The sequence below is a fragment of the Zeimonas arvi genome, from assembly GCF_008039575.1.
Lineage (GTDB): Bacteria > Pseudomonadota > Gammaproteobacteria > Burkholderiales > Burkholderiaceae_E > Zeimonas > Zeimonas arvi.
This window is the reverse complement of sequence record NZ_VDUY01000006.1, coordinates 162,020-245,434: the sequence shown is the minus strand read 5'-3', so window position 1 is coordinate 245,434 and position 83,415 is coordinate 162,020. Positions and strand designations below refer to the sequence as shown.

Genomic DNA, 83,415 nt, shown 5'->3' with positions numbered 1-83,415 from the left:
GGCGAAAGTGAGTCGGGCATTCTTGTGCGTGTTCATTCGGCTGGCGTCCCTGGGATCTGGGTGTTTGGCGACTTCCAGTCTCTCAAACCCAGTCCGAATGGACACAACAACCTATTGAAGCTTCACAACTAGAGGGGTGTGCTTCTTCGCGAGGTCTGCGATCATCTGAAATATGAACGAATCCGGAATGTCGTCGCGGACCTTTGGCGCCTTCAACGGCGCGGAACCTAGAAAGTAGGCTTCCATCGCCAAGGTAGCTTGTGCCTCTGTGATTGCATGGCGACTGCCGCCAATCCCGACAACCCAATTTGGCAGGGCCTGTTCAACATCAGAGAGGAGGGCGGGTGCAGTCCCTTTCAAGGTGTTCAGCATCCCTTCGACCGTTGCGAGTTGTGCGGGTCCAACTCCTTTCTTGATCAGTGACTCCAGTCCGCCAACCGCTGCATCAACTTCCTTCTTGTACTGCGTCACTTGTTGCGTTTGAAACTCTCGTTCAACGACATACGGAAGATGCAGGTGCAATAGACCGGCCTTGGCAAGACGCTCCAGCGCAAGGAAGGCCAAATCCGTGCGCTTTGGGCTCTTCCGATAGATGTTCGTGTCTAGTACGACGTGGAACTGTGGCATGACGTGGACTGTCAGGCGTAACGTAGAGCTAATCGGCGCTGCGCGGATTTATCGCGCTGCGTCCAGCGACTGAAAGGAGCGAGGCTGAGCGCCGGGCTAGGGTTTGTGTGCGTCATATAGCGCCTCCCATGTGAGCTGCCCCACGCCAGTTGCGTTACTCGTAAACACGGTATCGATTGGGATGAGCTTGCCGAAGCCAAGAAATTTCTCACGATCTATCGACTGAAATGCGCGGCTATAAAATTCCACCGCCGACTCGGGGATCAGAATCGCGTGGCGACAGTTCGATCGGTTGGTTCTGCCTGTTTCCTTCAGCAACTCGCCAAATATCTTATGCACCGTGTTGTGTTTATCCTTTGAGTCGTCGCTTTTTGCCTCAATAACCCAGTGCAGGTCCGCTTTGGACTTGAATTCAATATCAGCAAATTTCTTGGATTTGCAGCTAGTATTGATGACGGAACCGATTTTTACGGTGTCGTCGGCGTGCCGCTCAAGATGAATAACAAACTCATTAATGAGGTCTTGTTCTGGAGTACGATTGGCCATCAACCATCCCCGATGAAAACCCTAACTAGAATTAAGCATCCGCTTTAGGCGGCGCCGATGCCGTTGAACGGAATTATCCGACGCGGTAAGTCATTGATCCTAAGCCGAAAGGGCAATATCGGAAAGACTTCTGCGGCGCAAGAATTCACGGATGGAGCAAATCCCTGCCACGCCGCCCCAGCCCCGGCTGCTGGACGAAGTCCGTCGCCAGATCCGCATCCGGCACTACGCTTACAGCACCGAGCGAAACTGCGTCTACTGGACGAAGATCTTCGTCCGGCTCCAGCGCCATCCTCGCGACATGGGTGCCGCCGAAGTTGAGGCTTTCCCGAGCTATCTGGCAACCGACCGCAAAGCGTGGGCCTCGACCCAGAATCAGGCGAAGGCGGCCCTGCTCTTTTTCTACAAGTCAGTGCCGGACATCGACCTACCTGGCTTCAGGAAGTCGTTTCGCCGCAGGGTTCACGCCGCCTGCCGGTGGTGTTGACTCGCCAGAAGGTCAAGACGCTCCTGGAAGCGCTGCGCGGCACGAACTGGCTGATCGCCAGTCTTCTTGACGGAGCCGGCATGCGCGTCATCGAGGGCTTGCGCCTTCGGGTCAAGGAGCTCGATCTCGAGCGCGGCGAGGCCGCGCGCCCGGTCAGCCGATCTTCGAGAAATCCGGCTTGCGCTTCTCGAGAAACGCGCTGAACGCCTCGCGCGCCGCCGGCTCGCGCAGCATGCGCCCGAACACCTCGCCCTCGCGCAGCATCGCCTCGCGCACGCCATTGGCGGCGGGCTGCTTCATCAGCGCCTTGGTGGCCACCAGCGAGCTCAGCGGCTTGGCCGCGAGCTTGACCGCTTGCGCGCGCGCATAGGCCTCGACCTCGGCGGCGGGGAGCACCCGGTTGACGATGCCCAGCTCGCGCGCTTCCTCGGCGCCGAAGGGCTCGCCGAGCAGCAGCTTCTCGGCGGCGCGCTGATGGCCGGCAATCGCCGGCAGCAGCAGGCTGGAGCCGGCCTCGGGGCACAGGCCGAGGTTCACGAAGGGCAGGCTGAACGCTGCGTTGTCGCCGGCATAAACCAGGTCGCAGTGCAGCAGCATCGTGGTGCCCACGCCGACTGCCGGGCCGCAGACCGACGCGATCAGCGGCTTGGGGAAAGCGGACAGCGCGCGCAGGAAACGGTGCACCGGCGCATCGCCGCTCTGCGGCGGGTTGTTCAGGAAGTCGCCCAGGTCGTTGCCCGCGGTGAAGGCCTCGTGGCTGCCGGTGATCAGCGCCACCCGCACCGCGCCGTCGGCCGCCGCCTGCTCGAGCCCGTCGGCCAGCGCCGCGTACATCGCGGCGGTGATCGCGTTCTTGCGGGCGGGCCGGTCGAAACGCAGCTCGCAGATTCCGTCGGCCACGCCGACCTTCACGTCCTCGGTCATTCTTGCTCCCCGTTATTCGTTGAACTTCTCGCGCCCGCGACGAGACCCGCGTCGATCACTTCGGCCACAACACCATCTGCGTGCAGCGGAACAGCGCCACCGTGCGGCCGGTCTCGCGGTGCGTGACCACCGCGTCCCAGACCTGGGTGGTGCGCCCCACGTGCGCGGCGGTGGCCACCACCTCGATCGTACCGTCGCGCGCGGTGCCCACGTGATTGCTCTTCAGCTCGATCGTGGTGAAGCCGCTCGCGCCTTCCGGAAGATGGGCCACCGTGCCGTAGCCGCATGTGGTGTCGGCCAGCGTGACCACTGTGCCCGCGTGCAGGAAGCCGTTCGGCGCGAAGAGCTCGGGCCGCACCGCAAGATGCGCGCGCATCCGGCCCTCCGCCACTTCGTCGACGACGACGCCCATCAGCCCGGGCAGGTGCCCCGGGCTGCGCGCGTTGAAGTGCTCCGGCGTCATGCCCGGCCGCAGGCCCGGCTTCGCCCCTTCGCTCTTCCCGCTCATGGCCTGCCCCTTCTTCTTCCCTGCCTCAGACCCGCTCGAACACGCCCGCCGCGCCCATCCCGGTGCCCACGCACATCGTGACCATCCCGTACTTCAACTGGCGACGGCGCAGCGCGTGCACCACGGTGGCCGCGCGGATCGCGCCGGTGGCGCCCAGCGGGTGGCCCAGCGCGATCGCGCCGCCCATCGGGTTGACCTTGGCCGGGTCGAGGCCCAGGTCGCCGATCACCGCCAGCGCCTGCGCGGCGAAGGCCTCGTTCAGCTCGATCCAGTCGAGCGCGTCCTGGCCGATGCCGGCGCGGGCCAGCGCGGCCGGGATCGCCTCCTTCGGGCCGATGCCCATGATCTGCGGCGGCACGCCGCGCACCGAGAAGGACACGAAGCGCGCGAGCGGGGTCAGGCCGAAGCGCTTGACCGCGGCCTCGGAGGCCACGATCAGCGCGCCGGCGCCGTCCGAGGTCTGCGAGCTGTTGCCGGCGGTCACGCTGCCCAGGCCGGTGGCCTTGCCGCCCGGGTCCTTCGGCGAGGCGAAGGCCGGCCGCAGCCTGCCCAGTGCCTCGAGCGAGGTGTCGGCGCGCGGGCCTTCGTCGAGCGACACGGTGCGCGTGCTGACCGCCAGCTCGCGGGTGGCCAGGTCGGGGAACTTCGTGACCACCTCGATCGGCGCGATCTCGTCGGCGAACTCGCCGGCCTGCTGGGCGGCGATGGCGCGGCGGTGCGACTCCATCGCGAAGGCGTCCTGCGCCTCGCGCGAGACCTTCCACTGCTGCGCGACCTTCTCGGCGGTCAGGCCCATGCCGTAGGCGATGCCGATGTTCTCGTCGGCCAGCACCCGCGGGTTCATCGACGGCCGGTTGCCCATCATCGGCACCATGCTCATCGACTCGGTGCCGGCGGCGATCATTACCTCGGCCTCGCCCACGCGGATGCGGTCGGCGGCCATGGCCAGCGCGGTCAGGCCCGACGCGCAGAAGCGGTTCACGGTGACCCCGCCCACCGTGTCCGGCAGGCCGGCCAGCAGCGCGCCGATGCGGGCCACGTTCAGGCCCTGCTCGGCCTCGGGGATCGCGCAGCCGACGATGGCGTCCTCGATCGCGGCCGGGTCGAGCGTCGGCACCTGGCCCAGCGCCGCGCGCAGCGCGTGCACCAGCAGGTCGTCGGGGCGCAGGTGGCGGAACACCCCCTTGGGAGCCTTGCCGATCGGCGTGCGGGCCGCGGCGACGATGTAGGCGTCCTGGACTTGTTTGCTCATTTCCTCGGCTCCCTCAATTGCGCACCGGCTTGCCGGTCTGCATCATCCCCATGATCCGTTCCTGGGTCTTGGGGTGCGTGAGCAGGCTCACGAAGGCCTTGCGCTCGAGCGTCATGATCCATTCCTCGTCGACCATCGAGCCCGGCTCGATGTCGCCCCCGCACATCACCTCGGCGATCGTCTTGCCCAGGTGGAAGTCGTGGGCGCTGATCAGCCCGCCGTCGCGCATGTTGACCAGCTGCGCGGCGATGGTGGCCATCGCGTCGCGCCCGGCGGCGCGGAAGGTCGCCTTGCGCGGTGGTCGCCAGCCGGCGTCGCTCATCGACTTGGCCTCGCGGATCGCGGCGTACAGGAGCTCGCTGCGGTTGAACACGATCTGGTCGGACTCGAGCAGCCAGCCCATGGCCTGCGCCTCGATCGCCGAGCGCGAGACCTGCGCGGTGCCGGCCGCCATCACGTACTTCTTCAGGAAGTCGAGCAGCGCCGCGTCGGGCGCCGCCGCCTGCTCCTCGGCCGCGCGGCGCGCGCCGTAGGTCAGGCCGCCCGCGCCGGGGATCAGGCCCACGCCGACCTCGACCAGGCCGATGTAGCTCTCCAGCGCCGCCACCCGGCGCGCGCAGTGGATGGCCAGCTCGCAGCCGCCGCCCAGCGCCATGCCGGAGACCGCGGCCACCGTGGGCACCTGGGCATAGCGCAGGCGCAGCATCGCCTCCTGCAGCTTCTTTTCCTCGGCCTCGATCGCTTTCGCGCCGCCGCTCATGAACACCGGCAGCATGGCCTGCAGGTCGGCGCCCACCGAGAACGGATCGTCGGGCGACCAGACCACCAGGCCCTTGTAGTCGCGCTCGGCCATCTCCACGCCCTTCAGCAGGCCGGCGATCACGCCGGGGCCGATCGCGTGCACCTTGGTCTTGATCGACGCGATCACCACGTCGTCCACGCCGCGCTCGCCGAGCGTCCACAGGCGGATCGAATCGTCCTCGAACAGCGTGTCGCCGGCGGTCGCCGGGCTCGAAGCGTTCTCGCCGGCCACCGCCGGCGAGAAGAGCTGGCGGCGATGCACTGGCTGCTCCACGCGTGGCGCGAACACGCCGCGCGCGGCCGACCAGGAACCCTGCGGCTGGTGCACGCCGCCGCGCTCGGCCACCGGGCCTTCGAAGACCCAGTCGGGCAGCGGCGCGGTGAACAAGGCCCGGCCCTGCTCGATGTCGTCGCGGATCCAGCCGGCCACCTGGGCCCAGCCGGCCTGCTGCCAGATCTCGAAGGGGCCTTCGTTCGCACCGAAGCCGAAGCGCATGGCCAGGTCCACGTCGCGCGCGTTGTCGGCGATCTCGGCCAGCTTGATCGCCGCGTACTGGAAGTTGTCGCGCATCAGCGACCAGACGAACTGGGCCTGCGGGTTCTTCGACTCGCGCAGCAGCTGCAGCCGTTCGCCCCAGGTCTTCTTCTTGAGGATGCGGGCGACGGTCTCGTCGGCCTTGGCGCCCGAGGGCACGTAGTCGCCCTTGGCCGCGTCGAAGCGCAGGATCGCCTTGCCGTCCTTGCGGTAGAAGCCGGCGCCGGTCTTCTGGCCCAGCGCGCCCTTGCCGATCAGCGCGGCGAACACCGCCGGGGTCTCGTACAGCGGGTGGAAGGGGTCGTCCTTCAGCTGGTCCTGCATCGTCTTCATGACGTGCGCGACCGTGTCCAGGCCCACGATGTCGGCGGTGCGGAAGGTGCCGGACTTGGCGCGGCCCAGCCTGGCGCCGGTCAGGTCGTCGACCACGTCGAAGCTCAGCTCGAAGCGCTCGGCCTCGCGCACCGTGGCCAGGATGCCCCAGATGCCGATGCGGTTGGCGATGAAGTTGGGCGTGTCCTTGGCGCGGATGCAGTGCTTGCCCAGCGTGCTGGTCAGGAAGGCTTCCAGCCGGTCGACGACCGCGAGCTCGGTGTCGCGGGTGGCGATCAGCTCCACCAGCGGCATGTAGCGCGGCGGGTTGAAGAAGTGCACGCCGCAGAAGCGGTGCCGCAGGCTGGCCTCCACGCCCTCGGCCAGGCTGCCGATCGACAGGCCCGAGGTGTTGGTGGCCAGGATCGCATGCTCGGCCAGGAAGGGCGACACCTTGCGGTACAGGTCGAGCTTCCAGTCGAGCCGTTCGGCGATCGCCTCGATCACCAGGTCGCAGTCGCGCAGCAGCTCGAGGTCGTCGTCGTAGTTTGCCGGGCGAATGAAGGCCGCCAGCGACGGATGGCCCAGCGGCGCCGGGTTCATCTTCTTCAGCGACTCGATCGCCTTGATGGCGATGCCGCTCTTCGAGCCTTCCTTCGCCGGCAGGTCGAACAGCACCGCCTCGACCTTCGCGTTGACCAGGTGCGCGGCGATCTGCGCGCCCATGACGCCGGCGCCGAGCACCGCGACCTTCCTCACCATGAAATTGCTCACTGTCGATTTCCTCGCTTCATTCTTCGCGGATCCAGGTCTGCGAGCGGCCGAACAGCGGCACGCCCACGTATCCCCGGACTTCGAGGCTGCGGCCGCCCTCGCGCAGCCGCATCTGGCTGCGATAGACCTTGCCGTTGTTCGGGTCGAGGATGCTGCCGCCCTCGAAGAGCTCGTCCTCGATCTTGCTGGCCCGCATGCCCTCGATGATCGTCATGCCCTGCACGCGCTGGCCCTTGCGCGCGTCGGTGCACAGGTCGCACACCGCGTCGGGCTTGTCGGTCAGGACCTTCTCGATGCGGCCGGTGTAGGTGCCGCCGGACTCGACGATGCGCACCAGGGCCTTGGGCTTCTTCGTCTCGTCGTCGATGTTCTTCCACAGGCCCGCCGGCGAGGGGGCCGGCGAGGGGGCGGACTGTGCCCATGCGACCGATGCGAAGCCCGCTGCCCCCGCAAGAGCGGCGGCAAGCACCGCGGCGGCCAGGCCGCGGCCGCGCCGTGTGTTTTCGTTCATCCTCGTCTCCTCCGGATTCGGGCTGCGCCCGTCAGAACAGTTCGACTTCGACGTCCATCAGCGGCTTGGCGCCGGCCCGCGCGGTGCGGATCAGCGCGGCGGTCTCGGGCATCAGCTTGGCGAAGTAGAAGCGGGCGGTGGCCAGCTTGGAACGGTACAGCGGGTCGCCCGATTCCTGCTTCTCCAGCGCCAGCTTGGCCATGCGGGCCCAGAAATAGCCAAGCACCAGGTGGCCGATCACCCGCAGGTAATCCACCGCGGCGGCGCCCGCTTCGTCGGGGTTCTGGAAGGCCTTCATGCCGATCTCCATCGTGAGCTTCTCGACCTTCTGGCCCAGGTCGGCCAGCGGGTCGATGAACTCGGCCATCTCCTCGTTCGTGCCCTCGGCCTCGACGAACTCGGTGACCAGCTTGCCGAACTTGCGCAGCTTGGCGCCACTGTCGCCCAGCACCTTGCGGCCCAGCAGGTCCAGCGACTGGATCGTGTTGGTGCCCTCGTAGATCATGTTGATCCGGGCGTCGCGCACGTACTGCTCCATCCCCCACTCGCGGATGTAGCCGTGACCGCCGTAGATCTGCATGGCCATGTTGGTGGTGACGAACCCGTTGTCGGTGATGAAGGCCTTCACGATCGGCGTGAGCAGGGCCAGCATGTCCTCGGCGTCCTTGCGCACCGCCTCGTCCGGATGACCGTGGGCCACGTCGGCCTGCAGCGCCGCCCAGTAGGCGAAGGCGCGCGAGCCCTCGGTGTAGGCCTTCTGGGTGAGCAGCATCCGGCGCACGTCGGGATGCACGATGATCGGATCGGCCGGCTTGTCCGGCGCCTTGGGCCCGGTCAGCGAACGCATCTGCAGGCGCTCCTTCGCGTAGGCCAGCGAGTTCTGGTAGGCGACCTCCATCAGGCCCAGGGTCTGCAGGCCCACGCCGATGCGCGCCGAGTTCATCATCACGAACATCGCCTGCAGGCCCTTGTTCGGGTCGCCGACCAGCCAGCCGGTGGCCCCGTCGAGGTCGATCACGCAGGTGGCGTTGCCGTGGATGCCCATCTTCTCCTCGATGCGGGCGCACTTCACGCCGTTGCGCGCGCCGGGATTGCCGTTCGCATCGGGAACGAACTTGGGCACGATGAACAGCGAGATGCCCTTGGTGCCCTGCGGCGAGTCCGGCAGCCGCGCGAGCACGAGGTGGACGATGTTCTCGGTCAGGTCGTGCTCGCCCGACGAGATGAAGATCTTGGTGCCGCTGATCCGGTAGCTGCCGTCGGCCTGCGGTTCGGCCTTGGTGCGCAGCATGCCCAGGTCGGTGCCGCAGTGCGGCTCGGTCAGGCACATGGTGCCGGTCCAGGCGCCCGACGCGAACTTCGGCAGGTAGACCTGCTTCTGCTCGGGCGTGCCGTGCGCGTGCAGGCAGTCGTAGGCGCCGTGGGTCAGGCCCGGATACATGGTCCAGGCCTGGTTGGCCGAATTCATCATTTCCTGGAAGGCCATGCCGACCGCGTGCGGCAGGCCCTGGCCCCCGTATTCGGGGTCGCAGGTCAGCGTGGGCCAGCCGCCCTCGCGGAACTTCGCCCAGGCGTCCTTGAAGCCCTTGGGCGTGCGCACGACGCCGTCGCCCTCGTAGGTGCAGCCTTCCTCGTCGCCGCTCCGGTTCAGGGGGAACAGGACCTCGGAGCAGAACTTGCCGCCCTCTTCGATGACCTGGTCGATCAGCTCGCGGCCGGTCTCGGCATGGGCGGGCAGCTCGGCGAGCCGGGATTCGACCTCGAGCAGCTCGTGGAGGACGAACTGCATGTCGCGGATCGGGGGAAGGTACTGGGCCATTGGGTTGCTCCTGGTTTCCGGGATGTCGGTTCTGGTGGGTTCGGGTGTCTGGTGCGGCGCTCAGCTGCCTGCCCTGGCGAGCTGTCGGTCCGGCGGGGGGCCGCTTTCGGATCCCGGGCGCACGCCCTGCCCGGGGCCGTCGCCGGCAGGACCGGTCCGGTAGCTGTCGATCAGCCGGTCGACGCTGCGCCGGGCGCGCGGCAGCGCGTCGGGGCTGTTGAGAAGGCGGCCGTCGTGGTGCAGCACCAGGATCACGCCGTAGAGCTGGAAGACCAGCTCGTCGACGTCGAGATCGGGAAGCAGCTCGCCGGTCTCGACCGCCTGGCGGATCGCCCGCGACAGCTCGCGCTGCCAGCCGCGCACGGTGCCGACCAGCTCCTCGCGCACCGCGCCGGGCCGGTCGTCGTATTCGGTGGCGCCCGAGATCCAGATGCAGCCGCTGGCCGCCTCGATGGCGGTGCGGTCGAGCCAGCGCGCCAGGATCGCCCTCAGCCGCTGCAAGCCGCGCGGCGCCTTCAGGCCGGGCATCAGGACCTCCTGGACGAAGCGCCGCTCGTACTCCTTGAGCACCGCGATCTGCAGGTCCTCGCGCGAGCCGAAGTGTGCGAACACTCCGCTCTTGGACATCTGCATCCGCTCGGCCAGCGCGCCGATGGTCAGCCCCTCGAGGCCGTCGCGGGCCGCGAGCTCGAGCGCCGCCGCGACGATCGAGGCGCGTGTCTGTTCGCCTTTTCTCATGGATCCATCAATTTTTCGAACGGTCGTACTATTTCCCGGCGAGCCTGCCTTGTCAAACGGAAACCCTGCCCCCGCGACGGCTTTAGAGTCCGGACTCTAGAATCCGGCGGCAGGTATAATTCGACCCATTCAAAGGGGCAGACGGTTTCTTCCGTCCCCGCCCCGGGCGGATCGCCCGGGCGCGCCCACCCCGCCGCCCGGAGACGCGCTCAGCCGTTCTGCGCTCTGCCAGGAGCCCGCCACACAGGCAGCTTCGGCGCTCCGGGTGCTTCCGCAACCGCCGGGCATGCCGATCGCGCGCCCACCAGGAGTCGACGATCTTCACAGCGTCTCGCGCATGCCGCGCGCAGACGGCGTGCGACAGTCGGCGGCTCGGCTGGCCGAAAGAGGGATCGAGAACCGATGCAGGAAACCCTTGCGCTGACGAAAGAATGGCTCGGCCCGTATGCCGCCGAGCTGCGCGTGGCGGCGTCGATCGCGGGCGTCGTCGTGCTGGCGCTGATCGTCCGGATCGCGATCGGCAAGGCGCTGCGCGTGTTCTTCGAGAAGGTCTCCGCCCGCGCGGCCCTCGTCGAGGAGCGCAAGCGCATCGAGACCGTCTCGCGGGTCACGCGGCGCACGGTCTCGCTGCTGATCGTGCTCGTGACCGCCATGGTGGTGCTGAACCAGCTGGGCATCTCGATCGCGCCCATCCTCGGGGCGGCCGGCGTGGTCGGCATCGCGGTGGGCTTCGGCGCGCAGAGCCTGGTGAAGGACGTGTTCGCGGGCGTGGTGCTGCTGATCGAGAACCAGATCCGGGTCGGCGACGTGGTCGAGATCGCCGGACTGAGCGGCGTGGTCGAGGAGCTGTCGCTGCGCAAGGTCAAGCTGCGCAGCTACGACGGCAGCGTGCACTACATCTCGAACGGGCTGATCACCACGGTGACCAACCGATCGACGGAGTTCGCCTACGCGGTCATGGACATCGGCGTGGGCTATCGCGAGAGCGTCGACCGCGTGTACGAAGTCATGCGCGCGGTGGCCGTCGAGCTGCAGGGCGACGCCGCATTCAAGCCGCGCATCCTGGGCGAGCTCGAGATCGCCGGCGTCGAGCAGTGGGCCGACTCGGCGGTGGTGATCCGCTGCCGGATCAAGACCCAGCCTCTGGAGCAATGGGGCGTTCGCCGCGAGTACCTGAAGCGGCTGAAGGCCGCCTTCGACGAGCAGGGCATCTCGATCCCCTTCCCGCATCGCACGATCATCCACGAGAATGCGCCGGGGCCGAAGGACGACCCGGCCTCGCCCCCTTCGCCCCACCTTTCGGCTTCGGAGTGAACCTGATGACTGGCGATCCGAGAGCGGATTTCTTCTTCTTCCTGCCCGCCTGGCCCCCGGCCGGCAACGCGGTCTTCTGGGTCTCGCTGACGATCGTCGTCGCGGGCCTGCTCGGCGAACTGGCGTTCCGCTGGCTGCGCCTGCCGCGCGTGGTCGGCTATGCGGCGATGGGCACCATCGTCTCGGCTTTCGGCGCCGGCATCGCCGGCGCGCAGATGAACGCCAGCCTGCGGCTGATCGTGGACCTGGCGCTGGCCCTGCTGCTGTTCGAGATGGGTTGCCGGATCAACCTGCGCTGGCTGCGCACCAACCCCTGGCTGCTCGCGACCAGCCTGCTCGAGTCCGCCCTGACCTTCGCGCTGGTGCTGCTTGCGCTGACCTGGCTGGGCGTCGGCATGCGCTTCGCGCTGCCCGCGGCCGCGATCTCGATGGCGACCTCGCCCGCGGTGGTGATGCGCGTGGCCTCGGAAATGAAGGCGTCGGGCCAGGTGACCGAGCGGCTCGTGCTGCTGAGCGGGCTGAACACCTTCTATGCGGTGCTGGCCTCCAAGTTCGTGGTCGGCTGGCTGCACGCCGAGTACTCGGGCAGCTGGACCGCGGCCTTCGCGCACCCGCTGTACCTGCTGGCCGGCTCGGCGATCGTGGCCGCCATCCTGGCCTTCGCGGTGGCGCAGCTCGCGCGCCGGCTCGACCTGCGCAACGAGAACTCCACGCTGCTGCTGCTGGGCATGATCCTGCTGGCGCTGGCCGTGACCAAGATGGCCAACCTCTCCACGCTGCTCGTGCCCCTGCTCGCCGGCCTGATCCTGCGCAACACCACCGAACGGCCCTGGATCTGGCCGCGTCACTTCGGCACCGCCGGGGGCGTGCTGGTGCTGATGCTCTTCGTGATCACCGGATCGGTCTGGTCGGCCCAGTCGCTCGCGGCCGGCGCCGCGGCCGGCCTGGTGCTGATCGTCGCCCGCAGCGTGGCCAAGATCGCCGCCACCGTGGCGCTCAGCGGGCCGAGCGGCATCCCGGTGAGCAAGGGCCTGGCCCTGGGCGTCGCGATGACCCCAGTCTCGGGCGCTGCCCTGGTGATGATCGCGGAGCTGCAGGACCTCTACCCCGAGTACGCCGCCGCGCTGACCGGCATCATGTTCAGCGTGATCGCCATCCTGGAACTGATCGGGCCGATCGCCGTGCACTTCGCGCTGCGCAAGGTGCGCGAAGACAACATCCGCTGACCTGAACGGAGAAACCGACCCATGGCGCTTGAAGCCTTCGCCGACTCGCGCGCGCTGACGCTCGGCGTCGAGCTCGAACTGCAGATCGTCAACACGCACGACTACGACCTCACCCACGCCTCGCACGACCTGCTGCGCCTGGTGGAGCGGCACACGCTGCCGGGAGACGTGAAGCCCGAGATGACCGACAGCATGATCGAGCTGTCGACCGGCATCTGCAACGACTACGCCGACGCGCTCGCCCAGCTCGGCGAGATCCGCGACGTGCTGGTCGACTGCGCGAGCAAGCTCAACATCGGGCTGTCGGGCGGCGGCACGCACCCCTTCCAGGACTGGAGCGAGCGGCGCATCTACGAGGCGCCGCGCTTCCACATGCTGTCCGAGCTCTACGGCTACCTGTCGAAGCAGTTCACGATCTTCGGCCAGCACGTGCACGTGGGCTGTCCGGGGCCGGACGCGGCGCTCGTGCTGCTGCACGGGTTGTCGCGCTTCATCCCGCACTTCATCGCGCTGTCGGCGTCCTCGCCCTTCGTGCAGGGCACCGACACCGGCTTCCACTCGGCGCGCCTGAACTCGGTGTTCGCCTTTCCGCTGTCCGGCCGCGCGCCGTTCACGCTCACCTGGGAGGAATTCCGCAAGTTCTTCGACAAGATGACCCGCACCGGCGTCGTCGAGAGCATGAAGGACTTCTACTGGGACATCCGGCCCAAGCCCGAGTTCGGCACGATCGAGATCCGCGTGCTCGACACCCCGCTCACGATCGGCAAGGCCGCGGCGCTGGCCGCCTACATCCAGTGCGTGTCGCGCTGGCTGACTTTCGAGCAGCCGTTCCGGCCCACCGAGGACGACTACCTGGTCTACACCTTCAACCGCTTCCAGGCCTGCCGCTTCGGCTTCGACGGCACCTTCGTCGACCCGCAGACCGGCGAGCACAGCACGATCGGCGAGGACATCCTGCGCACGCTCGACGCGGTGGAGCATCACTCGATCGAGCTCGGCGCCGACGACGCCTGCCGCCAGATCCGCGACGACGTGAAGACCCACGGCAACGACGCGACCTGGATCCGCCGGACCTACGCGCAGGAGCACATGCTTGGCGAGGTCGTTCGCCAGCAGTGCGAGCGCTGGAGCCGCTGAGCCAGACAGATGCTGCCTCGGGCCCTGAAGATCGGCCTCTCCGCGCGGCTGATGCACAACCCGCCCAGGGAACTGGGCTTTCGCAACAAGACGCTCCAGTACCTGGAGCAGTCGATTGCGCACTGGATCATGGCGCACGGCGCGCTGGTGATGATGATCCCGACGATCAGCTCGAACGCCGAGGTCAGCCGGCGCGGCATCTCGGTGCGCAGCTACGTGCGCGAGCTCGACGGCCTGGTGCTCCAGGGCGGCGCCGACGTCAGCCCCCGCTCCTACGGCAAGGAGCCGATGCGCGCCGAGTGGGCCGGCGACATCGTGCGCGACCGCTACGAGATGGACCTGATCCACGAGTTCATGGCGCAGGGCAAGCCGGTGCTCGGCATCTGCCGCGGCGCCCAGCTGCTCAACGTGGCCTTCGGCGGCACGCTGTACCAGGACATCCCCACGCTGCGGCCCGAGGCGATCCCCCACGTGGACGCCGAGCTCTACGACCAGCTGCAGCACGAGATCGAATTCGAGTCCGACTCGCGGCTCGCCGAGCTCTACCCCGGTCAGTTCGGCGGCCGCGTCAACAGCATCCACCACCAGGCGGTCGACCGGCTCGGCGGCGACCTGGTCATCGACGCACGCTCGCGCGAGGACGGCATCGTCGAGGCCATCCGCTGGCGCGGCAGCGGCTACGCGATGGGCCTGCAGTGGCACCCGGAGTTCCACTCGGCGGACGAGCGCCTGCTCGACGGCTCGCCGATCATGCTCGACTTTCTCGAAACGGCCGCGCGGATGCGCGACGCATCGGCCTGACGCGCTCGGTTATGCTGGCGCGACGCCCTCCGAGGCTTTGCCTCCGGGGCACCGCTCACGGCAACCAGGAGACACCGGGATGCGCCCGAACCGATTGCGCGAACGCTTCGATGCCGGCCAGGCCGCGGTGGCCGGCTGGCTGTCCTTCGACAGCCAGTACGCCGCCGAGACCCTGGGCCATGCCGGCTTCGACGCGGTGGTCGTGGACCTGCAGCACGGCCCCTTCCACGTCGACGCCGCGATCGGCCTGATGCAGGCGCTGTCCGCCACGCCGGCCATGCCGATGGCGCGCAGCCCCTCGCTGGACTTCGCCACGATCAACAAGCTGCTCGACGGCGGCGCCTGGGGGATCATCTGCCCGATGATCGACACGGCCGGGCAGGCGCGCGAGCTGGTCTCGGCCTGCCGCTATCCGCCGATGGGCATGCGCTCCTTCGGGCCGGCCCGCGGCGTGCTCTACGGGGGCCCCGACTACTTCGACAAGGCCAACGACACGATCGAGGCCTGGGCGATGATCGAGACCGCAGAAGGCCTGCGCAACCTGGAATCGATCTGCGCGGTGGACGGGCTGGCCGGCGTGTTCGTGGGCCCCGGCGACCTGTCGCTCGCGCTGGGCTTGCCGCCGACGCCGCGCTGGCGCGAGGGCCCGCTCGCCGAGGCGCTGGACCGCATCCTCCAGGCGGCCAGGGCGGCGGGCAAGCGCGCCGGGATCTTCTGCACCGCGAAGGAAATGGCCGGCGACATGCGCCGGGCAGGCTTCGACCTCATCGTGCCCGGCTACGACTCGCTTTACCTGTCGAGCGCGGCGCGCGAGTGGGTGGCGGCGGCGCGGGAGGGGTGAGCTTGCGGGCGGGGTCGCCGAGACAGCTCGAGGACCCGCGTACCGTCGGTGACGAACACGCGCTCTCCTGGAACGGGCCGTACCTGCCACCCGCCGGTGAACTCGCCAAAGGCAGGCAGCACGGCGTCGTGAGGGCGCACCCTGAAACACGGTAGCCGAAGGCGGTCGGCGCGGTTGCCGAGCACGCAGACGGGGTGCAGGTGACCGGACAGCGCGAACGCCCCTTCGCGCTCGGATTGGCCGTCGTCGGGCGGCTCGTGCAGCAGCCGCAGCTCGCCCAGCCGGTGACCGGGCGCCACCGTGTCGATGCCGCAGCCGGCCGGCAGCTTGCCGGCGCGTGCATCGTGGTTGCCGCGGACGAGGATCACCTCGACGCGGGCGTGCCGGGCTCGCCAGTCGGCGAGCGCCTTCGTGATGGACGGACGCAGCGCCTCGGGGGCGTGCAGCAGGTCGCCCAGCAGGAACAAGCTGCGCGCGGCGGTTCCGGCCAGCAGCGCGTCGAGCCGCGCCAGCGTGCGCTCAGTCGTTCCGCTCGGAACCGGCAGCCCGTGCGCCCGGAAGGTCGCCGCCTTCCCGAGATGCAGGTCGGCGACCATCAGCGAGCGCGAAGCCGTATCCAGCAGCGCCCGCTGCGGCAACAACCGCAATTCGCGCGAAGCGGCGACGATCGCTGCCGATCCCGCCGACGGACCCGATCCGGTCGACGGACTTCCTGGCTGCAGAATCGCGCTCGTGGACATCGCGCGATTCTATGCGCAGCGGGAGCGGGACCACTTCGGACCCGGCGCCGCGCGAGACCACGACCGGGCCGAACCACTGTCGCGCAGTGATGCTCAGCAAGTCGCGGACGGCGTTCATGGCGGCGTTCTCGGCACGGTGAGGTGAGGTCGGAGGACGAGCTTGCCGGGCCAGGGTGACGTCGCCATGACAGGATCATGGCGCGCCGATGGCAGCGCCGCGCTCAGCGCGAGGCCGACAGCGTCTCCGGCCGGCTCGCGCCGGCCTCGGACAGCGCCGCCCGCGGCGAGCGCCGGGCGAGTTCGCGTTCGAGCGAGACCAGGCGATCGCGCAGCGCGCCGACATCGGCGTAGCGCTCGCCGGCCACCGGCAGCTCGAGGCTGTTGCCCCAGACCTGCCAGGCGCCGGCGTAGACGCGGACCTGGCGGAAGCCCTGCGCGCGCAACCAGTCGGCCACGCGTTGCGCGGCGGCCGCGTCGTGACCGTAGACGATCGTCTCCTTGCGACGGTCGAGGGCTTCGACGCGACTGCGCAGGTCGCCCGCCACCGGGCCCGGCTCGTCGCCCTCGCTGGCCGGCAGGCTGATCGCGCCCGGGATGTGGCCGCCGCGCAGCGCGCGGATGTCGCGGCCGGCGTACTCGTCGGGCGAGCGGACGTCGATCAGCTGGACCCAGGGCTGCTCGATGCGCGAGAGCATCTCCTGCGTGGACACGACCGGGTCGAGCCAGTCCTTCGCCGCGGCCGGGCCGGGCGCCGCGAGCAAGGCCGCGACGACCAGGGCCGACGAAGCGACCAGGCAGCGGTAGGACGGGGCGCGGGACGAGGGGACGGATGCGGTCTTCACGGCGGCACTCCTTGTGCGAATGCCCGGATTCTGGGTGGCCGCCTGGCCGCGAGCCAGCAATCGCGCTGCCGGAATATCCTTATGCCGCAGGCGCCGAGTGGCTCAGGCAGCGCGCTCCAGATCGGCGACCAGCCGCGCGAGCCGGTCCGACAGCTTCTCGGTCGACAGGCGCTCGCGCATCCTCTCGACCATCAGTGGAAACGCGAAGGGCGAAGGCCGCTGCAGCTCGGTCCAGCGCGGTTCGCAGGTGGCCATCCGCTCGAGCGCGGCCCGCAGCCGGTCGATCTCGAGCTCGCGCTCGAGGACTTCGCGGCGCGCCTGGTCCAGCAGCAGGTTGCCGGCGTCGTGCCTGGCGAACACCTCCCAGAACAGGCTCGCCGAGGCCTGCAGCTGCCGCGTGCCGCGCGCCGCGCCCGGAAAGCCCGGGAACAGCAGCCCGGCGACCCGCGCGATCTCGCGGAAGCGCCGCATGGCCAGCTCGCCGCTGTTCAGGCTGTCGAGCACGTCCTCGAGCAGGGCGTCGGTGGACATCAGGCTGCGATCGCGAACGGACTGCCAGTCGACAGGCGTGGCCGAGAGCAGCTCGAACCCGTAGTCGTTGACCGAGATCGACAGCGTGGCCGGCGCGCGACGTGCGAGCCGCATCGCGAACAGCGAGGCGAGGCCGAGGTGCACCTGGCGGCCGGCGAACGGGAACACGAACAGGTGCCAGCCTTCGCGCGACCGGAGCGACTCGACGAGCAGCGCCTCCGGACCGGGCAGCGCCGACACCCGTTGCTGGCGCTCGAGCAGCGGGCGCAGGGCCTTCATCTCCGGGCCTTCGTAGCGGCCCTGCCCGGCCTGCGCGAGCCGCGCCAGCACCGCGTCGGCGAGCTCGTTCGACAGCGGCATCCGCCCGCCGCGCCAGCGCGGCACCGCGCTGCGCCGGCCGCTCGCGCGGCGCACCCAGGCGGTCATCTCGTGGACCCGCGCCAGCTCGAGCAGCCGCCCCGCGAACAGGAAGCAGTCGCCGCGCCGCAGCCGTCCGATGAAGCTCTCCTCGACCGTGCCGAGCCGCGCGCCGCCCACGAAGCGCACCTGCATGACCGCGTCGGACACGATGGTGCCGATCGCCATCCGGTGGCGCCGCGCGAGCCGCGCGTCGGCGACCCGGTGCGCGCCATCGGCGTCGACGACGACGCGCCGGTAGTCGGGATAGGCGGTCAGGCTGGGGCCGCCGCGCAGCACGAAATCGAGCGCCCAGCGCCACGCGCCCTCGTCCAGGTCGCGGTAGGCGTGGGTGTCGCGCACCTCGGCGAGCAGCGCGTCCGGGCGGAAGCCCGGGCCCGCGGCGATCGTGACGAGGTGCTGGACCAGCACGTCGAGCGGCTGGCGCGGCGGGTCGCGCGCCTCCACGCGCCCGGCCAGCGCCGCGTCGCGCGCGGCGGCGGCCTCGAGCAGCTCGAGCGCGTGGGTGGGCACCAGCGTGACGCGCGACGGCCGCCCCGGCGCGTGGCCCGAGCGCCCGGCGCGCTGCAACAGCCGGGCCACGCCCTTGGCGCTGCCCACCTGCAACACGCGCTCGACCGGCGCGAAGTCGACGCCGAGATCCAGGCTCGAGGTGCAGACGACCGCCTTGAGCAGGCCCCGCTTGATGCCGGACTCGACCCATTCGCGCACCTCGCGGTCCAGCGAGCCGTGATGCAGGGCGATCGCGCCGGCCCAGTCCGGACGCGCGTCGAGCAGGGCCTGGTACCAGAGCTCGGCCTGCGACCGCGTATTGCAGAAGACCAGGGAGCTCGGGCTCGCGTCGATCTCGCCCACCACCGCGTCGAGCATCGTGAGGCCGAGGTGGCCTGCCCAGGGGAAGCGTCCCGGGCGCTCGGGCAGCAGCGCGTCGACCAGCAGGCGCTTCGGGCGCCGGCCGCGCACCACCCGGCCCGGGCGGCCCGCCAGCAGCACGTCGAGCGCCTCGTCGAGATTGCCGAGCGTGGCCGACAGGCCCCAGACCACCAGGCCGGGGTTCAGCCGCCGCAGACGCGCGAGCGCGAGCTGCAGTTGCACGCCGCGCTTGTTGCCGAGCAGTTCGTGCCATTCGTCGACGATCACCACGGACACCGCGGCGAGCGTCGTGTCCGCATCGGCGCGCGACAGCATCAGCGACAGCGTTTCGGGCGTCGTGACCAGCGCGGCCGGCGGCGAGCGGTCCTGGCGCTGGCGCTCCGAGGACGAGGTGTCGCCGGTGCGCAAGGCGACGTCGCAGCCGGCCGGCGCGCCGCCAGCGAGGCCGGCCAGCGGCTCGCGCAGCGCGAGCACGGTGTCGGCGGCGAGCGCGCGCATCGGCGTGATCCAGAGTGCGCGCGTCGCGCGCGCGCGGCGCGGCGGCGCGTCGCTCTCCGGCGCGGCCAGCCGAAGCAGCGCGCCCAGCCAGACCGCCAGGGTCTTGCCCGATCCGGTCGTGGCATGCAGCAGGCCCGACTCGCCGGCCCGCATCGCGCGCCAGACTTCGCGCTGGAAGGCGAAGGGCTTCTGCCCCCGACCGGCGAACCAGCGCTCGGCGTCGGCGAGCGTGGGTCGGAATGCGCGGGTCCGGCTCATCCGGTCTCGCCGTCGGCCGGCACCGACACGATCCAGCCTTCGAGCGGATCCACGCGCGCCGGCAGGCCGTAGGCCTGGTCGCGCCGTTGCCAGGCCCAGGCCGCCTGCGCGAGGCACAGCAGCGCATCGAGACGGTCGCCGGTCGCATCGTCGAGGCAGGCCTGGGCGAGCGCCGGGTCGAGACGGACCGCGATCGCGAGCCGGTTCTCGCCGCTCGCCAGCGCCGCGAGGACGCGCGCGCGTGCCTCGCGGCGCTGCGGCGTCTGGCGCGAACGATCGTCGGACTTGTACGACTCGCGCCCGACGATCGAGCGCGCCACGAAGCCGGGATAGGCCTCCAGCGCGATCCGCGCCGGGTCGCCGGCGTGCAGGCCAGGCAGCGTCGCGCCGGCGGCCAGCAAGCGCGGCGCGCCGGCATGCAGCATCAGCGCGACCGGCGGGTTGACCCACTTCATCGACGGGCTGGAACCGGCGGGCCGGTCGGTCGCGCGGTGCGCGAACTTCGATCCCGGCGCGCGTGCCTGGCAGAAGGCGCGCAGGCAGGCCATCAGCTCGGCGCGGGACAAGCCGGCCGCGTGATCGATCGAGGCGGCCCAGTTCCCGGCGGGCCAGCCCAGCGACTCGATCAGCTCGCGCGGCCAGCCGAAGGGGAAGTCGAAGGCGGCCAGCCACGGGCCCGCGCGGCGCAGCCATTCGTCGAAGGCGGCCAGGCTCTCGAGCGCCTCGAAGGCGAGCAGGTCGAGCGAAGCGCCGCCCGCTGCGGCGCCTGGCGCTGCGGCGCCGGCCGCCAGGCGCCCGCTCGCGACCACGATCGGCTTGCGCCGCGTGGGCGCCGAGCTGAAATCGATCCCGTGAAGCCTCATTCCGGTTCGTCCCCTGCGCCGGGGGCGGCGCGCTCACTCCCGCCGCCACGGTCGAGCAGCGCCAGCAAGCCTTGCAGCGTGTCGGCCTCCTCGACGGGCTTGTCGGGCCGGCGGCGCGCGATCCGCGGGAAGCGCACCGCCAGCCCCGATCGATGACGGTTCGAGGGCTGGATGCCTTCGAAGGCCAGCTCGAAGACCATCGTGGGCGTCACGCTGCGCACCGGGCCGAACTTCTCGACGGTGGTCTTTCGGATCGCCGCGTCGACCTCGCGGATCTCGGCGTCGGTCAGCCCGGAATAGGCCTTCGCGAAGGGCACCAGCTCGCGCCCGGGCGCGCCGGGCGGCGCGCTCCACACCGCGAAGGTGTAGTCGGTGTAGAGGCTCGCGCGCCGGCCGTGGCCGCGCTGCGCGTAGACCAGCACGCAGTCGGCCGTCAGCGGATCGAGCTTCCACTTCCACCAGTCGCCGCTCGAGGCGGACTTCGTGCGGCCGACGCCGTAGGCGGCGTCCAGTCGCTTGAGCATCAGGCCCTCCACGCCGAAGGCCCGCGCGCCGGCGCGCGCGGCCGCGGCCGCGGCCCAGTCGCGGGCCTGCAGCGCGGGCGACAGCGCGATCGGCATCGCGGGCGCAGGCAGCGGCCCGGCGCCGGCCGCCTCGAGCAGCGCCGCGAGCCGCGCGCGCCGCCCGGCCTGCGGCAGCGCACGCAGATCTTCGCCCTCGTGCTCCAGCAGGTCGAAGGCCAGCAGCGCCACCGGCGCCTCGCGCAGCAGCCTCGCGCCCGGCTCGAGCCGGCCGATCCGGCGCTGGAGCTGCGCGAAGGGCATCGGCGCGGCGGCGCCCGCATCCCAGCAGACCAGTTCGCCGTCGAGGACCACGCCGTCGGGCAGCGCGCGCGCGGCCGCAGCGACTTCGGGGAAACGCTCGGTGACCAGCTCCTCGCCGCGAGACCAGATCCAGGCCTGGCCCGCCCGTCGCACCAGCTGCGCGCGGATGCCGTCCCACTTCCATTCGACGAGCCAGCGGCCGGCCTCGCCCAGCGTGTCCGCCTGCGCGGCGGACAGCGGATGCGCGAGAAAGAACGGATAGGGGCGGGCCGCCCGTTCCAGGGCGGCAGCCGCGTCGGCCGGCGCGCCTTCGCCGCCCTGGACCACCAGCGCGGCGAAGGCGCGGGCATCGGGCGCGCGCCCGCCGTCGGTGTAGCCGACGAAGCGATGGGCCACGCTGCGGGCATCGATGCGGAAAGCCTCTGCCAGCGCCCGGATCACCAGCTGCCGCGAGACCCCGACGCGAAAGCCGCCGGTCAGCAGCTTGTTCATGACGAAGCGCGCGCCGGGGTGCAGGCGCCGCCAGGCGTCGGGCAGCGCGTCGGCGAGCCTCTCCGGCTCGGCTCCGCGCAGCGGCAGCAGGCGCTCGCGCATCCAGGCGTCGAGCCCGGCCTCGTCGACGAGGTCGGGCGGCGGAAGCAGCAGCGCGATCGTCTCGGCGAGGTCGCCCACCGCCTGGTAGCTCTCCTCGAACAGCCACTCGGGCAGCTCGGCCGCGCGGCGGGCGGCGGCGCGCAGCGCGGCCATCGGCGCGATCCGCCGCGGCTTGCCGCCGGCCAGGAAGTATGCGGCCCAGGCCGCGTCGGCCGCCGGCGCGGCGACGAAGTAGCGGGCCATCGCATCGACCTTGCGGCGGGTCGAGGTGGTGGCGTCGAGCTCGGCGTAGAGCGCGGCGAAGCGCTTCATCGCGGCGGCTCCGGAGCGCCGGGGCCTGCGCCGGGTTCGTCGCCGACATCGGCGTCTCGCGCGCCGACTTCCGCGGCGCCGTCCTCGTCCGTTCCGTACTCGGTGGCGAAGGACTGCGCCTGCAATCCACGCTCGCGCAGCCAGCGGACCATGACCGCCTCGTAGCCGTGCGTCACGACGACCCGCGCGGCGCCGGTGCCGGCGATCGCCTGCTGCAGGCCCGGCCAGTCGGCATGATCGGAGAGGACGAAGCCGCGATCGACCGAGCGCCGCCGCCGCGCGCCCCGGATGCTCATCCAGCCCGACACGAAGGCGTCGCTCGCGTCGCCGAAACGTCGCGCCCAGGGCGAGCCGGCAGCCGAGGGCGGCGCAAGGACCAGGGCGCGGCCGGCCTGCGAAGGATCGCGCAGTTCGCCGGCGGCAACGGTGTCGGGCAGCGCGACGCCAGCCTCGCGACAGACCCGGTTGAGCGAGTCGATCGCGCCGTGACAGGCCACCGGCCCCGGGGCCTGCGCAAGCGCGCCCGCGCCGGCCGGACCGTCGGTGCCCAGCGCGTCGGCCAGGCCCGCCAGCAGGCGCTGCGCCTTGCCGAAGGCGTAGCAGTGGAGCAGGCTGGCGCGTCCTTCGGCGGCATTGGCCTGCCACCAGGCGAGGATGTCGGCGACGATCCGTGCCTGGGGCGCCCAGCGGTAGACCGGCAGCCCGAAGGTCGACTCGGTCACGAACACATGGCAGCGCACCGGCTCGAAGGCGCGACAGCTGCGGTCGGCCTCGACCCGGTAGTCGCCCGACAGGACCCAGACCTCGCCGCGGTGCTCGAGCCTGATCTGCGCCGCGCCCAGGGCATGCCCGGCCGGATGGAAGGAGACCTTCACGCCGTTCACCTCGATCGACCGCCCCCAGTCGAGGGTCTGCAGCGCGATCGCGCCCAGTCGCGCGCGCAGCACGCCGGCGCCCTCGGCGGCCGCCAGGTAGGCGCGATGGCCCGGCCGGGCGTGGTCGGCGTGCGCGTGCGTGATCAGCGCGCGATCCACCGGCCGCCAGGGATCGATGAAGAAGCCCCCGGCCTCGCACCAGAGGCCCTCGGGGCGCGCGACGACGAGATCGGTCATCGGCAGGGGTCAGTAGCGGGCCGCCTGGCCGCTGATCGCCACGCCGAGCCGCAGCATCGCGTAGGAGAAGCGGTTCATCAGCCGCACGTGCCAGGGCCGCCGGACGTGATGCTGGATCGCGACCGGCGAGCCGCCCTCCTGGATCGCCCGCTCGAGACGCTCGCGCAGCCGGCCCGCGAGCCCGGGATCGATCGCGGCGACGTTGGCCTCGCGCCCGAGCAGCAGCGAGAACGGATCGATGTTGGAGGAGCCGACGGTGACCCAGTCGTCGATCACCGCGACCTTGGCGTGCAGGAAGCTCCTGCGGTACTCGACGATCTCCACGCCGGCGCGCAGCAGTTCGTCGTAGAAGGCCTGCGCGGCGTAGTAGGGAAGCCGGTACTCGATCTTCCCCTGCAAGAGCAGCCTGACCCTGACACCGCGGCGCACCGCGGCGAGCAGCGCCCGCCGGAAGCGCGCGCCGGGAAAGAAGTACGCGCTGGCGATCAGGACTTCGCGGCGCGCCCGGCCGATGGCCCGCAGGTAGGCCCGCTCGATCGTGCGCCGGTGGCGGAAGTTGTCGCGCAGCAGCAGCGCCGCCCGCACCGGGCCCGCGGGCGTCACGTCGCTGTCCACCCGCTCGGGCGGCGCGGCGGCCCGCCCGCCGCCGTCCTGCGCCGCCGGAGCGCGCCCCAGCGAGCGGTTGACCACGGACAGCTCCCACCAGAGCCGCTGCGCGGCCACGTGGACCTGCGCGACCAGCGGGCCGCGGACCCGCACCGCGAAGTCCAGGCGGGGCGAATCGAGCCGGCCGTGGTTGGGGTCGAACAGGTCGTCGAGCAGGTTTACACCGCCGACGAAGGCGACGGCGCCGTCGACGACCGCGAGCTTGCGATGCAGCCGGCGCAGGCGGCGCCGGCTGAACTCGAAGCGCGAGCGCTCCGGGCGAAACACCCCGATGCGCACGCCGGCCTCGCGCATCCGCTGCCAGGCCGGCCCGTCGCGTCGCGCGGTGCCGTAGCCGTCGACGACCAGATGCACGCGGACCCCGCGCGCGGCCGCCCGCGCGAAGGCCTCCGCGATCAGGCTGCCGCTGGCCTCGGGCTCGAAGATGTAGGTCTCGACGAAGACGCTGTCCCGGGCAGCGTCCAGCTCGCGCTCGAGCGCCGGGAAGTACTGCGCGCCCCCCTCGAGCAGCTCGACCTGATGGCCGCGCGCCAGCCGGGGGCGAAGCCTCTCGTACCAGGGTTGCGAGACGATGCGGCGTTCGGACACGTTCGGGGCTCGTACCGGCCGCCGAATCAGGAGCCCGGGATCAGCTCCAGATCGGCGACCAGCGGGCTGTGGTCGGACAGGCGCGACCACTCGAGCCCCTTGAGCACCGAAGCGGACTGGACCCGGAAGCCGCGCTGATAGATGCGGTCCATTCTGAACCAGGGCACCAGCGCCGGGAAGGTGCGTGCGGTGCGGACGGTGCGCGGCAGGCCCGGGATCGCCGCCTCGGGCGACACGCCCAGCTCGCTGAGCCGGTCGCGCATGTAGTAGACCGCGCGCTGTGCGGCCTGCCCGCGCGGGCGGCAGGCGTCGAACACCTCGACCACGCCGATCCGCCGGCACAGGCGCTCGGAGAGCGCGTTGCGCCAGTCGTTGAAATCGCCGGCGATGATCAGCGGCGCAGACGGATCGACCGCGCCCTGGATCCACTCGAGCAGCGCGTCGAGCTGGCGATCGCGGCTGCGCGCGAACAGGCCGAAGTGCACGACGAAGCAGTGCACCTCGCGGCCGTCCATGTTCACCCGGCAGTGCAGGACGCCGCGCTTCTCGAGCGCGTGGTCGGAGACGTCGCGATTCTCCTGGCCCACGATCGGGTAGCGCGACAGCAGCGCATTGCCGTGATGCCCGTGCAGATAGCTGGCGTTGCGCCCGTAGGCGGTCTCGAAGGTGTGCTTGAGGCTCGGCGCCTTTGCCAGGAAGACGTCCTGCGGCTCGCTGGGCCAGTGCTCGAACTGGCGCTGGTGACGCACGTTCTCGCCCTGCACTTCCTGCAGGAAGATCAGGTCGCTGTCGAGCTCGTGCAGGCGCGCGCGCAGGTCGTGGATGCGCGCCACCCGGCGCAGGCCGAAGAAGTCACGCAACACCCCCTTGTGGATGTTGTAGGTGGCTACTCGCAAGGTCGACACGCTGTGCTGCTCCGGTGCTTCCAGGAAAGTCTCGAGGCTGCGGGCCTTCGCGGGGCGCTCACCATGCGGCGGCGCGCGCCGGCAGCGAGCGGATCGCCTCGGCGTTGCTCCACGAAAAGCAACGGCCGGCCGCCTCTTGCCAGGGCAGCCAGGCGAATGCCAGGTGCTCGCGCGGTGCGAGCGTGACCGGCACCGCGTCGGGAACCATCAACCCGAAGACATGCTCGACATTGTGCGTGACGCCCTCGGGATACCGATGCCGCCAGTGGGGATAGATCTCGTAACGGTTCTGCAGCTGCCAGTCGGTCAGCACGTGCGCCGCCGAATCGATCCCGGTCTCCTCGAGCACCTCGCGGCGGCAAGTCTCCGCCAGCGGCTCGTCGGCCCCATCCACGCTGCCGGTCACCGACTGCCAGAAGCCCGGATGGTCGGCGCGTTCCAGAAGCAGCACGCGCAGGTCCGGCGTGTGGATCACCACGAGCACCGAAATCGGGATCTTCGTGCCCATGGCCGCCTCAACGGGCGTGAACCGGGCCGCGGCCGGCGGGCCGATGTCCCGCAACGGCACAGGTCGCGGCGGCGGGCCGGCAGTCCGTATCCGGCCCGTTGGCAAGCGCGCCGCTACCGAAAGCGAATCGGCGGGTACCCGCTCGCCGGGGCGAAGCCCCTGCGAGGCGGGTGCCGATTCGCGAGGTAGGGCGCGGAAGCCCCGGGCGCGCAGCGGCCGGGGCCGCAGCCTCCGGGCCGGATGCGGACTGCCGGCCCGCCGCCGCAGCGTGCGCCACCCACGCGGACGTCGGCCCGCCGGCCGCGGCCCGGCTCACGCTTTCGGCGCCTCGACCTGCCGCAGCCTGATGTGCAGCTCGCGAAGCTGTTTTTCGTCCACCGGCGACGGCGCCTGCGTGAGCAGGCACTGGGCGCGCTGGGTCTTCGGGAAGGCGATCACGTCGCGGATCGAGTCGGCGCCGGCCATCATCGTGACGATGCGGTCCAGGCCGAAGGCGATGCCGCCGTGCGGGGGCGCGCCGTACTGGAGCGCGTCGAGCAGGAAGCCGAACTTGGCGCGGGCTTCCTCGGGACCGATCTTGAGCGCGCCGAACACCTTGCTCTGCACGGCTTCGCGATGGATACGGACCGAGCCGCCGCCGATCTCCCAGCCGTTGAGCACCATGTCGTAGGCCTTGGCCACGCAGCGGCCCGGATCGGTCTCCATCAGGTCCTCGTGGCCGTCCTTCGGCGCGGTGAACGGATGATGCACCGCGACCCAGCGCGCGTTCTCCTCGTCGTACTCGAACATCGGGAAGTCGACGACCCACAGCGGCTTCCAGTGGTCGTCGAACAGGCCGTTGCGGCGGCCGAAATCGGAGTGGCCGATCTTCACCCGCAGCGCGCCGATCGCGTCGTTGACCACCTTGGCCTTGTCCGCGCCGAAGAAGACCAGGTCGCCGTTCTGCGCGCCGGTGCGCTCGAGCACCGCGGCGATCGCGGCGTCGTGCAGGTTCTTCACGATCGGCGACTGCAGGCCCTCGCGACCCTTGCCGGCGTCGTTGACCTTGATCCAGGCCAGGCCCTTCGCGCCGTAGATGCCGACGAACTGGGTGTAGCCGTCGATCTCGCTGCGGGTCATCTCGGCGCCGCCGGGCACGCGCAGCGCGACCACGCGGCCGCCCTCGGCGTTGGCCGGCCCGCTGAACACCTTGAAGTCGACGTCCTTCATCGCGTCGGTGAGCTCGGTGAACTCGAGCTTCACCCGCAGGTCGGGCTTGTCCGACCCGTAGAGACGCATGGCTTCCGCGTAGGGCATCTGCGGGAAGGGCGCGGGCAGCTCCTCGCCGATCGCGTTGCGGAAGACGGTGCGGATCATGTCCTCGAAGATCGCGCGGATCTCGGTCTCCGACAGGAACGAGGTCTCGCAGTCGATCTGCGTGAACTCGGGCTGGCGGTCGGCGCGCAGGTCCTCGTCGCGAAAGCACTTGGTGATCTGGTAGTAGCGATCGAAGCCCGCGACCATCAGCAGCTGCTTGAAGAGCTGCGGCGACTGCGGCAGCGCGAAGAACTGTCCGGCATTGACGCGCGACGGCACCAGGTAGTCGCGCGCGCCCTCGGGCGTGGACTTGGTGAGCATCGGGGTCTCGATGTCGACGAAGCCCAGCGCGTCGAGGTACTTGCGGACCTCCATCGCGACCCGGTAGCGCAGCATCAGGTTCTTCTGCATGGCCGGGCGGCGCAGGTCGAGCACGCGGTGGGTGAGGCGGGTGGTCTCGGACAGGTTCTCGTCGTCGAGCTGGAACGGCGGAGTCACCGACGCGTTCAGGATCTCGAGCTCGTGGCACAGCACCTCGATCTGGCCGCTGCGGATGTTCGGGTTCTCGGTGCCTTCGGGGCGCCGGCGGACCTTGCCGGTGATCCGCACGCAGAACTCGTTGCGGACCCGCTCGGCCACCTGGAACATCTGGGCGCGGTCGGGATCGCAGACCACCTGGGCCAGGCCCTCGCGGTCGCGCAGGTCGATGAAGATGACGCCGCCGTGGTCGCGGCGACGATGGACCCAGCCGAAGAGGGTGACCACCTGGTCGAGCTGGTCGGTGGAAACCTGGCCGGTGTAGCAGCTGCGCATCGAGAGTTCTCCGTTCAGGCGCGCGGTAGCGCGACGACGCCGCGGTCGGCCGGGGCGACGACGCCCATCGAGACCACGTACTTGAGTGCTTCGTCGACGCTCATGTCCAGTTCGATCGTCTCGGCCCGCGGCACCATCAGGAAGAAGCCGGACGTGGGGTTGGGGGTGGTCGGCACGTAGACCGACACCATGTCGGTCGGCACGTGCCGCCGGACTTCGGCAGCCGGCGCGCCGGTCTGGAAGGCGATGGTCCAGACGCCCGCGCGCGGGTACTGCACCAGCAGGGCCTGCCGGAAGGCCTGGCCGTTGGGCGAGAGGATCGTGTCGCTGACCTGCTTCACGCTCGAGTAGATCGAGCGCACGATCGGGATGCGGCCCAGCAGGCGCTCCCAGTAGACGACCAGCCGCTCGCCGATGAAGTTCCGCGCCAGCAGCCCGGTGACCAGCACCACCAGCACCGTGAGCAGCATCCCGATGCCGGGGATGTCGCGGCCGATGAAGGTGTGCGGGTGCCACTGCTCGGGAAGCAGTTGCAGGCTCTGATCCATCGTGGTCACGATCAGGTTCAGCACCCAGATCGTGATGACGAGCGGAACCCAGATCAGCAGGCCGGTGACGAGGTATTTGCGCATGCTGGACGCGACCGCTGCCGGCCCCGCGAGGAGCCGGCGATGCGGTGCCCGGGAATCAGGCCGAAGGCGCCGCCGGGGCCGGCGTGCTCGCCGAACCCGACGAGGCAGACGCAGACGTGGACGTGGATCCGCCGGCGTCGCTGCCGGACGGAGCTGGAGCGCCGCCCGCCGCGTCGCCGGCCGGCTTGTCCTTCGGCTTGCCCTTATCGCGGAAGTCGGTGACGTACCAGCCCGACCCCTTCAGCTGGAAGGCCGGGGCGGTGAGCTCCTTGCGGAAAGACTCGGCGCCGCACTCGGGGCAGGTGGTGAGCGCGGCATCGGACACTTTCTGCAGCACGTCTTTCCTGGCGCCGCAGCTGTCGCAACGATAGGCGTAAATCGGCATGGTGCAAGGCTTCCGGATGACAGAAGCCGCCGGCGGCGAAGGCCCCGGCGGCGGATTTGGGAAAACCTTGAATTATAAGGCGAAACCGGGGCGGCAGGTTGCCCCGGATGCCGGAGATCAGAACGGGATGTCGTCGTCCATCGGCCCGAAGGCGTCGCTCTCCTGGCTGGCCGGCTGCCGCCGCGGCGCCTGGCCGCCCTGCGCGCCCTGTCCGCCGCTGCGGGCGGCGCCGCCGCCCCGGGCGCCCCCGTAGCCGCCGCCCCCGTAGCCGCCCTCGTCGCTACCGCCGCCACCGCCGCCGCCACCGCCGTCGCGCGAGCCGAGCAGCTGCATGGACTCGGCGACGATCTCGGTGGTGTAGCGGTCCTGGCCTTCCTTGTCGGTCCACTTGCGGGTCTGGAGGCGCCCCTCGACGTAGACCGGCCGCCCCTTCTTCAGGTACTCGCCGGCGATCTCGGCGAGGCGATCGAAGAAGACGACCCGGTGCCACTCGGTTTCCTCGCGCTTTTCGCCCGAGGCCTTGTCGGTCCGGGTGCGCGAGGTCGCGATCGTCACGTTGCAGATCGCGCCGCCGCTCGGCGCGTAGCGCGTTTCGGGGTCCTTCCCGAGATTGCCGATCAGGATCACCTTGTTCACCGACGCCATGCTGCTCCCCTTTTCTCGATGTATCCGGATTGTGTCATGCGCGCGGCAGCGCGCAGGACGCGATTCGACTTCTGGCCGGCCGAACCCGCGTTCAGGCCGACCGCTGCCGGGCGGGCCAGCGGCGATGGCTGACCGCCGCCGCGAGCCAGACCGCCACCAGCGCCGCACAGGCCACGAAGACCGCCGGCTTGCCCCATTGCTGCTGGACCACGCCGCCGATCAGGCCGCCGGCGAACAGGCCCAGCGACTGAGTGGTGTTGTAGATGCCCAGCGCAGTGCCCTTGGCGTCGGCAGGGGCCAGTCGCGAGACCAGCGACGGCAGGCTCGCCTCGAGCACATTGAACGCCGCGAAGAAGGCCAGCAGCAAGCCCGCCAGGGCGACTAGGCCGGTCGGACTAAGCGCGAAGAGCAGCTGGACGGCCAGCAGCAAGGCCACCGCCCCGACGAAGACCGTGCGCAGGCGCCCGCGCCGCTCGGCGGCGATCATCGGCGGGACCATCAGCGCGAAGGACAGCAGCACGACCGGCAGGTAGAGCTTCCAGTGGGCGTCGAGGGCGAGCCCGGCCCGCTCGACCAGCCAGGCCGGCACCACGACGAACATCGCCATCTGGACCGCGTGAAGCACGAAGATGCCGAGATTGAGCCTCAGCAGGTCGGGCTCGAGCGCGACCACGGCAAAACGGGTCCTGGGCGCGTCGTCGCCCACCCCCTGCGGATCGCCGTGCGAGCCGGGCAGGATAGGCGGGCTCTCGGGCGTGACCCAGCGCACGACCGCGATCGCGCCCAGGGCCAGCAGGCCGGTGGCCGCGAAGATGCCGCCCATGCCGATCGCGCCGTAGAGAAGCGGCGCCAGCACCAGCGACAGCGCGAAGGTGACGCCGATCGAGCCGCCGACCATGGCCATCGCCTTGGTGCGCTGGCTCTCCCGGGTGGCGTCGGCGATCAGCGCGGTGACTGCGGCGGAGATCGCGCCGGCGCCCTGTAGCGCGCGGCCCGCGACGGCCAGCCAGACCGTGTCGGCGGCCGCCGCCACGAAGCTGCCCGCCGCGAAGACCAGCAGGCCGGCGACGATCACCGGCTTGCGCCCGAAGCGGTCGGAAGCCATCCCGAAAGGCAGCTGCAGCAGCGCCTGCGTGAGCCCGTAGACGCCCAGCGCGAGCCCGACCAGCAGGGCGTCGTCACCCCCGGGAAGCCCGCGCGCGTGCACCGCGAACACCGGCAGGATCAGGAACAGGCCCAGCATGCGCAGCGCGAACACCGCCGCGAGCGACGCGCTGGCGCGCAACTCGAAGCGGGTCATGCCACGGGGCTCGGCGGGGTCGCTCGCGCGGCCGGGACCGCGGACTGTCTCGCCGGGCGCGGCGGCTGGCGTGGGGGAACTGGCGTGCATCACGGCGAATTCGGCAACCGGTTATATTAGCCGATTGGTCTTTCGCGGCCTGCGGCGGTCGCCACCGCCCCGCGCTCACGCCCAGGAAGATGGACTCGATACGCATCCGCGGCGCACGCACGCACAACCTGAAGAACATCAGCCTCGACCTGCCGCGCGAGCAGCTCGTCGTGCTCACCGGCCTGTCGGGCTCGGGGAAGTCCTCGCTCGCCTTCGACACCCTCTACGCCGAGGGCCAGCGACGCTACGTGGAGTCGCTGTCGGCCTACGCCAGGCAGTTCCTGCAGTTGATGGAGAAGCCCGACGTCGACCTGATCGAAGGCCTGTCGCCGGCGATCTCGATCGAGCAGAAGGCCACCAGCCACAATCCGCGCTCCACCGTGGGCACGGTCACCGAGATCCACGACTACCTGCGCCTGCTGTTCGCGCGGGTGGGCACGCCCTACTGCCCCTCGCACCCCGAGCACCCGCTCGAGGCGCAGACCGTGTCGCAGATGGTCGACACGGTGCTGGCCATGCCCGAGGGCAGCCGACTGATGATCCTCGCGCCGGTGCTGTCGGGCCGCAAGGGCGAGCACGCCGAGCTGTTCGCCGACCTGCAGGCACAGGGCTTCGTGCGGGTCCGGATCCGGGCCGAGGGCGAGGCGCCCGAGGTGGTCGAACTCGACGGCCAGGGCCCCAGGCTGGCCCGCAACCACAAGCACTCGGTGGACGTGGTGGTCGACCGGATCAAGGTCGGCCCGAACCTGCAGCAGCGGGTCGTCGAGTCCTTCGAGACCGCGCTGCGCCTGGCCGACGGCCGCGCGCTCGTCGTCGACATGGACAGCGGCGCCGAGCAGCCGTTCTCGAGCCGCTACGCCTGCCCGGTGTGCAACCACTCGCTGCCCGACCTGGAGCCGAGGCTGTTCTCGTTCAACAACCCGGCCGGCGCCTGCCCCGAGTGCAACGGGCTGGGCACGATCTCCTTCATGGACCCGAAGCGGGTGGTCCAGTTCCCCAACCTGAGCCTGGCCTCGGGCGCGATCAAGGGCTGGGACCGGCGCAACCAGTTCTACTTCCAGCTGCTGCGGAACCTGGCCGCCCACTACGACTTCGACATCGACGCGCCCTTCGAGGAGCTGCCCGACCGGGTGCGGCACGTGGTGCTGCACGGCTCGGGCAGCGAGCAGATCGCCTTCACCTACACCACCGAGGGCGGGCGGGTCACGGTCCGCCAGCATGCCTTCGAGGGCGTGCTGCCCAACCTGCAGCGCCGCCTGCGCGAGACCGACTCGGTGCAGGTGCGCGAGGAACTCTCGCGCTACCTGAACACCCGCACCTGCCCGACCTGCGAGGGCACGCGGCTGAGGCTCGACGCGCGCCACGTGCGGGTGGGCCCGCGCGGCGCGGACAAGCCGATCTGGCAGCTGTCGGGCCTCACGCTGCGGGAGTCGCTCGACTGGTTCTCGAAGCTCGCGCTGCCCGGCGCACGCCAGACGATCGGCGAGCGGATCGTGCGCGAGATCGTCAACCGCCTGACCTTCCTGAACAACGTGGGGCTGGACTACCTGTCGCTGGACCGGCCGGCCGAGACGCTGTCGGGCGGCGAGTCGCAGCGCATCCGGCTGGCTTCTCAGATCGGCTCCGGCCTGACCGGCGTGATGTACGTGCTCGACGAACCGTCGATCGGGCTGCACCAGCGCGACAACGACCGGCTGATCGACACCCTGAAGCACCTGCGCGACCTCGGCAACTCGGTGCTGGTGGTCGAGCACGACGAGGACGCGATCATGGCCGCCGACCACGTCGTCGACATGGGCCCGGGCGCCGGCGAGCACGGCGGGCGGGTGGTCGCCCAGGGACGCCCGGACGAGATCGCCGCGAACCCCGAGTCGCTCACCGGCCAGTACCTGTCGGGCAAGCGGCGCATCGAGTTGCCCGCCGAGCGCAAGGCGCCGGACGGCCAGACCATCGTCGTTCGCGGCGCCACCGGCAACAACCTGAAGGGCGTCACGGCGGCCTTCCCGGTCGGTCTGCTGATCTGCGTGACCGGCGTGTCGGGCTCGGGCAAGTCCACCCTGGTCAACGACACGCTGTACGCGGCGGCAGCGCGCCAGATCTACCGATCGCAGGCCGAGCCCGCGCCGCACGAGGTCATCGACGGCTTCGAGCACATCGACAAGGTGATCAACGTCGACCAGAGCCCGATCGGGCGCACGCCGCGCTCGAACCCGGCCACCTACACCGGGCTCTTCACGCCGATCCGCGAGCTGTTCGCCGGAACGCCGACCTCGCGGGAGCGCGGCTACGGACCCGGGCGCTTCTCGTTCAACGTGAAGGGCGGCCGCTGCGAGGCCTGCGAGGGCGACGGCGTGATCAAGGTGGAGATGCACTTCCTGCCCGACGTCTACGTGCCCTGCGACACCTGTCACGGCAAGCGCTACAACCGCGAGACGCTCGAGGTGCTCTACAAGGGCCGCAACATCGCCGAGGTGCTCGACATGACGATCGAGCAGGCGGCCGCCTTCTTCGACGCGGTGCCCAACGTGCGGCGCAAGCTGCAAACGCTGCTCGACGTGGGCCTGGGCTACGTGCGCCTCGGCCAGGCGGCGACCACGCTGTCGGGCGGCGAGGCCCAGCGGGTCAAGCTCGCCGAGGAGCTGTCCAAGCGCGACACCGGCCGCACGCTGTACATCCTCGACGAGCCGACCACCGGCCTGCACTTCCACGACATCGAGCTGCTGCTGCGCGTCATCCACCAGCTGCGCGACCACGGCAACACGGTGATCGTGATCGAGCACAACCTCGACGTGATCAAGACCGCCGACTGGATCGTCGACATGGGGCCCGAAGGCGGCGACGGCGGCGGCACCGTGGTCGTCGAGGGCACGCCGGAGACGGTGGCGGACTGCCCGGCCAGCCACACCGGCAAGTACCTGGCGCGCGTGCTGCGGCGGCCCCCGCGGCGTGCGAAACTGCGCGCAGCCGGGGGCTGAGGTCGATGCGCCGACTGTTCAACATCTTCGTCACCGGGGCGCTGGCCGCCCTGCCGCTTGCCGCGACGATCGCGATCTTCGTCTGGGCCGCCCGGCTGGCGGCCGAGTACCTGGGCCCGTACAGCCTGGTGGGCCGCACGCTGAGCTCGATCGGACTCGGCGTGGGCGGCTCCGAAGTCGCCGCCTACGCGATCGGCGTGCTGATCGTGCTGGTGGCGATCTTCCTGCTCGGCATGCTGGTCCGCACCCGGCTGCGCGGGGTGATGACCTGGGCCGTGGACAGCGTGATGCGCCGCATCCCGGTCGTTCGCAGCGTCTACGACACGGTCAAGAAGTTCGTGGACCTGCTCGCCCAGCGCGAGGAGCCGGCTACCCGCTCGATGCGGCCGGTCTGGCTGCACTTCGGCGGCGTGGGCGGGGCGGCGGTGCTGGGTCTGCTGTCGACGCCCGAGCCGGTGCGGATCGGCGAGATCGACTATCTGGCCGTGCTGGTGCCGACCTCGCCGGTGCCGGTGGGCGGCGGGCTGATCTACGTGCCGAGCGGCTGGGTGATGCCGGCAGAGGTGGGGGTGGAGGGGCTGACGAGCATCTACGTGTCGATGGGGATCACGTCGGCGCAGCACCTCGGAGAGGCGAAGAGACGCTGAGCGCCGGTTCGACGAACTGGCCGGGGTTCGTCTCGCTGCGCCCGGGCCGTGCGCGGGGCAGGCCTTCGCGCCGGACCTCGTGGCGCGCGGCGTGCTTCCGAAGGAACCGGCGATCAGCGAGGGCGCTGTCCGAGCGGGCCCTGCGGGCCCGCGAGTTGCGCCCGAGCCGCCGGTGACGAGGAAGACGCCGGAACCCCTCGCCGCAGGCGAGGGGCGCAGCCACGGTCCGGCGCGAAGGCCTGCCCCGCGCACGGCCCGGGGGTCGGTGGACTGATCCCCGGCCATTTCCGGCGCGCCAGCGCCCAGCAACCCTGCGCCTCGCTCAGCCGGTGGCTGGACCTTGGTCCGGCGCCGGCCTGTAGGACGCGAACAGCGCCTGCACGCGGGCCATCTCGTCGGCGGGGAGGATGACGGGCTCGCCCAGTTGCAGCGCCAGCGCGTACATGCGGGCGAGCGACTCGACTTCGTTCGACAGTTCCAGCGCGGCGGCGAGCGTGGCGCCGATGGCGATGGTGCCGTGGTTGGCGAGCAGGCAGGCCCGGCGGTCGCGCAGGGCCTCGGCGGCGGCGTGCGAGAGCTCGGGGCTGCCGAAGGTGCGGTAGGGAGCGCAGCGGATGTCGGCGCCGCCGGCCACTGCGACCATGTAGTGGAAGGCGGGGATGCCTTCGCGCTGCACGCGCGGCAGGCAGGCGAGCGCGGTGGCGGCGGGCGAATGCACGTGGACGACGGCGCCGGCCTCGGGCCTGGCCTGGTAGACGTCGCGGTGCATCCGCCACTCGGAGGACGGACGCTTCGCGGGATGGCCCGATGGGACAGCGCCCCCTTCAGCGGTGGCCAGCGGCAGCCAGACGATGTCGTCGGCACTCATCGACTCGTAGGGCGTGGCGGCCGGCGTGACCAGCATGCCGGCGCCGAGCGGGCCGCCGCGATGCCAGCGCAGCGACACGTTGCCGGCGCGGCCGGCGTTCAGGCCCAGCGCGCCCATCTTCAGGCAGGTGTCGACGACGGCCTGGCGGGCGGCGTCCTCGGTGTCGAACGCCGGATCGAGGCGGGCCCGGGATTCGCCGCTCACCGTGCAATCCCTGCGGTCCGCGCAGTCCCTGCCAGCCCCGCGGCCAGCGCGCGCGCCACGCCCTCGGCCGAGGCCTCGAAGACGCCGTGCTCGGTGACCAGGCCGCCGACCAGCCGCGCGGGGGTCACGTCGAAGCCGGGATTGGCCACCGGGCTGCCATCGGGCACCACCTGCACCGCGGCGATCGTGCCGTCGGCCAGGCGGCCGGTCGCGTGAGTGACCTCGCGGGCGTCGCGCTCCTCGATCGGGACGGCGTCGCCGTCGACCGCCTGCGGGTCGATCGTGGAGACCGGGCAGGCCACCCAGAAGGGCAGCCCGCAGTCGCGTGCGGCCAGCGCCTTCAGGTAAGTGCCGATCTTGTTGGCAACGTCGCCGTTGGCCGCGACCCGGTCGCAGCCGACGATCGCCGCGTCGACCCGGCCCTGGCGCATCAGCAGGCCGCCGGCGTTGTCGACGATCACCGTGTGCGGCACGCCGCGCTCGGCCAGCTCCCAGGCGGTCAGCGACGCGCCCTGGTTGCGCGGCCGGGTCTCGTCGACCCAGACGTGGACCGGCACGTCGCGCTGGTGCAGCAGGTAGATCGGCGCCAGCGCGGTGCCGTGGTCCAGCGTGGCGATCCGGCCGGCGTTGCAGTGGGTGAGCAGGTTCAGCGGCGCACCCGCCCTGCGGTTCGGCGCCAGGCGCTCGCGCAGGGCTTCGAGCAGCGCGGCGCCGTGCTCGCCGATCCGCCGGTTGCAGTCGGCGTCGTCGTCGCAGATCGCCATGGCTTCGCCGCGAGCGGCCTGCGCGCGCTGTGCGGGCGGCAGCGGGGCGACCCGGCGCATCGCCCGGTCGAGCGCCCAGCGCAGGTTCACCGCGGTGGGACGAGCGCCCAGCAGCCAGCGCCAGGCCTCGTGCAGCGCGGCGTCGGAGGGATCGTCGCGCAACGCGAGCGCGAGGCCCCAGGCGCCCACCGCGCCGATCAGCGGCGCGCCCCGGACCTGCATGGAAACGATCGCGCGCCGGCAGTCCTCGACGCTGCGCAGCGCGATCTCGCGCCGCTCGAAGGGGAGCAGGGTCTGGTCGATCGTGCGCAGGACGCCGTCTTCGTCGATTCGAAGCGTTCTTGACATCATTCAAGCGGCGTGCAGTTGCCCGCTCGTATCATTCGGGGATCCGCGCGCCGGCGATCCGGCGCGCATCATCAGTCTAATGGAAGGCGCGCCCGCGACAGGCGCGCCCCGTGCCGTCCCGCCACGAGCGCCGGCCCTCGCGAGGTTCTGCCAGCCGTGATCGGCCTTTCGCTGTTCTCTGCCTTCCTGCTCGGCCTGCTCGGCGGCGCGCACTGCGCCAGCATGTGCGGCGGCATCGTGACCGTGCTCGGCGCCCGCCACCGGATCATCCCGATCCAGGCGGTGGACGCGGTGACCGGCAAGCCGGTCGTCGCCAGCGCGGCCGCGCCGTCGCGGCTGCAGCCGCTGGCCTACAACCTGGGCCGCATCGCCAGCTACACGGTCGCCGGCGCGATTGCCGGCGCGGTGGGATCCACCGCCTGGCTGGGCCGGCACATGCTGCCGGTGCAGCAGTACGCCTTCATCGGCGCCAACCTGGTGATGATCGTGCTCGGGCTCGCGCTGGCCCTCGGCGCGAGCCGGCTCGCCCCCCTCGAGCGGCTGGGCGCCGGCGCCTGGAAGCGGATCGCGCCGCTGGCCGCGCGAGTGCTTCGCGCGCAGGGCTTTCGAGGCGCGCTCGGCGCGGGCCTGGTCTGGGGCTGGGTGCCCTGCGGCATGGTCTACGGCGTGCTGGTCGCGGCCCTGGTCTCGGGCAGCGCGCTCGACGGCGCGAGCCTGATGCTGGCCTTCGGGCTGGGCACGCTGCCCAACCTGCTCGCGCTGGGCTGGCTGGTCCAGCGCGGCGCCGGCTGGCTCGACCGGCCCTGGGTGCGGTTCGCCGCGGGCCTGCTGGTCGTCGTCTTCGGCGTGGCCGGCCTTCTGCGCATCGACCCGGTGGCGAACCTTCACGACGTCATCGACGCTTGCCTCCAGCCGTGGCGTTGAACTGCTTTCACTGCGGCCAGCCGGTGCTCGAGCCGGGCCGCTGGTCGAGCCGGGTCGCCGGCGCCGAGCAGGCGATGTGCTGCGCCGGCTGCCAGGCGGTCGCCGACGCGATCGTGTCCGCGGGGCTCGACGACTACTACCGCACCCGCACCGAACTGCCGGCGCCGGGCTGGCAACCGCCGACCGGGCTGACGCTGGCCCCCGGCGGCGCGGGCGACGGCGGGCCGGCGGCAGCCGACGAGAATCTCGCGATCTACGACGAGCCCGAGGTCCAGGACCGCTTCGTGCGGCGCGAGGGCGAGCGCTGCGAGGCCACGCTGCTGGTCGAGGGCATCCGATGCGGCGCCTGCGTCTGGCTGATCGAGCAGCAGCTGCGCGCCCAGCCCGGCGTGGAAGGCGTGTCGGTCAACATGGCGACCGAGCGCGCCACCGTCCGCTACCGCGCAGTCGACACACCGCTCTCCTCGCTGCTCGCCGCCGCCGGCCGGATCGGCTACCGGCTGCGCCCCTTCGACCCGGCCCGACGCGAACAGGCGCTGCGCAAGACCAGCCGCGACCTGTTCCGGCGCCTCTTCATCGCCGGCCTGGGGATGATGCAGGTGATGATGTACGCGGTGCCGGTCTACCTGGCCGAACCCGGCGACATCGAGTCGCAGTGGGACTCGCTGATGCGCTGGGCCAGCCTGGTGCTGACGCTGCCGGTCGTCCTGTACTCGGCCCAGCCCTTCTTCCGCGGCGCCTGGCGCGACCTGAAGGCGCGCAGCCCCGGCATGGACGTGCCGGTGGCGATCGCGCTGATCGCCGCCTTCGCGGCCAGCGTGCATGCCACCGTCACCGGCCGCGGCGAGGTCTGGTACGACTCGGTGACGATGTTCGTCTTCCTGCTGCTCGGCGCCCGCTACCTGGAGTGGATGGCCCGCCGGCGCGCGGCGCGCACGCTCGACGCGCTGTCGGCCTCGGTGCCCGACACCGCCGAGCGCGTCGATCCGGCCACCGGCGCTGCCGAGCGGGTGCCCGCCTCGCGGCTCGCCCCGGGCGATCGCTTCCGCGTCGCCCCGGGCGAGCGGATCGCGGTCGACGCCACCTTGCTCGACGAGACCACCACGATCGACCAATCGCTGCTGACCGGCGAGTCGCGGCCGGTGCCGGTCGCGCGGGGCGAGGCCGTACCCGGCGGCTCGATCAACACCGGCCACCCGGTGCTGCTCCAGGTGCTGCGCGCCGCCGGCGACAGCACGATCTCCACGATCGAGCGGCTCGCCGAGCGTGCGGCCGCGCAGCGCCCGCGCCTGGTCGGCGTGACCGACCGCGTCGCCCGGATCTTCGTGGTCGCGCTGCTGGTGCTGGCCTCGGCCGTCTGGCTCGCCTGGCTGCAGATCGACCCAGGGCGCGCCGGCCAGATCGCGATCGCGGTGCTGGTGGTGTCCTGCCCCTGCGCCCTCTCGCTGGCCACGCCCGCAGCGCTGGCGGCGGCCAGCGGCGCGGCGCTGCGCCAGGGCATGCTGGTGGCGAGCGGCGACCTGCTGCTGCGCGCGGCCGAGACCACCGACGTGGTCTTCGACAAGACCGGCACGCTCACCGCGGGGCGCCCCGAGCTGGTCAGCCTGGACGTGCTGCCCGGCGCCGGCGACCGGCCCGGCTCCGCCGCGACCCAGACGAGGCTGCTCGCGATCGCTGCCGCCCTCGAGACCGGCCAGCCCCACCCGGTGGCCGAGGCGATCCGCCGCGCGGCCGCCGGCTCGCCATTGCCCGCCGCGACCGAGTCGCGCACCTGGCCCGGGCTGGGCGTGCAGGCGCGCGTCGACGACCGCTTGTGGCGGCTGGGCAACGCATCCTTCGCCGGCCCCGCCCCGGAGGCGTCCCTGCCGGGCGGGGCGGCAGACAGCGCCGATCCAGCCCGCGCCGCCGATCCAGCCCGTACGGGCGACCCCGGCGACACCGTGATCTGGCTCGCCGACGAGGCCGGCCCGGTGGCACAGCTGCGGCTGCGCGACGCGCTGCGCCCCGAGACCCCCGAGGTGGTCGCCCGGTTGGCCGCCCGCGGCCTGCGCGTGCATCTGCTCTCGGGCGACGAGGCGGGCACCGTGGCCACGGTGGCGCGACAGCTGGGCATCGCCGCGCATCGCGGCGGCGCGCGGCCCGACGACAAGCTCGACTACGTGCGCGCCTTGCAGCGCGAGGGCCGCACGGTCCTGATGGTCGGCGACGGGATCAACGACGCGCCGGTGCTCGCGGCCGCCGACGTCTCGGTGGCCGTCGGCGAGGCGACTTCGCTGGCCCGCACCGCGGCGGGCGTCGTGCTGCTGGGCCGCCGCATCTCGGATCTGTGCCGGCTGCACGAGCTGGCGCAAGACACGCGGCGCATCGTGAAGCAGAATCTCGGGTGGTCCATGGTCTACAACGCGCTGGCCATCCCGGCGGCGGCGGTCGGCTGGGTGCCGCCGGCGGTGGCGGCGATCGGGATGTCGGCCAGCTCGCTGCTGGTCGCGGTCAACGCCCTGCGGCTGATGCCCCGGCAACGCCGGCCGAACGGAGGCCGATGAAGATGGAAGCCTTGTACCTGCTGATCCCGCTCAGCGTCGTCGCGGTCTTCGCCGCGGCGTGGGTCTTCCTGCGGATGTCCGACAGCGGACAGTTCGAGGACATGGACGGCCCGGCCTGGAGCGTGCTCCACGACGACGACCGGCCGGCCCGGGCCGGCGAGCCGGCGGCCGACGAGGGGGGCGGCGATCACCGCAGCGCGCCCGACACACGAAGCGGCGACAATCGGAACGTCGCTGACAATGGCGACACGTTGCGCATTGACGCAGCGCAAGATCGCCAGGAAACCACATCAAGATAATGGGCAGTCCTGCCACGGGGGTTCGAATGAGCACGACAAGGCCGCTTACGGGTGAGACCTATCACTACAAGGTCATCCGGCAACTGACGGTCATGACCGTCATCTGGGGATTCGTCGGCATGCTGGTCGGCGTGTTCATCGCCGCGCAGCTGGCCTGGCCGGCGCTGAACTTCGACATCCCCTGGCTCACCTACAGCCGGCTGCGTCCGCTGCACACCAACGCGGTGATCTTCGCGTTCGGCGGCACCGGCCTGATCGCCACCTCGTTCTACGTGGTCCAGCGAACCTGCCAGACACCGCTGTTCTCGCCCGCGCTGGCTTCCTTCGTGTTCTGGGGCTGGCAGCTGGTGATCCTCTCGGCGGTGGTCACGCTGCCGCTGGGCATCACGCAGAGCAAGGAGTACGCCGAGCTCGAGTGGCCGGTCGACCTGCTGATCACCGCAGTGTGGGTGGCCTACGCGATCGTGTTCTTCGGCACGGTGGCCAAGCGCAAGACGCCCCACATCTACGTGGCCAACTGGTTCTACGGCGCCTTCATCATCACGATCGCCGTGCTGCACATCTTCAACAACCTGGCGTTGCCGGTGACCGGCACCAAGTCGTACTCGCTGTACGCGGGCGTGCAGGATGCGATGGTGCAGTGGTGGTACGGCCACAACGCGGTCGGCTTCTTCCTGACCGCGGGTTTCCTGGGAATGATGTACTACTTCATCCCCAAGCAGGCCGAGCGCCCGGTGTACTCGTACCGGCTGTCGATCGTGCACTTCTGGGCGCTGATCTTCACCTACATGTGGGCCGGCCCGCACCACCTGCACTACACGGCGCTGCCCGACTGGGCGCAGAGCGTGGGCATGGTGTTCTCGCTGATCCTGCTGGCGCCGTCGTGGGGCGGCATGATCAACGGGATCATGACCCTCTCGGGCGCCTGGCACAAACTGCGCACGGACCCGATCCTGAAGTTCCTGATCGTCTCGCTGTCCTTCTACGGCATGTCGACCTTCGAGGGTCCGATGATGTCGATCAAGACGGTCAACGCGCTGTCGCACTACACCGACTGGACCGTCGGCCACGTGCACTCGGGCGCGCTGGGCTGGGTCGGGTTCATCACGATGGGCTCGATCTACTACCTGCTGCCCCGATTGTTCGGCCGCACGCAGATGTACAGCGTGCGCGCCATCGAGGCGCACTTCTGGATCGCCACGATCGGCGTGGTGCTCTACATCGCCGCGATGTGGATCGCCGGTGTCACGCAGGGCCTGATGTGGCGCGCCACCAACCCGGACGGCACGCTCACCTATGCCTTCATCGAGTCGCTCAAGGCCACCTACCCGTACTACTACATCCGGGTGCTGGGCGGCCTGCTGTACCTGAGCGGCATGGGCGTGATGCTCTGGAACATGGTGATGACGATTCGCGGCGGCAAGGCGGTCGACGCGCCGGTGCCGCGCCTCGACCCGGCCCACGCCTGAGCGGGAAGGAGAAAGACAATGAAGTTCTCGCATTCGATCATCGAGAAGAACCTGCCGCTGATGATCGTCCTGATCATCGTCACGATCAGCATCGGCGGCCTGGTCGAGATCGTTCCGCTCTATTTCCAGAAGTCGACCACCGAGCCGGTCGCGGGGCTCAAGCCCTACACCGCGCTGCAGCTCACCGGACGCGACATCTACGTTCGCGAAGGCTGCTACAACTGCCACTCGCAGATGATCCGGCCCTTCCGCGCCGAGACCGAGCGCTACGGCCACTACTCGGTGGCCGGCGAGTTCGTCTACGACCGTCCGTTCCAGTGGGGCAGCAAGCGCACGGGGCCGGACCTGGCGCGGGTCGGCGGCCGCTACACCGACGAATGGCATCGCGTGCACCTGATCAATCCGCGCGACCTCGTGCCGGAATCGAACATGCCGGGTTATCCGTGGCTCGCCAGGACGCCGGCCGACGACGGCTCGATCCAGGCCAAGATGCGCGCGCTGGTCAAGCTGGGCCATCCGTACACCGCCGAGCAGATCGACAAGGCGCCGGAAGAGCTGAAGGACCGCACCGAGATGGACGCAGTGATCGCGTACCTGCAGGTGCTGGGTACCTCGCTCAGCAAGCCGCAGTGACACACGGGGCGTGAAGGGAGTCGACATGGACATCAACGTGCTGCGCGGGATCATCGCCGTGGTGAGCCTGCTGGTCTTCCTGGGCATCGTGATGTGGGCCTGGAGCGGCCGGCAGCGCAAGCGCTTCGAGGAAGCATCGCGCCTGCCCTTCGCCGAGCGCGACGACCTCTGAGCCCCCTGGACACGCCCCCTCGAAGAATCCGACGCGAACATCCGCGGAGAACGAAAAATGGCCGATTTCACGAGTTCCGGCTGGAGCCTCTACATCGCGATCGTCACGATCGCGTCGATCCTCTTCTGCCTGTGGCTCGCGCTGGCGCTCGCCAAGGGCAAGGTCAAGGGCCAGGAGGTCGGCACCACCGGTCACAAATGGGACGAAGACCTCGAGGAGTTCAACAACCCGCTGCCGCGCTGGTGGCTGTGGCTGTTCATCCTCACCTGCGTCTTCTCGGTGGTGTACCTGATCCTCTACCCCGGGCTGGGCAGCTTCGCCGGCACGCTGGGCTGGAGCCAGAAGGACCAGTACGAGCGCGAAGTGGCCCGGGTCAACCAGGCGGTGGAGCCGCTGTTCGCCAAGTTCATGGCCCAGGACGTCAAGACCGTGGCCGCCGACCCGCAAGCCCGCGAAATGGGCGAGCGCCTGTACCTGACCTACTGCGTGCAGTGCCACGGCTCCACGGCCCAGGGCAGCCGCGGCTTCCCGAACCTGGCCGACCGTGACTGGCTGTGGGGCGGCGAGCCCGAGGCGATCAAGGCCACGATCACCCAGGGCCGGCAGGGCGTGATGCCGCCGATGGGCGCGGCGGTCGGCTCGTCCGACGACGTGACCAACCTGGCGCACTACGTGCTGTCGCTGTCCGACAGCGGCCACGACGCCGCCCGGGCGGCGCTGGGCAAGGACAAGTTCGGCGTCTGCGCGGCCTGCCACGGGCCCGAGGGCAAGGGCAATCCCGCCCTGGGCGCACCCAACCTGACCGACAAGACCTGGCTCTACGGCGGCGGCCTCGCCACGACCATCGAAACGATCAACAAGGGGCGCAACAACCAGATGCCCGCCTTCGGCGAACTCCTGGGCGACGGCAAGATCCACCTCCTGACCGCCTACGTCTGGGGCCTGTCCAACCGCTCCGAAGCCGCGTCGCGCTAGACTCACACGATGTCCGAGCCAGCCAGCCGATCGCGGGGCGCCAGCGCGCCCAGCGACGTCGAGGTCGCCCTCTACGAGGTCCGCAAGAAGATCTACCCGAGGGCAGTCACCGGCCTGTTCGCCGGCTGGCGGTGGGCGCTGGTCTGGTTCACGCAACTCCTGTTCTACGGCCTGCCCTGGCTCGGCTGGGGCGATCGGCCGATGGTCCTGTTCGACCTCGAGGCGCGCCGCTTCTACCTGTTCGGCACGGTCCTGTACCCGCAGGACTTCATCTACCTGACCGGCCTGCTGGTCATCTCCGCGCTCTCGCTGTTCCTGTTCACCGCGGTGGCCGGCCGCCTGTGGTGCGGCTACGCCTGCCCGCAGACGGTCTACACCGAGATTTTCATGTGGGTCGAGCGCAAGGTCGAGGGCGACCGCACCGCCCGGATGAAGCTCGACAAGTCCCCGATGTCCGGCGCCAAGTTCGCGCGCAAGGCCACCAAGCACGTGCTGTGGGTGCTGATCGCGCTGTGGACCGGCATCACCTTCGTGGGCTACTTCACGCCGATCCGCGAGCTGCTCGGCGCGATCCTCACCCTGTCCACCGGCCCCTGGCAGACCTTCTGGGTGCTCTTCTACGGCTTCGCGACCTGGGGCAACGCCGGCTTCATGCGCGAGCAGGTCTGCATGTACATGTGCCCGTACGCGCGCTTCCAGGGCGTCATGTTCGACCGTGACACGCTGACGGTCACCTACGACGCCCAGCGCGGCGAGCCGCGCGGGTCGCGCTCCAGGAAGGCCGACCCGTCGGCGATGGGGCTGGGCGACTGCATCGACTGCACGCTGTGCGTGCAGGTCTGCCCGACCGGCATCGACATCCGCGAAGGCCTGCAGTACGAGTGCATCGGCTGCGCGGCGTGCATCGACGCCTGCGACCAGGTGATGGACAAGATGAACTACCCGCGCGGCCTGATCCGGTACACGTCCGAGAACGCGATGGCGCAGGGCCTGAAGGACAAGGAGGTGTTCAAGCGCGTGGCCCGGCCGCGAGTGCTGGTCTACGCCGGCGTCCTGCTCGTGGTCACGCTCGCGCTGTTCGCGCACCTGCTGATGCGCTCGCCGGTCAAGCTCGACGTGATCCCCGACCGCTCGCTCGGCCGCGAAGTGGCCGACGGCATGATCGAGAACACCTATCGCCTGCAGCTGATGAACTCGTCGGAGACCGCGCGCCGCTTCGTGGTAAGCGTCGAGGGCATCGAGTCGATCTTCGTCGAGGGACAGACCGAGTTCCAGGTCGGCCCGGCCGGCGTCAGGATGGTGCCGATCACCGTGCGCACGAAGCCCGGCAACGGCAAGCCCGGCAGCAACCCGATCCGGTTCAGCGTGCGAGACGGCACGGACGAATCGGTGTCGACCAGCGCGAAGTCGACCTTCTTCGTCCCGCGCTGAACGACCCGCCCAACCGAGCAAGGATCCACGAGGCATGCCCGAAGCATCGATCGTCACTCCCTGGTACCGACAGCGCTGGCCCTGGCTGCTGATGATCATGCCGGCCACCGCAATGTTCGGCGGCATCTTCACCTGGTGGCTGGCCGCCAACGCCAACAACTCGATGGTGGTCGACGACTACTACCGGGAAGGCCGCGCGATCAACCAGCAGCTCGCGCGCGACGATCGCGCCACGCAGCTCGGACTGGAAGCCACGCTGGTGCCGGGCGCCGGCGCCACGGGCGGGATCGCGGTCGAGCTCGCCGGGAAGCTCGCAGACTTCGGATACCCGGACGTGCTCAACCTGAAACTGGTGCACGCGACCGAATCGGCGCTCGACGCGCAGGTGGCGCTTCGCCACACCGGCGGCGGCCGCTACCAGGCCGGCGGCGTGCTGCCTGCCAGCGGGCACTGGATCGTGCATCTCGAGGATCCACAGCGCAGCTGGCGCCTGCTCGCCCGCACCGACCGGTTCGACGTTCCGCTGAAACTCGCCTCGGACCCCGTCATCGCCGGAGGCCGCCGATGACCGAACTCGACCCCAAGCCGATCGGCGAGCGCCGGCTCGGCCGCTTCATGATGCAGGTGCTCTGGCCGTCCTTCCTGATGGCCGCGGTGGCGGTCGGCATCGTCTTTTCGATGATCGACCCCCAGGAACTGGTGTTCGTGGGCCTGCACCTGGCCGGCACGCGCGAGGCCGCCTACACGGTGGGCTTCTTCGTGTTCTGGGCGCTGTTCGCCGCGTCGAGCGCGCTGACCTGGATGCTCACCAGCAAGCCCGACGACGGGCGCTGAGGGCCCGGAAGCCCCGCCCGGGCGGCGCACCGGCGCCCGCGCCGATCGATGGCGCGCCGCTCAGGGAACGAAGCGGAAGGCCGGTTCGATCTGCCCCGCTCGCCAGCGGCCCGCGACGACCTCTCCCGGGGCAGCGAACTGCCCCATCACCGCGCTGATGTTGACCTGGTGCGTGACCAGCATCGCGTTGCGGCCGGCTTCCAGCGTGGCCGCCCAGGCACGGACCTGATCGGTCTGGGCAGATTCGCCGCCGCGCGAGGCGAAGAACGAGTTCAGCGCCGGCCAGTCGGCCGCTCGCCCGAAGGCCAGCTCGGCGGTCTCGCGACAACGGCACCACTGGCTGGTTCGCACTTCGTGAAGGCGGATCCCCGCAGCGCGCATTGCCGCGCCGGCCTGCCTGGCCTGCTCGCGGCCGGCCGCCGACAGGTTGCGCTGCGTGGCGCAGGCCCCGAGCCGGAACTCCGGCGGGTCGCCCACCCCGGGCTCGGTGGCCGCATGACGCATCATCAAGATCCAGCCGCCCGAGGCGAGGCGTCGAGCGGCTTCGTCCAGCGACACCGCCTCGGCGCCGACCGCCAGGACCGGACGGGCGTGCGCGGCCAGCGCCGCCACGAGCACGGCGAAGCCGGCACCCGACACGCGCCTCGCGAAGCGGCGGCGCCCGCGCCACGAGGCGACAGGCAGGCGGCCCATGCTCAGGCGCTCCCGTCGGCGCGCAGGCGCCCGATCTGGCGACGGTCGCGCTTGGTGGGTCGGCCGTGCGCGATCGCCTCGGCCGGCTCGGTGAAGAAGCGACGCGACTCGCGCCGGGCCTCGCGACGCTCGACCGACGCGCGCGTTTCCTCGTAGAGCGCCTGCGCGACGGAGGCCGGGCCGCGGCGATCGTCGAGGCCGAGCACGACGATCGTGCGCTCGTCGTCGCCGATGCGCAGCGTGAGCTCGTCGCCCAGGCGCAGCGCCCGGGACAGCTTGACCCGCTGCCCGCCGACCAGCACCCGGCCGTTCTCGATGGCGGTCTGCGCCAGGCTGCGGCTCTTGAAGAAGCGCGCGGCCCACAGCCATTTATCGACACGAAGCGATTCGTCCATCCGGGTATTCTAGGGTCCAGGAAGCCGCCCGCCCCCGCACGGACGAGCGGCCGGCAGGGTCATCGAAACAGGGAGGATCGAGGATGGCGGTACCGTTCAAGCAGCGCTATTTCGAGGACTACGAGGTCGGCGAGACCGCCGAGTTCGGCGACTACCCGGTCACCCAGGAGGAGATCGTCGAGTTCGCCCGCAAGTACGATCCGCAGCCCTTCCACGTGGATCCCGAAGCCGGCGCGCGCACCGTCTACGGCGGCCTGATCTCCAGCGGCTGGATGACCGGCAGCATCATGATGCGCCTGCTGGTGGACAACTTCATCTCCCCGCTGTCGAGCATGGGCTCGCCCGGCATCGACGAAGTCCGCTGGCACAAGCCGGTGCGCCCCGGCGACCGGTTGCGCGTGCGCACCACCATCCTCGAGAAGCGCCGCTCCGAGAGCAAACCCGACCGTGGCGTGATCCGGGTGCGGCAGGAGGCGATCAACCAGGATGGCGAGACGGTGATGAGCTATACGGGCATGGGCATGTACAAGTGCCGCGGCGCGGGCGGCTGATCGCCGTTCGGTCGTCCGCCGGGCCGCCGGCTTGGGCGTTCGCCCGGCCGCAGGCGAGGGGCAGCCGGCAGCGGGGTCCGGCGATCGAACCGGCACGCGGTCGACCGCTGCGCCATCCCGCCAACGCGTCCGTGGTCGCAGCCGTGAGGGCGCGGCGGCACCCGTCCGCAGTACAGGACCTCCAGGCCACCGGGAGCGGCGAAACCGCGCCGGACATCGTGCAAGCCGCCCGCGACCGAAAGGTTTGTCGCGGGACCCGCTCGTCGGGGGCGAAGCCCCTACGAGGCGGGTGCGACAAACCGAGGTCGGGGCGGGAAGCCCCGCGCAGCGGGGCCGCAGCACATGTCCGGCGCGGTTTCGCCGCTCCCGGTGGCCGGGCGCATGGCACGAGTCACCGGCGCCCCCACGCCCTCATCGTCACGGCTGCGGCCAGGGGCGCAGCGGCGGGCGCAGGAGCTCGAGGGCGCGGGACAGGCGCAGGACCCCCAGATCGTCGAAACGCTGGCCGGCCACCTGAACGCCGATGGGCAGCCCGTCGGCGGAGTGGGTCCAGGGCACCGATGCGGCGGGCTGTTCGCTCATGTTGAAGGCCACGGTGAAGGCGATGTGCGACAGCGCATCGTGCGGATCGTCGCTCGGGCTGTGCTGCTCGGCGCCCCAGGACACGACCGGCGTGGTCGGCATCAGCAGGAAGTCGAAGCGGGCGGTGGCGCGCACCGCCGCGTCGCGCATGGTCATCACCTGGCCGTAGGCAGTCATCACGTCGGCGCCGGTGAAGTTGCTTGCCCGGTGCATGCACCACTCCACGATGAAGGGCAGGATCCTCGATCGGACCTCGGGCGCCATCGTGGCCACGTCGGCGTGCGAGCGGGCCTCGAAGAAGGCGCAGATGCCATCGAGCATCGCGGGCGCGAGGAAGGCCGGCGCCGGCTCGACGATCGCGCCGGCCGCCTCGAGCGCGCGCGCCGCCGACTCGACCGCGGCGACCACTTCGGGCTCGGGCGGGAGGCCGGCGCGCATGTCGGTCAGCACGCCGATCCTCAGGCCCTTGGGCGACAGCCCGTCGACGTTCGCCGCGTAGTCCATCGGTTCGTAGGGCAGGCTCATGAAGTCGCGCGCGTCCGGCCGGGCGAGCGCGTTCATCATCAGCGCGGCGTCGGTCACGCTGCGGGTCATCGGCCCCGCTGCCCGGCCCATGTAGGGCGGGTCGATCGGCACCCGCCCGAGGCTGGGCTTGAGGCCGTACAGCCCGCACAGCGCCGCCGGCAGCCGGATCGAGCCGCCGATGTCGGTGCCGATGTGGAAGGGGCCGTAGCCGGCCGCGCCCGCGGCGCCGGCGCCCGAGGACGAGCCGGCGGTGTTGCGATCGAGGCGCCAGGGATTGCGCGTGGTGCCGTGCATCGACGAGCGCCCCGACGACAGCATGCCGAAGTCGGGCATGGTGGTCTTGCCCAGGATCACGCAGCCCGCCTCGCGCATGCGGACCGCCGGCGGCGCGTCCTGCGCCTTGGGCGTGCGGTCGGTGACCTGCGTGCCCAGCGGGGCCGGGTCGCCCCGGGTGTAGATGTTCTCCTTGATCGTGACCGGCACGCCGTCGATCGCGGACAGAGGGCTGCCGGCGCGCCAGCGCGCCTCGGACCCGGTTGCGGCCTCGAGCGCGGCGTCGCGATGGACCCGATACATCGCGTTGATCTTCGGCTCCCAGCGCTCGATGCGCTCGAGCGCCGCGCGAGCGGCCTCGACCGGCGACAGTTCGCCGCGCGCGTAGGCGTTCGACAGTTCGGCGGCGCTCAGCTCGTGGATCTCGGTCATCGGAATCGTGTCTCCATTTCCTGGCAGGGGTCGCCGGCCCGCTGCGCCGGGCCTGGCGGCCGGTCGCCTTGCCTGCTGGCCAGTCGTGCCGACAGTGTGCCACCATCGGCGAGGCCCGCAGACCGGACCGACATGCCGCAGACGGATTCGAGAACCGCCACGCACGACGCCAACTCGCAGGATGCCGACGAGCCCGCGCCGCCCGACGGCTTCGCGCAGGCGCTGCGCCGGCATCTCGAGTCCGCGCTGGGCCGCCCGGTCCGCTGCATCGAGACGCACATCTCCTGGGTGCTGCTCGACGGCGAGCACGCATGGAAGCTGAAGAAGCCGGTGCGGCTGGGCTTCCTCGACTTCGGATCGGCCGAGGTGCGCGAGCGGTTCTGCCGCGAGGAACTCAGGCTGAATCGGCGTCTCGCCCCCGACCTCTATCTCGACGTGGTCGCGATTCGCGGAAGCCGCGAGCAACCGCGCATCGACGGCGAGGGCCCGCCGATCGACCACGCGGTGCTGATGCGCGAGTTCCCGCCGGGCGCCCTGCTCAGCGAGCGCCTCGCCGCGGGGCGCCTGAACGGCGCGGACCTCGACCGGCTCGCCGAGCGCATCGCGGCCTTTCACGAAGCCGTGCCGGCGGCGGCCCCGGGCGCCGGCTTCGGCAGCGCGGCCCACGTCGGGGCGGCCACCGCGCGCGTGCTCGACTCGCTCGCGCAGCGGCTCGACGATCCGCGCGTGGTCCGGCTGCGCGCCTGGTGCGAGACCGAGGCCGTGCGGCTGCGGCCGGTCTTCGACCGCCGCAGGGCCGAGGGCAAGGTCCGCGAGTGCCACGGCGACCTGCACCTGGCCAACGCGGTGGCGCTGGGCGAGGAGGTCACGGCCTTCGACTGCATCGAGTTCGCTCCCGATCTGCGCTGGATCGACGTGCAGAGCGAAGTGGCCTTCCTGGCGATGGACCTGATGGCCCACGCGCGCGGCGACCTGGCCTTCCGATTCCTCGACGCGTGGCTGGCGCACAGCGGCGACCACGAGGGCGTGCCGGTGCTGCGCTACTACCTGGTCTACCGGGCACTGGTGCGCGCCATGGTGGCGGCGATCCGCGCCGGGCAGCAGGTCGCCGGCGGCGCGCCGACGACCGCCCCGACAGGCGCCTCCGCAGACGCCCCGACAGACTCCCCGACGGCGGCGCCCGACTACCTCGCGCTGGCCGATCGCCTGGCCCGTCTGCGCGATGCGCGGCTGCTGATCACGCACGGGCTGTCGGGCTCCGGCAAGAGCCATCTGGCGGCCCGACTGCTCGAGCGTGCCGGCGCGCTGCGCCTGCGCTCGGACGTGGAACGCAAGCGGCTGGCCGGCCTGCGTCCGCTGGCCAGATCGGGCAGCGGGCCGGGGGACGGCCTCTACCGGGCCGAGGACAGCGTGCGCACCTATGCGCGGCTGCTGGCGCAGGCCACGATCGCGCTCGACGCAGGGTGGCCGGTGATCGTCGACGCGACCTTCCTGCGAGCGCCCGAGCGCGACGCCTTCCGCGCAGCGGCCCGCGAGCGCGGCCTGCCCTTCACGATCCTGCATTGCCGTGCCGAGGCCGACCTGCTGCGCGAGCGGGTCCGCGCGCGCGAGCTGCGCGGCGGCGACCCCTCGGAGGCGGGCCTCGCGGTGCTGGAGCGCCAGATCGCCGGCCACGATCCGTTGCGCGACGACGAGCGGCCCCTGGCCATCGAGGTCGACACCGGCCGGCCGGTGGACATCGACGCGCTCGCCGGGGACTGGGCGAGGCGCGCGCCATGAGCGGGCGCCGCTTCGATGTCTGCAACGGCGACGCCGACGGGCTGTGCGCGGTCGTGCAGTGGCGCCTGCACGATCCGGCGTCGGCCACGCTGGTCACCGGACTGAAGCGCGAGATCGCGCTGCTCGAGCGGGTGCCCGCCGGCGACGGCGACGAAGTGCTGGTCTGCGACCTGTCGATGGCGCGAAACCGCGCGGCGCTGGACGAGATCCTGGCGCGCGGCGCCCGCGTGCGCTACTTCGATCACCACGCGGTGGACGAGATCCCCCGTCATCCCGGGCTGGAGGCGCGCATCGACCTGTCGAGCGGCACCTGCACCAGCCTGCTGGTCGACCGGTTCCTGACCGGCGAGCGCGGCGATGCCCGCTTTCGCGCCTGGGCCGCGGTGGGCGCCTGGGGCGACAACATGGACCCGGCTGCAGAGCGGCTCGCCGACGCCATCGGCCTGCCGCGCGAGGCCCGCGAGCGGCTGCGCGCGCTGGGCATCGCGATCAACTACAACGCCTACGGCGATGACGAGACGGACCTGCTGATCCCGCCCGCCGAACTGTTCCGGCTGATGCTGCGCCACGCCGACCCGCTGGCCTTCGCCGACCACGAGCCGATCGCCGGGCGCATCGCCGGGCAGCGTGAACGCGACCTGGCCCGGGCCACGAGCCTGCCCTTCCTGTGGGACGGGCCGACCGGCAGGGTGCTGGTGCTGCCCGACGAAGCCTGGGCGAGAAGGGTGTCGGGCACGCTCGCCAACGCGCTCGCGCGCGAGGCGCCGGCGCGCGCGCACGCGGTGCTCACGAGACGTTCCGACGGGACGCTGTGGGCCAGCGTGCGGGCGCCGCTGGCCGCCCCGGACGGCGCCGACGCGCTGTGCCGGCGCTTCGGCGGCGCCGGCCGCGCGGCGGCCGGCGGCATCGAGAGGATGGCGCCCGAAGACCTCGGGCGCTTCGTCGAAGCCTTCGCGGCGATGCGCTGGGGCTGACTCAGCGCGGCAGGGTCGACGAGCCCATCAGGAACTCGTCGATCGCCCGGGCGCACTGCCGCCCTTCGCGGATCGCCCAGACGACCAGCGACTGGCCGCGGCGCATGTCGCCGGCAGCGAAGACCTTGCCCACATTGGTGGCGTAGCAGCCCTCGCCGTCGGTGGTGGCCTTCGCGTTGCCGCGTCCGTCCTTCTCGACGCCGAAGGACTCGAGCACCTTCGCCACCGGCGACACGAAGCCCATCGCGAACAGCACCAGGTCGGCCGGCAACTCGAACTCCGAACCGGGCACCTCGGACATCTTCATCTGCCCGGTGGCCTCGTCCTTCTTCCACTCGAGCCGCGCGCCGACCAGCGCCTTGACGCGGCCCTTGCCGTCGTCGACGAAGCGCTTGGTGGTGACCGCCCAGTCGCGCGCGCAGCCTTCCTCGTGCGAGGAAGAAGTGCGCAGCTTGTAGGGCCAGTTCGGCCAGGTGAGCAGCTTGTTCTCCTGCTCGGGCGGCTGGGGCATCAGCTCGAACTGGGTGACCGACCTGGCTCCCTGGCGGTTGCTGGTGCCGACGCAGTCCGAGCCGGTGTCGCCGCCGCCGATCACCACGACGTGCTTGCCGGTGGCAAGGATCTGCTCCTTGAGCTTGTCGCCGGCCACAATCTTGTTCTGCTGCGGCAGGAACTCCATCGCGAAGTGCACGCCGCGCAGCGCGCGGCCGGGCACCGGGAGATCGCGGGGCTGCTCGGCGCCGCCGGTCAGCGCGACCGCGTCGAACTGCTCGAGCAGCTCGGCCGGCGACACGCGCTCCTTCGACCCGTCGTTGATGCCCGGGCCATCGAGCTCGCCCACCAGCACGCCGGTGCGGAAGCGCACGCCCTCGGCCTTCATCTGCTCGACCCGGCGGTCGATGTGGCTCTTCTCGAGCTTGAAGTCCGGGATGCCGTAGCGCAGCAGGCCGCCCACCCGGTCGTTCTTCTCGAACACGGTGACCTCGTGGCCGGCGCGCCCCAGCTGCTGCGCGCAGGCCAGGCCCGCCGGGCCCGCGCCGATCACCGCCACGCGCTTGCCGGTGACCTTGGCGGGAGGCTGCGGCACCACCCAGCCTTCCTCCCATCCCTTGTCGATGATGGCGTGTTCGATCGACTTGATGCCCACCGGGTCGTTGTTGATGTTCAACGTGCACGAGGCCTCGCAGGGCGCCGGGCAGACGCGGCCGGTGAACTCGGGGAAATTGTTGGTCGAATGCAGCGTGTCGAGCGCCAGCTTCCAGTTGCCGCGGTAGACCAGGTCGTTCCAGTCGGGAATGATGTTGTTGACCGGGCAGCCCGTCTGGCAGAAGGGGATGCCGCAATCCATGCACCGCGCGCCCTGCCGCGAGGCTTCCTCGTCGGTCAGGTGCAGGACGAACTCGCGGTAGTGACCCAGCCGCGTCTTCGCGTCTTCGGAGGCTTCCTGAAGGCGCTGGAACTCGAGAAAACCGGTGACCTTGCCCATGTCGCTTGATCCGTGCTGATGTCTTTGTCGCTGCGCTGACGCTGTCCGCGGCCGCTCAGGCCGTGGTCTTCGCCCTGACCTTCCCGCCCTTGCCGGCGGCGTGCATCTCGCCGAGCGCGCGCCGGTACTCGTGGGGGAACACCTTGACGAAGAGACTCCGGCTGCGCTCCCAGTCGTCGAGGATCGTGCGGGCCTTCTCGCTGCCGGTGAAGCGGAAGTGCCGCTCGAGCAACTCCTTGAGGATGATCTCGTCGCACTCGCCGCGGTGCCAGACCGCCGGCTCGACCGACTGCAGCTGCTCCGAGGTGGGCAGGACCCGATCGAGCCCGGCCATCGCGGTGTTGCAGCGCGACTCGAACTGCCCTTCCGGGTCCCACACGTAGGCGATGCCGCCCGACATGCCCGCCGCGAAATTGCGGCCGGTCTCGCCGAGCACGACCACCGTGCCGCCGGTCATGTACTCGCAGCCGTGGTCGCCGGTGCCCTCGACCACCGCGGTGGCGCCGGAGTTGCGCACCGCGAAGCGCTCGCCGGCCACGCCCGAGAAGTAGGCCTCGCCCTCGATTGCGCCGTAGAGCACCGTGTTGCCGACGATGATGTTCTGGTCGGCCTGGCCGCGGAAGTCGTTGGTGGGCCGGACGATGATCCGGCCGCCCGAAAGGCCCTTGCCGACGTAGTCGTTGCCCTCGCCGACCAGGTCGAGCGTGACCCCGCGCGCCAGGAAGGCGCCGAAGCTCTGCCCCGCGGTGCCCTTGAGCTGCACGTGGATCGTGTCCTCGGGCAGGCCGTCGTGACCGAAGCGCCGGGCGACCTCGCCGGACAGCATCGTGCCGACCGTGCGGTTCACGTTGCGGATCTGCAGGATGAAGGACACCTTCTCGCGCCGCTCGAGCGCCGGGCGGGCCAGCTCGATCATCCGGTTGTCGAGCGCCGCGGACAGGCCGTGGTCCTGTGCCTCCACCCGGTGGCGCGGCACTTCGGCCGGCACCGCCGGCACGGTGAAGATGCGCGAGAAGTCCAGGCCGCGCGCCTTCCAGTGCTCGATCCCCTTGCGCATGTCGAGCAGGTCGGCCCGGCCGATCAGCTCGTCGAAGCGGCGCACGCCGAGCCTGGCCATCAACTCGCGGACTTCCTCGGCCACGAAGAAGAAGAAGTTCACCACGTGCTCGGGCTTGCCCTGGAACTTGCGGCGCAGCACCGGGTCCTGCGTGGCCACGCCCACCGGGCAGGTGTTCAGGTGGCACTTGCGCATCATGATGCAGCCCTCGACGACCAGCGGCGCGGTCGCGAAGCCGAACTCGTCGGCGCCGAGCAGCGCGCCGACGACCACGTCGCGGCCGGTCTTCATCTGGCCGTCGGCCTGCACGACGATGCGCCCGCGCAGGCGGTTGAGCACCAGCGTCTGCTGGGTCTCGGCCAGGCCCAGCTCCCAGGGGGTGCCGGCGTGCTTGATCGACGACAGCGGCGAGGCGCCGGTGCCGCCGTCGTGGCCGGCGATGACCACGTGGTCGGCCTTGGCCTTGGCCACGCCCGCCGCGACCGTGCCCACGCCGACCTCGGAGACCAGCTTGACCGAGACCGAGGCGCGCGTGTTCGCGTTCTTCAGGTCGTGGATCAGCTGGGCCAGGTCCTCGATCGAGTAGATGTCGTGGTGCGGCGGCGGCGAGATCAGGCCGACGCCCGGCACCGAGTAGCGCAGCATCCCGATGTACTCGGAGACCTTGTGGCCGGGCAGCTGGCCGCCCTCGCCGGGCTTGGCGCCCTGGGCCATCTTGATCTGGATCTGGTCGGCGCTGGACAGGTACTCGGCGGTGACGCCGAAGCGGCCCGAGGCCACCTGCTTGATCCGCGAGCGCAGCGAGTCGCCATCCTTCAGCGGGATGTCGGCCTCGACGCGATCGGCGCCGAGCAGGCTGCCCAGCGTGTCGCCGGCCTTCACCACCGGCTTGCCGGCGCGCATCTCGGCGCGATAGCGCAGCGCGTCCTCGCCGCCCTCGCCGGTGTTCGACTTGCCGCCGATCCGATTCATCGCCACGGCCAGCGTGGCGTGCGCCTCGGTGGAGATCGAGCCGAGCGACATCGCGCCGGTGGCGAAGCGCTTCACGATCTCGGCGGCCGGCTCGACCTCCTCGATCGGCACCGATTTGCAGGCGTCGAAGCGGAACTCGAACAGCCCGCGCAGCGTCATGTGCCGGCGGGTCTGGTCGTTGATCAGCTGCGCGTACTCCTTGTAGGTGGAATAGTTGTTGGCGCGGGTCGAGTGCTGCAGGCGCGCGATCGAGTCGGGCGTCCACATGTGGTCCTCGCCGCGGATCCGGTAGGCGTACTCGCCGCCGGCGTCGAGCATGCCGGCCAGCACCGGATCGTTGCCGAAGGCCGCGCGGTGCAGGCGCAGCGCTTCCTCGGCGACCTCGAACACGCCGATGCCTTCCACGTTACTCGGCGTGCCGGTGAAGTACTTGTCGACCAGCGCCTTCGACAGGCCGATGGCCTCGAAGATCTGCGCGCCGCAGTAGCTCATGTAGGTCGAGATGCCCATCTTGGACATGACCTTCATCAGCCCCTTGCCGATCGCCTTCACGAAGTTCGCGACCGCCTTGTCGGGGCCGATGCCGCCGGGCGCGCCCTTGTGCAGGTCGGCGATGGTCTGCATCGCCAGGTAGGGGTAGATCGCCTCGGCGCCGTAGCCGGCGAGCAGCGCGAAGTGGTGCACCTCGCGCGCCGACCCGGTCTCGACGACCAGGCCGGTGCTGGTGCGCAGCCCGCGGTTGACCAGGTGCTGGTGGACCGCGCTGGTGGCCAGAAGCGCCGGGATCGCCACGCGGTCGGCCGCCAGCTTGCGGTCGGACACGATCAGGATGTTGTAGCCGGAGCGGGCCGCATCCTCGGCTTCGGCGGCCAGCGACGCGAGCCGCGCCTCGATGCCCTCGCTGCCCCAGGCCACCGGATAGCAGATGTCGAGCTCGTAGGACTTGAACTTGTTGCCGGTGTAGCGCTCGATGTCGCGGATGCGCCCCATGTCCTGCGCGTCGAGCACCGGCTGCGAGACCTCGAGCCGCATCGGCGGGTTGATGTTGTTCAGGTCGAGCAGGTTCGGGCGCGGGCCGATGAAGGACACCAGCGACATGACCATCTGCTCGCGGATCGGGTCGATCGGCGGATTAGTCACCTGCGCGAACAGCTGGCGGAAGTAGTTGTAGAGCGGCTTGTTCTTGTTCGACAGCACCGCGAGCGGCGAGTCGTTGCCCATCGAGCCGACCGCCTCCTCGCCGGCGGCGGCCATCGGGGCCATCAGGAACTTGACGTCTTCCTGCGTGTAGCCGAAGGCCTGCTGCCGGTCGAGCAGCGAGGTCGACACCGCGGGCGTCTGCTGCGAGACCTCGTCGGCGATCTGCTCGGTGCGCTGGGCCTCCTGCTCGGTGGGGCCCAGGGCCTCGCGGGCGGCGGCCTCGAGATCGCGCGGCACGTCGATCTCGTCGAGCTTGATGCGGATCGCCTCGATCCACTCGCGGTACGGCTTGCTGTTGGCGAGCTGGGTCTTGAGCTCGGCGTCGTCGACGATGCGGCCCTGGTCGAGGTCGATCAGGAACATCTTGCCGGGCTGCAGGCGCCACTTCTTGACGATGCGGCTCTCGGGAATGGGCAGGACGCCCGACTCCGAGGCCATGATGACCATGTCGTCGTCGGTCACGCAGTAGCGCGCCGGACGCAGGCCGTTGCGGTCCAGGGTGGCGCCGATCTGGCGGCCGTCGGTGAAGGCGATGGCCGCGGGACCGTCCCAGGGTTCCATCATCGCGGCGTGGAACTCGTAGAAGGCGCGCCGCTTCGGATCCATCAGCGTGTGCTGCTCCCACGCCTCCGGGATCATCATCATCATCGCGTGGGCGATCGGATAGCCCGCCATCACCAGCAGCTCGAGGCAGTTGTCGAAGGTGGCGGTGTCGGACTGGCCCGCGTAGACGATCGGATAGAGCTTGGCCAGGTCGTCGCCGAGCACCGGCGACTTCATCACGCCTTCGCGCGCGCGCAGCCAGTTGTAGTTGCCCTTGACCGTGTTGATCTCGCCGTTGTGCGCGACCAGCCGGTAGGGATGGGCCAGCGGCCACTCGGGGAAGGTGTTGGTCGAGAAGCGCTGGTGCACCAGCGCCAGCGCGGTGACCGCGCGGGGATCCTGCAGGTCCTTGTAGTACTGGCCCACCTGGCCGCACAGCAGCAGGCCCTTGTAGACGATGGTGCGCGCCGACATCGACGGCACGAAGTATTCCTTGCTGTGCTTCAGGCCCAGCATCTGGATCTTGTGGCTCGCCGTCTTGCGGATGACGTAGAGCTTGCGCTCGAGCGCGTCGGTGACCATGACGTCCGGGCCGCGGCCGATGAAGATCTGGCGGATCACCGGTTCCTTGGCCCGCACCGTGGGCGACATCGGCATCCCGCGGTCGAGCGGCACGTCGCGCCAGCCGAGCAGCACCTGCCCTTCGGCGCGCACCGCGCGCTCGAGCTCCTGCTCGCAGGCCAGCCGCGATGCGTGCTCCTTGGGCAGGAAGACCATGCCGACGCCGTACTCGCCGGCCGGCGGCAGCGTGACGCCCTGCTTCGCCATTTCCTCGCGGAAATACAGGTCGGGAATCTGGATCAGGATGCCCGCGCCGTCGCCCATCAGCGAATCCGCGCCCACCGCCCCGCGATGGTCGAGGTTGCAGAGGATCTGCAGGCCCTGCTCGATGATGCGGTGGCTCTTCTTGCCCTTGATGTTGGCGACGAAGCCGACGCCGCAAGAGTCGTGCTCGTTGACCGGATCGTAGAGACCGACCGCCGCCGGCGCGGCCGGCGAGAGAACGGCGGGGTCGCGTCGGCCTTGGGAGGCCGCCCGTTCGAGGGCGTCCCGTTGCATGGCATCCATCAGTGAACTCCAGAGTCCGTGCTGTGCGGCAGCCTGGGGACGACGGAAGGACCGAACTGTCGCCGCAGGCGCAATCCTGCTGCGCGCCTTGCCGGGGCCGGCCCGCCCGGGAAACCTGGCTGCTGGAAGCGGCCGGCCACCCCGAAGCTCAAATGCGCGCAGTCGAACCTTGCAGTATAAGCACCAAGCATGCCGGCTTGGAATTTTTTCTTGCAGTGCAACAACTTAGGGCGATTCGCCCCGGATTCGGGCGCCCCAGTCGGGAGAGTCTCGCACCGTATCAGTGCGGATCAGCGACGCGTACGCACGTGATTGGGGCGAGTTTGCTTCGTTCGCACCGTCAAGGTGCCGCTTCGCTCGCTCCGCCCAGCAGCCCCGCGCCCGGATCCGACCAGTCGACGCCGGACAGCCGGGAATGCTCGCGCACCGCGAAGCGATCGGTCATGCCGGCGATGTAGTCGGCGATCGCCCGCTCGCCGATTGCCTCGACCCGCTCGCGATGCTCGACGGGCAGCAGGCCGGGGTCGGCCCGGTACCAGGCGAACAACTCCTCGACGATGGCCCGGGCGCGCTCCATGACCGCGGAAACGCGCTCGTGCCGGTAAAGCTGCGTGAACAGGAAGCGCTTGAGCTCGGCCGATTGCGCCCGGATGCGGTCGGTGAAGGCGGCCAGCGGCGGCGCGGCGCGGACCTCGTCGATCGACCGGGCGCCGGCGTCTGCGATCCGCCGGCGGGTCTCGCCGATCAGGTCGGTGACCAGCTCGTCGATCATCCTGCGGATGGTTTCGTGCACCAGGCGGCGTCCGTCGAGCCCCGGGTGGGCGGCCTGCGCGGCGGCCCGATGGCGGCCGAACAGCGCCAGCGAGTCCAGCGCATCGAGCCGCACCAGCCCGGAGCGCAGGCCGTCGTCGATGTCGTGGTTGTTGTACGCGATCTCGTCGGCCAGGTTCGCGACCTGGGCTTCCAGGGAGGGCTGGCGTCGGGCGAGGAAGCGCTCGCCCAGCTCGCCCAGCCGGCGGGCGTTGGCCGCCGAGCAGTGTTTGAGGATGCCCTCGCGGGTCTCGAAGCAGAGGTTCAGGCCGTCGAAGGCGGCATAGCGCTGTTCGAGCTCGTCGACCACGCGCAGCGACTGCAGGTTGTGCTCGAAGCCGCCCCAGGGCTTCATGCAGGCGTCGAGCGCGTCCTGGCCGGCGTGGCCGAAGGGGGTGTGGCCCAGGTCGTGGGCCAGCGCGATCGCCTCGACGAGGTCCTCGTCGAGCCGCAGGCAGCGGCTCACCGAACGCGCGATCTGGGCCACCTCGATCGAGTGGGTGAGTCGGGTGCGGAAGAGGTCGCCCTCGTGGTTGACGAAGACCTGGGTCTTGTACTCGAGGCGGCGGAAGGCCGCGCAGTGCACGATGCGGTCCCGGTCGCGCTGGAACTCGCTGCGTGTCGGCGACGACGGTTCCGGATGTCGCCGGCCCCGGCTGCGGGCCGGATCGGCGGCGTAGTCGGCGCGGGAGGCGTTCATCGGCCGCAGCGAACCGGCATCGCCCCGTCTCCGTCAGGCGTCGCCCGCGGCGCAGGCTTCGAAGGTCTCGCGCAGCGGCGCCTCGGGCACCTTGCGCACCACCGCCTTGCCCAGGCCGTCGAGCAGCACGAACTTCGGCGTGCCCTGCTCGGCCTTCTTGTCCACGCTCATCAACTCGAGCCAGCGCTCGGCCGGCCAGCGCGGCGCGCTCACGGGCAAGCGCGCCGAAGCGACCGCCTCGCGCAGCCGGCCGCAGGCCGCGGCGTCGAGCATCCCGAGCCGGCGCGAGAGCTCGGCCGCCATGATCATGCCGGCGCCCACCGCCTCGCCGTGCAGCCAGGCGCCGTAGCCCATGCCGGCCTCGATCGCGTGGCCGAAGGTGTGTCCGAAGTTCAGGATCGCGCGGCGATCGGCCTCGCGCTCGTCGGCGGCCACCACCTCGGCCTTGATCTCGCAGGAGCGCGCGATCGCGGCCGCCATCGGCGCCGGCTCGCAGCCCAGCAGCGCCGCCATGTCGCGCTCGAGCTCGCCCAGGTAGGCGGGGTCGGCGATCGCGCCGTGCTTGAGCATCTCGGCCAGCCCGGCGGAGAGCTCGCGCTGCGGCAGGCTGCGCAGCGTGGTCACGTCGGCCAGCACCAGCCTCGGCTGGTGGAAGGCCCCGATCATGTTCTTGCCGAGCGGGTGATTGATCGCGGTCTTGCCGCCCACCGAGGAATCGACCTGCGCAAGCAGCGTGGTGGGCACCTGCACGAAGTCCACGCCGCGCTGGTAGGTGGCCGCGGCAAAGCCGGCCATGTCGCCCACCACGCCGCCGCCCAGCGCCACGATCAGGCAGTTGCGGTCGAAGCGGTCGGCGAGCAGCGCGTCGAAGATCCGGTTGAGGGACGGCCAGTCCTTGTGGGCCTCGCCGTCGGGCAGGGCAACGGTGACCAGCGCCGAGGCCGCGCCGGCGAGCGCGCGGCGCAGCCGGGGCTCGAAGAGCGGCGCGACCGTCTCGTTGGTCACGATCGCGACCTGGCGGCCGCGCGCGTGCGCCAGCAGCGCGGGGCAGTCGTCGAGCAGGCCCTCGCCGATCAGGATCGGGTAACTGCGCTCGCCGAGCGAGACGTCGATTTCATGGAGAGTCTTCGGCACGGTCGGGCAGCATCGCTTCGGGGAGGCGCCCGATTATATCGGCCACCAGCGCGTCGATCGGCGCTCGCCCGCTGGTGACGGTCAGGTGCGCGACCTCGCGGTAGAGCGGCTCGCGGGCGGCCAGCAGGTCGGCGATCCGCTGGCGCGGGTTCTCGGTGCGCAGCAGCGGCCGGACCCGGTCGCGCTTGAGGCGCTGCCACAACTCGGCCGCGCCGGCCCGCAGGAAGACCACCAGGCCCCGGTCGCGCAGGCGCTCCCGGTTCTCGGGCAGCAGCACCGCGCCGCCGCCGGTGGCCAGCACGATGCCCGGCTCGCGGGTCAGCGCGTCGATGACCGCGGCCTCGCGGCGGCGGAAGCCGTCCTCCCCCTCGAGCTCGAAGATGGTGGCGATCGGCACGCCGCAGCGCGACTCGAGCTCCTTGTCGGCATCGACGAAACGCCGGCCCAGCCTCGCGGCCAGCCGGCGTCCGACGGTCGTCTTGCCCGAGCCCATCATGCCGACCAGCACGATGGGGCGCGAATCCGCGCCGGGCGGCCCGACAGCCCCTTCGGGCTGATGCGGGGCCGGCGGTCCGCCCGCGCTCACCTCGCCATCGCGGTGTCGGTCACGACACGCGGGGTCAGGAAGACCAGCAGCTCGCTGCGGTCGTTCTGGCGCTCCTTGTTCTTGAACGCGTAGCCCAGGATCGGGATGTCGCCGAGCAGCGGCACCTTGTTCTCCCGGTCGCGCTCGATCTGCTCGTAGATGCCGCCGATGACCACGGTGCCGCCGTTCTCGACCAGCACCTGGGTCTCGACCCGCCGCGTGTCGATCGCCACGCCGCTGGGCAGCAGTTCCGCCGCGTTGTCGCGGCTCACCTTGACCGTCATGATGACGCTGCCCTCGGGCGTGATCTGCGGCGTGACCTCGAGCTTGAGCACCGCCTTCTTGAACTGCACGGCGGTCGCGCCGCTCGAGGTGGCCTGCTGGTACGGGATCTCCTTGCCCTGCTCGATGATCGCGGTGCCCTGGTCGGCGGTGAGCACCCGCGGGCTGGACAGCACCTTGCCCCGCTGGTCGGCCTCGAGCGCCGAGATCTCCAGGTTGAGGAAGCGTGTCAGGCCCGAATTGAACAGGCTGACCGCGAAGGACGAGGGCTGGATCGTGCCGATCGCCGCTGCGGGCAGATTCACGAAGTTGGCGTTCGGCAGCAGCGTGGTGCCTGCGCTGACCGCGGTGGGCAGCGGCGTCAGGTCGGCCACGCCCTGCAGGTTGCCGGACACCGTGGCCCGGCCGGCGAAGCTGCCGGCGCTGGCGTTGATCCGGTTGTAGCCGAAGCGTGCGCCCAGGTTGCGCGAGAAGCGGTCGTCGGCCTCGACGATGCGGGCCTCGATCAGCACCTGGCGCACCGGCACGTCGACCTGCTCGATGACCTTGCGGACCGCCTCGAGGCGCGAGACCGTGTCCTGCACGAAGACCTTGTTGGTGCGCTGGTCGATGACCACGCTGCCGCGCTTGGACAGCACGCGCTGCTTGTCGTTGCCGAGCAGCTTCTGGACTTCCTCGGCCTTCTGGTAGTTCAGCTGGAAGGTCTCGGTGCGCACCGGCTCGATCTCGGCGATCTGCTGCCGGGCCTCGAGCTCGAGCTTCTCCTTGGCCGCCAGCTCGTCGCGCGGCGCGACCATGATCACGTTGCCGTTGCGGCGCATGTCCAGGCCCTTGGACTGGAGCACGATGTCCAGGGCCTGGTCCCAGGGCACGTCCTTCAGGCGCAGCGTGAGGCTGCCCGACACCGAGTCGCTGGTCACGATGTTCAGGTTCGTGAAATCGGCGATGACCTGCAGCAGCGCGCGGACCTCCACGTTCTGGAAGTTCAGCGACAGGCGCTCGCCGCGATAGCGCGGCTGCGAGCCCTGCGCGAGCCGCGACGGGTCCTCGCGAACCGGCTTGACCTCGACGACGAACTGCGTGTCGCTCTGGTAGGCGTTGTGCTCCCACTGGCCGGTGGGCTCGATCACCAGCCTGGCGTTGTCGCCTTGCTGGAAGGCGCGCACCGAGCTGACCGGCGTGCCGAAGTCGCCCACGTCGAGGCGGCGGCGCAGGTTGTCGGGCAGCGCGGTGTTCAGGAAGTCGACGACGATCGTCGAGCCTTGCTGGCGCACGTCGACGCCGACGCCGCTGTCGGAGAGCTCGACGACCACGCGGCCCTCGCCGTCGCGGCCGCGCCGGAAGTCGACGTCGCGCAAGGCCTGGCCGGCCGCGGTGTCGGCCTTCGCGAAGCTGTAGGTGCTCGCCGACGCGCCCGCGGAGGGCGCGGTCGTGACCGGCTCGAGCGCCACCACCAGCGCATTGCCGTCGATCGTGGTGGTGTGGCTCAGCGCCCGCTTGAGGTTGAGCACGAGCCGCGAGCGCTGGCCCGACTGCACGATGGCGACGCTGCGAACGTCGCCCTGCGGAAGCTCGATCGTGTTCTGGCCGGAGGCGTTGGCGGTGTCGACCAGGTCGAGCGCGATGCGCGGCGGACTGGAGATCGAGAAGCCCGCGGGCACGGTGGCCGGCGGGGACTTGAGGTTGATCCTGAGGTAGGTCGTGGTGCCCTGCTGGGCGCTGGTGACCGATTCGATCGAGTTGGACTGGGCCAGCGCGGCGGAGGCGCCGGCCAGCCAGACCATCAGGATCGCGCAGGCGCGGCCTGCCGATCTCGCGAAAGCGCCCTGGATGCGTGACTGCCCGCCGGTAATCGAAATCATTTGCCCCCCTCCTGCAACTGCAAGGTCGTCTCGCGGTGGACCCAGTCACCGGCTGCGTCCTGCACCAGTTCCCGCAGCCTCACTTCGTTCTCGGCGACACGCGTGATGACGCCATGGTTCTGTCCTGCGTGGTTGCCCACCCGGGCCTGGTGCACGACGCTCTCGACCTGCAGCAGCGCGAAGTTCTGCCTGCCGTTCGACATGTGCCCCACCATCCGGATCGCGTCGAGCGGGAAACTCTCCAGCTGCTCGCGCGGCCGCGCCAGGTCGGGCTTCAGCACGCTGCCTCGGCTCGACCGCGCGTCGTCCGCCGACAGGCCGGCGAGCCGGGTGCGCGCGAAAGGATGGACCTCGGCGGCGCGATCGTAGCGGAAAGGCTCGAACTTCTTCGGCTCGGCGATCGTTTCCCGGACCGGCTGCATGGTCGCACGCACGTTCTCCATCCAGCTGCGCAGCTCGCTGCGGTCGTCGCCGCAGCCGGCCAGCATCGCCGCCAGCATCGCGGCGGCGAGCAGCGGCATCCTTGCCGCAATCGTTTCGCGGGTCATGCCTTGCCTCCGCCTGCCTTGCCTTTGCCCGCGGGCGCCTTGGCCGCGGCTTCCTTGCGTTTCTGCTCGGCGACCTCTTCCGCATCGAGGTAGCGGAAGGTCTTCGCCGTGGCCTCCATCACCAGCGGTCCCGCCGGCTTGACGCCGCCGGTCGTGGGGCCGGCGCGATCCGGCGCGACGATCCGCACGTCGTGCAGCGTGACGATGCGCGGCAGGTTGGCCACGTCGCTGGTGAAGGCCGCGAAGTCGTGATAGTCGCCGGTGAGCCGGATGCTGATCGGCAGCTCCGCGTAGTACTCGCGGACCATCACCTGGCCGGGCTTGAACAGCTCGAACTGCAGCCCGCGCCCGACACCGGCCTGGTTGATGTCGGACAGCAGCGCGTCCATCTCGGCCTTGCTGGGCAGCTGCTTCTCGAGCTGGCTCACGTACTGCATGACCTGCTCCTTCTGCTTGCGCAGCACCGGCAGGTTGACCGCCTGTTTCATCTTGTCGACGAACTGGCCGCGCAACTGGACCTCTTCGCCGCGACGGCGCTCGAGCTCCTCGAACTGCCCCTTCCAGTACACGGCCCAGGCCACCGCCATGACGGCGGCGACGATCAGGGCGAGCAGCGCGACCTTGGGCAACGCGGGCCACAGCCCGGGGTGGCGCTCGCGCAAGCCGTCGAACTGGGCGGCGACCGCGGAGAGATCGATCTTCGGATTCAGCTTTGCCATGGCGTCAGTTCCTGCCTGTGGCCGGCGCGAGCGCCGCCTGCCGGGCCGGAGCCGGCCTGGCCTGGCCGCCCTGGGCGGCGGCCGCAGCGGCCTCGGCCTCCGGACTGCGGATCAGCGCGTTGACCGAGAACTCGTAGACCCGTCGTGCGTCGGCGCCATCGGCCGCGCCGCGCCCGGCCTGCCTGGCCGCCTGCGGATCCCCGAGCGGGACCGCCTTGATCTCGACGAGCTCGGGACGCTCCAGCCAGGGCGAATCGTTCGCGAGGCTGCGCAGCAGGTCCGAGATCCGCTCGTTGGACTGCGCCAGCCCCACCAGCGTGACCTTGCGCGCATCCTGCTTCACGCTCTTCAGGAAGGCGCCCTCGGGCATCTGCCTGACCAGCTCGTCGACCAGGTGAACCGGGATCGTGCGGTTCGCCTGCAGCGTCTCGACCGCCAGCTGGCGGGCGCGCAGCGCGTCGATCTCGGCGCGCAGGGTCGCGATCTCCTTGATCTGCTCGTCGAGCTTGGCGTTCTCGGCGCGGATGAAATCGTTGCGCGCGCGCTGGGTGTCGATCTGGCCGTCGATGACCATGCCCACCGCGAAGGCGGCCAGCGCCGCGCCGATCGTGGTGGCCCCGAGCAGCAGCAGGAAGTCCTTCTTGCGGCGCTCACGCCGCATCTCGCGATGCGGCAGCAGATTGATTCTCACGTTCATGCGTCGAACCTGCGCATTGCGAGGCCGGCGGCGACCAGGAGCGCCGGCGCGTCACCGCGCAGCTGGCGTTCGCGGATCGACTCCGACAGTTCCATGCCCTTGAAGGGGCTCAACAGCTCGGTCGGCACCTGGGTGCGCTCGGCCACCGCCTCGACCAGCCCCGGCACCACCGCCGAGCCGCCGGCCAGCAGGATCTGGTCGACCCGGGTGTAGGGCGTGGAGGTGAAGAAGAACTGGAGCGCGCGGCCGATGTCGGTGGCGCCCTGCTCCACGAACGGCTGCAGCAGGTCGCGCTGGTAGTTGTCGGGCAGGTCGCCGGTGCGCTTGCGGGCCTCGGCCTCCTCGGGCGTCAGCCCGTACAGCCTCACCAGCTCCTGCGTGAGCTGCTGGCCGCCGAAGGCCTGCTCGCGCTCGAAGATCGTCTGCTGGTTGAGCACCACCGTCACGCTGGTGGTGGTCTGGCCGATCGAGAAGACGGCGATGATCCGGCCCTGCCCCGCATCGGGCAGGAAGCCGGTCACATGGTCGACCGCCGAGCGCAGCGCGTAGGGCTCGACGTCCATGACGACCGGCTTCAGCCCGGCCATCTCGGCCACGGCGACCCGGTCGTCGACCTTCTCCTTGCGCGACGCGGCGAGCAGCACCTCGACGTCCGGCTCGTCTTCCGCGGAACTGGCGGGCCCCAGGATCTGGAAGTCGAGGTTGACCTCGTCGATCGGGAAGGGGATGTACTGGCTGGCCTCGGTCTCGACCTGGACCTCGTAGTCCTCTTCGCGCAGACCGCCGGGCAGGCTGATCTTCTTGGTGATGACCGCGCCCGACGGCAGGGCCAGGGCCGCTTCCTTCGCCCTGGTGCCGCAGCGCTTGAGCGCCCGCGTCAGCGAGTCGGCGACCGCCTCGGGCTTCTCGATGTTGCCGTCGACGATCGCGCCTCGCTCGATCGGCTCGATTGCGTATCGTTCCAGCCGCAGCGCGGCCTTCTGGCCCCGCGACAGCTCGACCACCTTGACGCTCGAGGCGCTGAGGTCTATCCCCACCAGAGGAGGGGTGGCGCGCCTGAGCCCACCTGTCAGAGTAATAGCCACGGATAGCCTCAAAAATTCTTTTAGAACAGATATTTACGCGGCCATTTGCATCTGGTTTCTGAATGCTATCAATGGCCTCGATTTAATGTAAAGCTTTTTGTGGAAAACTTGACTGTTGCGGGACTCCATCCGTCGTACGGCAACGACCATCCGGCAGGATCGGGCCTGTCAGAGGCCTGCCCCGGCCCTGCCCGGGGTCGGCCCCACCCCCATCACGCCGGGGCTGGAGTGGGCCCGTATAATCGGCAATCCCCTTCCGCCGAGGTCATTCCCAGTTGCCCGCGCCGTCGCGCATGAGCCGCAAGTCCGCCCGCCCCGCCTCCAAGCCGGCCAGGTTCCGCTGGCGGACGCTCGTGCTCGCGGCGATCGCGATCCCGGTCGCGGGGATCGCGTCGGCGCTGCTGGCGGTCGCGCTCGCGCTGTTGCTGGCCAACGACAGGCTCCCGCCGCTCGACGCGCTGATCGACTACCGGCCGCGGATCCCGCTGCGCGTGTACACCGCCGATGGCGTGCTGATCGGCGAGTTCGGCGAAGAGCGGCGGACCTTCGTGCGCATCGAGGATGTTCCCGACGTCATGAAGTACGCGGTGGTCGCCGCCGAGGACGCCCGCTTCTTCGAACACGCCGGCGTCGACCTGGTGGGCGTGGCGCGTGCCGCACTGGCCAACCTGAGCGCGGGCGGCACCGAGCAGGGGGCCAGCACGCTCACCATGCAGCTGGCCCGCGAGTTCTTCCTGTCGCCGGAACGCACCTACACCCGGAAGATCATCGAGATCCTGCTCGCCTTCCGCATCGAGGAGAGCCTGAGCAAGGACCAGATCCTCGAGCTCTACCTGAACCAGATCTTCCTGGGCAAGCGCGCCTACGGCTTCGCGGCAGCCGCGCAGACCTACTTCGGCAAGCCCCTGGCCCAGGTGAGCGCGGCCGAGGCGGCCATGCTCGCCGGCCTGCCCAAGGCGCCCTCCCGCTTCAATCCGCTGGTGAATCCAAGGCGGGCGACCGAGCGCCAGCGCTACATCCTGCGGCGGATGCTCGAATCAGGCTTCCTGACCCAGGCCCAGTACGACGCGGCGCTGGCCGAGAAGCTGCAGTTCGCTCAGCCCGACTCCGGCTACGCGGTCGAGGCTCCCTATGTGGCGGAGCTCGCGCGGCAGCTTGCCTGGGACCTCTACCGCGAGGACTCCTACACCTCCGGTCTCAAGATCTTCACCACCATCCTCGCGGAGGACCAGAAGGCCGCCAATGCGGCGCTGCGCGACGGCCTGTTCGAGTACGACCGGCGTCACGGCTTCCGCGGACCCGAGCGCTTCATCGACCTGTCGGGCGACCCGGCCGTCGCGGCCGACCAGATCGAGGCGGCGATCGCCGAGGCCGCCGATTACGACGAACAGCTCGATCCGGCGGTCGTGCTGGAGGCCTCGCCGAAAGCGGTGACCGTGAGCCGCGGCAAGGGCGGCGAGCCCATCACCATCGAGCAGAAGAACCTGCGCTTCGTGGCGCGGGCGCTCGCGCCCAAGGCGCCCGCCGCGCTGCAGCTGCGGCGCGGCGCCGTGGTGCGCGTCGCCCGGAACGCGAAGGGCGAATGGGAGATCGCCCAGCTTCCCGAGGTGCAGGGCGCCTTCGTGGCCGCCAGCACCGCCGACGGGGCGGTCCGGGCGCTGGTCGGCGGCTTCGACTTCTCGCGCAACAAGTTCAACCGGGTCACCCAGGCCTGGCGCCAGCCGGGCTCGGCGTTCAAGCCCTTCATCTACTCGGCGGCGCTCGAAAAGGGGATCATGACCAGCACGATCGTCAACGACGCGCCTTTCAGGGTCGACCCCGCCGTCACCGGCGGGCAGCTCTGGGAGCCCAAGAACTACGACGGCAAGTACGACGGCCCGATGCCGCTGCGCACCGCACTGGCCCGCTCGAAGAACATGGTCTCGATCCGGGTCCTCGACGAGATCGGCCCGCAGTACGCCCAGGACTACATCACCCGGTTCGGCTTCGACGCCGCGCGTCACCCCCCCTTCCTGACCATGGCGCTGGGCGCGGGCTCGGTCACGCCCTGGCAGATGGTCGGCGCGATCTCCGTGTTCGCCAACGGCGGCTACCGGATCGATCCCTACATCGTCGAGCGGATCACCGACGGCTCGGGCCGGGTGCTGGCGCAGGCGCGGCCCGCCCGCGCGGGCGACGAGGCGCGCCGCGCGATCGATCCGCGCAACGCCTTCCTGATGGACAGCATGCTGCGAAGCGTCGTGCGTTTCGGCACGGCCGCCCGGGCGAAATCGCTCAAGCGCAGCGACCTGGCCGGCAAGACCGGCACGACCAACGATTCGCACGACGCCTGGTTCGTCGGCTACCAGCCCACCGTGGCCGCCGTCGCCTGGGTCGGGTTCGACCAGCCGCGCAAGCTCGGCGACCGGGAAACCGGCGGCGGCCTGGCCCTGCCGATCTGGATCGACTACATGGCCGCTGCACTGAAAGGCGTGCCCGAGGCCGGCGAGAACCCGCCGCGCGGCGTGGTCCGTCTCGATGGCGAGTACTACCTGAGCGAGACGCGGCCCGGGCAAGGCGTCGCGACCATCGGCATCGAGGACGGCCTGGCCACCGGCGAGAACGTCGACGAAGTGCGCGACCAGGTGTTCTAGAGGCCTGCGGCCACACGGTCCAGGCGGCGCTCCGGGCCCGGCATGGCAGGCTGTGCCGCATGCTAGACTGGCTTGGTGGACTTCGCGAACACAGGGCGTCTTTCTCGGGTTCGCCCGCTGCGCTGCGCGATCCTCGCCGCGCTCGCGGGCGCGACGTTGCTCGCCGGCTGCGGGCAGCGCGGACCGCTCTACCTGCCCGACCAGCCGCCGCCCAAGAAGCGTCTTTCGCAGTCGCCTGATCCCGGACCGGTCCGCGCCGTCTTGACGCTGGCCCCCTCTCCTCGATCCTGATCCCATCGCCATGGAAGCCTTCCACTACCGCCAGCATCGGCTGCTGGCCGAAGACGTCGCGCTTGCCGACATCGCCGAGCGCTTCGGCACGCCCACCTGGGTCTATTCGAAGGCGGCCATCGCCTCGGCCTTCGACGAGTTCGCCGGTGCGGCGGCCGGCCGCAGGGTGCTCGTCTGCTACGCGCTGAAGGCAAACTCCAACCTGGCGATCATCGACCTGCTCGCCCGGCGCGGCGCGGGCTTCGACATCGTGTCGGGCGGCGAGCTCGAACGGGTGCTGGCCGCCGGCGGCGATGCCTCGCGGATCGTGTTCTCCGGCGTCGGCAAGTCGCGCACGGAGATGCAGCGCGCGCTCGAGATCGGCGTGCGCTGCTTCAACGTGGAATCCGAGAGCGAACTGCGGCGACTGGACGAGGTCGCCGGCGCGCTCGGACGACGGGCGCCGGTCTCGCTGCGCGTGAACCCCGACGTCGACGCGGGCACCCATCCGTACATCTCCACCGGGCTGCGCGAGAACAAGTTCGGCATCGCGCACGAGGAAGCGCTGCGCGTGTACCGGCTGGCCGCCTCGCTGCCGAACCTCGACGTGCTCGGCATCGATTGCCACATCGGCTCGCAGATCACCACGATCGAGCCCTTCCTGGCCGCGCTCGACAAGGTGCTCGAGCTGGTCGATTCGCTCGCGGCCGCAGGCATCGCGCTGAAGCACCTCGATCTCGGCGGCGGGCTGGGCATCCGCTACGACGACGAGACCCCGCCCTCGCGCGCCGCGTTGCTGCAGGCGGTGTTCGAGCGGCTCGACCGCCATCCGCGCGGCCGCGAATTCGAGGTGCTGTTCGAGTTCGGCCGCTCGATCGTGGGCAATGCAGGCGTGCTGCTGACCCGCGTCGAGTACCTGAAGACGAATGCCGACCGGCACTTCGCGATCGTCGACGCCGCGATGAACGACCTGATGCGCCCTTCGCTCTACGAGGCCTGGCACGACGTGCTGCCGGTCGACGCCTCGGCGCCGCGCGAGGCCGCTGCCTGGGACGTGGTCGGCCCGGTCTGCGAGTCCGGCGACTGGCTCGCGCGGGGGCGCCGGCTCGCCATCGGCGAAGGCGACCTGCTTGCGATCATGTCGGCCGGCGCCTACGGCATGGCGATGAGCTCGAACTACAACACCCGGCCGCGCGGCGCCGAGGTGCTGGTCAGCGGCGACAAGGCGGTGCTGGTGCGCGAGCGCGAGCGCGTCGAGGACTTGTTCGCCCACGAACGCCGGCTGCCCGACCCGCTCGCCGGCTGAACTCGGCAGCCGGGTCGACCGGCCGGTTTCACAGGCCGGGCTCGACTGCCGCAGCCGCCGGCCGGGGTCGTTCGCCGCGGTCAGCGCCCTCGCCGGCGCCCGACCAGCCGCGCAGCCAGCAACAGCGCGATCACCGCTCCGTAGAAGGCCGGCTCGCCGAAGTCGTTCTTGCCGGCCTTGTGCCACCAGAAGTGCAGCACCGCCAGGGGGCCGATCAGGTAGACCAGGCGGTGCAGCGTCAGCCAGCGCGAACCCAGGCGCCTGACCATCGCCTGGGTGGAGGTGGCGGCCAGCGGCACCATCAGCAGGAAGGCCAGGAAGCCGACGGTCACGAAGGGCCGCTCGAGCACGTCGAGCAGCATCGCCGCCAGGTCGAACCAGTGCTCCAGCCACAGGAACACCGTGAAGTGCAGCGAGGCGTAGAAGAAGGCGAACAGGCCAAGCATCCGACGCAGCCTCACCAGCGCGTTCCAGCCGCTCAGCCGTCGCAGCGGCGTGATCGCGAGCGTCAGGCAGAGCATGACCAGCGCCCATGTGCCGGTGGAGCGGGTCACGAACTCGACCGGGTTGGCGCCGAGCTCGCCGGCGAAGCCGAGCAGGAACAGCCGGGCCAGCGGCAACAGCGACAGCAGGAAGATCGCCGGCTTCAGCCAGCGCGGCAGGCCGGCCCGGGGGGCCATCAGAAGTTCTTGCGCAGGTCCATGCCGGCGTAGAGCGAAGCGACCTGGTCCGCGTAGCCGTTGAACATCAGCGTGGGGCGCTTGCGCTGCAGGAAGCCGTCCTCGCCGATGCGTCGTTCGCTGGCCTGCGACCAGCGCGGATGCGCGACCTCGGGATTCACGTTCGAGTAGAAGCCGTACTCGTGCGGCGCGGCACGGTACCAGCTGGTGACCGGCTGCTTTTCGACGAAGCGGATCTTCACGATCGACTTGCCGCTCTTGAAGCCGTACTTCCAGGGCACCACCATGCGCACCGGCGCGCCGTTCTGGTTGGGCAGCACTTCGCCGTACAGGCCCAGCGCGAGCAGCGCGAGCGGGTGCATCGCCTCGTCCATGCGCAGGCCCTCGACATAGGGCCAGGCGAGCACCGACGACGACAGGCCGGGCATCTGCTTCGGATCGGCCAGCGTGTGGAACTCGATGTACTTCGCGTTGCCGGTGGGCTGGACCTGATTGATCAGCGCCGACAGCGGATAACCGATCCAGGGAATGACCATCGACCAGCCCTCGACGCAGCGCATCCGGTAGATGCGCTCCTCGAGCGGAGCGAGCTTCATCAGCTCGTCGATGCCGAACATGCGCGGCTTCGCGACCTCGCCCTCGACCACGACCGTCCACGGCCGTGTCTTGAGCGATTTCGCGTAGCGCGCGGGATCGTCCTTGTCGGTGCCGAACTCGTAGAAGTTGTTGTAGCCGGTGACGTCCTTGTAGGGCGTCGGCGGCTCGGCGGTCGAGAGCGGGCTGGCGGCGGCCGACAGTCGCGGCGCGGTGCTCGATGCGGGGGGCGCCAGCGGCGCGGCGAACGCCGCCGAAGGAAGCCCCGCCAGCGCGCCCGAGCCGGCTGCCAGCGCGGCGGCCTTCAGGATGTCGCGGCGGCCGCGATAGACCGCCTGCGGCGTGATTTCGGAAGCGAGCGGGTCGTTCCGGTGAGTGAAGCGGACAAGCATGACAACCTCCTTCACCGGGAGGTCGCGGTGAACGGAACGAGCTTACCGAAGGCCGGCAATGTAGTCGGAGACGGCCTTGATCTCGCGGTCGGACATCCGGGCCGCGATCGCGCTCATCTGCGCGCTGTTCAGGCGCTCGCCCTGGCGGAAGGCGATCAGCTGGGCCTCGGTGTACTCGGCGTACTGGCCTTGCAGCCGCGGGTACTGGGCGGGCATGCCCGCGCCGTTCGGGCTGTGGCAACCCGAGCAGGCCGGCACGCCCTTGTCGGCGATGCCGGCGCGATAGATCTTCTGGCCCAGCTCGACCAGGTCCTTGTTCTTGGCCGCCGCCGGCTCGAGCTTCTGCGACGCGTACCAGGCGGACACGTTGCGCATGTCGGCCTCGGAGAGCATGGCGGCGAAGCCGGCCATGACCGCGTTGGCGCGCTCGGCCTGCTTGGCGCCTTCCTTGACCTTGAAGTTGGCGAGCTGCTTGTACAGGTAGTCGTAGTGCTGGCCAGCGAGGTTCGGGTTGGCAGGAGTGCTGCTGTTGCCGTCTGCGCCGTGGCAGGCCGCGCAGACCGTTTCGGCGGTCTTGCGCCCCTGCGCAGGATCGGGCTTGGTGTTCTGGGCCTGGACGGCCAGCGGAGCGGCAAACGCGACTGCGACGACGATGCTGGTACGAAGCATGAGTTGACCCGGAAAGGCAATGACGAGGAGCCGGCCGGCCGCGGCCACACGCCACGGCGGGGCTGGCCCGCAAACGCTGGATTGTACAATAGGCCCTGCCGCCACCCCAATCTGCGGGGGGCATTCGCCGGACTCCTTCGCACGTGGCTTCCCTCCTGCCTACCGCGCGCTTCGCCACCACCGTCGCGAAGCTTGCCCAGCTGCCGCGCGACGGACTGCCCGAGGTGGCCTTCGTGGGCCGCTCGAACGCCGGCAAGTCGTCGGCGATCAACGCCCTGTGCCAGCGCCGCCGGCTCGCCTTCGCCAGCAAGACCCCAGGCCGCACCCAGGCGCTGAACTGCTTCGCGCTGGGCCCCGAGAAGCTCGATCGCCCGCTCGCCCTGATCGTGGACACGCCGGGCTACGGCTTCGCCGCCGCGCCGCTCGAGGTCAAGCGCGAATGGGACCAGCTCGCCGGCCGCTACCTGCAGGTGCGCGACGCGCTGTGCGCAGTGGTCCTGGTGATGGACGTCCGGCGCGGCGTGACCGAGCTCGATCGCGCCCTGTTGCGCTGGATCCGCCCCGACGTGCCGGTGCTGGTCATCCTCACCAAGTCCGACAAGCTCGGCCGCGCGCAGCAGCGCCAGGCGCTGGACACGGTCGAAGCGGCCTTGCGCGAGGCGCGGCTGCCCAATCCGGTGTCCCTGCTCGCGTTCTCGTCGACCACCGGGCTCGGCCTCGAGCAGGCCCGGGGCTGGCTCGAGGCGGTGCTCGGCGAGGCGATCGAGGCGCGCGGCCACGCAGACGGGCAGCAAGGCGAAGACACGCAGCAAGGCACTCAAAGGAACCCGACGCCATGACCGAATCGAGCCGCTTCATCCAGCAGTTCCCCGCCACCCGGATGCGCCGCAACCGTCGCGACGACTTCACCCGCCGCCTGGTGCGCGAGCATTCACTGTCGCCGGATGATCTGATCTACCCGGTCTTCGTGCATGAAGGCACGAACAAGCGGCAGGCGGTGCCGTCGATGCCCGGCGTCGAGCGGCTGAGCCTCGACCTGCTTCTGCCGGTGGCCGAGCGCTGCCTGGAGCTGGGCGTGCCGTGCATGGCCCTGTTCCCGGTCATCGATCCGGCGCTCAAGACGCCGGACGGCGCCGAGGCCGCCAACCCGGAAGGCCTGGTACCGCGCGCGGTCGCCGAACTCAAGCGCCGCTTTCCCGAGCTGGGCGTGCTGACCGACGTGGCGCTCGATCCCTACACCAGCCACGGCCAGGACGGCGTGCTCGACGACGAAGGCTACGTGCTGAACGACCCCACGGTCGAGATCCTCATCCGGCAGGCCGTCGCGCAGGCCCAGGCCGGCGTCGACATCGTGGCGCCGTCGGACATGATGGACGGCCGGATCGGCGCGATCCGCCAGGCGCTCGAATCGGCGGGCGCGATCCACACCCGGATCATGGCCTACTCCGCCAAGTACGCGTCGGGTTTCTACGGGCCCTTCCGCGACGCGGTGGGCTCGGCGGCGAACCTCGGCAAGAGCAACAAGAAGAACTACCAGATGGACCCGGCCAACTCCGACGAGGCCCTGCGCGAGGTGGCGCTCGACCTGCAGGAAGGCGCCGACATGGTCATGGTCAAGCCTGGCATGCCCTACCTGGACATCGTGCGCCGGGTGAAGGACAGCTTCCGCGTGCCGACCTTCGTGTACCAGGTGAGCGGCGAGTACGCGATGCTCAAGGCGGCGGCGGCCAACGGCTGGCTCGACGAGCGGCAGGTGGTGCTCGAGTCGCTGCTTGCGATGCGACGCGCCGGCGCCGACGGCATCCTGACCTACTTCGCCCTCGACGTCGCGCAGTGGCTGCGCGAGCCGCGCTGACGCGCCGCAACGGGTACCGCTGCCGCAGATCATGATCGGCCTCTTCGCGGCTCGTCCCGGCGCACGATGATCGACTTCATCGCGGTTCGCCCCGACGGCGCCTCGCTGCTCGCGCAGGCGCCGGACCGCCTGCCCGAGACGGGCTTCCTGTGGTGCGACTGCTCGCACGACGAGGCCCGCGCCTGGGCGGGCGCCGCGCAGGCGCTGAGCGGCGTGACCGTCTTCGAGGCGCATCTTCTCGACGCCGAGAACCCGAACCACCCTTCGTACTTCGACGCCACCGCGGACTACGAGATGATCGTGTTCCGCAGCCTCGCCACCCTGCCCGATCAGGCAGCCGGTGGCGAAGTGCCGCGCCTGAAGACCCGGCCCGCGACCTTCTTCCTGTTCGACCGCATGCTCGTCACGGTGCGGGCGGCCGACAGCCGCTCCTTCGCCTCCACCCGCGAGCGCCTGCTGGGCTCGCGCTCCGCCGCCAGCCGGACGCCCGCGGCGCCCGAGGAGCTGATGCTGCGTATCCTGAACGCGATGGTCGACCGCTACCTCGAGTTGCGCCAGCCGCTGGCCGAGGCCTTCGAACGCCGGCAGCGGGAGCTGCTGGATCCGCGCCGGCCCTTTCGCGACTGGTACCCCCTGCTGGAGGCTCGCCGCGAAGCCGGCCGCCTGCAGGACCTGTGCGAGGAGCAGCTCGACGCGATCCAGGAGTGGCGCGACGAGCGCCTCGAGCGCAGCGGGCCCCAGGGCGCCGCGCAGGCCGGCGACGGTCCGGGGCTGCCCGGGCTGAGCGAGGCGCTGCAGGTGCGCACCAGCGATCTGGTGTCGCACATCGACCGGGTGCTGGGCCACGCGCGGCGAATGGAGTCGTCGCTGGAAACCGCGGTGCAGCTGCACTTCTCGGCTACCGCCCACAGGACCAACGAGGTGATGCGCACGCTGACCGCCATCACCGCAGTCTTCCTGCCGCTGACCCTGATCACCGGCATCTTCGGAATGAACTTCGAGTTCATTCCGGGCCTGCACTCCGAGGCGGGATTCTGGTGGACGATGGCCGGGATGGCCGCCATCGGCATCGGCCTGCTGGCGCTGTTCCGGGCGCGCGCCTTCATCCACGAGTCGGCCTTCTTCGGCAGGCGGCGAAGCGCGCGGCGGTCGGCGGCCCGGCCGCCCGCGAACCCGGGCGCTATCGCGCCAGGCGCCGACGCGTCTCGCCGATGACCCAGGCCGCGTAGGCCGGCAGCACCGCGTCGGGTGACACCGCCACGATCTCCGGCAGCTCGTAGGGGTGCAGCGCGCGCAGCCTTTCCTCGAAGGCCCGATAGCGGTTGCGCGTGGTCTTGAAGAGGACCAGCGTTTCGTCGGCCTCCTCGAGCGCGCCCTGCCACAGGTAGAGGGAGCGGCAACCGGGCAGCAGGTTGGCGCAGGCGACCAGCCGCTCCTCGAGCAGCGTCCGCGCGGTGGACTCGGCCTCCTGGCGCGACCCGATCGTGGTCAGGGCGAGCAGCAGGCCGTCGGGCGGCGTCACGCCCACCGGCTGGGGCCTTGGAAGTTCGCGTTCGGCGCCCGGAGCGCCGGATTCGGTCGTCATGGCAGCCTCGACAGTTGCGCGACCCTCAGGCCGCGAAGCGGCGGCGCGTCAGCACCAGGGCCAGGTAGAGCGCGCCGCCGGCGAAGCCCAGCAGGGTCGCCAGCGGGCGCAGCCAGTCCTGCGGCCATTCGCCGATGACCAGCGGCCGGGCCAGCTCGACCGCCGCCGCCAGCGGCAAGGCGCCCGCCACCGGCGCCAGCCAGTCGGGCAGCGCGCTCACCGGATAGTAGACGCCCGACAGGAAGATCATCGGCGTCATGATCAGCGTGAAGTAGTAGGTGAAGAAGTCGTAGCCGCGGGCCAGCGCGTTGAAGCACAGGCCGATCGCGCCGAAGCACAGGCCGGTGAGCACGACCACGCCCAGCGCCAGCGGCAGCGTCGGCGCGCGCGAGATGCCGAGCACCCACACGACCGCCATGATCGCGACGCCGGAGAACAGGCTCTTGGTGGCCGCCCAGAGCCACTCCGCCAGCACGACGTCGTCGAGCTCGAGCGGGGCGTTGAGCAGCGACTCCCAGGTCTTCTGCACGTGCATTCGCGAGAAGGCCGAGTACAGCGACTCGAAGCTCGCGGCAGTCATCGTGCTCATGCACAGCGAGCCCGCCGCCAGGAAGAGGATGTAGGGCACGCCGGCCACCTCGGGCAGCAAACGGCCCAGGCCGTAGCCGAAGGCCACCAGCACGATGAGCGGATCCGCGATGTTGCCCACCACGCTGGCCAGCGCGAGCTTGCGCCACACCCGCAGGTTGCGCAGGTACACCGGCAGCCAGCGCAGCGACGCCCGGGGCAGCGCGAAGATTCCCGGTGCGCCCATCAGTCGCGCAGCTCCCGGCCGGTGAGCTTCAGGAAGACGTCTTCCAGGTTGGCCGGCCGGCGCAGCACGCGCAGGCCCGCCTCGGCGGCGAGCCGCGCCGCCGGAGCGTCGCCCTGGCTGCAGTACAGGAAGGCGGTCTCCCCGACCAGCTCGGTGCGCGCCGCCAGCGCGTCGCCGCGGGCGCGCGCCCAGTCGGTGGCGCCGTCGCCGCTCACCTCGACCACCTGCGCCTCGATCTGGCTCGCGATCAGCGCCTGCGGCGAGCCGGTCGCGATGATCCTGCCGCGGTCGACGATCGCCAGCCGGTCGCACAGGCGCTCCGCTTCTTCCATGAAGTGCGTGGTCAGCACGATGGTCTTTCCACGCGCCATCAGCCGGCGCAAGCGCTCCCAGATCAGGTGACGGGCCTGCGGATCCAGGCCGGTGGTCGGCTCGTCGAGGAAGAGGACCTCCGGATCGTTCACCAGCGCGCGCGCCAGCGTGAGGCGCCGGCGCATGCCGCCGGAGAGCTCGGCGGGCTTGGCGCTGCGCTTGCCCTGCAGCCCGGCGAAGTCCAGCAGCTCGTCGAGCCGCCCGCGCACCGCCGGGGCCGGCAGCCCGAAGTAGCTGCCGAACACGATCAGGTTCTCGGCCACGGTGAAATCGGGATCCAGCGCATCGGCTTGCGGCACCACGCCGACCCGCTGCCGGGCTTCGCGCGCCCGCTCGGGCACGGGCAGGTCCAGCAGGCGGATCTCGCCCTGGTCCGCGCGCGCGAGCCCCAGGCTGAGCTTCAGCGTCGTGCTCTTGCCGGCGCCGTTCGGTCCCAGCAGGCCGAAGCATTCGCCGGCGCGCACGTCGAAGGCGATGCCGTCGAGCGCGCGCACCGCGCCGAACTGCTTGACCAGTCCGCGAACGGAGAGCGCGGGCACCGCAGCGCCGGGCGCCGCGCCAGCTTCCGACTCGACCATGATCGTGTCCTGTCCTGCAGTGCGCCTGCCTTCGGCGCAGGCGGCCCGCCGCCGGCAAAGCCGGAACGGGTTCCCGAAAACAAGACGGGCGCGCGCAGCTCTCGCTGTCGCACGCCCGCGCCCGGTGGCGGATCGGTCAGGGCCGGGGGCCCGGGCCGCTCCGCCGGCCGGCGACCGACGCTCAGGATTCCTGGGCGGCTTCGGCCGGGGCCTGCTCGGGCCGGTCGACCAGCTCGACCAGCGCCATCGGGGCATTGTCGCCCACCCGGAAGCCGAACTTCAGGATGCGCAGGTAACCGCCGTTACGGGCGGCGAAGCGCGGGCCGAGCTCGTCGAACAGCTTGACGACCATCTCGCGGTCGCGCAACCGGTCGAAGGCCAGGCGGCGGTTGGCCAGCGAAGGCTTCTTGCCCAGCGTGATGATCGGCTCGACCACGCGGCGCAATTCCTTGGCCTTGGGCAGGGTGGTCTTGATCAGCTCGTGGCGCAGCAGCGAGTTGCACATGTTGCGCAGCATCGCCTCGCGGTGCGAGCTGGTGCGGTTCAGTTTGCGGAGTCCGTGACGGTGACGCATTTTTCGTTCCTCGGATGCTTCTGGACTGGCCCGGTCACGGGCGCTCGAGACCGGCCGGCGGCCAGTTCTCGAGCTTCATCCCCAGGGTGAGCCCGCGGGATGCCAGCACTTCCTTGATCTCGTTCAGCGACTTGCGGCCCAGGTTCGGGGTCTTGAGAAGCTCGTTCTCGGTCCGCTGGATCAGGTCGCCGATGTAATAGATGTTCTCGGCCTTCAGGCAGTTCGCCGACCGCACCGTGAGCTCCAGGTCGTCGACCGGGCGCATCAGCAGCGGATCGATCTGCGGGCGCGCGCCCCCGGTGCCGGACACGGCGGCCTCGGCGGTCGGCTCGGCCGCGCCGCCCTCGAGGGCCGCGAACACCGACAGCTGCTCCACCAGGATGCGGGCCGACTGGCGGACCGCTTCCTCGGGAGTGATCACGCCGTTGGTCTCCACGTCGACGATCAGCCGGTCGAGGTCGGTGCGCTGCTCGACGCGGGCGCTTTCGACCTGGTAGCTGACACGGCTCACCGGCGAGAACGAGGCATCGAGCACGATGCGGCCGATGGTCTTGGCCTCGTTCAGGTCACGCATGGTACCGGGCACGTAGCCGCGGCCGCGCTCGACCTTGATCGACATGTCGAGCTTGCCGCCCTGGGTCAGGGTGGCGATGACGTGGTCGGGGTTGATCACCTCGACGTCGTGCGGCAGGTCGATGTCGCTGGCGGTGACCGGGCCGGCGGTGTCCTTGCGCAGGGTCAGGATCACGTCGTCGCGGTTGTGCAGCCGGAAGGTCACGCCCTTCAGGTTCAGCAACAGGTCGACGACGTCTTCGCGGAGGCCGTCGATCGTCGAGTACTCGTGCACCACGCCCGAGATCTGCACCTCGGTCGGCGCATAGCCGATCATCGAGGAGAGCAGCACGCGGCGAAGCGCATTGCCGAGCGTGTGACCGTAGCCGCGTTCGAACGGCTCCATGACCACGCGGGCATGCGATGCACCGAGATGCTCGACATCGACGATGCGCGGCTTCAGCATGGCAGTCTGCATTGATTTCCTCTCGTTTAGCGCGAGTACAGCTCGACGATCAGGCTTTCGTTGATGTCGCCGGCGATGTCGCTGCGGTCGGGCACGCTCTTGAAAACGCCTTCCATCTTGGTCTTGTCCACCGAGACCCAGGCGGGGAAGCCGCTCTGCTCGGCAAGACCAAGGGCCTCCTGGATGCGGACCTGTTTCCTGGCCTTCTCGCGGATGGCGACCACGTCGCTCGGGCGCACCATCATCGACGGGATGTTCACCGCCTCGCCGTTCACCATGATCGACTTGTGGCTGACCAGCTGGCGCGCCTCGGCGCGGGTCGAGCCGAAGCCCATCCGGTAGACGACGTTGTCCAGGCGCGACTCCAGCAGCTGGAGCAGGTTCTCGCCGGTGTTGCCGCGACGGCGCTCGGCCTCGGCGACATAGCGGCGGAACTGCTTCTCGAGCACGCCATAGATCCGCTTGACCTTCTGCTTCTCGCGCAGCTGCAGGCCGTAGTCGGAGGGACGCGAGCCCGAGGTCCGGCCGTGCTGGCCGGGTTTGCTGTCGAGCTTGCACTTGCTGTCGAGGCTGCGGCGAGCGCTCTTCAGGAAAAGGTCGGTGCCCTCGCGTCGGGCGAGCTTGGCTTTCGGTCCGGTGTAACGTGCCACGTGTAGGTTCCTCGGTGATACGCGAATCGCTTCGCGGTTAGTCCGTCTTCGGTGACCCGGCCGATGCGCTGGCCAAACGGGTGACGAACAGTGGTCTTGCTTTTCGGCCCCGGCCGAGGCCCTGCGCGCGGCAAGGCTTCGTCGATTCGGCGATCGTCATCGATCGCCCGGGAGGCCGGGCCGAGGCGGACATCCCGCCCGCGGCCGCTCCCTGATCCGGCGCGCAGGCGCGTCAGATCCGGCGCTTCTTCGGCGGGCGGCAGCCGTTGTGCGGGATCGGCGTGACGTCCTGGATCTGCATGATCTTGATGCCGAGCGCGTTCAGCGCGCGCACCGACGACTCACGGCCGGGGCCGGGGCCCTTGATTTCGACCTCGAGGTTCTTGATGCCGCACTCCTGCGCCGCACGGCCGGCCGCCTCGGCAGCCACCTGGGCCGCGAACGGGGTGGACTTGCGCGAGCCCTTGAAGCCCGCGCCGCCCGACGACGCCCACGACAGGGTGTTGCCCTGCCGGTCGGTGATCGTGATGATCGTGTTGTTGAAGGACGCGTGGACGTGCGCGATGCCGTCCGAGACGTTCTTCTTCGCCTTCTTGCGAGCGCGCGACGCTGCCGCCGCCTGCGCTGCCGATTGACCCTTGGTAGCCATTTAGCTGCTCTCTGCCTGAATCGTTATGATGCGATGCGCGCTTACTTCTTGAGCGCGACGCCGGCCTTGCGCGGGCCCTTGCGGGTGCGCGCGTTGGTGCGCGTGCGCTGGCCGCGAACCGGCAGCCCGCGGCGATGACGCACGCCGCGGTAGCAGCCGAGGTCCATCAGCCGCTTGATCGCCATCGAGTTCTCGCGACGCAGGTCGCCCTCGACGGTGACCCGCCCGATCGCATCGCGAATCCGCTCGAGTTCCGCATCGTTCAGGTCCTTGACCTTCTTGTCGAACGGAACGTTCGCCGCTTCGCAGATCTGCCGCGCGCGCGTGCGGCCAATGCCGAAGATGGCCGTCAGGCCGATCTCGGTGTGCTGACGGTCGGGGATGTTGATGCCCGCAATACGTGCCATGGATGTGATTCCTCGTTCAGCCCTGACGCTGCTTGTGCCGCGGATCGGTGCAGATCACGCGAACCACGCCGTTGCGTTTGATGATCTTGCAGTTGCGGCAGATCTTCTTGACGGAAGCCATTACCTTCATGATTTACCTCGATAGTCGCCGGCCACTGCCGCTTTGCGGCGCCAGGCCTCGCCTTGCTTCATTTCGACCGGAAGACGATCCGGGCCCGGGACAGGTCGTATGGCGTGAGTTCCACGGTGACCTTGTCGCCGGGAAGGATGCGGATGTAGTGCATCCGCATCTTTCCGGAAATGTGCCCCAGCACCATATGTCCGTTCTCGAGTTTCACGCGGAACGTCGCGTTGGGGAGGTTCTCGACGACCTCGCCCTGCATCTGGATGACGTCTTCCTTGCTCATCTGACGCCGCTTCCTAGAGTCCCATGCCCTTCGGGCGCGCCTTGCCCAGAAGGCTCTCGTACTGGTGCGACATCACGTAGGCCTGCACCTGCGACATGAAATCCATCGTGACCACGACGATGATCAGCAGCGAGGTGCCGCCGAAGTAGAACGGCACGTTCCACTTCAGCACCAGGAACTCGGGCAGCAGGCACACCGCAGTGATGTAGATGGCGCCCACCAGGGTCAGGCGCATCAGGATCTTGTCGATGTACTTCGAGGTCTGCTCGCCCGGCCGGATTCCCGGCACGAAGGCGCCGCTCTTCTTCAGGTTGTCCGCCGTCTCACGACTGTTGAAGACCAGGGCCGTGTAGAAGAAGCAGAAGAAGATGATCGCCAGCGCGTACATCAGGATGTACACCGGCTGGCCCGGCGACAAGGTGGCCGCGATGTCCTTGATCCAGCGCACCGCCACGTTCGAGGTATCGCCCGAGGTGAACCACTGCGCGATCGTGGCCGGAAACAGGATGATCGACGACGCGAAGATCGGCGGAATCACGCCCGACATGTTCAGCTTGAGCGGCAGATGCGAAGTCTGGCCGCCGTACACGCGATTGCCCACCTGGCGCTTCGCGTAGTTGACGGTGATCTTGCGCTGACCGCGCTCGACGAACACCACGAATGCGGTGACCACCACGACCAGCGCGATGATGATCAGCGACACGAAGGCGCTCATCGCGCCGGTGCGCACCAGCTCGCCCATTCCCGCGATCGCGCCGGGAAGCCCCGCCACGATGCCCGCGAAGATGATGATCGAGATGCCGTTGCCCAGGCCGCGCTCGGTGATCTGCTCGCCCAGCCACATCAGGAACATCGTGCCGGTGACCAGCGTCACCACGGTGGTGAACCGGAACGCGAGCCCCGGATCGAGCACCAGCCCCGGCTGGGACTCCAGCGCCACCGCGATGCCGATCGCCTGGAAGGTGGCCAGTCCCACGGTGAACCAGCGCGTGTACTTGGTGATCTCCCGCCGGCCCGC

At 70.4% G+C, this 83,415-nt stretch carries 78 protein-coding genes and 1 pseudogene (1 of these 79 running past the window's edge); 27 read left to right on the top strand and 52 right to left on the bottom strand.

From position 1 onward, the window contains the following. Positions 1-111: 111 nt before the first annotated feature. Positions 112-627: a PIN domain-containing protein gene (locus FHP08_RS15560; protein WP_147705401.1), complete on the bottom strand. Its 516-nt coding sequence runs from the start codon at positions 625-627 to the stop codon at positions 112-114. Positions 628-723: 96 nt separating this feature from the next. After that, positions 724-1,173, bottom strand: coding sequence for a hypothetical protein (locus FHP08_RS15555; protein ID WP_147705400.1), 450 nt, complete (start codon positions 1,171-1,173; stop codon positions 724-726). Positions 1,174-1,324: 151 nt separating this feature from the next. Between FHP08_RS15555 and FHP08_RS15550 the strand changes: the two genes are divergently transcribed. Continuing rightward, the gene (locus FHP08_RS15550; protein WP_147705399.1) at positions 1,325-1,660 is read left to right on the top strand and encodes a phage integrase N-terminal SAM-like domain-containing protein; all 336 of its coding nucleotides are present in this window, start codon (positions 1,325-1,327) and stop codon (positions 1,658-1,660) included. Positions 1,661-1,813: 153 nt separating this feature from the next. Here the strand turns inward: FHP08_RS15550 and FHP08_RS15540 are convergent, their stop codons facing one another. The 7 genes from FHP08_RS15540 to FHP08_RS15510 are packed head-to-tail and all read right to left on the bottom strand — an operon-like array spanning position 1,814 to position 9,834. After that, a complete protein-coding gene (locus FHP08_RS15540; RefSeq protein WP_147705397.1) occupies positions 1,814-2,584 on the bottom strand; it encodes an enoyl-CoA hydratase in 771 nt (256 codons plus the stop codon). A 55-nt stretch (positions 2,585-2,639) separates the two neighbouring features. Next, positions 2,640-3,092 carry a PaaI family thioesterase gene (locus FHP08_RS15535; protein ID WP_225879160.1) on the bottom strand — a complete coding sequence of 151 codons (453 nt, stop codon included), beginning with the start codon at positions 3,090-3,092 and terminating at the stop codon, positions 2,640-2,642. Positions 3,093-3,117: 25 nt separating this feature from the next. Further along, entirely contained in the window at positions 3,118-4,344 is a 1,227-nt protein-coding gene (locus FHP08_RS15530) for an acetyl-CoA C-acyltransferase (RefSeq protein ID WP_147705396.1), read from the bottom strand. Positions 4,345-4,357: 13 nt separating this feature from the next. Next, complete coding sequence (locus FHP08_RS15525) at positions 4,358-6,766, bottom strand: 3-hydroxyacyl-CoA dehydrogenase/enoyl-CoA hydratase family protein (RefSeq protein ID WP_147705395.1); 2,409 nt, start codon at positions 6,764-6,766, stop codon at positions 4,358-4,360. A gap of 16 nt (positions 6,767-6,782) precedes the next feature. Then, entirely contained in the window at positions 6,783-7,277 is a 495-nt protein-coding gene (locus FHP08_RS15520; protein WP_147705394.1) for a DUF2147 domain-containing protein, read from the bottom strand. Positions 7,278-7,308: 31 nt separating this feature from the next. After that, entirely contained in the window at positions 7,309-9,096 is a 1,788-nt protein-coding gene (locus FHP08_RS15515) for an acyl-CoA dehydrogenase C-terminal domain-containing protein (protein WP_147705393.1), read from the bottom strand. A gap of 60 nt (positions 9,097-9,156) precedes the next feature. Then, a complete protein-coding gene (locus FHP08_RS15510; RefSeq protein WP_147705392.1) occupies positions 9,157-9,834 on the bottom strand; it encodes a TetR/AcrR family transcriptional regulator in 678 nt (225 codons plus the stop codon). Positions 9,835-10,236: 402 nt separating this feature from the next. On the opposite strand from FHP08_RS15510, the gene FHP08_RS15505 reads away from it, so the two are divergent. The 5 genes from FHP08_RS15505 to FHP08_RS15485 all read left to right on the top strand — a co-directional run bounded on the left by FHP08_RS15505 (position 10,237) and on the right by FHP08_RS15485 (position 15,153). Next, positions 10,237-11,148, top strand: coding sequence for a mechanosensitive ion channel family protein (locus tag FHP08_RS15505; RefSeq protein ID WP_147705391.1), 912 nt, complete (start codon positions 10,237-10,239; stop codon positions 11,146-11,148). Between the two features lie 5 nt (positions 11,149-11,153). Further along, a complete protein-coding gene (locus tag FHP08_RS15500) occupies positions 11,154-12,374 on the top strand; it encodes a cation:proton antiporter (protein WP_147705390.1) in 1,221 nt (406 codons plus the stop codon). Positions 12,375-12,395: 21 nt separating this feature from the next. After that, on the top strand, positions 12,396-13,511 hold the full coding sequence (locus FHP08_RS15495) for a YbdK family carboxylate-amine ligase (protein ID WP_147705389.1): 1,116 nt from the start codon (positions 12,396-12,398) through the stop codon (positions 13,509-13,511). Positions 13,512-13,520: 9 nt separating this feature from the next. Continuing rightward, positions 13,521-14,312: a gamma-glutamyl-gamma-aminobutyrate hydrolase family protein gene (locus FHP08_RS15490; RefSeq protein ID WP_147705388.1), complete on the top strand. Its 792-nt coding sequence runs from the start codon at positions 13,521-13,523 to the stop codon at positions 14,310-14,312. Between the two features lie 79 nt (positions 14,313-14,391). Beyond that, complete coding sequence (locus tag FHP08_RS15485) at positions 14,392-15,153, top strand: HpcH/HpaI aldolase family protein (protein ID WP_147705387.1); 762 nt, start codon at positions 14,392-14,394, stop codon at positions 15,151-15,153. On the opposite strand, the gene pdeM is transcribed toward FHP08_RS15485, so the two are convergent. The 14 genes from pdeM to FHP08_RS15415 form a co-directional block, all read right to left on the bottom strand. Then, positions 15,102-15,893 carry a ligase-associated DNA damage response endonuclease PdeM gene (gene pdeM / locus FHP08_RS15480; protein ID WP_147705386.1) on the bottom strand — a complete coding sequence of 264 codons (792 nt, stop codon included), beginning with the start codon at positions 15,891-15,893 and terminating at the stop codon, positions 15,102-15,104. The two genes, FHP08_RS15485 and pdeM, sit on opposite strands and share 52 nt — an antisense overlap. 221 nt (positions 15,894-16,114) lie before the next feature. Continuing rightward, the gene (locus FHP08_RS15475) at positions 16,115-16,735 is read right to left on the bottom strand and encodes a sulfurtransferase (RefSeq protein WP_147705385.1); all 621 of its coding nucleotides are present in this window, start codon (positions 16,733-16,735) and stop codon (positions 16,115-16,117) included. Between the two features lie 102 nt (positions 16,736-16,837). Further along, positions 16,838-19,312 carry a ligase-associated DNA damage response DEXH box helicase gene (locus FHP08_RS15470; protein ID WP_147705384.1) on the bottom strand — a complete coding sequence of 825 codons (2,475 nt, stop codon included), beginning with the start codon at positions 19,310-19,312 and terminating at the stop codon, positions 16,838-16,840. Next, a complete protein-coding gene (locus FHP08_RS15465) occupies positions 19,309-20,175 on the bottom strand; it encodes a DUF429 domain-containing protein (RefSeq protein WP_147705383.1) in 867 nt (288 codons plus the stop codon). The genes FHP08_RS15470 and FHP08_RS15465 overlap by 4 nt, the downstream gene beginning before the upstream one ends. Next, a complete protein-coding gene (locus tag FHP08_RS15460; protein ID WP_147705382.1) occupies positions 20,172-21,905 on the bottom strand; it encodes an ATP-dependent DNA ligase in 1,734 nt (577 codons plus the stop codon). Before FHP08_RS15460 ends, FHP08_RS15465 begins: the two co-directional genes overlap by 4 nt. Beyond that, positions 21,902-23,017 (bottom strand): ligase-associated DNA damage response exonuclease, encoded by a 1,116-nt coding sequence (locus FHP08_RS15455; RefSeq protein WP_147705381.1) that lies wholly within the window; start codon positions 23,015-23,017, stop codon positions 21,902-21,904. The genes FHP08_RS15460 and FHP08_RS15455 overlap by 4 nt, the downstream gene beginning before the upstream one ends. Before the next feature lie 9 nt (positions 23,018-23,026). Further along, positions 23,027-24,271 carry a cardiolipin synthase ClsB gene (clsB, locus tag FHP08_RS15450; protein ID WP_225879159.1) on the bottom strand — a complete coding sequence of 415 codons (1,245 nt, stop codon included), beginning with the start codon at positions 24,269-24,271 and terminating at the stop codon, positions 23,027-23,029. 26 nt (positions 24,272-24,297) lie between these two features. Beyond that, positions 24,298-25,176, bottom strand: a complete 879-nt coding sequence (locus FHP08_RS15445) for an endonuclease/exonuclease/phosphatase family protein (protein ID WP_225879158.1) — start codon at positions 25,174-25,176, stop codon at positions 24,298-24,300. A 58-nt stretch (positions 25,177-25,234) separates the two neighbouring features. Continuing rightward, a complete protein-coding gene (gene nudB / locus FHP08_RS15440; protein ID WP_147705380.1) occupies positions 25,235-25,684 on the bottom strand; it encodes a dihydroneopterin triphosphate diphosphatase in 450 nt (149 codons plus the stop codon). Between the two features lie 312 nt (positions 25,685-25,996). Next, positions 25,997-27,793, bottom strand: a complete 1,797-nt coding sequence (gene aspS / locus FHP08_RS15435; RefSeq protein WP_147705379.1) for an aspartate--tRNA ligase — start codon at positions 27,791-27,793, stop codon at positions 25,997-25,999. Between the two features lie 14 nt (positions 27,794-27,807). Beyond that, entirely contained in the window at positions 27,808-28,425 is a 618-nt protein-coding gene (locus tag FHP08_RS15430) for a DUF502 domain-containing protein (protein ID WP_147705378.1), read from the bottom strand. A gap of 55 nt (positions 28,426-28,480) precedes the next feature. After that, positions 28,481-28,810, bottom strand: coding sequence for an FmdB family zinc ribbon protein (locus tag FHP08_RS15425; RefSeq protein ID WP_147705377.1), 330 nt, complete (start codon positions 28,808-28,810; stop codon positions 28,481-28,483). Between the two features lie 117 nt (positions 28,811-28,927). Then, entirely contained in the window at positions 28,928-29,455 is a 528-nt protein-coding gene (ssb, locus tag FHP08_RS15420; protein ID WP_147705376.1) for a single-stranded DNA-binding protein, read from the bottom strand. Between the two features lie 91 nt (positions 29,456-29,546). Then, a complete protein-coding gene (locus tag FHP08_RS15415) occupies positions 29,547-30,755 on the bottom strand; it encodes an MFS transporter (RefSeq protein WP_147705375.1) in 1,209 nt (402 codons plus the stop codon). 179 nt (positions 30,756-30,934) lie between these two features. Between FHP08_RS15415 and uvrA the strand changes: the two genes are divergently transcribed. Next, positions 30,935-33,820: an excinuclease ABC subunit UvrA gene (uvrA, locus tag FHP08_RS15410; RefSeq protein ID WP_147705374.1), complete on the top strand. Its 2,886-nt coding sequence runs from the start codon at positions 30,935-30,937 to the stop codon at positions 33,818-33,820. Positions 33,821-33,825: 5 nt separating this feature from the next. Next, the gene (locus tag FHP08_RS15405) at positions 33,826-34,467 is read left to right on the top strand and encodes a DUF502 domain-containing protein (protein ID WP_147705373.1); all 642 of its coding nucleotides are present in this window, start codon (positions 33,826-33,828) and stop codon (positions 34,465-34,467) included. A gap of 322 nt (positions 34,468-34,789) precedes the next feature. On the opposite strand, the gene FHP08_RS15400 is transcribed toward FHP08_RS15405, so the two are convergent. Next, positions 34,790-35,539 carry a class II aldolase/adducin family protein gene (locus tag FHP08_RS15400; protein ID WP_225879157.1) on the bottom strand — a complete coding sequence of 250 codons (750 nt, stop codon included), beginning with the start codon at positions 35,537-35,539 and terminating at the stop codon, positions 34,790-34,792. Further along, the gene (gene mtnA / locus FHP08_RS15395; RefSeq protein WP_225879156.1) at positions 35,536-36,651 is read right to left on the bottom strand and encodes an S-methyl-5-thioribose-1-phosphate isomerase; all 1,116 of its coding nucleotides are present in this window, start codon (positions 36,649-36,651) and stop codon (positions 35,536-35,538) included. Before mtnA ends, FHP08_RS15400 begins: the two co-directional genes overlap by 4 nt. Before the next feature lie 156 nt (positions 36,652-36,807). On the opposite strand from mtnA, the gene FHP08_RS18480 reads away from it, so the two are divergent. The 10 genes from FHP08_RS18480 to FHP08_RS15350 are packed head-to-tail and all read left to right on the top strand — an operon-like array spanning position 36,808 to position 45,931. Further along, on the top strand, positions 36,808-37,575 hold the full coding sequence (locus tag FHP08_RS18480) for a sulfite exporter TauE/SafE family protein (protein ID WP_187272324.1): 768 nt from the start codon (positions 36,808-36,810) through the stop codon (positions 37,573-37,575). Beyond that, complete coding sequence (locus FHP08_RS15390) at positions 37,572-40,118, top strand: heavy metal translocating P-type ATPase (RefSeq protein ID WP_187272323.1); 2,547 nt, start codon at positions 37,572-37,574, stop codon at positions 40,116-40,118. Before FHP08_RS18480 ends, FHP08_RS15390 begins: the two co-directional genes overlap by 4 nt. Before the next feature lie 11 nt (positions 40,119-40,129). Then, on the top strand, positions 40,130-40,417 hold the full coding sequence (ccoS, locus tag FHP08_RS15385) for a cbb3-type cytochrome oxidase assembly protein CcoS (protein ID WP_267285497.1): 288 nt from the start codon (positions 40,130-40,132) through the stop codon (positions 40,415-40,417). Between the two features lie 26 nt (positions 40,418-40,443). Next, complete coding sequence (ccoN, locus tag FHP08_RS15380) at positions 40,444-41,886, top strand: cytochrome-c oxidase, cbb3-type subunit I (RefSeq protein ID WP_147705369.1); 1,443 nt, start codon at positions 40,444-40,446, stop codon at positions 41,884-41,886. An 18-nt stretch (positions 41,887-41,904) separates the two neighbouring features. After that, on the top strand, positions 41,905-42,519 hold the full coding sequence (gene ccoO, locus FHP08_RS15375; protein ID WP_147705368.1) for a cytochrome-c oxidase, cbb3-type subunit II: 615 nt from the start codon (positions 41,905-41,907) through the stop codon (positions 42,517-42,519). Positions 42,520-42,544: 25 nt separating this feature from the next. Next, positions 42,545-42,691 (top strand): cbb3-type cytochrome oxidase subunit 3, encoded by a 147-nt coding sequence (locus tag FHP08_RS15370; protein ID WP_147705414.1) that lies wholly within the window; start codon positions 42,545-42,547, stop codon positions 42,689-42,691. A gap of 57 nt (positions 42,692-42,748) precedes the next feature. After that, complete coding sequence (gene ccoP / locus FHP08_RS15365; protein ID WP_147705367.1) at positions 42,749-43,666, top strand: cytochrome-c oxidase, cbb3-type subunit III; 918 nt, start codon at positions 42,749-42,751, stop codon at positions 43,664-43,666. 9 nt (positions 43,667-43,675) lie between these two features. Continuing rightward, on the top strand, positions 43,676-45,097 hold the full coding sequence (ccoG, locus tag FHP08_RS15360; protein WP_147705366.1) for a cytochrome c oxidase accessory protein CcoG: 1,422 nt from the start codon (positions 43,676-43,678) through the stop codon (positions 45,095-45,097). Between the two features lie 34 nt (positions 45,098-45,131). Continuing rightward, the gene (locus FHP08_RS15355) at positions 45,132-45,665 is read left to right on the top strand and encodes a FixH family protein (RefSeq protein WP_147705365.1); all 534 of its coding nucleotides are present in this window, start codon (positions 45,132-45,134) and stop codon (positions 45,663-45,665) included. Next, positions 45,662-45,931 (top strand): hypothetical protein, encoded by a 270-nt coding sequence (locus FHP08_RS15350; RefSeq protein WP_147705364.1) that lies wholly within the window; start codon positions 45,662-45,664, stop codon positions 45,929-45,931. Before FHP08_RS15355 ends, FHP08_RS15350 begins: the two co-directional genes overlap by 4 nt. A gap of 60 nt (positions 45,932-45,991) precedes the next feature. On the opposite strand, the gene FHP08_RS15345 is transcribed toward FHP08_RS15350, so the two are convergent. Together FHP08_RS15345 and FHP08_RS15340 are read right to left on the bottom strand one after the other, a co-directional pair. After that, complete coding sequence (locus FHP08_RS15345) at positions 45,992-46,624, bottom strand: histidine phosphatase family protein (protein WP_147705363.1); 633 nt, start codon at positions 46,622-46,624, stop codon at positions 45,992-45,994. A gap of 2 nt (positions 46,625-46,626) precedes the next feature. Continuing rightward, the gene (locus FHP08_RS15340; protein WP_147705362.1) at positions 46,627-47,019 is read right to left on the bottom strand and encodes an RNA-binding S4 domain-containing protein; all 393 of its coding nucleotides are present in this window, start codon (positions 47,017-47,019) and stop codon (positions 46,627-46,629) included. 83 nt (positions 47,020-47,102) lie between these two features. On the opposite strand from FHP08_RS15340, the gene FHP08_RS15335 reads away from it, so the two are divergent. Continuing rightward, positions 47,103-47,570, top strand: coding sequence for a MaoC family dehydratase (locus FHP08_RS15335; protein ID WP_147705361.1), 468 nt, complete (start codon positions 47,103-47,105; stop codon positions 47,568-47,570). Positions 47,571-47,987: 417 nt separating this feature from the next. On the opposite strand, the gene FHP08_RS15330 is transcribed toward FHP08_RS15335, so the two are convergent. Then, positions 47,988-49,382, bottom strand: coding sequence for an amidase (locus tag FHP08_RS15330; protein ID WP_147705360.1), 1,395 nt, complete (start codon positions 49,380-49,382; stop codon positions 47,988-47,990). Positions 49,383-49,514: 132 nt separating this feature from the next. On the opposite strand from FHP08_RS15330, the gene FHP08_RS15325 reads away from it, so the two are divergent. Both FHP08_RS15325 and FHP08_RS15320 read left to right on the top strand, forming a co-directional pair. Next, on the top strand, positions 49,515-51,161 hold the full coding sequence (locus tag FHP08_RS15325; RefSeq protein WP_147705359.1) for a bifunctional aminoglycoside phosphotransferase/ATP-binding protein: 1,647 nt from the start codon (positions 49,515-49,517) through the stop codon (positions 51,159-51,161). Beyond that, positions 51,158-52,135, top strand: a complete 978-nt coding sequence (locus FHP08_RS15320) for a hypothetical protein (RefSeq protein WP_147705358.1) — start codon at positions 51,158-51,160, stop codon at positions 52,133-52,135. The genes FHP08_RS15325 and FHP08_RS15320 overlap by 4 nt, the downstream gene beginning before the upstream one ends. 1 nt (position 52,136) lies before the next feature. Here the strand turns inward: FHP08_RS15320 and FHP08_RS15315 are convergent, their stop codons facing one another. From FHP08_RS15315 to FHP08_RS15270, 10 genes are all read right to left on the bottom strand, one after another. Further along, positions 52,137-53,621 carry a glutamate synthase subunit beta gene (locus FHP08_RS15315; protein WP_147705357.1) on the bottom strand — a complete coding sequence of 495 codons (1,485 nt, stop codon included), beginning with the start codon at positions 53,619-53,621 and terminating at the stop codon, positions 52,137-52,139. A gap of 55 nt (positions 53,622-53,676) precedes the next feature. Further along, a complete protein-coding gene (locus tag FHP08_RS15310; RefSeq protein ID WP_147705413.1) occupies positions 53,677-58,512 on the bottom strand; it encodes a glutamate synthase-related protein in 4,836 nt (1,611 codons plus the stop codon). 349 nt (positions 58,513-58,861) lie between these two features. After that, a complete protein-coding gene (locus FHP08_RS15305; protein ID WP_147705356.1) occupies positions 58,862-60,031 on the bottom strand; it encodes a deoxyguanosinetriphosphate triphosphohydrolase in 1,170 nt (389 codons plus the stop codon). 33 nt (positions 60,032-60,064) lie between these two features. After that, positions 60,065-61,165: a 3-dehydroquinate synthase gene (aroB, locus tag FHP08_RS15300; RefSeq protein WP_147705355.1), complete on the bottom strand. Its 1,101-nt coding sequence runs from the start codon at positions 61,163-61,165 to the stop codon at positions 60,065-60,067. Next, on the bottom strand, positions 61,146-61,661 hold the full coding sequence (locus FHP08_RS15295; RefSeq protein WP_147705412.1) for a shikimate kinase: 516 nt from the start codon (positions 61,659-61,661) through the stop codon (positions 61,146-61,148). The genes aroB and FHP08_RS15295 overlap by 20 nt, the downstream gene beginning before the upstream one ends. Before the next feature lie 86 nt (positions 61,662-61,747). After that, positions 61,748-63,895 carry a type IV pilus secretin PilQ gene (gene pilQ / locus FHP08_RS15290; protein WP_187272322.1) on the bottom strand — a complete coding sequence of 716 codons (2,148 nt, stop codon included), beginning with the start codon at positions 63,893-63,895 and terminating at the stop codon, positions 61,748-61,750. Then, positions 63,892-64,443, bottom strand: a complete 552-nt coding sequence (locus FHP08_RS15285; RefSeq protein WP_147705354.1) for a pilus assembly protein PilP — start codon at positions 64,441-64,443, stop codon at positions 63,892-63,894. Before FHP08_RS15285 ends, pilQ begins: the two co-directional genes overlap by 4 nt. Continuing rightward, positions 64,440-65,162 (bottom strand): type IV pilus inner membrane component PilO, encoded by a 723-nt coding sequence (locus FHP08_RS15280; RefSeq protein ID WP_147705353.1) that lies wholly within the window; start codon positions 65,160-65,162, stop codon positions 64,440-64,442. The genes FHP08_RS15285 and FHP08_RS15280 overlap by 4 nt, the downstream gene beginning before the upstream one ends. A 4-nt stretch (positions 65,163-65,166) precedes the next feature. After that, a complete protein-coding gene (locus FHP08_RS15275; protein WP_147705352.1) occupies positions 65,167-65,859 on the bottom strand; it encodes a PilN domain-containing protein in 693 nt (230 codons plus the stop codon). Then, a complete protein-coding gene (locus FHP08_RS15270; RefSeq protein ID WP_407704039.1) occupies positions 65,856-66,944 on the bottom strand; it encodes a pilus assembly protein PilM in 1,089 nt (362 codons plus the stop codon). Before FHP08_RS15270 ends, FHP08_RS15275 begins: the two co-directional genes overlap by 4 nt. 293 nt (positions 66,945-67,237) lie before the next feature. Between FHP08_RS15270 and FHP08_RS15265 the strand changes: the two genes are divergently transcribed. The 3 genes and pseudogenes from FHP08_RS15265 (at position 67,238) to lysA (ending at position 71,153) form a co-directional block, all read left to right on the top strand. Next, complete coding sequence (locus tag FHP08_RS15265) at positions 67,238-69,577, top strand: penicillin-binding protein 1A (protein WP_147705351.1); 2,340 nt, start codon at positions 67,238-67,240, stop codon at positions 69,575-69,577. Positions 69,578-69,694: 117 nt separating this feature from the next. Further along, positions 69,695-69,820, top strand: a pseudogene (lptM, locus tag FHP08_RS15260) (LPS translocon maturation chaperone LptM); the annotation flags it as partial. 58 nt (positions 69,821-69,878) lie between these two features. Beyond that, positions 69,879-71,153, top strand: coding sequence for a diaminopimelate decarboxylase (gene lysA, locus FHP08_RS15255; protein ID WP_147705350.1), 1,275 nt, complete (start codon positions 69,879-69,881; stop codon positions 71,151-71,153). An 80-nt stretch (positions 71,154-71,233) separates the two neighbouring features. On the opposite strand, the gene FHP08_RS15250 is transcribed toward lysA, so the two are convergent. The 3 genes from FHP08_RS15250 to FHP08_RS15240 are packed head-to-tail and all read right to left on the bottom strand — an operon-like array spanning position 71,234 to position 73,488. Further along, positions 71,234-71,833, bottom strand: coding sequence for a protein-methionine-sulfoxide reductase heme-binding subunit MsrQ (locus FHP08_RS15250; RefSeq protein WP_147705349.1), 600 nt, complete (start codon positions 71,831-71,833; stop codon positions 71,234-71,236). Beyond that, complete coding sequence (msrP, locus tag FHP08_RS15245; RefSeq protein WP_147705348.1) at positions 71,833-72,819, bottom strand: protein-methionine-sulfoxide reductase catalytic subunit MsrP; 987 nt, start codon at positions 72,817-72,819, stop codon at positions 71,833-71,835. Before msrP ends, FHP08_RS15250 begins: the two co-directional genes overlap by 1 nt. A 42-nt stretch (positions 72,820-72,861) precedes the next feature. Then, positions 72,862-73,488 carry a c-type cytochrome gene (locus tag FHP08_RS15240; protein ID WP_147705347.1) on the bottom strand — a complete coding sequence of 209 codons (627 nt, stop codon included), beginning with the start codon at positions 73,486-73,488 and terminating at the stop codon, positions 72,862-72,864. A gap of 143 nt (positions 73,489-73,631) precedes the next feature. Between FHP08_RS15240 and yihA the strand changes: the two genes are divergently transcribed. The 3 genes from yihA to FHP08_RS15225 all read left to right on the top strand — a co-directional run bounded on the left by yihA (position 73,632) and on the right by FHP08_RS15225 (position 76,558). Then, positions 73,632-74,327, top strand: coding sequence for a ribosome biogenesis GTP-binding protein YihA/YsxC (yihA, locus tag FHP08_RS15235; protein WP_147705346.1), 696 nt, complete (start codon positions 73,632-73,634; stop codon positions 74,325-74,327). Next, positions 74,324-75,343, top strand: coding sequence for a porphobilinogen synthase (gene hemB / locus FHP08_RS15230; RefSeq protein ID WP_147705345.1), 1,020 nt, complete (start codon positions 74,324-74,326; stop codon positions 75,341-75,343). Before yihA ends, hemB begins: the two co-directional genes overlap by 4 nt. Before the next feature lie 66 nt (positions 75,344-75,409). Beyond that, on the top strand, positions 75,410-76,558 hold the full coding sequence (locus FHP08_RS15225; protein ID WP_147705344.1) for a magnesium transporter CorA family protein: 1,149 nt from the start codon (positions 75,410-75,412) through the stop codon (positions 76,556-76,558). Here FHP08_RS15225 and cutA read toward each other — a convergent pair. From cutA to secY, 11 genes are all read right to left on the bottom strand, one after another. Further along, positions 76,524-76,928, bottom strand: coding sequence for a divalent-cation tolerance protein CutA (gene cutA, locus FHP08_RS15220; RefSeq protein ID WP_147705343.1), 405 nt, complete (start codon positions 76,926-76,928; stop codon positions 76,524-76,526). The two genes, FHP08_RS15225 and cutA, sit on opposite strands and share 35 nt — an antisense overlap. A 25-nt stretch (positions 76,929-76,953) precedes the next feature. Then, positions 76,954-77,742: an ABC transporter permease gene (locus FHP08_RS15215; RefSeq protein WP_147705342.1), complete on the bottom strand. Its 789-nt coding sequence runs from the start codon at positions 77,740-77,742 to the stop codon at positions 76,954-76,956. After that, positions 77,742-78,692, bottom strand: coding sequence for an ATP-binding cassette domain-containing protein (locus FHP08_RS15210; RefSeq protein WP_147705341.1), 951 nt, complete (start codon positions 78,690-78,692; stop codon positions 77,742-77,744). The genes FHP08_RS15215 and FHP08_RS15210 overlap by 1 nt, the downstream gene beginning before the upstream one ends. 181 nt (positions 78,693-78,873) lie before the next feature. Next, complete coding sequence (gene rplQ / locus FHP08_RS15205) at positions 78,874-79,266, bottom strand: 50S ribosomal protein L17 (RefSeq protein ID WP_147705340.1); 393 nt, start codon at positions 79,264-79,266, stop codon at positions 78,874-78,876. Positions 79,267-79,300: 34 nt separating this feature from the next. Beyond that, entirely contained in the window at positions 79,301-80,296 is a 996-nt protein-coding gene (locus FHP08_RS15200; protein ID WP_147705339.1) for a DNA-directed RNA polymerase subunit alpha, read from the bottom strand. A 14-nt stretch (positions 80,297-80,310) separates the two neighbouring features. After that, a complete protein-coding gene (gene rpsD, locus FHP08_RS15195; protein ID WP_147705338.1) occupies positions 80,311-80,934 on the bottom strand; it encodes a 30S ribosomal protein S4 in 624 nt (207 codons plus the stop codon). Positions 80,935-81,166: 232 nt separating this feature from the next. Continuing rightward, positions 81,167-81,583, bottom strand: coding sequence for a 30S ribosomal protein S11 (gene rpsK / locus FHP08_RS15190; RefSeq protein ID WP_147705337.1), 417 nt, complete (start codon positions 81,581-81,583; stop codon positions 81,167-81,169). Between the two features lie 41 nt (positions 81,584-81,624). Then, complete coding sequence (rpsM, locus tag FHP08_RS15185; protein ID WP_147705336.1) at positions 81,625-81,990, bottom strand: 30S ribosomal protein S13; 366 nt, start codon at positions 81,988-81,990, stop codon at positions 81,625-81,627. A gap of 16 nt (positions 81,991-82,006) precedes the next feature. Continuing rightward, positions 82,007-82,120, bottom strand: coding sequence for a 50S ribosomal protein L36 (rpmJ, locus tag FHP08_RS15180; RefSeq protein ID WP_147705335.1), 114 nt, complete (start codon positions 82,118-82,120; stop codon positions 82,007-82,009). Between the two features lie 58 nt (positions 82,121-82,178). After that, positions 82,179-82,397 carry a translation initiation factor IF-1 gene (infA, locus tag FHP08_RS15175; protein ID WP_147705334.1) on the bottom strand — a complete coding sequence of 73 codons (219 nt, stop codon included), beginning with the start codon at positions 82,395-82,397 and terminating at the stop codon, positions 82,179-82,181. Between the two features lie 13 nt (positions 82,398-82,410). After that, positions 82,411-83,415: the 3' portion of a preprotein translocase subunit SecY gene (secY, locus tag FHP08_RS15170; RefSeq protein WP_147705333.1), read on the bottom strand. 324 nt of this gene lie beyond the right edge of the window; only the last 1,005 of its 1,329 coding nucleotides appear in the window; the start codon falls outside the window, past its right edge — the gene reads right to left on this strand; its stop codon occupies positions 82,411-82,413.

What these genes read in the sequence shown, in the direction of transcription:
- FHP08_RS15520 (WP_147705394.1), bottom strand. Translation starts at nt 7,277, where the DNA reads ATGAACGAAAACACACGGCGCGGCCGCGGCCTGGCCGCCGCGGTGCTT.
- FHP08_RS15295 (WP_147705412.1), bottom strand. Translation starts at nt 61,661, where the DNA reads ATGATGGGCTCGGGCAAGACGACCGTCGGACGCCGGCTGGCCGCGAGG.
- FHP08_RS15425 (WP_147705377.1), bottom strand. Translation starts at nt 28,810, where the DNA reads ATGCCGATTTACGCCTATCGTTGCGACAGCTGCGGCGCCAGGAAAGAC.
- FHP08_RS15320 (WP_147705358.1), top strand. Translation starts at nt 51,158, where the DNA reads ATGAGCGGGCGCCGCTTCGATGTCTGCAACGGCGACGCCGACGGGCTG.
- FHP08_RS15355 (WP_147705365.1), top strand. Translation starts at nt 45,132, where the DNA reads ATGCCCGAAGCATCGATCGTCACTCCCTGGTACCGACAGCGCTGGCCC.
- FHP08_RS15225 (WP_147705344.1), top strand. Translation starts at nt 75,410, where the DNA reads ATGATCGACTTCATCGCGGTTCGCCCCGACGGCGCCTCGCTGCTCGCG.
- FHP08_RS15340 (WP_147705362.1), bottom strand. Translation starts at nt 47,019, where the DNA reads ATGGACGAATCGCTTCGTGTCGATAAATGGCTGTGGGCCGCGCGCTTC.
- FHP08_RS15540 (WP_147705397.1), bottom strand. Translation starts at nt 2,584, where the DNA reads ATGACCGAGGACGTGAAGGTCGGCGTGGCCGACGGAATCTGCGAGCTG.
- FHP08_RS15550 (WP_147705399.1), top strand. Translation starts at nt 1,325, where the DNA reads ATGGAGCAAATCCCTGCCACGCCGCCCCAGCCCCGGCTGCTGGACGAA.
- msrP (WP_147705348.1), bottom strand. Translation starts at nt 72,819, where the DNA reads ATGCTTGTCCGCTTCACTCACCGGAACGACCCGCTCGCTTCCGAAATC.
- infA (WP_147705334.1), bottom strand. Translation starts at nt 82,397, where the DNA reads ATGAGCAAGGAAGACGTCATCCAGATGCAGGGCGAGGTCGTCGAGAAC.
- FHP08_RS15415 (WP_147705375.1), bottom strand. Translation starts at nt 30,755, where the DNA reads ATGACCCGCTTCGAGTTGCGCGCCAGCGCGTCGCTCGCGGCGGTGTTC.
- FHP08_RS15560 (WP_147705401.1), bottom strand. Translation starts at nt 627, where the DNA reads ATGCCACAGTTCCACGTCGTACTAGACACGAACATCTATCGGAAGAGC.
- FHP08_RS15305 (WP_147705356.1), bottom strand. Translation starts at nt 60,031, where the DNA reads ATGAACGCCTCCCGCGCCGACTACGCCGCCGATCCGGCCCGCAGCCGG.
- aspS (WP_147705379.1), bottom strand. Translation starts at nt 27,793, where the DNA reads ATGCGCAGCTGCTACACCGGCCAGGTTTCCACCGACCAGCTCGACCAG.
- FHP08_RS15345 (WP_147705363.1), bottom strand. Translation starts at nt 46,624, where the DNA reads ATGGGCCGCCTGCCTGTCGCCTCGTGGCGCGGGCGCCGCCGCTTCGCG.
- rplQ (WP_147705340.1), bottom strand. Translation starts at nt 79,266, where the DNA reads ATGCGTCACCGTCACGGACTCCGCAAACTGAACCGCACCAGCTCGCAC.
- FHP08_RS15455 (WP_147705381.1), bottom strand. Translation starts at nt 23,017, where the DNA reads ATGACCGATCTCGTCGTCGCGCGCCCCGAGGGCCTCTGGTGCGAGGCC.
- FHP08_RS15210 (WP_147705341.1), bottom strand. Translation starts at nt 78,692, where the DNA reads ATGGTCGAGTCGGAAGCTGGCGCGGCGCCCGGCGCTGCGGTGCCCGCG.
- FHP08_RS15505 (WP_147705391.1), top strand. Translation starts at nt 10,237, where the DNA reads ATGCAGGAAACCCTTGCGCTGACGAAAGAATGGCTCGGCCCGTATGCC.
- FHP08_RS15250 (WP_147705349.1), bottom strand. Translation starts at nt 71,833, where the DNA reads ATGGCCCCCCGGGCCGGCCTGCCGCGCTGGCTGAAGCCGGCGATCTTC.
- FHP08_RS15280 (WP_147705353.1), bottom strand. Translation starts at nt 65,162, where the DNA reads ATGGCAAAGCTGAATCCGAAGATCGATCTCTCCGCGGTCGCCGCCCAG.
- FHP08_RS15265 (WP_147705351.1), top strand. Translation starts at nt 67,238, where the DNA reads ATGAGCCGCAAGTCCGCCCGCCCCGCCTCCAAGCCGGCCAGGTTCCGC.
- FHP08_RS15555 (WP_147705400.1), bottom strand. Translation starts at nt 1,173, where the DNA reads ATGGCCAATCGTACTCCAGAACAAGACCTCATTAATGAGTTTGTTATT.
- FHP08_RS15405 (WP_147705373.1), top strand. Translation starts at nt 33,826, where the DNA reads ATGCGCCGACTGTTCAACATCTTCGTCACCGGGGCGCTGGCCGCCCTG.
- FHP08_RS15500 (WP_147705390.1), top strand. Translation starts at nt 11,154, where the DNA reads ATGACTGGCGATCCGAGAGCGGATTTCTTCTTCTTCCTGCCCGCCTGG.
- FHP08_RS15335 (WP_147705361.1), top strand. Translation starts at nt 47,103, where the DNA reads ATGGCGGTACCGTTCAAGCAGCGCTATTTCGAGGACTACGAGGTCGGC.
- FHP08_RS15240 (WP_147705347.1), bottom strand. Translation starts at nt 73,488, where the DNA reads ATGCTTCGTACCAGCATCGTCGTCGCAGTCGCGTTTGCCGCTCCGCTG.
- rpsK (WP_147705337.1), bottom strand. Translation starts at nt 81,583, where the DNA reads ATGGCTACCAAGGGTCAATCGGCAGCGCAGGCGGCGGCAGCGTCGCGC.
- rpsM (WP_147705336.1), bottom strand. Translation starts at nt 81,990, where the DNA reads ATGGCACGTATTGCGGGCATCAACATCCCCGACCGTCAGCACACCGAG.
- ccoN (WP_147705369.1), top strand. Translation starts at nt 40,444, where the DNA reads ATGAGCACGACAAGGCCGCTTACGGGTGAGACCTATCACTACAAGGTC.
- pilQ (WP_187272322.1), bottom strand. Translation starts at nt 63,895, where the DNA reads ATGATTTCGATTACCGGCGGGCAGTCACGCATCCAGGGCGCTTTCGCG.
- FHP08_RS15495 (WP_147705389.1), top strand. Translation starts at nt 12,396, where the DNA reads ATGGCGCTTGAAGCCTTCGCCGACTCGCGCGCGCTGACGCTCGGCGTC.
- ssb (WP_147705376.1), bottom strand. Translation starts at nt 29,455, where the DNA reads ATGGCGTCGGTGAACAAGGTGATCCTGATCGGCAATCTCGGGAAGGAC.
- FHP08_RS15530 (WP_147705396.1), bottom strand. Translation starts at nt 4,344, where the DNA reads ATGAGCAAACAAGTCCAGGACGCCTACATCGTCGCCGCGGCCCGCACG.
- mtnA (WP_225879156.1), bottom strand. Translation starts at nt 36,651, where the DNA reads ATGTCAAGAACGCTTCGAATCGACGAAGACGGCGTCCTGCGCACGATC.
- FHP08_RS15535 (WP_225879160.1), bottom strand. Translation starts at nt 3,092, where the DNA reads ATGAGCGGGAAGAGCGAAGGGGCGAAGCCGGGCCTGCGGCCGGGCATG.
- FHP08_RS15315 (WP_147705357.1), bottom strand. Translation starts at nt 53,621, where the DNA reads ATGGGCAAGGTCACCGGTTTTCTCGAGTTCCAGCGCCTTCAGGAAGCC.
- FHP08_RS15215 (WP_147705342.1), bottom strand. Translation starts at nt 77,742, where the DNA reads ATGGGCGCACCGGGAATCTTCGCGCTGCCCCGGGCGTCGCTGCGCTGG.
- FHP08_RS15285 (WP_147705354.1), bottom strand. Translation starts at nt 64,443, where the DNA reads ATGACCCGCGAAACGATTGCGGCAAGGATGCCGCTGCTCGCCGCCGCG.
- FHP08_RS15325 (WP_147705359.1), top strand. Translation starts at nt 49,515, where the DNA reads ATGCCGCAGACGGATTCGAGAACCGCCACGCACGACGCCAACTCGCAG.
- FHP08_RS15515 (WP_147705393.1), bottom strand. Translation starts at nt 9,096, where the DNA reads ATGGCCCAGTACCTTCCCCCGATCCGCGACATGCAGTTCGTCCTCCAC.
- ccoO (WP_147705368.1), top strand. Translation starts at nt 41,905, where the DNA reads ATGAAGTTCTCGCATTCGATCATCGAGAAGAACCTGCCGCTGATGATC.
- ccoP (WP_147705367.1), top strand. Translation starts at nt 42,749, where the DNA reads ATGGCCGATTTCACGAGTTCCGGCTGGAGCCTCTACATCGCGATCGTC.
- hemB (WP_147705345.1), top strand. Translation starts at nt 74,324, where the DNA reads ATGACCGAATCGAGCCGCTTCATCCAGCAGTTCCCCGCCACCCGGATG.
- lysA (WP_147705350.1), top strand. Translation starts at nt 69,879, where the DNA reads ATGGAAGCCTTCCACTACCGCCAGCATCGGCTGCTGGCCGAAGACGTC.
- FHP08_RS15490 (WP_147705388.1), top strand. Translation starts at nt 13,521, where the DNA reads ATGCTGCCTCGGGCCCTGAAGATCGGCCTCTCCGCGCGGCTGATGCAC.
- FHP08_RS15485 (WP_147705387.1), top strand. Translation starts at nt 14,392, where the DNA reads ATGCGCCCGAACCGATTGCGCGAACGCTTCGATGCCGGCCAGGCCGCG.
- cutA (WP_147705343.1), bottom strand. Translation starts at nt 76,928, where the DNA reads ATGACGACCGAATCCGGCGCTCCGGGCGCCGAACGCGAACTTCCAAGG.
- FHP08_RS15275 (WP_147705352.1), bottom strand. Translation starts at nt 65,859, where the DNA reads ATGAACGTGAGAATCAATCTGCTGCCGCATCGCGAGATGCGGCGTGAG.
- uvrA (WP_147705374.1), top strand. Translation starts at nt 30,935, where the DNA reads ATGGACTCGATACGCATCCGCGGCGCACGCACGCACAACCTGAAGAAC.
- rpmJ (WP_147705335.1), bottom strand. Translation starts at nt 82,120, where the DNA reads ATGAAGGTAATGGCTTCCGTCAAGAAGATCTGCCGCAACTGCAAGATC.
- FHP08_RS15470 (WP_147705384.1), bottom strand. Translation starts at nt 19,312, where the DNA reads ATGAGCCGGACCCGCGCATTCCGACCCACGCTCGCCGACGCCGAGCGC.
- FHP08_RS15200 (WP_147705339.1), bottom strand. Translation starts at nt 80,296, where the DNA reads ATGCAGACTGCCATGCTGAAGCCGCGCATCGTCGATGTCGAGCATCTC.
- FHP08_RS15460 (WP_147705382.1), bottom strand. Translation starts at nt 21,905, where the DNA reads ATGAAGCGCTTCGCCGCGCTCTACGCCGAGCTCGACGCCACCACCTCG.
- FHP08_RS15350 (WP_147705364.1), top strand. Translation starts at nt 45,662, where the DNA reads ATGACCGAACTCGACCCCAAGCCGATCGGCGAGCGCCGGCTCGGCCGC.
- FHP08_RS15330 (WP_147705360.1), bottom strand. Translation starts at nt 49,382, where the DNA reads ATGACCGAGATCCACGAGCTGAGCGCCGCCGAACTGTCGAACGCCTAC.
- FHP08_RS15430 (WP_147705378.1), bottom strand. Translation starts at nt 28,425, where the DNA reads ATGCGCAAATACCTCGTCACCGGCCTGCTGATCTGGGTTCCGCTCGTC.
- ccoG (WP_147705366.1), top strand. Translation starts at nt 43,676, where the DNA reads ATGTCCGAGCCAGCCAGCCGATCGCGGGGCGCCAGCGCGCCCAGCGAC.
- FHP08_RS15510 (WP_147705392.1), bottom strand. Translation starts at nt 9,834, where the DNA reads ATGAGAAAAGGCGAACAGACACGCGCCTCGATCGTCGCGGCGGCGCTC.
- pdeM (WP_147705386.1), bottom strand. Translation starts at nt 15,893, where the DNA reads ATGTCCACGAGCGCGATTCTGCAGCCAGGAAGTCCGTCGACCGGATCG.
- FHP08_RS15370 (WP_147705414.1), top strand. Translation starts at nt 42,545, where the DNA reads ATGGACATCAACGTGCTGCGCGGGATCATCGCCGTGGTGAGCCTGCTG.
- FHP08_RS15310 (WP_147705413.1), bottom strand. Translation starts at nt 58,512, where the DNA reads ATGCAACGGGACGCCCTCGAACGGGCGGCCTCCCAAGGCCGACGCGAC.
- nudB (WP_147705380.1), bottom strand. Translation starts at nt 25,684, where the DNA reads ATGGGCACGAAGATCCCGATTTCGGTGCTCGTGGTGATCCACACGCCG.
- FHP08_RS15465 (WP_147705383.1), bottom strand. Translation starts at nt 20,175, where the DNA reads ATGAGGCTTCACGGGATCGATTTCAGCTCGGCGCCCACGCGGCGCAAG.